The sequence below is a fragment of the Streptosporangium sp. NPDC000509 genome (assembly GCF_042898365.1).
Lineage (GTDB): Bacteria > Actinomycetota > Actinomycetes > Streptosporangiales > Streptosporangiaceae > Streptosporangium.
Map to the genome: position 1 here is coordinate 1 of NZ_JBIAYX010000002.1, position 114,002 is coordinate 114,002.

Genomic DNA, 114,002 nt, shown 5'->3' on the forward strand with positions numbered 1-114,002 from the left:
GCGCGGCGCGGCCGGCCGGGGGCCCGGGGCCCGGGGGGGGGGGGGGGGGGGGGGGGGGGGGGGGGGGGGGGGGCCCCCCCCCCCCCCGGACCGCTTCCCCGGCCCGCGTCCACGGCCCGGGCGACGGGCTCGGAAGGCCGCGGGGTCAGCTCCCGCGCAGCTCGCTGACGAGCTGCCGGGTCGTCGGTGTCGGCCCCACTCCGAGCTCGGCCAGGGCCTTGGTGAGCCGCTGGAACTCGGCCAGCACCGCGTGCGGCGCGCCCAGCGCCCCCTCCACCTGCATCCGTACGCAGTAGGCGGACTCGCAGAACGGATCCCGGTTGATCGCGAACGAGGCCGCCCGCCTGGCACGCTCCAGGTAGCCGAGCGACAGCGCCACCTCGGCGGCGTCGACCGCCGCGTTGACGATCATCACCTCCAGCTCGTGCCGGCGTTCCTCGGCCCACTCCAGCTCGCTCTCCGGCAGGTAGGGCCCCTCGACCAGTTCCAGCGTCGACTCGATCCGCTCCAGCCGCTCCGCGCCGCGCAGCCCGTACGCGTCCTTGATCATCCGTTCGAAGCGCAGGTCGGTGCTGTCCACGTACAGGCCGTCGGCCCAGCGGACGTGGCTCTGCGAGGTCCTGGCGAGGTTCACCCCGGTCGCCTGGCGCAGCTTGTGCACCACCTGGCGGAAGTAGTTGCCGCCTCGGCGCGGGTCGGCGTCGGGGAAGAGCCGTTCCTGCAACCGGTGCCGCTCCACGCCCTCGGGGTGCAGCGTGAGGTAGGCGGCCAGCTCCAGCACCTTGGTCCGGCGCGAGCAGCGCGGCACGCCGTCCACGATCAGGTCGAGCACCGGGCCGTGCGTGTGCACGTCGACGACGATCACCCGCTCGGAGGCCGCGACCGGCTGGCGCTTGCGCGCCTCCGGCGGCTGGTGGCCGACCAGCTGACGCCAGCGGGTGCCGCCGGCGTCGTTCTCGATCTGGCGGCGCAGCACCCCCGGCACGTCGTTCAGCGCGTTCTTCAGGACGAACAGGCAGCCGATCGCGTTCGCGGTCTCGTAGGCGAGCTCGACCGAGGCCGACGCCGCCTCGGCGTTGCCCAGCCGGGCCTCGGCCTCGGCCAGGTAGGTGGCGGCGAAGGGCAGCATCAGGGTGCGGCCCGCCGCCCGCATCGCCTCGGTCGCGCTGCGCAGCACCCGCGCGGCGTCCTCCGGCCGGTCGATCCGCAGGTAGGCCAGGCCCTGGAAGGTCTGGCCCCACTCGGCGTAGCAGCGGTTGCCGCTCGCGGCCGAGCGGCTGATCGCGTCGGCCAGGGTCATCCGGGCGTCGTCCACCCTGCCCAGGGTGAGCTGCAGGACGCCGACCACGACCTCGAAGCAGGGCTCCCAGCCGAACCGGGTCCTGCGGCTGTGCTCGACCGCCGACTCGGCGGCCCACAGCGCCTTCTCCGTCTGCCCTTCGGCCCACAGCAGCCACGCCTCGTGGAAGAACCACAGGTCGGTGTGCGCGCCGAACTTGATCGTCTCGGGAACCTCGTCCAGCAGTTCGCGGGCGAGCGCCAGCTCGCCGCGCCAGACCAGGGCGAGCAGCGGGTGCGGGGTGCGGAAGAACGAGCGCGGCGGCCAGTCGCCCTCCTCGGGCAGCATCCGCAGCAGCTGGTCCAGCCGCCCCTGCACCAGCAGCCCCCAGGAGTACACGCGCTCGCTGTCCACCCAGTCCCTGCCGGGCGGGGAGGCGACCGGCTCACGGCCCGCCACCGCCTCCAGTTCGTAACGGACCGCCTCGGCCCTGAAGTCGCCCTCGTAGTTGCGGATCAGCTCAAGCGCCTGGGCCGGGCGCCACTGCATGGCGTATCCGACGAACGCGACCGCGCCGGGGTCGGACTTGGCCACGTCGCCGAGCATGCCCTCCTGGTGCAGCCTGCCGATCAGCGCCTGCGCCTCGGGGATGCGCCGCACCCCGTACAGCGCGCGCAGCAGGGCGCCGAGCAGGACCGGCCGGGACTCGACCACCTGGATGCCGAACGTCTCCAGCCAGCGCAGCAGGACCCGCCAGTCGGCGCGGGCGGACAGCGCGGCGACGGCGCTCTCGGCCACGTCCGCGGCCTTCTCCACCTCCCCGGCCTCCAGGTAGGTCTCGACCGCGTCCTCGTGCATCCCGGTCTCCTCCAGGAGCCGGGCGTAGCGGCTCTGCAGGCCGGGCAGCTCGCCGGGCAGCCGCGCCTGCAGCTGCTCGCGCAGGTACTGGCGGAACCGGGGGTGGTAGACGAGCGCGCGGTCGGCCTTGGTCGCCGGCAGGTGCCGCGAGCCGAGTGACTGCCACAGCCGGTAGCCGTCCTCGCCGCAGAGGGCGACCGCGGCCCGCGCGGTGACGATGGCAGGGATCGAGGTGCGGAGCAGGAAGTCCTGCTCCTCCTGCGGGAGGCGGGCCAGGATCTCCCTGGAGACGAAGCCGGCCAGCGCGTCCGGCCCGTTCTCGGACTTGAGGCCGGGGACGATGTCGAAGGCGACGGCGGCGATCCAGCCCTTGGTGGCCTCCATCAGCGGCGCCGGGTCCCGCCCGTCCTGACCGTGCGCGGCGAGCAGCGTGCGGGCCTCGTCCATGTCGAGGGCGAGGTCCTCGCCGCTCATCCTGGCGATCCTGCCCTGCATCATCATCCGGCCGATCGGGCCGCTCAGGTCCTCGCGGCTCAGGATGACCGTACGGACACCCGGCGGCAGGTAGTCGAGGAAGATACCGAGCACGGCGAGCGCCTCGTCCGCGTCCACCAGCCACTCGCAGTCGTCCAGGACGAGCAGCAGGGAGGTGTCGGCGACGCTCTCGGCGAGCATCGCGGCCACCTCGGTCGTCGGGAAGCCCTCCGCCAGGGCGGACTCCACCGTCCTGGGCGCCTCGGGATTCAGGCCGGACAGCGCCTCGGCCAGGTAGACCATCAGCCGGGACGGGCTGCGGTCGCCGGCGTCGAAGGTGAGCCAGGCCAGCGGCCAGCCGAGTCGCGTGGCGAACATCCGGGTCTGCACGGTCTTGCCCGAGCCGGCCGCAGCGAAGATCACAATCGTCTCGTGAGACACCAGGAAGGCGGCGAACTGTTCGTCCAGCCGGTCCCTGGTGATCGTCCCACGCGGCAGTCCAGGGGGTTGGACCTTGTGACTCAAGATCATGCCAGCCTCAGTTCACCAGAACGTAGCTTCACGGCAACTTCACCGAAACCCCCGTCGAGTGAAGCCGCACTTCAATCAAGTGCTATGGCAATACTTATGTCAAGAGTGTTGCCGTTTTTAATACCCTTTTCGACACATTGTGGGCTTTATTGATCACTGCGATCTAAGTAACGGATAGTGAGGATCGCCGTCGGTTTCCAGCGGTCTCCGCCTGTCGATGCTGCGCCGCCGGGCGTCACCTCGGCCATCACCCGGGCCACCCCCGTGACGACCCCCGATCCGGCCCCGGGCCCATAACGGCGGTGGTAACGCCGGGTGGGGTGAGGTGACCGTAGCGCCACCCTTCCCGTACGCGAACGGAGCCCTTCGGTGTTCTACTACTTCCCGGACAACTACATGTGGTCCTCGGCCTTCAACCTCGCCCTGATGGCGGGCGGCTCGCTCGGCGAGATGAACCGGTGGCTGTCGCCGCTGCGCGAGGGCGAGCCCGACAACGAGGCCTGGGGCAAGGCGTGGGCGGGGATGGCCGAGCAGCAGGAGACGCAGGCCGCGGAGGACCTCTCCGCCGGGCTGCGCCGCAGCGCCGGCCTCCGCTACCTGCGCGCCTCGGTCTACCACGCCAGCGGTGAGCGGCAGATCCCCCCGGGCCCCGAGAAAAGCGCGAGCTACCAGGCATCGCTGGACGCCTTCGAGAAGGCGATCGAGCTGGTGCCGCTGAACGTGGAGCGGATCGAGGTGGACTCGCCCGACGGCGTACTGCCCGGCTACCTCATCCCGGCCAGGACCGCCGAACCCGCCCCGGTCGTGATCTTCTACGGCGGCTTCGACGTCACCAAGGAGTTCCTCTACGGCTTCATCGAGGAGGAGTTCGTCCCCCGGGGCATCAGCTGCCTGGTGATGGACAGCCCCGGCGTGGGCGAGCCGCTGCGGCTGCGCGACGTGCCCTCGCGCCCCGACTACGAGGTGCCGACCGCTGCCGTGATCGACTACCTGGAGACCCGCTCCGACGTGGACGCGAGCCGGATCGGCGTGATGGGGATCAGCCTCGGCGGCTACTACGCGCCGCGGTCGACCGCGTTCGAGCCCAGGATCAAGGCGTGCGCCGCCTGGGGCGGCATCTGGGACTGGGGCGCCACCTGGGAGAAGCGCTGGGCGACCCGGTCCAAGACCGTGTCCGTGCCGTGGTTCCAGCTGCCCTGGGTGATGGGTACCGACACCATGGAGGCCGGCCTGGAACGCGTCAGGCAGTGGACGCTGGTGGACGTACTCCCCAAGATCACCCAACCGCTGCTCATCGTGCACGGCGAGAACGACCGCCAGGTCGCGGTCGAGGACGCGCACAAGGCCTACGCGGCGGCCGGTTCCGCGGACAAGACGCTGCGGATCTTCACCGTCGCCGAGGGCGGCGCCGAGCACTGCCAGACCGACGAGCCCGACCCGGCCCGCCAGCTGATCGCCGACTGGTTCGGCCAGCGCTTCGGCACCCTGCCCGCGCAGGACTGACCCGCCGCCGTCCACGGGTTCACGAGGGTTTCGTGAGGGTTTCGTGAGAATGAGGAGACATCGGGATGAGCACTGACACCGGCGGCGGGTCCGCACGCAAGGTGACGCTCGACGACGTGCACGCGCTGTGCGACCGGTACCGGAACTGGGGCAGGTGGGGCCCGGACGACCAGCTCGGCACACTCAACCACATCGAGCCGGAGATGGTCGTCGCCGCGGCGAGACTGGTCCGGCAAGGCAAGATCATCTCCTGTGCGCTGCCCTACGACGGCAACGGCCCCCAGAACGGCTGGGGCGGACGGGTCAACCCGCTGCACTTCATGCTGCAGGACGGCGGCGACGCGGCCATCGGCGCACAGGACCACATGGCCCGGCTGAGGTACGCCGACGACGCGATCTACATGCCCCTGCAGTCGGGCACCCAGTGGGACGCGCTGTCGCACGTGTTCTACGACGGCAAGATGTACAACGGCTACGGACAGGAGCACGTCTCCAGCACCGGGGCGGAGAAGAACGCGATCCACCTGATGACCGAGAAGGTCGTCGGGCGCGGCGTGCTGCTGGACATCCCCCGCCACCGCGGCGTGCCCTGGCTGGAGCCGGGCCAGGGGATCGACAGCGCCGAACTGGCCGCATGCGCCGAGTCCCAGGGGGTCGCCGTCGGTCGCGGTGACTTCGTGCTGGTCAGGACCGGTCACATGGCGATGTGCCGGGAACAGGGCGCCTGGGGCGGATACGCCGCGGGCGACGCCCCCGGCCTCACCCTGGACTCGGCGCACTGGATCTGCGGGAACGAGATCGCCGGGGTCGCGACCGACACCTGGGGCATGGAGGTGCGGCCGAACGAACTGGAGGAGATCTTCCAGCCGGTGCACATCGTGCTGCTGGTCAACGCGGGCCTGCTGATCGGCGAGATCTTCGACCTGGAGAAGCTCGCCGAGGACTGCGCGGACGACGGCGTGTACGAGTTCATGTTCGCCGCGGGGCCGCTCCCGTTCACCAAGGCGGTCGGCTCGCCGCTCAACCCGATGGCGATCAAATGAACATCGACGAACTCGACCGGCTCCCGGTCGCCTGGGAGCCCGACCCCGCCGACTTCCCCGCCACCCCGCTGGGACGGATGGCGGCCAGGCACGGAATCGCCACCTTCGAGGAGGTGGCGGCCCGCGCCGCCGCCGACCCCGCGTGGTTCTGGGGCGCCGCCGCCGACGACGTGCTGCGCTGGCGGCGACCGTACGACACGGTGCTCGACCTGTCGGACGGCCCGCAGTTCCCGCACTTCTTCAAGGGCGGCGGGCTCAACTGGGCCGACTACGCGGTGGACCGGTGGGTCGAGGAGAACCGCGGCGACGACGAGGCGATCGTCTGGGAGGGCGACGACGGCTCGGTCCGCACCGTCACCTACCGCGAACTGAAGGAGCGCATCGACCGGGCCGCGGGCGCGTTCACCGCGCGCGGCGTCGGCGTGGGCGACGTGGTCGCGCTGTACCTGCCGATGGTGCCCGAGGCCGTGGTGGTCGTGCTCGCCGCCGCCAAGATCGGCGCCGTCGTGGCACCGTTCTTCAGCGGCTTCGGCCCCACCCCGGTGCGCGAACGGCTGCTGGACTCCGGCGCCAAGCTGATGGTCACCGCGGACGGCTTCGAGCGCCGAGGCAGGCTCGTCCCGATGAAGGAGACCTTCGACGAGGCCGCCGAGGGCCTGTCGGAGCTGCGTACCGTGCTGGTGGTGCGCCGGCTGGGCCGGGACGCCCCGATGACCGCGGGCCGCGACGAATGGTGGGACGAGGCGCTCGCCGCGGCCGAGCCCGTCGCGGAGACCCCGGTCCTGGACGCCGAGACCCCCTGCATCCTGCTGTACTCCTCGGGCAGCACCGGCCGGCCCAAGGGCTGCCTGCACACCCACTCCGGCCTGCCGTTCAAGTTCGCGCAGGAGGCGAGACACGGGTACGGCATGGACAGGGGCGACCGGCTGCTGTGGCTCACCGACATGGGCTGGGTGATGGGCGTCTACACGATCACCGCCGCCCTCACCAACGGCGCCACCGCCGTGCTGTACGAGGGCACCGCCGACCACCCCACGCCCGACCGGCTCTGGTCGCTGGTCGAGCGGCACCGGGTGACGGTGCTGGGCGTCTCCCCCACCCTGGTCAGGATCCTGGCCGGCCTGGGCGACCGGTGGCCGGACGCGCACGACCTGCCCGACCTGCGGGCGATCTGCAGCACCGGCGAGCCGTGGAACCTGGAGCCGTGGTGGTGGTGCTTCCGCCACGTGGGCAAGGGACGGACGCCGATCGTCAACATGAGCGGTGGCACCGAGTGCGGCGCGTCCATCGTGAGCGGCTCGGTGCACCGGCCGATCAAACCCGCCGGGTTCTCCGGCCCCACCCTGGGCATGGCGGCCGACGTGTTCGACCCCGACGGGCGCTCGGTCCGGGGCGAGGTGGGCGAACTGGTCGTGCGTGGCCCGTGGCCGGGCATCACCAAGGGCTTGTGGGACGGCCCTGAGCGGTATCTGCGGACGTACTGGAGCCGCTACCCGGGCACCTGGCAGCAGGGCGACTTCGCCTACGTCGACGCCGACGGGCACTGGTTCCTGCTGGGCCGCTCCGACGACACCATCATGCTGGCGGGCAAGCGGGTCGGCCCCGCCGAGATCGAGTCGCTGCTCGTCGACGACCCCGAGGTGGTCGAGGCGGCGGCGGTCGGCGTCCCCGACGAGCTGAAGGGCGAGGCGCTGGTCTGCTTCGTCGTACTCGCGGAAGGCGCCGACCCGGCCCTGGTCCTGCCCAGGCTGGAGGCGTCGGTGGTGGCGAGGGAGGGCAAGGCGACCCGGCCCAAGGCGGTGCACGCGGTGCCCGCGCTGCCGAAGACGCGCAACGGGAAGGTGATGCGGCGAGTGGCGCGGGCGGTCTACATCGGGGCCGACCCGGGCGACGTGACCGCGCTGGAGAGCCCGGAGCCGCTCGCCTCACTGCCACGGCAGGCGAGCACCACCTGACCCGCGCACGCCGACGGCGCCCCCGCGACTCGCGGGGGCGCCGTCGGCGTTGCGGTGATCCATCCAGCTCATCCGGCTCATCCGGCTCATCGCGCCGAGGCGCCCGGCCGGTCACGAGTACTCCGTCGACGACGCTGCCGTCGACGTCACGCGTGCAGAAACGCCCCGACCGGTCACGGGCGCACCGTTCGCGACTCGCGGTCGCCCGTCATGCCGGAAGGCGCCCCGGCCGGTCAGCCGGGGCGCCATGGTCACGGCCGGTCAGCCGGCCGGGGCGAGGAGGGCGCTTCTCCGCCACGATCTCGGCGAGGGCCTCCTCCAGCGGCCAGCGCGTCTCGTAGCCGTAGTCCCGCCGGAAGTACGTGTCGTCGAAGTTCATCGGCCAGCGGTGGTCGGCGTCGGCGGGCTCGATCCTGGCGCCGGGGATCAACCCGCGCGCGATCTCCGCCATCTCCCCGACGCTGCGGTAGTCGCCGCGCACGTGGTAGGCGTTGTGCAGAGGCTCGCGCCCCTGGCTCGCCCGGACGAACGCGTCGGCCGTGTCGTGGATGTACACCATGTTCATCATCGACCCGGAGTGGAACGCGGGCCGGCCCGTCTCACCGGCCAGCGGCTTGGTGACCAGCTCGTCGATCAGTCGGCGGGCGGTGCCGATCAGGCAGGCGGCGCCGTAGGCCAGGCCGATCCTGATCGAGGTGTTCATCACGCCCAGCGAGCTCCGGTAGTACTCGCCCATCGTCTCGCCGAAGACCTTGCTGCCCTCGTACACGTCGCCGGCGTGGATCCTGGCGTCCTCGGTGATCGGCTCCCCCGCGCCGTACTCGGCCGGGTCGAACAGGGCGGCGCTGCTCGCCAGCACCGTGCGCTCCACGCCGAGCAGCCTGGCCGCCTCCAGCACGTTGTAGGTGCCGACGATGTTCGACTGGATGCACTGCCCGCGCTGTGCCGCCGACCGGTCGTGCAACTCGGCGGCGAGGTGGATGATCCGGTCCGCCCGGTGCGTGCTGACCAGGTCGGCGACGAGCGCGAAGTCGGTGACGTCCCCCTCGACGAAGGCGAGCGCGTCCGGGGCGCCGGACGGCTCGGCCGCCCACTCGGGCCGCCGGTCGAGCGCGACGACCCGGTGGCCGTCGCGCAGCAGCCGGTCGACGACGTACGAGCCGATGAACCCGGTCGCGCCGGTGACCAGATAGGTCATCGTGATTACTCCTGACTTTCAAGGGATTGAGGAGGTGCGGGGAGAGGGTGCCTCACGTGGCGCTCGGGCGGTATCCGGCGTCGACCTGGAGCGCGGCGCCGGTGACCGAGCGGGCGTCGTCCGAGGCCAGGTAGGCGAAGGCCGCCGCGACCTCCTGCGGATCGATCATCCGGCCGAGCGCCGTCCTGGCCGCGTACCTCGCCTCCAGGCCGTCGTCCGCCGCACCCGCCGCCGCGAAGATCGCGGTCTTCGCCGGACCCGGCACGACCGCGTTGACCCGCACCCCGTCGGGGCCGTACGCGAGGGCGAGCGAGCGCGTCAGGTGCACCACGGCCGCCTTGGCCAGCCCGTACGCCGGGGCGCCGGGGGTGGGCCACAGTGCCGCCGCCGAGGCCGTGTTCAGGATGACGCCGCCGCCGCGCGGCCGCATGGTCGCGAGAGCCGCGCGGCAGCCGTACCAGACCCCGGCCACACAGATCCGCCACAGGCGCTCGAAGTCCTCGTCCGCGCCGTCGGCGTCGATCGGGCCGCCCGCGATGACGCCGGCGTTGTTCACCGCGATGTCGCACCGGCCGAAACGGTCCACGGCCGCCGTGAAGGCGGCCTCCACCTGCTCGGCGCTGCCGACGTCGGTGCGCTGGAACACCACCCGCTCTCCCGAGGGGTCGATCTCGGCGGCGACGGCGGCGGCCGACTCGGCGAGGTCGGCGAGCACCACCGAGGCGCCCTCGGCGAAGAAGCGCTCGACCGTGGCGCGTCCGATGCCCGAGCCGCCGCCGGTGACCACGGCCGTACGACCGTCCAGCCGCCCGCTCACGGCGCCGGTCACAGGGCCGGTCGCTGGGTCGGTCGCTGGGTCGGTCGCTGGGTCGGTCGCGGAGCCTGCCATGGGGCCGGTCACGACGCACCGCCCGACGGGCGCAGGTGCTTGTCCAGGAAGGCCCCGGCGATCTCGGCGGTGGTGTCCGTCAGCGGTCCCATCGGCCCGCCGTGGCCGCCCTCCGGCGGCAGGTGCAGCTCCTTCGGCTCCCCGGCCCGTGCGTACACGGCCCGGGAGTGGTCGGCGGAGATCACCGTGTCGTCGACCGGGGTGATCAGGCACAGCGCGCGCGGCGCGATGGCGGGCGCGAGGCTCTCCGGCGAGAAGTCCAGCGCCAGCCGGACGTTCTCCAGCGGGTATCCCTCGGGGTAGACCGACTGGATGAACGCGGCCTCGGCGTCGAGGGCCGGGCTCGGTGGCAGCGGCATCAACACCGACAGCGGCACCCGCTGCCCCGTCCCGATATGCGCACCCTCCGCGCCGCCCTCCCCGGACCCGGTACGCGCACCCTCCGCGCCGTCCCCTCCGGACCCGGTACGCGCACCTTTCGCGCCGCCCTCCCCGGACCCGTTGCGCGCCCGCTCCGCGTCGTCGCGATCCAGCCGCGCCAGCAGCGCGGGCAGGTCCGCCCCGTGCAGCTCCTCCAGCCAGCGCCGCCCGTCGGCGAGCGGGACCAGCGAGAGGCACGCCTTCAGCCGCTCGTCGGCGGCCGCGGCGGCGACCGCGATCGCCCCGCCGAAGCTGGCGCCCATCACGCCCAGCGCCGAGCCGTCGATCTCCGGCCGTCCGGCCAGGTAGGTCGCGGCGGCGGAGACGTCGCGTACCTGCTCGGCCGGGTCGCAGCGCAGCCGGACACCCTCGCTGCCGCCGAAACCGCGGTGGTCGATGGCGAGGACGGCGTACCCGCGCTGGGCGAGCCGCCCGGCGAGCGGCAGCACGCGGAAGTTCACCGCGCCGCTCCAGCCGTGGCTCGCGACGAGGGCCGGTACCGCCCCGGCCCGCTCCCTCGGCGTCACCAGGACGCCGCGCAACCGCAGGCCGTCGCTCTGGAAGTGGACGATCTCGGCGTCGACCTCGGGGCCGCCGGAGAGGTTGAGCTGGATGCCGTCGTCTGCCGACACGATCACGTGGCAGGACCCCCGTTCGGATGGTTCCGGTACTCGGCGCCACGTAACGCGACCCCCCATTACCCGCCGCGTTACGCCGTGCGCGGGTGCGACCGGGTGCTCTCGACCGGGTGTAGTGAGGGCGGGAGAAAGGAGCCCGGCATGGGCAAGGGACCGCTGCCGATCGAGGCGGACGAACTGTACGACTACCTGCTGACGCGCAAGAGCCTGCACCTGGCCACGCTGAACCCCGACGGCTCGCCGCACCTGGCCACGATGTGGTTCGGCCTGATCGACCATGACATCGTGATGTGGACCCAGCGGAGCTCGGTGAAGGCGCGCAACCTGCGGAACGACCCCCGGATCACCTGCCTGGTGGAGTCCGGCGACGACTACTCCGAGCTGAAGGGCCTGACCGTGTCGGGCCGGGTGGACCTCGTCGAGGACGACGAGTCCATGCTGCGCATCGGCGAGGCGATCATCTCGCGCAACTACCCCGAGCCCGGCAGGCCCGACTACCGGAAGATGGCGCTGTCGGGCCTGCGGGTCGGCATCGTGGTCCGCCCCGAGCACTGGTCGAGCTGGGACTTCGCCCGGACGGCGAAGCACCGCTAGGACCCGCCGCGGCCCTGTCCGGCAGGGCGGCTCAGGACGGCTGAGCGCGGTTCAGTGCTGCTCAGGGCTGGTCGGCCAACCGGGAACGCTCGGTCGCGGGCCACCCGGCGACCAGTGCGCCACTCGGCCGACCGGGGACGCCCTGCCGCAGGGCCGCTCCCACCCCAGGGCCGCTCGGCCGACCGAGGTCGCCCGACCGCGAAGCCACTCAGCCCCTCGGGGCCGGGGCCGTCGCGAGGGCGGGCAGCAACTCGCCGAGTACGGCGGCCCCGTGCCGGTCCGACTCGTCAAGCGGGTGCAGGATCAGGTCGGTGACGCCGAGCCCGGCCAGTTCGGCCAGTTGCTCGGCACAGGACTCGACGTCCCCGTAGACGGTGGCCTCCCTGCCGTGCTCGGGGCTTCCGTAGAAGGCGGAGAACCAGGCGTCGACCGTCCGCTCGGCCCGGGAGCGCCGCGGTTCGACGAGCAGGTACACCCGCTTGGCCACGGCCAGGGTCTCCCTGGCCCGCCCCTCCTCGGCGAGGACCTCGTCCAGCCGGACGGCCAGCTCGGCGAACCGCGCGGTGGGCTGCCGTCCGGCCGCGACCCAGCCCGATCCGAGCCGCGCCGCCCGGCGCAGCGCGGGGACCGACCCGCCGCCGACCCAGAGCGGGGGCGGCGCGACCGGGCGCGGGCTGATCCCGACCCCGGTGAAGGGCCAGATCGGGCCTTCGTGGTCGACCTCGTCCTCGGTCCAGAGCCGGCGCACCGCGACGAGGAACTCGTCCAGCACCGCCCCGGGCCCCCAGTCGTCCAGTCGCAGCGAGGGGAACAGACGGCGGTCGCCGCTGCCGACCCCGACGACCAACCGGCCGTCACCGCCGAGCCGGTCGAGGCTCGCCAGCTCCTTGGCCGCGGTGATCGGGTTGCGCCCGGGGGCGACCAGCACCGCGACCCCCAGCCGCACCCGTGAGGTGTGCGCCGCGGCGAAGCCGAGCATGCCGACCGGCTCCGGCGTCGGCGTCCGGCCCGCGAGCTGGTCCAGGGTCCACAGCGCGTCGACCGGCGAGGCGTCGGCCTCGCGCAGCCAGGTCGCGATCTCCTTGGGGGCGGTGCCGGCGGCGAAGCGCAGCGGCAGGTTGAGCCCGATCCGCGGTCGTGCAACGGCGGACACTCGTGCCTCCTCGGCGACGGCGTCTCGCCGTCGCGAAACGGTGGCGGCCAGCGTGTCCGGGCGCACGTTACCCCCGACGTTACGAACCGCGTCCGTAACTTCGGGGTGAACGGCGGCAGACAAAGATCACAATCACCGAGCAGGAGGGACAAGCATGGCAGTCGAACGGTTCCCGGTCGAGGGAGGCCACATCATGATGTTCGCGCGGGCCATAGGCGACCTCGACCCCGCCTACCACGGCGCGATGACCGGTACTCCCGCGATCGCCCCGCCGACCTTCGTCTGGGCGGCCGACCACTACGACCCCGACAGCGCGGTCCGCCCGAAGCCGGGCGAGCCGTGGGTCGGGTCGGGGAGCACCCCGTCGGGGACCGGCGGCCCCGAGTCGGCCGACCTCGGCCTGCACGCCGAGCAGCGGTTCGAGTATCACCGGCCTGTGCGCGAGGGCGACGTGCTGAGCGCGGTGGACCGCCCCGGCCGCACCTGGACCAAGGAGGGCCGGCGCGGCGGTGCGCTCACCTTCGCCGAGCGGGTCACCGAGTACCGCGACCAGAACGGCGAACCGGTCGTCACCTCGACCCTGGTGACGGTGCGGACCGCCCGTCCGGTCGGAGCGGGCGAATGAGCGCCGTCCCCCCCGCCGCCGCGAACAGCGCGGCGGACGGCGCGGCGGACCTCACGCCGGACGTCGCGGTGGGCCAGACCAGGGAGCTGACGCTGGTCAGGGACCTCACCCGGACCAGGATCGTCCAGTACGCGGGCGCGTCCGGCGACTTCAACCCGGTGCACACCGACGAGCGGTTCGCGGTGGAGGCCGCCGGTTACCCGTCGGTGTTCGCGCACGGCATGCTCACGATGGGGATGGCCGGCCGGGTGATCACCGAGTGGTTCGGTCCCGAGTCGCCGCTCCGGTACGAGGCACGGTTCCGCACCCCGGTCTTCCCCGGCGCGACACTGACCGCGCGGGCCGAGGTCGAGTCGGTGGACGGCTCGGCGGGAACGGCCACGGTCACGCTTGCCGTGACCGACCAGCACGGCGCGGTCGTGATGACGGGCACCGCCGTGGTACGCACATCCGCCGGTGGCGCCGGCTCCGAGAACAAGTGACGGCCGCCGCACCGCGCGCCGACGAAGGAGAGGAAACCGTCATGCCTGATGGGAACGAGCTGATCGGCCGCGTCGGCTTCGGAAGCGGCACGATGATCGCGCAGGGGTACGGCGCGGTGGACGAGGAGTCCGCCCGGGGCGCCGTCGACGCCGCGTACACGGCCGGGGTGCGGTTCTTCGACACCGCGCACTTCTACGGTTCCGGCCGGTCGGAGGCGATCGTCGGCGAGATGCTGGAGGGCCGACGCGAGGAGGTCCGGCTGTGCACCAAGGGAGGCGTGCGTTACAGCGACCCGACGAACCTGCTCACCCTGGTCTGCGACTCCTCCTACGACGCGCTGCGCCGGTTCATGGACGAGTCGCTGACCCGGCTGCGCACCGACCAGGTCGATGTGTACCTGCTGCACCAGTTCGACCCGGCGCTCACCCCTGAGCAGCAGATGGAGAACCTGCAGCGGCTCAAGGACGAGGGTCTCGTCCGCGACGTCGGCTTCTGCAACTTCGGCGCCGAGGCGAGCCGGCGGGCCCTCGCCACCGGTATCCCGTCCGCGGTCGAGTACAGCTTCAGCCTCCTCGACCACCGCTACCTGACCGAGCTGTCGGACGCCGGGGCGCGCGGCGGGCTGCGCGTCACCTACGGCTCGTACGTGCACGGTCTGCTGTCGGAGGACTTCCGCCCCGACCACGAGTTCGAGCCGGAGGACTGGCGCGGCCGCAGCCGGCGCGAGGGCCGCTCGGGGACGTCGGGCAACGTGTTCTTCGCCGGGGACGCCTTCGCCGCCAACGTCGCGATCGCCGGACGGCTGCGGGAGCTGGCCGGGTCGCTGGGCCTCTCGCTGGCCGCGTTCACCCTCGCCCTGACCGTGCGGGAGCCGTACTCGGACATCGCACTGTTCGGCTGCCGCAACGCGTCCGAGGTGGCGGACGGGCTGAGCGGCCTCGCGGTGGAGCTCGACGAGGAGGTGCTCGCCCGGGTGGCGGAGATCCTGTCGGCCGCCGACCGGCCCACCGAGAACCTGCTGGGTCGGTGAATCGGCCGATCCGCCCTGATTCGACCACTGCCCGTCCGCGAATCGGCCAGGTCCGTCCCTAATCGACCGTTGCCGTTCGCGAATCGGCCAGGTCCGTCCTGAATCGCCGGTTGCCGTCCCCGAGTTCGTCGTGAATCGGCCGTCGCCGTCCGCGAATCGGCCAGGTCTGTCCTGATTCGACCGTTGCCGTCTGTGACCCCGTGACTCCGCCCGCCCAACGTAACGCGCACGTTAACGAGACCTCCGCAGTATCTGGTCCTGCCGGCGCTTCGCCGTCACGTCCCAGGTGGCTCCCCGCAGCGGAGCCGGCGATATGAGAGGTTCACATGCGAAAGAGCAAACTCGGAATAGCTGTTCTCGGGATAGCCATGCTGGCGACGGCGTGCGGCTCCGGTGGTGACGAGGGAAGCACCGCGCAGTCGGGCGGCCTGCCCGCCACCATCAAGATCGGTGTTCCGCTGGACGTCAGCGGCGCCGCGGGCATCGCCGGTGTGGGGACCAGCGAGCGCGACGGCGTACGACTCGCGACCAAGGAGATCAACGACACCGGTTTCCTGGGCAGCTCGAAGATCGAGCTGGTGGAGATCGACACGAAGGCGGACAAGCAGGAGGCCGTGCAGGCGGTGCTCAAGCTCGCCTCCGACCAGGTCGACGCGGTCGTCGGCTTCACCCTCACCCCGTCGTTCCTCGCCGCGGGACCGCAGCTGCAGCAGAACGGCATCCCGACCATGGCGGTCGGCCTCTCCTCGGGCGGCGTCACCGAGATCGGCGACTACATGTTCCGTCTCTATCCCGACATGGCCAACGTGATGCCCCCGGCCGACAAGGAGTTCGCCGCCGCGTTCGGCGACCTCAAGACCGCGGCGTACCTGTACCAGAGCGACTCCGAGGCGGCCAAGAACGTCATCGGCAAGCGCCAGGAGGCACTGGAGCAGGCCGGTCTCCAGACCCTGGGCACCGAGACCTTCGTCGGCACCGACACCGACGTGCGCGCCCAGCTGACCAAGCTCAAGCAGCTGAACCCCGACGTGCTGGTCACCATGCCGCTGCCCGGCATGATGAGCACGATCTACCTGCAGCTCGACGAGATCGGCTTCGACAAGCAGGTGTTCATGGCGCCGGACGTCAGCGACGCCACCATGGAGCAGGCCGGCGAGGCCATGCAGTGCTTCGTGTACGTGACGGCCTGGAACGGCCAGAGCAGTGAGGGCAACAACAGCCACTTCCTGGATTACTGGAAGCAGAACGGCGCGCAGCGCTCCGCCACCGTCTTCGAGGCGGCCGGTTACGCGTCGCTGTGGTCGATGGCGCACGCCTTCAAGAACGCCGGCAGCAACGACAAGAAGGCCGTCCGGGACGCGCTGGCGGCCCTGAGCGACCTCGACACCCCGTTCGGCAAGATCGGCTTCACCCAGAACCGGGCCGCCGACGTCAAGGGCACCAAGCTCCAGATCGTGGACAGCAAGATCACCCTGTTCGACGAGCAGAAGTCCCCCGGCTGCAAGGCCTGACCCGCGCCACCCGCCCTGACGCCCTGACGCCCCGACCGACCCGACCGCCCAGACCGACCCGCCGCCCCGGCACGCCGCACCACGGTGTGCCGGGGCGTCGTCGTCGGCGGGTGCCCCCACCACCCATCACCCCCGCCGCCCATCGCCCCCCACCCATCGCCCCCACCACCCACCGCCCATCGCCCCTGCCGCCCATCCCGGAGGAAACCTCGCGATGACCTTCAAAATCGACCACCTCGTCCACGCCAACGTGGTCTGCAGCGACTTCGACCGGTCGCTCGACTTCTACACCCGCCTGCTCGGCGCCCGGGTCCTCGGGCAGCCGTTCGAGTTCGACGCCGGAGACGACTTCCGTACGATCCTGGACGTCACCGGACCGGTCCGCTGCAAGGCGGCCCTGCTCAGCTGGAGCTCCCGGGACACCGACACCTATCTGGACCTGCTGCACTTCACCGACGACGGCGGCGCACCGGCGCCGCGCACGGCCAAGGACGCGGGGCTCGCCCGCCTGGGGCTGCGGGTCGAGGACATGGACACCACGATGGCCTGGATCACCGAGCACGGCATCCCCGTGGTCGGCGGGCCGGTCACGCTCGTCCCCATGCCGGGCCGCGAGCGGCGCGTGGTCACCATCCTCGACCCCGACGGGACGCTGCTGAACCTGATGGAGTTCTCCGGCCCCTCCGCACCCCCGGCCGGGAGCGTGCGCGGATGACCGGCGCCACCGCCCCGCGCGGGGCACCGATAACGGCCGCGACCATACCCCCGCCGGGCTCTCCCGCTCACGTAACGCCGGTGTTAACGAGGAAACGCAACGCTGGCCCCGATCTCGTCACACCGCGGACAGCCAGGGCCGGGGCCACGAGAGGGAACGGAGGACGGTGTGCAACAGACCATTAACGGCTTGGCCTTGGGGAGTACCTACGCCCTGTTGGGCGTGGGCGTCACCCTGGTCTGGGGTGTTCTCAACCTCCTCAACTTCGCCCACGCGCAGATACTGACCTGGGGCACCTTCGCCGCCCTGGCCTCGCTGCGCCTGGGCGTCCCCGTACCGGTCGCGATCCTGGTGGGCATGGTGGCGGCCGGTGTGCTGTCGGTGCTGATCGACCTGGTCGTCCTCGCACCGCTGCGCGGTCGCAAGGCACCGGAGTTCTCCTTCGTGGTCGCGACGATCGGCGTCTCGCTGGTGCTCACCACGGTGCTGCGCACCTACACCGACGCGCAGACCGAGGCGTTCCCCCGGCAGGGTTTCCCGGTCGGCGCCTTCGAGTTCGCCGGCCAGAACGTGCCCCGGCTCCAGGTGGTCATGTTCGTGATCGCGGTGGTGGCGATGGTGGGCCTCGCGTACTGGCTGAACCGGACCAAGTCCGGCCGGTCCGTCCGCGCGGTGGCCCACGACCGGGAGACCGCCGAGCTGCTCGGTGTGAACAGCCAGCTCGTCTTCTCGATCTGTTTCTTCGTCGCCGGCGCGCTCGCCGCGGTGGCGGGCATCTTCGTCGCCGCGTCGGCGGCGCAGGTGTCGTACTCGTCCGGCGACGGGCTGCTGCTCATCGCCTTCGCGGTGATCATCCTCGGCGGCATGGGCTCGGTGAAGGGCGCGATCATCGGCGGTCTCGTCCTCGGCGTGGTCGAGGTCTACGCCACCACCTACGTCTCCAGCTCGTTCAGGGAGATCATCGCGTTCGCCGTCATCCTCGCGATGCTGGTCGCGCGGCCGTCCGGGTTCTTCGGCAAGAAGGAGGCCGCCCGTGTTTGAGTGGCTCGAACCGCTCCAGCTGTTCCGGCTGGACACCGCGCTCATCCTCACCCTGCTCGTGATCAGCGTGCACATCACGTTCCGGGTCGGCATCATGTCGCTCGCCCCGATGGGGTTCGCCGCGGTCGGCGGCTACACCGCGGCCCTCATCGCGACCAAGTCCGAGCTGCCGTTCGCGATCGGCCTGCTCGCCGCCACGGTGCTGGCGGGCATGATCGGCGCACTGTTCGCCCCGCCGGTGCTGCGGTTGCGCGGCATCTACATGGCCCTGGGCAGCCTGGCCCTCGCCCAGGCCATCGTGGTGCTGATCCGGATCAACGACTACACCAACGGTCCGAACGGCATCGCCGGCATCCCGGTCGAGGTCAGGACCGAGCACCTGGTCGTCGCGCTGCTGGTGGCGTTCGTACTGCTTGAGCTCAGCCACCGCTCCTACTTCGGCCGGGCCGCCAAGGCGGTACGGCTGGACGAGCGCACCGCGGAGGGCATGGGGGTGAACGTGTTCCGCGTCCGGTTCGTGAGCTTCACCGCGGCCGCCGCCGTCGCCGGGTGCGCGGGTGCCCTGGAGGCGCACCGCACCACGGTGATCAGCCCCGACCAGTACGGCTTCGCCACGCTGGTCATCGTGTTCACCTACGTGCTGGTGGGCGGCAACGGGCACTGGGCGGGGCCGATCCTGGTCACCTGGGGGCTCACGATCCTGCGCGACTCGCTGCACTTCGCGGGTTCCAACTGGGAGGACGTCATCTACGGCGTGCTGCTCGTCGTGATCCTGCTGGTCGCGCCGAACGGCCTGTCCGACCGCTCGCTCTACCGGGGCCTGCGGCGCCGCTGGCGCGGCAGACGGGACCACCCCGCGCCCACCGTCCAAGACCCTGCCGAGAAGGTGGCGAGCCGATGACCGCGCTGCTGGAGTTGTCCGGTGTCAGCAAGCATTTCGGCGGCATGAAGGCCGTGAACGACGTCTCGTTCTCCGTGGGAGAGGGCGCCATCTACGGCCTGATCGGTCCCAACGGCGCGGGTAAGACCACGGTGGTCAACCTGATCAGCGGCTACCTGAAGCCCACCGCCGGGCGGATCACCCTCGCCGGGTCCGATCTCGCCGACCTGCGCCCGCACCGGCTCGCCGCCGCGGGCATCGCCCGCACCTACCAGAACCTGAAGCTCTTCGACGAGAGCACCGTCCTGGAGAACGTGCTGATCGGCCGGCATCTGTCCTTCAAGGGCCGCCGCTGGCAGCTCGGCCGGGTGCGCAGGCGTGAGGAGGCCGAGCAGCACGAGGTGGCGCGGCGGCTGATCGACCGGGTCGGCCTCACCTCGGTGATCGACGTGGACGTGGCCGAGCTCTCCTACGGCATGCGGCGACGGGTCGAGATCGCCAGGGCGATGGCCACCGAGCCTCGGCTGCTGCTGCTCGACGAGCCGACCGCCGGAATGAACCGGGCCGAGTCCGACGACATCGGACGGCTCATCCAGATGATCAATGACGAGGGCGTGACCGTGCTGCTCGTCGACCACAACGTGCGGCTGGTCACCGAGGTCTGCCACCGGGTCGTCGTCCTGGACTGGGGCAGCGTGCTCACCGAGGCCGGCCCGCACGAGGTGTGGCAGGACGAGCGGGTCAAGACGGCCTACCTCGGCGTCAAGGAACGTCGCACAGCGGACACCGTGGAGGCACCGGATGCTGGTCGTTGATTCCCTGGTCACCCGTTACGGCGCCGTCGAAGCGCTGCACGGGGTGAGCCTGGAGGTCGGTGCGGGCGAGGCCGTGGCCCTGGTCGGGCCGAACGGCGCGGGCAAGACGACCCTGCTGCGCACGATCTCCGGTCTGGTACGGCCGACGGCCGGGACCGTGACGATCGACGGCAGGGCGACCGGGCGCCGCGCCGCCTACCGGGTCGCCCGGCTGGGCGTCAGCCACGTGCCCGAGGGCCGGGCGATCCTGTCCCCCCTCACCGTGAAGGACAACCTGCTCATGGGCGGCAGCCGGCTGCCCGGCTCCGAGGCCGGCGAGCGGATGGACGAGATGATCGAACTGTTCCCGGTGCTGGGACGGCGGATCGACTCCCTCGGCGGCGTGCTGTCCGGCGGCGAGCAGCAGATGCTCGCGATCGCGCGCGGGCTGATGGCCCGCCCGCGGTTGCTCATGATCGACGAGCCGTCGATGGGGCTCGCCCCGCGCATCGTGGGCGACGTGCTGGACGCGCTGCACCGGGTGGTCGCCACCGGCACCGCGGTGCTGGTGGCGGAACAGAACGTGGGCCTCGCGCTGGAGGTGGCCGACCGGGCGTACGTGATGGTGGTCGGGGACATCGTGGCGTCCGGGCGCAGCGAGGACATGGACGAGAACAGCCTGCTGGAGACCTACCTGGCCTGAGGCTTTCCCGTCTTTCCGACGTCCCGGTGGTCCGGTCTCCCCCGGCCCGGACCACCGGGGCTCTCTCTACAGACGTTCGATGATCGTGACGTTCGCCTGGCCGCCGCCCTCGCACATCGTCTGCAGCCCGTACCTGCCGCCCGTACGCTCCAGCCGGTTGAGCATCGTCGTCATCAGCCGCGCACCGGTCGCCCCGAGCGGGTGGCCGAGCGCGATCGCCCCGCCGTCCGGGTTCACCTGGGCGGGGTCGAACCCGGTCTCCTTCAGCCAGGCGAGCACCACCGGCGCGAACGCCTCGTTGATCTCCACGGTGTCGATGTCGTCAGGGGTGAGCCCGGTCCGCTCCAGTGCCCGCCTGGTCGCCGGGATCGGCGCCGAGAGCATCATCAGCGGGTCGTCGCCCATCACCGTCATGTGGTGAACGCGCGCCCGCGGTGTCAGCCCCAGATGCCTCACCGCACGCTCCCCGGCGATCAGCAGGGCGGCCGAGCCATCGCTGATCTGGCTGGCGCAGGCGGCGGTGATCCGGCCGTCGGGCAACAGGGTGGGCAGCGACCTGATCTTCTCCCAGTCGGGCTCGCGCGGGCCGTTGTCGGCGGACAGGCCGCCCAGCGGCGCGATCTCCGGCTCGAACAGCCTCTCGGCGTTCGCGCGCAGCGCACGGGTGTGCGACTCGACCGCGAACCGCTCCATTTCGTCGCGCGAGATGTCCCAGTGTGTCGCCATCATCTCGGCGCCCCGGAACTGGCTCACCTCCCCCTTCCCGAACCGGCTCGTCCACCCCTCGGAGGTGGAGAACGGGTCCTCGAACCCGAGTGCCCTACCGGAGTCGGCCGCCGACATCAGCGGCACCATGCTCATGTTCTGTACGCCGCCGGCCACGACCAGGTCCATCGTGCCGCTCATCACGGCCTGGGCGGCGAAGTGCACGGCCTGCTGCGCCGAGCCGCACTGCCGGTCGACGGTGACCCCCGGCACGTGGGCCGGGAAGCCCGCCGCCAGCCAGCAGGTGCGGGCGATGTCGAAGGACTGCGGGCCGACCGAGTCCACGTTGCCGAACACCACGTCGTCGACGAGCGCGGGGTCCACCCCTGCTCGCTCGATCAACGCGCGGATGACGTGCGCTCCCAGGTCTGCCGGATGGATCGTGCTCAGCGGCCCGCCGCGTCTGCTCACCGGAGTGCGGACGGCGTCGATGATGAATGCTTCAGCCATGCCGCCGACCGTACGGACGGAACGTTAACCGGCCGTGCGCCACCGGATCGGGCGGCGTTACCCCGCCCCTGTCCCCGTACGGCCGGATCGGCTGCTCGAACGTCCCGCGCCCTCGCGCGTGCGCGTCGTCGACCGCGTCACGCCCTCGTCCTCGCCCGGCCGGGCGAGGGTCAGATGACGGACCGGGCGGCGAGGTCGGCGATCTCCTCCGGCGAGCGGCCCAGCTCGGCCAGTACGTCGGCCGTGTGCCGCCCCAGCTCGGGCACCGGGTCCATCCGCGGCTCGGCCCCGTCCAGGGAGATCGGCGGCAACAGTGCCCGGATGGGGCCACCGGGTGTGCCGACGTCCCGCCATCGGTCACGCTCGCGCAGTACCGGGTGGTCCAGGAAGTCGGCCACCGTGTTCACCCCGGCGTTCGCGACCCCGGCCTGGTCGAGCAGTTCGGCGGCGTCGGCGCCGTCCAGCTCGGCGAAGCGCGCGTCGACGATGGCCTCCAGCGCGTCCCGATCGGCCACCCGCAGCGTGTTGGTGGCGAAACGCGGGTCGGTCGCGAGCTCGGGATCCTTGAGGAACACCGCGCAGAACCGGATCCACTCGGCCTCGTTCTGGATGGAGAGCAGCACGGTCCGCCCGTCGCGGGCGGTGAACGGTCCGTACGGGGCGATGGTGGCGTGCCGGGCACCGGCACGCGGCTGCTGGCGCCCGCTGCCCGCGGTGTAGTTGGCCGGCTGCCCCATCCACTCGGCGAGCGCCTCGAACAGCGACACCTCCAGCGTGGCCCCCCGCCCGGTGACCTGCCGCTGGTACAGGGCCGTCAGTACCGCGCCGAAGCCGTACATCCCGGCGGCGATGTCGGCCACCGAGACGCCGACCCTGGCGGGCTCGTCCGCCGACCCGGTCAGTGAGACCAGCCCGGCCTCGCACTGGACCAGCAGGTCGTACGCCTTGCGCCCGGCCCACGGTCCGTCACCGCCCCACCCGGTGATGCCGAGCACGATCTTGCGTGGGTCCCGCTCCCTGACGGCGGCGGCGGCGAGCCCGAGCCGGTCGGCGGCGCCGGGGCCGAGGTTCTGGACGAGCACGTCGGCCCGGTCCACCAGCTCGTGCAGGATCTCCCTGCCGTGCGGGGACTTCACGTCCAGGGTGACCGACTCCTTCGAGCGGTTCAGCCAGACGAAGTAGCTGGACTGGCCGTGCACCGACTCGTCGTAGCGACGGGCGAAGTCGCCGGAGCCCGGTCGCTCGATCTTGATCACGCGGGCGCCGAGGTCGGCGAGCTGGCGGGTCGCGAACGGCGCGGCGACCGCGTGTTCCAACGTCACGACGGTGATCCCGGTCAGCGGCAGCACGGCTCCCCCTCGGTTGATCAATATAAAATATAGAGTTTTACTCTAGGGCATCAGGGTGATCAGGCTTTACTCGGGTATGCCTTCTGATCAGCCGATTCATGACCGAGGGCGTGAACGGAGAGAAAATATCCTATGAGGTCCCTGACGGGGTCTCATCGTCCGCGGCCTGCCGATCGAACTGCCTGGCCAGCAGGTCGCCGGAGTTCACGATGTGATCGTGCATCGCCCTGCGCGCGGCTTCCGCGTCCCCGGCCCGCAGCCCCGCCAGGATCCCGGCGTGGTCGTGCAGGGTCGCCTCGGGCCAGCCCTCGATCGCGGAGTAGAAGCGGGTGGGAATGTAGCGGCCGGTCAGGCCGAGCACCCAGGTGATCTTTCTGGCGCCCGCCACCAGGTTGATGTGCCGGTGGAAGGCGTGGTTCCTCTCCTCAAGCAGAGTCAGGTCCTTGCGGTGCGCCGCGGCCAGCAGCTCGTGGTGCAGCGCTTCCAACTCGCCCAGATCCTCCGGCGTCGCCCGTACCGCGGCGCGGGCCGCGAGCTCGCCCGAGATCAGCGCGTGCGCCTCGAACAGGTCGCGGACGTCCTGACCGGTGAGCGGCGCGACCTGGAAGCCGCGCCGGGGCAGCAACTGCAGGAAGCCCTCCACCCGGAGCACGTGCAGCGCCTCGCGGGCCGGCGTCGCGGAGATGCCCAGCGCCTGGCCAACCGCCTCCGGCCGGACCGAGTCGCCAGGACGCCACCGGCCCGACATGATCATGCTGCGGATGTAGGAGGCGGCCGCGTCGCTGAGCTGGGGGCGGTCCGCCTCGGAGGTCCGGGGCGCCCCGTCCGTCGGGGCCGTTCTCGCGCCCCCGGTCACTCTGCCGCTCATCGCACGACCTCTCGCCTCGATCGGGGCTTCTTCCCGGCGTCCCACCTGCGCCGACGATCCTAGGTGGATACGAAGGGCCGCGACACGGCCTCGACGAGCGGACGCTAGACGGGCCGGGGCACGGAGGCCCACGCGGGAAGGGTGAACCACCGGGGCACGGCGCGGCGCAGCGCCTCCGGCCCCTGCACCTCGACCTCGTGCAGGCGCAGCGCGTCCGGCCAGCTCAGCTCGCCGCGCCAGACCTCGACCATGCTGCGCACACCGGCGGTCACCGTCACGGTCACGGCGTGGCCGGGGTCCGTGTCGCAGACGTCCACCTCGTCACTTGTGATCACAATCCACCAGCGCCGACTTTTGGGCGGAACGTCCGGGAAGCGGAACTCGATGACCGTCCGCCCGTCGGGAACGACGCTCCGGTCGACGTTGCGGTGCATGTCCCACAGCAGCAGCTTCGGGTCGAGGTCCTCGTCGCCCAGCTCACCGATCCAGCGGATGCCCCATGCGGCGAGCGCCTCGACCACCGGTCGCAGCTCGTGGCCGGCCGGGGTGAGAACGTAGCGCACGTCGTTGTTCCTGACGTGCCTCTCCACGATGCCGGCGTGGGTGAGCTGGTGCAGCCGTCGGGAAAGCAGCGTGGGGGACATGCGCGGCAGGCCGCGACGCAGCTCGTTGAAACGCTCGGTCCCGCACACCAGTTCCCGGATGACGAGCAGCGTCCATCGTTCGTCGAGCAGTTCGACGGCCTTGGCGACCGGGCAGAACTGGTGATACGAGGAGCCCATACCTCGGAGTCTAGATTCAGCCGCCACGAACGCCAGAGGGCGACGACGGGGGGCGGCGGGGACAGCACCGGACGGCGGTACAGATCGTGTACTGGATGGCGAATCCAGCACTCCCTACCGTCGATTCCAGTCCACCGCGGATCACGACGAGGGAGCAGTGCGATGACGCCACATAACGACCCGACAGAGGCCGACCGTGCCCTGAAGGCCAGGCACCGCGACATGTGGGCGCTGGGTGACTATCCCGCGGTCGCCGCCGAGATCATCCCCGATCTGGGCGCGATCCTGGTCGAGGCCTGCGGGGTGGGACGCGGCGACCGTGTGCTGGACGTGGCCGCCGGATCGGGGAACGCCGCCATTCCCGCGGCGCTCGCCGGGGCGAGCGTGGTGGCCGGCGACCTCACCCCTGAACTCCTGGAGGCCGGACGCGCCCTGGCGGCGCGGCGCGACGCGGCGGTCGAGTGGCGGCAGGCCGACGCGGAGGCCCTGCCGTACGCCGACGGCGAGTTCGACACGGTCATGTCCTGTGTCGGGGTCATGTTCTCTCCCGACCACCGGGCCAGTGCGGGCGAGCTGATCCGGGTCTGCCGCCCGGGCGGCACGATCGGCCTGCTCAACTGGACGCCGCAGGGGTTCATCGGTCAGATGTTCGCGGCGATGAAGCCGTACGCGCCCCCGCCCCCGCCCGGCGCGCAGCCCCCTCCGCTGTGGGGCGACGAGGATCACGTCCGCGCGCTGCTCGGCGACGCGGTCACCGACGTCGTCACGCGCCGGCGGACGGTCACGATCGACCGGTTCGCTCACCCCGGCGCGTTCGTCGACTACTTCAAGGCCAACTACGGCCCGACCATCGCCGTCTACCGAGGGCTGGCCGGGGCCCCCGACCGGGCCGCCGCCCTGGACCAGGCTCTCACCGAACTGGCACGCGGCCATCTCCAGGGGGAGGAGAAAACGGTGATGGAATGGGAGTATCTCCTGCTCACCGCCCGCAAACGCCACTGACGAGCTCTGCTTCGCCGAGGGGGGATCGAACCGGGACCTGACCGGCCTGACCGGTCAGGTCGTCGTTCTCTCCTTCGGATCGGTCAGGCCGGTCATGACCAGGTCGGCGAGTTGCCGGTACGCCTCGGCGGCGTCGAGGCCGGTGCTCGACTGGATGGTCCCGCGCTGGATCGCGCCCATGATCTCGGCCGCGACGGCCCCCACGAACGACGCGTGCACCGGGCGCAGCGCACCCGCCCGCACTCCCTCGGTCACCAGGGCCTGTACCCGCCTGGCCGCGTACCGGGTGTTCTCCTGATACACGTCGTTGGCCGGGCCGAAGTCGGCCACGTCGGCGAAGAACCTGGCCGAGGCCGGTTGGAGCTCCGAGGCGACGGCCTCCAGATAGATCACCAGTCGTCGCGCCGGGTCGTCGGAGGCCGCGACCCGGGCCTCGATGCGTTCCGCCGTGTGCTTGAAGAACGAGCGCACGGCCGCGACGACGATCTGCTCCTTGCTCGGCGCCACGGCGTACAGGGTGGTTCTCGAACACCTCAGCCGTTCCGCCAGGTCCCCGATGCCGAACGAGGAGAATCCCTCACTCAGGAACAGCTCTCGAAGCTGGACCAGCGTCTCCTCGCGGCGCATGCGAGCCTTCCCCGGAATCGGCATGAGGCCGACTCTACGGCAGAGTACCAAAACTGATACCGTGGTACTCATATTGGTTTCTGGAGGAGCCCATGCCCGCGTCACGTGTCATGCCCACCAGCGAGAGCGCCGACCTGATCACCCTCGTCCGAGACCTCGCCGCCAAGGAACTCCTGCCCAGGGCCGCCCAGGCCGAGGCCGACGAGGAGTTCCCGCGCGAGGTCTTCAGGACCCTCGGCGCCGTCGGCCTCCTCGGTCTCCCCTACCCCGAGGAGTACGGTGGCGCGGGCCAGCCGTACGAGGTGTACCTGCAGGTGCTTGAGGAGATCGCGGCGGTCTGGTCGAGCGTCGGTGTCGGCGTGAGCGTGCACGCCCTGTCGTGCTTCGGGCTCGTCAGGTTCGGCACCGAGGAACAACGGCGAGAGTGGCTGCCGGACATGCTCGGCGGCGACCTGCTCGGCGCGTACAGCCTGAGCGAGGCGCACGCGGGCTCCGATCCCGCCGCGATGAGCACCCGAGCCGTACGGGACGGCGACGACTACGTGCTCGACGGCGCGAAGGCGTGGACGACCCACGGCGGGCACGCCGACTTCTACCAGGTGATGGCGCGGACCTCCGACGACCGCAAGGGCATCTCCTGCTTCCTCGTCCCCGCCGACGCCGAGGGCCTGAGCGCCGACCCGCCCGAGCGCAAGATGGGCCTGACCGGATCGGCGACCGCGACCATACGCCTGGACCACGTCCGCGTTCCCGCCGGGCGCAGGATCGGCGCGGAGGGCGACGGCCTCAAGATCGCACTGGCCGGTCTCGACTCCGGCCGGCTGGGCATCGCGGCGGTCGCCACCGGGCTGGCCCAGGGGGCGCTCGACCAGGCCGTGGCGTACGCGAAGGAGCGGCAGACCTTCGGCAAGCCGATCATCGAGCACCAGGGCCTCGCGTTCCTGCTCGCCGACATGGAGGCGGCCGTCCAGAGCGCCCGCGCGACGACGCTGCACGCCGCGCGTCTGAAGGACCGAGGGCTCCCGTTCAGCCGGGAGGCCTCCATCGCCAAGATGGTCGCCACCGACAACGCCATGAAGGTCACCACCGACGCCGTTCAGGTCCTCGGCGGCTACGGCTACACCCGTGACTTCCCGGTCGAGCGCTACATGCGCGAGGCGAAGGTCATGCAGATCTTCGAGGGCACCAACCAGATCCAGCGCCTGGTCATCGGCCGCGCGCTCGCCGGGAACCCCGGCGGAACGATCACCAGCGCCGACGGGGAGCGGAGCTGAAGCAGAGCGGCGGGCCGGTCTCCCATCGGCCCGCCGCTCTTCTCTTCTTCAGTGGGTTTTCAGCGGGTAGCGGCGATTCCGCCGCCGCGGGGGAGCGGGATGGTTCACATCTCCGCGGTCGGAGCGGCCTGCTCGCCGGTCGGGGCGGCCTGCTCCCCCGTCGGGGTGGCCCTTTCCGCACTCTGCCGGATCCGCTCGATCTGCGCCTGGGTGACGTTGAGGGTGCCGAATTCCTTGACCGCCTGGTAGTAGGTCCAGGCGAGGCTGTTGCAGGTGCCCCTGGGAATGGTGGAATATCCCGCGCAGACCTGCCTCATGTCGAAGTAGAACGCGTCGTCGATGCGCGCCTTGTTCGCCGGGAACTGGCTCACCGCCTTGTAGTTGCGGTAGCCGAAGTCGTGGCGTCGGCACGACATTCTGAAGTCGAAGCCGAGCGGCTGGTCGGGGCTGGCCGAACACAGGTCGGTCGACCAGTCGAAGTTGTAGTCCGCCCAGCTTCCCTGGTTCTGCCAGGCGGAAACCCAGCTCGCGGCGCTCGCCGCCGTAGGCTGACTGAAATTGGAAAGTGCGGCGAGTTTTTGCTGCAACGTCACCGCGTAGGCGGGCAGGGTTAATCCGAGTAGTACGGCGAAGGAGAGGGAGACGGTTGCGAGGGCGCGCTTGACCATGGACTCTGCCTTTGTCCGGGGGATACCTCTCGCGGCGGGATGCCGCCACGGCCTAACAATGAGGCGAAATATCCTGTGACGCCGAGACATATCTCCGTGAAGATCTGCGCCGATATTCGTTAACGGAGGCTCTTTACAGCTTTTACGGTGTGAAGTAAGAGCGATTGGTGCCGGGGAGTTCCTCGCCCTCGTGGCCGACCACGGCGGGCCGACGTGCCGACGACGACCACCTGTACGAGATCGGTCCGGTAGGGCCGGTTCTTCGGCCGGGCGGACCATTTCCGGTGGCCCTCGCTTCCGGCGATCCCTGCCGGAAGAGGCCGGCCCTCGTCGTCACGGATGATCGCCGATAGCTGAACCAAGTGAGCGAGCGTGTGGCGGTGAGCCACAATCGCCTCATGACGGCACCACTTACCGGCGCGGTCCAACTCCCCGACGGAACCTGGGTGCGCGGCCGAGGGCTGCGGAACGCCGCCCCCACCGGCCCGGCCCCCGACTTCGCGCTCTACCTCGGCTCCGCGCGCCTCCGGCAGCGCCACCAAAGCGATCTGTCATGGCCGCACGAATGGATCCGCTGGCCGGACTTCCTGCTGCCCGTGGACCGGCACGCGGCCGCCCGCTCCATCGTCCACCTGCGCGACCAGGCGCGATCGGGACTCGCCGTCGAGGTCGCCTGCGACGGCGGGGTCGGCAGGACCGGCACCGTCATGGCCTGCCTCGCGACCCTCACCGGCCTGCCCCCTCGGGAGGCCGTCGAGTGGACGCGCGCGCACCATCACCGCCGCGCGGTCGAAACCCCCTGGCAACGACGGTGGGTGGCGTGGTTCTCCGCCCGGCCGGAAGCGTGATCCCACCAGGCCGCCGTACGCCTCTGAGGACGTACGGCGGCTCGCCGAAGGAGGGCTCTCCCGGAGAGCCGTGGACACCCGCTCGTCACGGACGTACCGCGACTCCCCGAGAGCGACGCCCTTCGCCCGTCACGGACGTACGGCGCCCCCCTGTCAGGTGAGGAGAGCGTCCCCGATCCAGCCGTTCGGTGAGCAGCCCGGCGGGACGGCGAAGACGGCCGAGCCGATCGGGGTCGTCCACTCGTTGAGCAGGTCGGCCTCGGCCAGCCTGCGCTGGATCGGCAGGAACTGCCGGGAGACGTCGGCCTGGTAGGAGGCGAACAGCAGCCCGGAGTCGGCGTGCCCTTCCGAGGTGAGCCCCTCGTCGTAGTTGTAGACCCTGCGGAAGATCCGCAGGTTCGGGTCGGCGACATGGGCCCGGCGGATATGGGCCTGCTCGGAGATGACGGGGAAGCCGATCGCGTTGAGCTTCTCGAAGTCGGCCTCGTCGTGCTCGTCGCGCCCGGTGAGCGGGGCGCCGTTGTCCAGGCGGCGGCCCACGGTGAACTCCTTGCCGACCCGGTCGACGGCGTCCCAGGTCTCCATCTCCGCCCGGATGCGCCGCAGCACCAGCGTGGTGCCGCCGCGCAGCCACTCCGGGCCGTCGCTCACCCACACCGCCCGGTCGAACTCGGGAGTGCCGGGTACGGGGTTGACGGTCCCGTCCAGCTGGCCCATCACGTTGCGCTGGGTCAGCCCGGCGGGCTGGGTGTAGGCGCCGCGCCGGAAACCCCGCTGGATCCAGCGGACCTTCGCGAAGGAACGGGCGTCCTTGACGACCATGCGCAGGGCGTGGGCCAGAGTGAGGGCGTCGTCGGCGCAGATCTGCAGCAGCAGGTCCCCGCCGCTCCACTCCTTCCTGAGCTTGTCGATCGCGAAGGCGGGCAGCGGCGCCACCGCCTCCGGAGCGCGGCCGGTCAGCCCGGCCGCCGTGAGGAAGCCGGGGCCGAACCCGAAGGTCACGGTGAGCCGGGCGGGCAGTACGGCCAGCTCAGGTTCGGTGTCGGCCAGGGCGGGCCTGCCCTGGGTGAGCCGCCGGGCGTCGTCGGTGAGCAGCCGCATCATCCGCGCGAGCGCCTCACGGTCGACCTCGGGCCGTAGGTCCAGTCCGACGAACACCCCGTACGTCTGGGGCGCCGTCGCGATCCCGGCCTGATGGAGGCCGTCGAAGGGCTCCGTCGCGGCACCCGCTGAGCTTTCGGGACCTCCGGAGGCCGGAGCGGGCTGGGGGACGACCGGGGGGACAGCCTGGTCGGGGGCGCACGCGGCGAGGGCGCCGACCGCGGTGGCGGCGCCTCCCGCGAGCAGTCCCCTGCGGCTGAGTCGGGGTTCTGGCATGGGCTCTTCTCCGTTTCCCGCTCAGCCGTCGCTCTCGCCCATGTGCATGTCGCCGTCGCCCTTGTCGGCCTTGTCTCCTCCCATGTCCATGCCGGGCTGGTAGTCCTCCTTACCTCCGGCGAAGTCCTTGCCGACCGCGGTGAACTCCACGGTCCGGCCGTCCTTGAGGGTGAGGGTGAAGGGGATCTGCGCGCCGGGCCTCACCGCTTCGGTGACGCCCATCAGCATGATGTGGTCACCACCGGGCTGGAGCTGGTGGGTGCCCTTCGCAGGGATCACGATCCCGCCCTCCTTGGGACGCATGATCATCTTTCCCTTGGAGTCGACGACCTCGTGCAACTCGATCACCGGTGAGATCGGCGAGACACCGGAGACGATCGTCACCTCGGCGTCGGTGTTGTTGACCAGGGTGCCGAACGCGGCACTCATCCCCTTCTTCGTGGTCTTCACCCACGGATCGGTGACCGTCAGCACGGAGGCGGCCGCGGAAGGGGTCGCGGAGGGGGCGGCGGCGGGCGCGGCGGTGCCGGGGGCGGCGGCCGGTTCCGGGGCGCCCTGGGAACCACATCCGCCCAGGACCATCGCGACCGCGACCAGGAGTCCCGCGGGGGTGGTCCGGCGAACTCCGTTACGGGGGAATCCAGTGATTCCGGCACGGGTGATACGACGAGCAGGCACGTTGACGCCTTTCTTCTGGCCGGATCGGCAGGCCGCGGCCGAACGCCGCCTCGATAGGGCCATGCCGGACATGCGGCCGGGATTGTCACGCTGGTACAGGTCCGCCGAGCAGCCGGGAAGGCCGCGTCGGCGCAGGACCGCGCGTACGGTGCGTACGGCGGTAGGGAACGGGTCAGGTGCCCGGATGACCCAGAGCGGTCAGCCGGTCAGCCGAAGGTGGCGGTGACGATCCGGGGTGGGCCGCGCCGGCTGACGACGTGGCGCAGCACGGCGGAGCGCAGGGCTCCCGGCTCGATCGCGCCCGCGGTGAGGAAGGACGTGTACGCCGGGGTCACGACCGCGACGAGCACCCGGCACAGCCGGACACCGAGCCGTCGCAGCAACTCCCAGAGCACCGCCTCGCCGCGCGCCAGCCACAGAGCGGTGAGCCCGACGGCCCAGCCGTGCGCCACCAGCATGCCCAGGCCGGGCAGCAGCCCCGAGTGGACGTGCCCGATCATCTGGGCCATCTCGGCGGGGGACGCGGCGTGCGCGAGGGAGAACATCACGTGCACCCCCGCCTGCACGCCCGCCAGCAGCGGCAGGATCACCGCGAGCGTCCGTTCGCGCCCTGAGACCGCGAAGGCCGCGAGGAAGGCGAGAGCCAGCGCGGCGGCCGCGCTCGGCACGGAGACCGAGCCTCCCGCCAGGACGTGCGCCAGCACGCTCAGCCCCAGGCAGACCGCGGCGAAGGCGGCCGCGCGGGCGAGGCGGAAGGGCAACGTCGCGGGCATGATGGGGAAATCATCCCACGCCACCCCGGCGGTGCGAAGTTCGAGACCCACCGGGTGCTCCCCCCTCGCCACGTCCGAGATCCACAGGCGGCCCGGGGTCAGAAAAAATCTTGAAAGAAAATCCGGCCGCCGTGTCGAATCGGTCCGTGCTCGTTCGAAGCGTGGTCGAAGGCCGGAGGAACACGAGAACCGGCCGGACCGTTCGAAAACAAGATCAAAAGGAGAGACACGATGCGATACATGATCACCCTCAAGGTCACCCACCGGCCCGACACCCCGCCGCCCGCCGAGCTGATGGAGGCGATCATGAAGCTCGGCGAGGAGGGCACCAGAGCGGGCGCGTTGCTCGACAACGGCGGGCTGGCTCCGAGCGTCGAGGGGGCGCGGGTCGAGCTCACCGAAGGCAGGATAAGCGTCACGGACGGTCCGTTCGCCGAGGCGAAGGAACTGATCAGTTACGCCCTCTACCAGGTCCGGTCGAAGGAGGAGGCCGTCGAGTGGACCTCCCGCTTCATGCGGCTGCACCGCGACCACTGGGAGGGCTGGGAGGGCGAGGCCGACATCCACCGCGTCTTCGGCCCCGAGGACTTCGCCGCCCCCGCGTGAGACCGTCCTCGCCGACGCCCCGGTGAGAGTCCCCACGAGAGGACTCTCACCGGGGCGTCGGACGAGGTGGTTGGATCGGGGGCATGACGGTTGGAGATCCCCACCGGGTCATCGAGGCGGTCTGGCGGATCGAATCCGCGAGGGTGATCGCGGGACTCGCCCGGATGGTGCACGATGTCGGCCTGGCGGAGGAGCTCGCACAGGACGCCCTGGTCATCGCGCTGGAGCAGTGGCCCACGGCCGGTGTGCCCGACAATCCCGGTGCCTGGCTCATGCTCACCGCCAAGCACCGGGCGATCGACCTGCTGCGCCGCAGGAACCGGTACGAGCGCAAGCTCGAAGAGGTCGGCCGGGACATGGAGATCCGCCAGGAGTCGGCGGAGGCCGAGCTGGACGACGCCCTCGACGACCACATCGGCGACGACGTGCTGCGTCTCCTCTTCACGGCCTGCCATCCCGTACTGTCCACGGAAGGGCGAGTGGCGCTCACCCTCCGCCTGCTCGGCGGCCTGACGACGGAGGAGATCGCCCGCGCCTTCCTGGTGCCCGAGCCGACCGTCGGGCAGAGGATCTTCCGCGCCAAGCGCGTCCTCGCCGACAGGCGGGTACGGATCGAGATGCCCACCCCGGCCGAGCTGGGCGACCGGCTCTCGTCGGTCCTGGAGGTCGTCTACCTCGTCTTCAACGAGGGATACTCGGCGACCGCCGGTGACGACTGGATGCGCCCCTCGCTCTGCGAGGAGGCGCTGCGCCTGGGCCGGATCCTGGCGGGTCTCATGCCCGAGGAGTCCGAGGTGCACGGCCTCGTCGCCCTGATGGAGATCCAGGCGTCCCGCACGCGCGCCAGGACGGGCCCCGGCGGCGAGCCGGTCCTCCTCCTCGACCAGGACCGGGGCCGGTGGGACCGGCTGCTCATCCGCCGCGGGCTGGACTCACTCGCCCGAGCCGAGGCGCTCGGCACACTCGGCCCGTACGGTCTGCAGGCCGCGATCGCCGCCTGCCACGCCCGCGCGCTGTCCGCCGACGACACGGACTGGGAGCGGATGGCCGCCCTCTACCGGGTGCTCGCCCACGTCGCCCCGTCGCCCGTGGTGGAGCTGAACCGCGCGGTCGCGGTGGACATGGCGTACGGCCCCGAACGCGGTCTGGAGATCGTGGACGGGCTGGTGGCGGAGCGCGCGCTCAGGAACTATCCGCTGCTGGCGGCGGTACGGGGTGACCTGCTCGCGAAGCTGGGCCGCCTCGACGAGGCGCGCGCGGAGTTCGAGCGGGCCGCCGCGCTCACCGGAAACGAGCGCGAACGGACCCTCTTCCTCGCCCGCGCGACCGCCGAGCACTGACCACCGATTCCGCACCCCACGCGATGTGACGAGCGCCGGTCACCGATTCCGCGCCCGCTTGGCCTCGCGGGCGGCTGAGGGCGCGGGCCGCGGTGGATGCCCGACACCGTGGACCGGAGTCCCCCTGTCGAGAGTTCCAGCTGTCGTACTCACCAGTAACTAAGTAGCGGCGCTCACGCCCCGGGAACCGATCGTCCCGAAGATGATGTGCATGACACGACCGGTGAAAAACACGACGACGTCCGCTTTCTACGCGCAGGCCGTCATCTCCTTCGGACTGTCGGTGGCGGCCCTGGGGATCGGCATCGCCTACCTGCCGGTGAACACCTGGGTCCGGTCCTTCATGGGACTCGGGCTGCTCTATGTGGTGACCTCGACCTTCACGCTCGCCAAGTGCGTCCGGGACCGGAACGAGGAGGCCGCCGTCGTCAGCCGCGTCGACCAGGCCAGGCTGGACAAGCTGCTGGCCGAGCACGACCCCTTCAAGAACGACTGACGGCGACGCCGTTCGTGGTGCCCTCGCACGTTTCAGTGCCCGTACCGTTCCGCGCGCACCCGGTCGGGGGAGGCGGCCGGAGGCTCCGCTCCCGGACCGGGGAGCACGTCGACATCCGCGGCGTTCATCGGCCGGTCGCACACCGCGCAGCGCAGTTCGACGTGGCCGATCTCGCCGCAGGCGTGGTGGCGGTAGAGAACCGGCGGGCCGGCCTCGCCCGCCGTCCACCGGTCGCCCCAGCGCACCATCACCAGGAGCAGGTCGCACAACTCCAGGCCCTTGGTCGTGAGCGCGTACTCATGGCGAGGCGGTCGGCTCGAATACTCCCGCCGCTCCAGCACACCGTTCTCGACCAGCCACCTGAGCCGCTCGGCGAGCACCTTGCGGGAGATGTCCAGGCTCTGCTGGATCTGGTCGAAGCGGTTGATGCCCACGTAGACGTTCCGCAGGATCAGCGGCGACCACGGCTCACCGATGACGTCCAGCGTGCGGGCGATCGAGCAGGCCATATCACCGAATCGGGTTCGCTGCATGGGGGCAGTCTAGGCGAGAGGGTTCCCTGAAGAAACGGTCTCCTGCTACCGTTCCCTCGTTAGTTCCTTGAGGGAACCCAATGGAGGGGGAGCATCATGGACCGCCCTCAGGTCGTCTCGGCCCAGGATTGGCAGGCCGCGCGGGAAGCGCTGCTGGCGAAGGAGAAGGAGCTCACCCGCGCGCAGGACGCGCTCGCCGCCGAAAGACGCAGGATGCCGATGGTCCGGATCGGGGGCGAGGGCGGGGCCGGCGGGGAGTACGTGTTCGAGGGTCCGGACGGGCAGGCCAGCCTGCTCGACCTGTTCGAGGGACGGCGCCAGCTCATCGTCTACAGCTTCATGTGGCTGGGGGCCGACACCTTCTGTTCGGGGTGTTCGATGTTCACCGACAACATCGGGCACCTGAGCCACCTCCACGCCCGCGACACCACGGTGGCGCTGGTCTCCCGTGGCCCGATGGCCGAGATCACACCGTTCAAGGAGCGCATGGGCTGGACGATCCCGTGGTTCTCCTCGCTGGGCAACGACTTCAACGACGACATGGGAGCCGGTGACGGGTTCGCGCTGAACGTCTTCCTGCGCGACGGCGACACCGTCTACCGCACCTACCTCACCACGGGGCGGGGAGTCGAGCGGCTCGGCAGCGGCTGGACCTTCCTCGACCTGACACCGTTCGGCCGGCAGGAGACCTGGGAGGACTCCCCGGAAGGGCGGCCGCAGACCTCGCCCTACACGTGGTGGCGCCTGCACGACGAGTACGAGGTCTGAGCATCACCCGATCGACGCACCTGCTCGCGCCCTGCCCGTCGCCCGCGCGAGTAGTTCTTGATCGCCGGGAGTGGGCCCGACGGAAGGTGACCCGTCGGAGGCCCGCACAAGTCTCCACCTGTCGTCGAACCGGTCGCTCTCCCCGTGCCGATACCCTTGGCCCGAGCCCAAGGACGCCCGCGCGTACGGGAGACCCGGCGCGAGGACAGGAGAGAACAACAGGTGGCGAGGCCGTCCGACACCAAGGCGCGCATCCAGGCGGTCGCACGAGAACTGTTCGCCGAGAAGGGCGTGCAACAGACGAGCCTGCGGGACATCGCCCACCGGCTCGGGATCACCAAACCCGCGCTCTACTACCACTTCACCTCGCGGGAGGACCTGCTCCGCAGCATCGTCCAGCCGCTGGTCGACGATGTGGACGACTTCCTGGCCGACATCGAGGCGAACGCCCCGCAGAGCCCTCGCGACCTTCTCCAGGGCTACTTCGACATCACCTTCAGACACCGGGAGGTGACCGTGATGGTGGTACGCGATCTGTCCACCCTGGCCCACCTCGATCTGGGGTCTCGCATGGGCCACTGGCGTCGGCGGCTCATCGCCCTGCTGCTCGGCCCGGACCCCGACCTGGCCGCTCGCGCCCGCGCGGTCGTGGCCATCGGCGGACTCTCGGACTGCACCGTGGAGTTCGCCGACGTGCCGGCCGCGACACTCGGCCCTCCGGCGGTGGCCGCCGCGCTGGCGGCACTCGGGGCCGCCCCGTCGGCAGCCGGATGAGACCCGCTCCCCTCAGGACGCCGGGGATTCGCGAATCTCGGCCAGAGAGATCCTCATGGCGTCGGCGGCACGCGTGAACCAGTCGGAGATGGCGGCCAGTTCGTCCGGGCCATAGCTCTCGAAAAGCTCGGTGAGCCGCCGATAGGTGGGCTCGTACGCCGTCGCGACACGGGCGGCCGAGCTCTCTTCCGGGACGATCCGGACGCGGCGGCGGTCACGGGGGTCGGCGACGCGCCGGGCGTAGCCCGCGCTCTCCAGGCGGTTGACCACCCCGGTGACGGCCCCGGTGGTGAGACCGGCCAACTCGGCGAGGCGTCCCGCGGTGAGTGCCTCCTCTCCCGCACCGAGGATGAAGCCGAGACACGTCAGATCCGTGACGTTGACCCCGAGGCGCTCGGCGATCGTGTGCTGCCCCACGAGGCTCAACGCGATCAATTGGTCCATCCGGGCGAGGACCTCCGGCGGCGAGACGACGGCTTCGGATTTGCCTTCCACCACAAAATCCCCTTACTATCTAAGAAGCTTAGCTCGTGAGGTAAATTGTACGGGCCGACCCAACTTAGCGCCCGCCGCCCCCGCGATCCGCCGCGACCCCCGGGGACGGTGCTTTTCGATGGAGGAGACGTGGGGATCAGGAAAGACCTCGCGGAATTGGCCGCGATCCACGAAGAGCACGACATGGGACACACCGTGGCGGGCTGGACCGGCTCGATCGTCTGCATCATCGGATTCGCGATCTCCGGGGTGGCGATGACGGCCGCCAGCGTCCTCTTCTTCTGGATCGGCGCGGGGGTTGTGATCCTGGGCGGTGCGCTGGGATGGCTCCTCCACCAGCTGGGCTTCGGCAAGGAGATCGGGCCGCGACCGATGTCGGAGCGCGGCATGCGCCGCCGCCCGGCACCGAGAACACCTGAGGCGGAGGAGGTTCCCGGAGAAGCGGCACGATCCCGTACGGAACCTCACACCTCCGCCCGCCCGGCTCAGCCCGCGACGATGGCCCAGACCGCATCGGGCACGCCCCTCGGCCTCTGATCGGGCCGTCCCCTTGTCCGAGCCGGCAGGCCGGTCCCTCGAACGAGGGACCGGCCTGCCGGTTTTTCAAGCCTCTTCAGGGCCTCTTCCAGCCTGCCCCGGTCCGCTCACCCGGTTTCCAGCCTTCCCGGCTCACCCGCATCCGGGCCGGTCACGTTCGCGAGGAAAGGCGCCCGTCCGAGCGAGGGCCCGACCGGCCAGGGCGTCGGGCACTCATTCCACATCCGCCAGATGGGACGAAAGCGTGCAACTATAGTGTAATTCTCCTACCGGGGCCGCCCAGGCTACATACCTGGTAAGACGGAGGGAACGCCCGCCCTGTGAACTGCGGGTCTAAGGAGTCTTTCCATGTCACCCGAAGGTGTGAACACGCTCTCGATCTCGGCCGACGTACGCGGAAACGCCATCGTGGTCCGTCTGATCGGCGAGCTTGACTACGACTACGCGCCGATCTTGCGGAGGGAACTCACCCAGGCCTGGAGCCTGGGAACCGGCAACCTGTCATCCAGGCTTACACCGCCCGCGGCACCCGGCACACCATCGGAGCTTCCAGCGTCCCAGACCCCCGACGCGTCGTCCGACCCCGTGGCCCCCTCGTCGCTCGACACACCGCCGGTGCCAGCTCTCTCGGCCCCCGGCACCCCCTCCGAACTCGCGGCGCCCCCGTCACTCGGCACACCCTCCGAACTTCCGGCGCCTCCGGCACCGTCGCCCATCCCGGCACCGCTTCCCCCCGAGACGCCGCTTCCCCCGGAGGCGTCACTCCTCTCGGGCTCGCCTTTCCTCCCCGAGACACCGCTCCTCCCGGAAACCCCCTTCTTCCCGGAGAAACCGCTCTTTTCGGAGTCTCCTCTCCTCCCGGAGACACCACTGCTCGCGGAGACATCACTCCTCTCGGACGGCCCGCTCACCCCGAAAGATCCGCACCCCTCGGGCCCGCCTCCACCGCTGTCGCCCGAACCTCCCTCACCGTTCTTCCCCGGGAGCCCGCCTCCCCCCGCCCCGGGAAGCCCGCCACCGGTCTTCCCCGAGGAGCCCTCTCCCCTCCCCCCGGACACGCCACCGGCGGACGGGCCGTCATCGGCCCCCACGATGACCTCGCCTTTCTCCCCGCCACCGGCCTCCCCCGCCCCGGCGGCGGTAGCCGAGGGCGCACCCTGGCTCATCCTCGATCTGGAAGGGCTCACCTTCTGTGACTCCACCGGGCTCGCGGAGCTGCTGTGGATCCTGCGCAAGAGCCAGGAGACGCGGACCCGCCTGGTGCTGGCCGGAGCGAACCGGACGCTGCGTCACATGATGACCGTCACCGGGCTTCTCGCCCACTTCACGCTAGCCACCTCCGTGGAGACGGCCCTCACGGGAGAGGAACTCGGGGCGACGGAAGGACACTGACGTGGGGGTGGCTCCGGGGCACCCCGCGGCCACCCCCGCAAAAGGCGCGACCCGGGAGGAGCCTCCACAGACGTCAGAAGTCTGAGACGTATATCGTTAAAAAGCGCTCATTCGCCTGACAAATAAGTCAACATCTTCATACGGGAAAATCCACTATCCCTCGAAAGTGGGGTCCCGATGCGGAGGATGTCACCGCGGATGACCGCGGAAGCACTGCCCGAGACCATGGACGGGCTCCCCGTCAAACCCGGGGAATTCCTCGCCCTCGTGTCCGTGGACTTCACCGGGACCTACCAGGTCTACCTGGCGGCCAAGGACGAGCGGATCAAGATGACCCGGCTGTCCATGAGCCTGCTCGCCGCCCCGTTCGCCGCCGCGGTCGCCCTGGCCGGCGCGAAGGTGGTCAGCCCGGCGATGCTCACCACCTGGCACAGCGTGCCCTGGTACCTGTTCGCGATGACCGCCGCGTTCGGGCTGCTCAGCGTGCTGCCCTTCCTCCGGCTGATCGAGGCGGTCAACGCGCACATGAGGACCGCGCGGGCGCTCAACAACTTCCGCCTGCTCTACACGGTCCACCTCAAGGACCAGTTCGCCGCCCTCGGCTGGACTCCCAACCTGCCGGTGGATCCCCGCTATCCGGAGACGTACGCGCCGCTCGCCTGGCCGGGGATCAACGTGATGATGCTCGCCCTGGTCAACAGTTCCTACATCGCGGTCGGCGTGCTCGGGATGATCGGGGCCGCACCGGCCGTCGCCCTGCTCCTGGTGGTCATCGGACTGCTCGCGCTGGTCCACTATTTCGTCTACTACGTCCGCGCCAATGTTTCCCGGCAACGCCGGCTCCCACACAATCCCTTCCATTTCCCCAACGTGGAGACCTGAATGCCCGACCTCCTCAGATTCGCGTCTTGTGGGGAGACGTGGATCTGGCTGATGCGACACGTGACACACAACGGCGGGCCCGCCCTGGACGACCGCGGCCCGATCATCGAGGCTCCGGCGGTGCTCTTCGAGGTCACCGGCCTGGCCTGGGACGATCCCGTCCTGAAAAGCTACGGCGAGGCCGGAAAGATCCCGCTGTACTCCAGCAAGTTCAGCGAACGCTCGGTCGTCCCGCCGTTCAAATACAGTTACGGAGGGCGACTCCGCCAGTTTCTCGGCGTCGACCAGCTCGGCTGGATCACCGACGTGCTGCGCGCCAAGCCGTACACCAAGAGCGGCTGGATCTCGCTCACCGCCCCCGGCGAGTCTCCCGACGCGGTGCCCTGCCTGACCAGCCTCGCCTTCAGGCTCCGTGCCGGGCGGCTGGTCATGACCGCCGCCTTCCGGTCTCAGAACGTCTACACGTCCTATCTGAACTACGTACCGCTGCGCGGCATCCAGCGCGAGGTCGCGGACGGCCTCACCGTGGGCTGCGGATCGATGCGGGTCTTCGTCGACGTACCGCACATCTACGCCGCGGACGAGGCGACGGTCGGGGAGATCCTCCGGCTCTCGGAGGGTGACGGGCCCGGCGAGAGAGCACCGGGCCCCGATCATCGAATCTGCTCCGTTCCCTGATCGCCCCACGAGCGTGTCCCGGCCGCCTGCCGGGACACGCTCGTGATTCCCTTCACCTCACCTGAAGCGGCGCAGTCGCAGGCTGTTGCTCACCACGAACACCGAGGAGAGCGCCATCGCACCCCCGGCGATCATCGGGGTGAGCAGACCGAACGCGGCCAGCGGGATGGCGGCGACGTTGTAGGCGAAGGCCCAGAACAGGTTGCCCCTGATCGTGCGCAGCGTGCGGCGGGACAGTCTGATCGCGTCGGCGGCCACCCGCAGGTCGCCCCTGACCAGGGTGAGGTCGGATGCCTCGATCGCGACATCGGTGCCGGTGCCCATCGCCATACCGAGATCGGCCTGGGCGAGCGCGGCGGCGTCGTTCACCCCGTCGCCGATCATGGCCACGGTGCGGCCCTCGGACTGGAGCCGCTTGACGACCTCCACCTTGTCGGCGGGCAGCACGTCGGCGATCACGTCCTCGACGCCGACGGCCTCGGCGACCGTACGGGCCACCGTCTCGTTGTCGCCGGTGAGCAGGATCGGACGCAGGCCGAGCGCGCGCAACGCGGCGACCGCCTCGGCCGAGCTGGGCTTGATCGCGTCGGCGACGGTGAGCACCGCGCGGGCCTTCCCGTCCCAGCCGACCGCGACGGCCGTCTCCCCGCGCGCCCGCGCCCCCTCCAGTTTCTCCTCCAGCTCCGGCGGCAGGTGCTGCGACCAGTCGGCGAGCAGCTGAGGACGCCCGACGAGGACGGCGTGCCCGTCGACGACGCCCTGGACGCCGAGGCCCTCGATGTTCGCGAAGTCCTCGACCTCGGCGGTGGAGTCCGCCGCGCGGGCGACGGCGCGGGCCACGGGGTGCTCGGAGGCGCCCTCCAGGGCTCCGGCCAGCCGGAGCACCTCCTCGCGCTCCTCACCGGCGGCGGGGAAGACGTCCTTGAGGGTCATCGTGCCCGACGTCACGGTGCCGGTCTTGTCCAGGACCACGGTGTTGATGCCGTGGGTCGCCTCCAGCGCCTCCGGACCCTTGATCAGGATTCCCAGCTGGGCGCCCCGGCCGGTGCCGACCATCAGCGCGGTCGGTGTGGCGAGGCCCAGGGCGCAGGGGCAGGCGATGATCAGCACCGCCACGGCGGCGGTGAAGGCCGCGGCGGCGCCTGAACCGATCCCGAGCCAGAAGCCCAGGGTGGCCACGGACAGCGCGATCACGATCGGCACGAACACCGCGGAGATCCGGTCGGCCAGCCGCTGCACGGCGGCCTTGCCGTTCTGCGCGTCCTCCACCAGCCTGGCCATCTGGGCGAGCTGGGTGTCGGAGCCGACCCTGGTGGCCCTGACCACGAGCCGCCCCCCGGCGTTCACGGTGGCGCCGACCACCGCGTCACCCGGCCGTACCTCGACGGGGACCGACTCGCCGGTCAGCATGGACGTGTCCACGGCCGAGGAGCCCTCCTCGACCACGCCGTCCGTCGCGACCTTCTCCCCCGGCCGTACGACGAAGAGGTCGCCCGCCTTGAGCGCACCGACGGGGACGAGTTCCCCCGAGGCGAGCGTGACCTCCTTGGCGCCCATCGACATCAGCGCGCGAAGCGCGGCACCGGCTCGGCGCTTGGAGCGCGCCTCGAAGTAGCGGCCCGCGAGGATGAAGGTGGTCACCCCGGCGGCGGCCTCGAAGTAGATGTTTCCCGAGCCGTCGCCCCTGGACAGGGTGAACTCGAAGCCGTGTCGCATGCCCGGCATGCCCGCCGTGCCGAAGAACAGGGCCCAGAGGGACCAGGAGAAGGCGGCGATCGCCCCCATCGAGACCAGCGTGTCCATGGTCGCGGCGCCGTGCCGCAGGTTGGTCCAGGCCGCCCGGTGGAAGGGCCACCCTCCGTAGACCACGACGGGACCGGCCAGGGCGAGGGAGAGCCACTGCCAGTTGTCGAACTGAAGCACCGGGATCATCGCCATCGCGATGACCGGCACCGAGAGCACGACGGAGGTGATCAGGCGCTGCCTGAGCGGGGTGAGCACGTCACGCTCCCCCTCCTCACCGGCGGCCCCTTCCGTCTCCCCGGACTCCCCCGACGCCGGCGGCGCGGGCGGCTCGGCGGTGTATCCGGCCTTCTCCACCTCCGCGACGAGGTCGTCGGGGGTGATGGCCGCGGGGTAGGTGACCTTCGCCTTCTCGGTGGCGTAGTTGACGGTCGCGGTCACGCCGTCCAGCTTGTTGAGCTTGCGCTCGATGCGGGCCGCGCAGGAGGCGCAGGTCATGCCGCCGATGGCGAGCTCGATCTCGCCGCGGGCGGATGCTTCGCCGGTGGTCATGGACATCACGACCTCTCCTCGTCCCTTGCCTCGTGTCCCGGTCGTCGTGCGTGGCCCGGGGTCGTCACCGGACGGCCCGCCGGGGCGAGAACCTCGCCGCCCTCCGGGAGCGGGCCCGTCCACCGTCCCGGCACGTGATGGGTGTGCCCAGACATATGTCTCTCCTCGTTATGAGAACACGTAACCCCTATGGGGTATTTCACGGTTGGTGGCTGTGCCCGTGGCCGTCACCCGAGGAGGCTCCGCCGCCCTCGGGGTCCGGGCTGGTGGCGGCGGTGAACGCGGCGGTGCGCACGGTCCCGCCGTGCTTGAAGTCCAGGTAGAGGCCGTAGGTCCCCGCGCTCGGCACCTCGGCGTAGAAGGTGATGTTCGGGCCGGGCGTGGTGCGCCCGTCACCGGGCTCGCCGTCGGGGTGCACGTGCAGATAGGCCAGGTCGCCGTCACGCAGCGCGACCAGGTGCCCGTACGCGGCCAGGTAGGGCTCCAGGTCGGTGACCGGCTCGCCGTCCTTGGCGACCGAGAGCGTGAGCATGCTCGTCCGGCCGGGGATGAGATCGCCCTTCAGGGTGACGGTGTAGTCGCCCACGGTGGCGGTCTCGGCCGGGACCGCGAGCGGCTCGGGCCGGTAGTCACCCGCCACCGACAGGTCCATGCCGAGCGTCAGCGGCGCCGCCCCCTCGGGGGCGAAGTCGGCGAACGCGCGGTACTCCCCCGCGGCGGGAAGCTTGAGCGGGACCGACCACACCCCGCCTCCCAGCAGGGTGGGATGCAGGTGCTGGAAGCCCGTCAGGTCGCGGCGCACCACGATGAGGTGCAGCTTCTTGTCGTGCTGCGTGGTGAACCCGGTGACGGGAGAGCCGTCGGGACCGATCACCGTGAAGCGGAAGTCGGTCCGCTCGCCCACCTTGACCTCGTCGGTCTCCGGCATGAGCATGTATCCGTCCTGGGAGACCTGGAGCCCCGCGGGAACGGCCGGCGCCTTCGCGGCCGTCGCGTGCTGATGGACTCCGTGCTCCGAGCCCTCGCCCCGCTCGGCACCGGGGCCCTGAGAGCTCTGGGCCTCCGCGTCTCCGGTCGGACCGGCCATCCGGCCCGCCCCCAGGGCGCCGCCGAACACCACGGCCAGCACCAGCGCGTACGCACCCACCTTGAGCGCGCCGTTCATCGCGATCACCCCTCTCGAATACCCATAGGGGGTATCCTTTCGCTCGCCTACAGTGCCACACCACCACCCTTTTCAGCAACCCCTGGGGGGTATATCTGACGCCGGTCTCCAGGTCACAGGATGACCGATGCGCAGGAGGATGAAGAGACTTACCGGAATTCTGAGAATATTGAGGCCTCCGGAAGATCGCGGGCAGGCCCCATCCCACCCGGGGCGTCTCCTTGGCTCCCCCTGCCTTCCGGATGCCTTCCGGAACAGCCTCCTCGCCCCTCCCGTCTCCCCGAACTCCTCCGGGGCGTCTCCCCGTTCCCGCCGGTAGGCGTCCTGCGGGTCCGGCGTGAGCATCTCCTCCGGCCTCCGGCGGAGCGCGTCCCCACGGGGTTTCGGGAGTGCGGATCAGGACGGCAGACGCCGGACACGCTCCGAGGACGGGTCGTAGAGAGGTTCAGCGGTGACGGCGGCGCCCACCCAGGTTCCGGTGACGCCGACCTCGACCCGGTCGCCGGGGGCGGCGCCCTCGGGCAGGTAGGCGTAGGCGATCGAGCGGTCGACGCGGTGACCGTACCCGCCACTCGTCACCCGCGAGGCGGGCAGCCCACCGACGCGGACCGGCTCCCCGCCGAGGCAGACCTGGCGGGGGTCGTCGAGGACCAGGCAGAACAGACGTCGCGCGGGACGAGCGCCGGCCGCTCGGTCAACGGTCGAATGGTCGACCGTCGAGTGGTCGTCGGCGGGACGGGCATCGGCCGGGCTGTCCGCAGCGAGACGATCGCCGGACGAGCGGTCGTCTGCTGGACGGTCGCCGGTGAGGCGGCGGGCGGATTCCAGGGCCGCGCGGCCGACGAAGTCCTTGTCGCGGGCGACCGCGAACCCCAGACCGGCCTCGTAGGGGGTGGTCTCCGGGGTGATGTCCATGCCCCAGACGCGGTAGCCCTTCTCCAGGCGCATCGAGTCGATCGCGCGGTACCCGGCAGGCCGCATGCCGTACGGCGCTCCGGCCTCCATGAGCGTGTCCCACAGCGTCAGCCCGTACTCCGACGGGCAGTACAGCTCCCAGCCGAACTCGCCCACGAACGTCACCCGCTGGGCCAGCACCGGGACGTTCCCCACGCTGATCTCCCTCGCCTTCATGTAGCCGAAGGTGAGGTCGTCGCCGGACACGGAACCGAGGATGTCGAGCGCCCTCGGCCCCCACAGGCAGTAGCAGGCGTGGGCCGAGGTGACGTCTCGGACGTCGAGACCCCGGCCCCGGAGCCAGGCGGCGTCGTGAACGCCGAAGGCGGTGCCGGTGACCAGACGGAAACGGTCGTCCGCCAGGCGGGTGACGGTCAGGTCGGCCTCGATGCCGCCGCGCCCGTTGAGGAGCTGGGTGTAGACGATCGAACCGACGGGCCTGTCGAGCTGTCCGGCGCAGGCCCACTGCAACCCCTCCAGGGCTCCGGGCCCCGAGACCTCCAGCTTGGAGAACGAGGTCTGGTCGAACAGGCCCGCGGCGTCGCGGGTGGCCAGGCACTCCTCGCGTACGGCGGGCGACCAGATCCGGCCCGCCCAGCCGTGCGGGCGAGGGCTGCGGACGTCCGGGGGGACGTCACGGACGTCCGGGGACACCTCGCGAACGTCCGGGGAGACACCGTGGCCGGCCGGAGCGACCTCATGAGTCTCGCGGACGTCCGGAGAGACCTCGCGGACGCCCGGTTCCGGATCCCGGGTGACCGGGGCGTCCACGGGAGGAGTCTCACCCGCCCCGGCCGGGCGCCCGCCGGGTTCGTACCAGTTGACCCGTTCCCAGCCGGACTTCTCGCCGAACGCCGCCCCCAGCTCCACATGCCGCACCCAGGCGGGAGAGCGGCGGAGCGGGCGGGCTGCGGTGCGCTCCTCGCCGGGGTAGACGATGTCGTAGTACTTCGAGTACGAGTCCAGGGCCTTGGCACGGGTCCACGATGCGGAACGGGCATGGGATCCGAAACGCCTCAGATCCATACCAAACATGTCGTACTCCGGCGAACCATCCACGATCCATTCGGCCATCACCTTGCCCACACCGCCGGCGGCCGCCAGGCCGTGCACACAGAATCCGGCCGCCGCCCACAACCCGCGGACCGGGGTCTCACCGAGCAGGAACTCCCCGTCGGGGGTGAACGCCTCGGGGCCGTGGACGACCTTTGTGATCTCGGCATTGGCCAGGTCGGGAACCCTCCGCACCGCCGATTCCCACGATTCTTGAAATTTCGGCATATCAGGGGGAAAGAGAGTCCGAGGCTCCTCCAGTGGAGCAGCCGTGTCCCATATCGCGGGGTTCCTGATATATCCACCTACCAAAATGCCGGCATTCTCCTCCCGGAAATAGACAATGTTGTCCGGATCCCGCACCGTAGGCATGGACGAAGGAACCTCGAATGGTTCGGTGACTACATATTGATGTTTTATCGGCACAACCGGAATGTCCACCCCGGCCATCCGCCCGACCCGCCCGCTCGCCGCGCCCGCCGCGACGACCACGGTCTCCGCCTGGACCGACCACTCCTCGACGTCGCCGGAGCCATCGGCCCCCGACGCGAGCCGCACCCCGGCGACCGTGCCGTTCTTCACGTCGATTCCGGTGACCCGGGTGCCGGTGTACATCCGCACGCCCAGCTTCCGCGCCCCCGCCGCCAGTGCCCTGGCCAGCAGCGCCGGGTCCAGCCAGCCGTCCCCCGGCAACCAGAGCGCGGCCCGCACGTCGTCGGCGCGCAGCAGCGGGAGCATCTCCTTCGCCTCGGCACCGGAGATCATCTCCAGGCCGAGCCCGTAGGTCTCCCCGGCCCCGGCGAGCCGCAGCGACTCCTCCACCCGCTCGGGCGTGGTCGCCAGGCGGAGGCCGCCGACCCCGCGCCATCCCGGGTCCAGCCCGGTGAGCTCGGCCAGTTCGGGGTAGAGACCTGCCGAGTACATGATCATCTTGGTCTGCGTGACGGTCGAGCGGAGCTGGCCCACGAAACCGGCCGAGTGCCAGGTGGTGCCCTCGGTAAGCTCGTGCCGCTCGACGAGGATCACCTCGCTCCAGCCGAGCCTCGCGAGGTGGTAGGCCACGCTGCAACCGGCCACTCCACCGCCGATCACGACGGCTCGCGCGGATCCGGGAAGTTTCACGGCAGGGAACCCCTCTGTAACAACTAGTCCACAGAATCGGATCAATGGTATGAAGGTAGGCCAAAGGAGGGCGGCATGCCAGATCCTCGAGCGGACGTCCGAAAATGGGCTGGTCAGCCCATAACCGAGACCCCGATCAAGGGTGGCCTCAGCCACCGGATCTCGCGGCTCACCACGGCCGACGGGCAGCGCTGGTTGCTGCGCGTGCTGGATCCCCGGGTGTCGGAGGCCGGCCTGGGCATACCTCTCGACCAGGAGATCGCCAACACGGTCCACGCGGCGGACGCCGGGGTCGGACCCAGGGTGCTGCACCGGCTGCCGGACGCGCTGGTGCTGGAGTATCTCGACGGTGTCACCCTGGACGCCCATGCCGTACGGACGATTCCCGGCCCCATCGCCGCGGCCTGCCGCCGGCTGCACGCCGGACCTCGGTTCGTCAACGACTTCTCCATCTTCCGCAAGCTCGACGAGTTTCTCGCCCTGTGCCGTACCCACGAACTGAGCACACCCGACGGCTACCGGGACCGCCTTCCCGCGGCGGCGGAGATCGAAAGGGCGCTCGCCGCCGACCCGCTGCCCACGGTGCCGTGTCACAACGACCTGCTGCCGGAGAACTTCATCCGCTGCGGCGGTGAGGTGCGGATCGTCGACTACCAGCTCTCGGGGAACAACGACCCGGCCTTCGAACTGGGCGACATCGCCGCCGAGGCGGACTACGACCCGGACCTGACCGCCCGGCTCGCCCGCGCCTACTTCGGCACCGACGACCGGCGGCTCACCTCCAGGGTCCGACTCAACCTGATCATGTCCAACCTGACCTGGACGCTCTGGTTCTCCGTACACCACGGGCTGCTCAAGGAGCAGGCCGCCGACGCCGACTTCGACTACGAGGCCGAGGCCGCCGACAAGTTCTCGCAAGCCGTGCGGGACCTGGACGACCCGGGGTTCGGACGGCTCGTCGACGACGTCCGGGGCGCGAGCTCCGGATTTCCACCCCCCGCATAACCCCCCAAGGAGGCTTGAGTGACCAAGCCAACGTCGGTCGACGAGGACGCGAAGCGTCTCGCCGAACTCGGTTACAAGCAGGAGCTCTCCAGAACCTGGAGCGGCTTCTCCAACTTCGCCATCTCCTTCTCGATCATCTCCATCCTGGCCGGCTGCTTCACCACGTTCGGCCAGGCGTGGAACAACGGTGGACCCATCGCCATCTCGTGGGGGTGGCCGCTGATCTCGATCTTCATCCTGATCATCGGGCTGTGCATGTCGGAACTGGTCTCGGCCTATCCGACCGCCGGTGGCATCTACTGGTGGGCCGCCAAGATGGGCAGGCCGATCCACGGCTGGTTCACCGGGTGGTTCAACCTCGTCGGCCTGATCGCCGTGACGGCCTCGGTCGACTACGGCTGCGCGACCTTCCTGAACATCACCCTCAACCGGTTCTTCCCCGCCTGGGACCCCAGCCTGACCAACGCGTTCATCCTGTTCGCGGTCATCCTCATCCTGCACGGCTTGATCAACATCTTCAGTCACCGGCTGATCTCGACGCTGCAGAACGTCTCGGTGTGGTGGCACGTCTTCGGCGCGGCGGTCGTCGTACTGATCCTGATCTTCGGCCCCGACTCGCACCAGTCGATGTCGTTCGTCTTCACCGAGACGATCAACAACTCCGGCTTCTCCGACTCGTCGTACTGGTTCTACGTGCTGCCGCTCGGCTTCCTGCTCACCCAGTACACGATCACCGGGTTCGACGCGTGTGCCCACGTGTCGGAGGAGACCCAGGGCGCCTCCACCGCCGCCGCCCGAGGGCTGTGGCAGTCGATCTTCTACTCGGCGATCGGCGGCTGGATCCTGCTGCTCGCCTTCCTGTTCGCGGCGACCGACGTGGACGCGGTGAACGAGGCGGGCGGCTTCGTCGGCGCCATCTTCGACAGCGCGCTCCCCGGCAACCTGGCCACCGCGATCTTCACGATCTCCACCATCGGCCAGTTCTTCTGCGGGATGAGCTGCGTGACCTCGATGTCCCGGATGACCTACGCCTTCTCCCGCGACGGCGCCATCCCCGGCTGGCGCCTGTGGTCGAAGGTGGACGCCAACCGGACCCCCGTCAACGCGATCGTCTTCGGCTGCGCGGCCGCGCTCGTCCTCACCCTGCCCGCGTTGTACGAGGCCCCCGGCGGTCTGCCGCTCGCCTTCTACGCGGTCGTGTCGGTGGCGGTCATCGGCCTCTACATCGCCTTCGCGATCCCGATCTGGCTGCGGCTGCGGATGGGTGACCGGTTCGAGCCCGGCCCCTGGACGCTGGGGTCGAAGTACAAGGTCATGTGCTGGATCGCGATCGTCGAGATCGTCATCGTCTCGATCTACTTCATCATGCCGCTCGTCCCGGCCGCCGTGCCGTTCAGCGACGACTTCACCTGGACCGCGGTCAACTACGCGCCGATCGTGGTCGGCGTGATGGTGCTGGCCGTGGGCCTGTGGTGGGTGCTGTCGGCGAGGCACTGGTTCACCGGCCCGCGCCGCACGATCGACATGAACGAGGCGTTCGACCCGGCCGACACGGCCGGCGGGGAGCCGACCGGCTGACCGCCCCGCGGGACCTCCCCGCCGACCGTTCCCTGAAAAGACCGGGAAACGAGCCCCGCGCTGCGAGGCCGCGCCGCCGACCGTTCCCGGAGAGGACCAAACGAGCCGACCGGCCCCGGAGAGGGCTGGTCAGCTCGCCTCGAAGGCCTCCGCCACCGCCGCACGGACCCGATCCATCGCCGTGGCGGCGGGGGCCCCGCTGAACATCGTGAACGTCGTCCCCCCGGCGGCCGGGGCCTCCCGCCCCACGGACGTCATGTCCACATCCGGCATGCCGCAGGCCACGGCCCAGTTCCACGGGGTCAGGTCGCCGTCGACGTTGAGGGCGAACCCGTGACTGGTGACACCGCGGCTCTGCCGCATGCCGATCGAGACGATCTTGCGTCCCGTCTCGGCCGTCCACACGCCGGTGAGCAGTTCCGAGCCCGGCGGGGTGTCGCGGCGCTCGGCCGGGACACCCAGCGCGCCGAGCGCGCCGACGAGCCTCAGTTCGACCTCTCGGACGTAGTCGACGATCCCCTCGCCCTCGCCGAGCTTGACGATCAGGTATCCGACCAGCTGGCCGGGGCCGTGGTAGGTGAGCTGCCCGCCACGACCCGTGCTCACGACCGGGATGCCGTGAGCGGGGTCGGGCAGGTGCTGCTCAGGGGTTCGCCTGCCCACGGTGTACACCTGCGGGTGGCTGAGCAACCAGAGCGTGTCGGAGCGCTCGTCGCGCTGCCGCTGACCGACCATGTCGGTCATCCGCTCCATCGCCTTCTCGTAGTCGACCAGGTCGTCCTGGACCAGGGACAGTGGGCGTCGCCTCATGCCCCCAGCTTAATTTCACCGGGACGCGTCGTGACCCGGGGTCCGCGACACCGGCCCTCGTCCTAGTAGCGGGCCGCGGGCGCCTTGGGGACGAAGATCCACATCAGCACGTAGGCGACCCACAGGGGCCCTGGAATGAGCGAGAGCAACAGCCAGAACACCCGGACAAGTGTGGGCGGCATGTTGAGACTGTCCGCGATCCCGCCGCAGACTCCGGCGATTATCTTGTGATTTCTCGAACGGTACACGTTGCCTCTCTCGAATCGATGTTCTTCGTCCTTTCAAACGAACGACCGGAACCCATCCGTTCCCGAGACACCCCTGAGAAAACCCTGTCAGGGTCGGCTCGACAACTTTTTTCGCATCCGAGCGTCGGCACATCTAGGCGAAACAGGTTGATCACGGTACGTTCCGCCATGTACCTAATAGGGGATCCCCCTCCGTTCCACCCCGAGGAGCGCTATGCGCCTGAGGTTACGACGCAGCCTGGTCCAGACCGCCACCCTGGTCACGGCCCTCGCCCTCCCTCTCGCCCTCACCGCGCCGGCGAGCGCGACCACCGCGGCCCCCGCGGCCCCCAAGTCCACGGACGTCACCGACGTCCTCGCCAACGTGTTCGCGACGCAGATCAAGGGCAGCAACGTCAAGAAGCACCTGGACAAGTTCCAGCAGATCGCGACCGCCAACGGCGGAAACCGCGCCGCCGGCTCTCCCGGTTACGACGCCTCCCTCGCCTACGTGCAGGACAAGCTGCGCAAGGCCGGATACAAGACCTCCACGACCGACGTCGAGTTCCCCCTGGGCTGGGAGGAGGCGAGCCCGTCGGTCCTGCAGCAGACCGCTCCCGTGGCGAAGACCTACGCCAACCCCGCCGACTTCGTCACCGTCATCTCCTCCAGCGGAGGCGACGTCACCGCGCAGGTGCAGGTCGTCGACGCGGTCCTCCCGCCGCCCCCGGTCGCGAACACCTCGACCGCGGGTTGTGAGACCTCGGACTTCGCCGGGTTCGTCCCCGGCCGGATCGCGCTGCTCCAGCGCGGCACCTGCCCGTTCGTCGACAAGGCCGCCAACGCCAAGGCCGCCGGCGCGGCCGGTGTGATCTTCTTCAACGAGGGCCAGCCCGGCAGGACCGACCCGCTCGTCTTCGACATCATCGAGTGGCGCTTCGGCTTCCCCATCGTGATGGCGAGCACGACCGTAGGCCTTGAGCTGGCCGCCGCCCCGAACACCACCGTCCGTCTCAAGGTCGACGCCGAGACCGAGGTCGGCCGTACCAAGAACCTGATCGCCGACTCCCGCTGGGGCAAGTCCGGCGAGATCGTCGCGGTCGGCGCCCACCTCGACAGCGTGCCCGAGGGCCCCGGCATCAACGACAACGGCTCCGGCAGCGCCGCCATCCTGGAGACCGCGCTGAAGCTGGCCCACGTGCCGACCAAGTACAAGGTGCGCTTCGCCTGGTGGGGCGCGGAAGAGCTCGGCCTGCTCGGCTCCGAGCAGTACGTCGAGGGCCTGTCCCAGGCGGAGAAGGACAAGATCAGGCTCTACCTGAACTTCGACATGATCGCCTCGCCCAACGACGTCACCTTCCTGTACGACGGCGACGACTCCGACGGCGAGGGCTCCCCTGCGGGACCGGCCGGCTCCGACCAGATCGAGAAGCGCCTTGAGGCGTTCTACACCAAGCGCAAGCTGCCCTTCCAGGGCACCGACTTCAACGGCCGCTCCGACTACGGCGCGTTCATCGCCAACGGCATCCCGGCCGGCGGCATCTTCACCGGCGCCGAAGGCATCAAGACCCCCGAGCAGGCCGCCAGGTTCGGCGGAACCGCGGGCGTCGCCTACGACCCCTGCTACCACGCCGCCTGCGACGGCATCAACAACATCAGCGCCGCCGCGCTCGACCGCAACTCCAAGGCCGTCGGCTACACCACCGCGTACTTCGCCTACGACCTGAAGGGCATTCCCGACCGCAACGCCGCGACCAAGGCACTCTCCAGGTCCGCGGCGCCGGCCGCGGCGGATCACCACGGTGAGGCCGCCCGCTAGGGATTCGCTCCGCAAGCGCACCACCACGCTGTACGGCGCGCACCCGCCACGGGTGCGCGCCGCTCGGGGGACCCACACACCCTCAAACCCGAGGAGCATGATGCGCAGTCTGTGGACCATGGGCATGGCGGCGATCCTGGCCATCCCGTTGGCGTTCACCGCACCATCGGCGTCGGCCGCCGTCCCACCGGACATCTCGTTGACCGCCGTGAAAGCACACCTCACACAGCTCCAGTCCATCGCAGGCGCCAACGGCGGCAACCGCGCCCACGGCCGCCCCGGCTACCTCGCCTCGGCGAACTACGTCAAGGGCCTGCTGGACGGCGCGGGATTCACCACCTCCCTGCAGTCGTTCACCTACAACGGCGCGACCGGCTACAACGTCATCGCCGACTGGCCCGGTGGCGACCCGAACGACATCCTCATGGTCGGCGCCCACCTCGACAGCGTGACCGCCGGACCCGGCATCAACGACAACGGCTCCGGCAGCGCCGCCATCCTGGAGACCGCCCTCGAGGTCTCCCGCCAGTCGCTGGCATCCACCAAGCACCTCCGCTTCGCCTGGTGGGGCGCGGAAGAGCTGGGCCTGCGCGGCTCCCAGTACTACGTGAACAACCTCTCGGCCACCGAGCGCGCCAAGATCAAGGGCTACTACAACTTCGACATGGTCGGCTCGCCCAACGCCGGTTACTTCATCTACGACGGCGACAACTCCGACGGCGTCGGCTCGGGCCCCGGCCCGGCGGGTTCCGCGCAGCTGGAGGCGACGCTCCAGGCGTACTTCACCTCGATCGGCGTCGCCACCCGGGGCACCGACTTCGACGGACGCTCCGACTACGGGCCCTTCATCGCCGTCGGCATCCCCGCGGGCGGCACCTTCACCGGCGCCGAGGGCGTCAAGTCCAGCGCCCAGGCCACCCTCTGGGGCGGTACGGCGGGGCAGGCGTTCGACCCCTGCTACCACCGGGCGTGCGACACGACGTCCAACATCAGTGACACCGCGCTGAACCGCAACGCCGACGCCATCGCCTACGCGGTGTGGACGACCGCGACCGCCGTACCTCCGACGGTCGTCTGGCAGGACACCTTCGAGACCTCGACCGGCTGGACGACCAACCCGTCGGGGACCGACACCGCCACCTCGGGCCAGTGGGAGCGCGGCGTCCCGCAGGCCACCAACTCCAGTGGCGCCAAGCAGCTCGGCACCACCGTGAGCGGCACCAACGACCTGGTCACCGGCAGGCTCGCGGGCGCCGCGGCCGGCGACTACGACGTCGACGGAGGCATCACCAGCGTCCGCTCCCCGGCCGTCGCCCTGCCGTCGACCGGGACGCTCAAGCTCGCCTTCTCCTGGTATCTCGCGCACGGCTCCAACTCCTCAAGCGCCGACTACCTGCGCGTGAAGGTCGTCGGCTCCACCACCACCCAGGTGTTCCAGCAGCTCGGCGCGGCCTCCAACCGCAACGGCGCCTGGGGCACGGCGGACGTCGACATCTCCGCCTTCGCGGGGCAGAGCGTCCGGATCCTGGTCGAGGCCGCCGACGCCTCGGGCGCCTCCCTGGTGGAGGCCGGGGTGGACGACGTCAAGGTGACCCGCCAGTGAGCGGGGCGGTGACCCGGCGGCAGTAGACGAGACCGGGTGCGGCCCGCGCCTTCCCCCTCCACGGGCCGTCCGGATCGCCTCCGGACGGCCCGCCACGCGGGCCGCACCCTCCCGGGTCTCGTGGACGACCTCTCGCGTCCCCATTCGAACGAACCGCCCTCGAACGAACCGGCGTCCGCGGGCGGGAAACCCGCGTTCCGGGGCGAACCCCCGTCAGTCCGAATCGTCGAGCCGGGGTTTCTCGTGCGCGGTGCCCTTGAGCTCGTGGAAGCCCGGGGTTCCCGCCACGAGCAGCGTCCCGTCCCACAGGCGGCCCGCCTGCTCGCCGACGGGAATCCGGGAGATCACGGGGCCGAAGAACACGACGCGCCCGCCACCGGTGGCGGGGCCGGTGGCGGCGACCACCGGGGTGCCGACGTGCTCGCCGATCAGGCCGATGCCCTCCGCGTGCGAGGCGCGCACCGCCTCGTCGTAGGCCGTCGACATCCCGGCCTCGGCCAGTTCCGGCGGCAGGCCCGCGGCGGCGAGGGAGTCGTGCAGGGCACCGGCCCAGTCCTGCCCACGAGCGCGGCCGACGGTCCACATCGCGGTGTACAGCCTCCCGAGCGCCTCCTGCCCGTACTCCTGTCGTACGGCCTCGCAGACGCGCACGGGAACCCAGAGGTATCCCTCCGTGTCGCCCTCGGGATCCTCGTCGCGGCTCTCGTTGAGCACCGCCAGGCTCATCACGTGCCAGCGCACCTCGACCGGCCGCACCCTCTCCACCTCCACCAGCCACCGGGAGGTGATCCAGGTGTACGGGCAGGAGGGGTCGAACCAGAAGTCCGCGATCGTATTGATCGTCATTCCCAGCCCTCCGATCGTCGTCCTCGGACGACGCCCGAGTACTGTGCCACCCTCGCCGAACGGCGCTCAGGAGCCAACTCGACTCGCCATGTGATCTTCGTTGGCCCCCCACTCGGCAGTGCCCTGAACGACCCGTGTCACACCGGCCCCGCTGCTCCGCTAGCCTCGCGTAGGTTATCCACGCGCAGGCACGGAAGGTGCTTCAAGTGATCAGCTGGTTCGAAGCGGTGGTCCTCGGGCTGATTCAGGGATTGACGGAGTTTCTGCCGATCTCCTCCAGTGCCCACATCAGGGTCGCGTCGGCGTTCTTCGGCTGGCCCGACCCGGGAGCCGCGTTCACCGCCGTCGTCCAGCTCGGCACCGAGGCTGCGGTGCTGATCTACTTCCGCAAGGAGATCTGGGAGATCGTCACCACCTGGACACGCTCCCTGTGGACGCCCGACCTGCGCGGCCACCACGCCGCCCGGATGGGCTGGTACGTCATCGTCGGCACCATCCCGATCGTGGTGCTCGGCCTGCTCTTCAAGGACTCCATCGAGGGCGCCTTCCGCGACCTGCGGCTGATCGGCACGACGCTGATCGTCTTCGGCCTGGTCCTGTGGTTCGCCGACCACACCGCCCGCAACAAGCTCACCCTGGAGCGGCACCTCAGCTTCCCGCACGCCCTCATCTACGGCTTCGCCCAGTCGCTCGCCCTCATTCCCGGGGTGTCGCGCTCCGGCGGCACGATCAGCGCCGGACTGCTGCTCGACTACCGCCGCGAGGAGGCCGCGAAGTACTCCTTCCTGCTCGCCATCCCCGCCGTGCTGGGCGCGGGCTTCCTGGAGCTGTTCAAGATCGGTGACGGCGAGTCGCCCGAGTGGGGGCCCACGATCCTGTCCACGGTGATCTCGTTCGTCGTGGGCTATCTGGCGGTCTCGTGGTTCCTGAAGTACATCAGCACCCACCGCTTCACCGGCTTCGTGATCTACCGGATCGCCCTCGGGATCATCATCATCGCCCTGGTGAGCTTCGGGATCCTCGACCCGTCGGCCTAGCGGCCCGAAGGCGACCCCCCGGGGAGTCGCCTTCGGTTTCCCCTCGTCCCGCGGCTCGCTAGCACTCGTTGTCGGCGACGACCCAGTGACCGGGACCGGTCTGCTTGAGGCCGTGCGTGACGAGGACGTTCCACAGGCCCATCGCGTCGTCGGACCCGTTGGCGTAGGTGTAGCCGCCCGACCGGTAGGCCCGCCCCGCGACGGTGTGGGCGTAGTTGCTCGCCCTCACACAGGTCTGGGGCACCGTCGGAGTCGGCGTGACGGTCGGGGTGGGGGTCGGAGTCGGGGTCGGCTGCGTCCCGCCACCGGTCAGGCCGAAGAACTGCGCGTCGTGATAGGCCGAGCAGATGGTGTCCAGGAAGTACGCCGCCGCGTTGCCGCACTGGTCGGCGCCGCCACCGGGATCGATCGGCAGGCCGTGCCCCATGCCCGCGATCTCGTACAGGCGCACCTCGTCGCTCCCGTACACCTTCAGGGAGGTACCGCCGGTGAGGCTCCGCGTGGAGGTGGGGCTCTGCGAGACACCCCGCACGTTCGTCCACTGGTCGCGCAGCTGGGCGGCGTTCGCCGGGACGACGGTGTAGTCGGAGGACCCCTGCCAGATCGCGACGAGCGGGTAGGGCCCCGAGTGACCGGAGTGGGCGTTGCGCACCAGGTCACCCCACTGCTGCGGGGTCTTGCCGACGGGACCGTACTGGCAGGTGGACGCCTGGAGCAGACTGGCCGCGCACCGGTACGCGATCCCCGCCCCGATCGAGCCGCCCGCGAAGACGTCCGGGTACGCGGCGAGCATCACCGCCGACATCGCGCCGCCCGCCGACAGTCCGCCGACGTAGACGCGCGCCGGATCGGTCCCGTAGGTGGAGACCGCGTAGGCGACCATGGCGCGGATCGAGGCGGCCTCGCCCTGGCCCCGGGTGGTGTCGCCGGTCTCGAACCAGTTGAAGCAGCTCGACGCGTTGTTCGCGCTGCCGGTCTGCGGGAGTACGAGGGTGAAGCCCGACTGGTCCGCGTACCTGCGCCATCCCGAGTTGGCGAAGTAGCCGCTCGCGTTCTGCGTGCAGCCGTGCAGCAGCACCACCAGCGGGCGTCCGGCGGTCGACCCGTCGGGACGGTAGCTGAACATGGTGAGGTTGCCGGGATTGCCGCCGAACGAGCCGACCTGGACGAGCGACGCGGCCCGCGCGGGAGCCGTCGTCGCGGTCGCCGCGCCGAGCGACGCGAGCAACCCGAGCGAGAGGGTGAGAAGGACGCGGAGAAGTCCCGCTGGAAAGGATGCGGCCATGACATGCTCCTTCGTGGCCCTGTGACCTGTGTCACCGGCCCTTACCAGCGCACGTTAAAACCGCCGTAACCCCTTTGACATGTCCCCGAGACACACTCTTCGTCTCCGCGTCATGGATCACATGCCCGCGAGCGGGACCTTCCCTGCCCCGGATCTCACGAACTCCCCGGCCCCCGGTCCGGCACGGCGATCTCGTTCGTCGTGGGCCGTCCGGCGGTCTCGTGGCCCCTGAGGTCCGCGCTTCGGACGAGTCACCTCCCCGGCCTGCCGAGACGCGGATCTCGCAGGCCGGCGATTCTGGCGACCGCCAGCGAGGTCGTGATCTCAAGAAGGTCGCGCGGACGCGAGAGTTTCAGAGCGGTCAGGTCCTCGATCCGGCGCATACGCTGAAGCACGGTGTTGGGGTGAATGTGCAACTCCCTCGCCGCCGCCCTCCTGTCCATGTCGTTCTCCACGAGAACACGCAGGGTGGTCACCAGGTCGGTCGAGCGCTCGCGGTCGTAGTCGAGCACCGGTCCGAGCACCCGCCGGGCGAACCGGCGCAGCCCGTCGGTGTCGCCGACCTGAAGCAGCAGGTTGTCGACGGTCGGCTCGGCGAGATGGAGGACGACCGGTTCCGGCGACTCGGCGGCCAACTCCAGTGCCCCTCTCGCCGTCCTGAAGGCCGTCCGAAGTCCCGGCAGGGTCGGTGTCGAAGCCGCCACGGCGGCGGTCACCTGTCTCACCGAGCGGGCTTTACCGAGCACCTCGGCCAGCCGCTCGGTCGCCTCGCGCGGCGTGTCCGTCGTACCGTCTCGCCACACGGTCCGGTCGGGCCAGAGGACGACGACCAGGCCCCGGTGCGCGGCGGCGAGCGGAGGCGGGTTCATTCCCGCGAGGAGCCGGGTGATGGTCGCGAGCGCGCGTTCGGCGGCGGGGAGTCCGGCGGCGCCGTCGGTCTCGCGTACCGCGATCGCGCTGAGGGTGTGCGGGCCGGTGAGGTCGTGGCCCATGCGGCGTGCCCGTTCGACCACGGCGGCGACGTCGAGGGACTCGTCGGAGAGCAGGTCGGCGACGAGGGAGCCGCGCAGGCGCCCCTCGACGTCCGCGGCGGTGCGCTCCCTGAGCAGTTCGAGGGCCGCGACGACCGAGGCGTGCTCGGTGGCGCGGATGTCGAGCCCGGTGAAGGAGGCGAGGGGCCGACGGACCCAGATCCTTCCCACGACCTCGCCGTCGAGCAGGACCGCCGATACGACGAAGGTCTCGCCCTCAAGCGTCGTTTCCACCAACGACCCCTCGGTGAGATCGGGAGCCGTCGAGGGCGGTGCGTCGGTCCCCAGCGACCGGCCGTCGCTACGTGCCAGCACCGACCCGTGGGCGTCGTCGGCGAGAACGTCGGAGCCGAGCAGGTCCGCGAGCGCGGTGACGACACCGCCGATCCCCTCGCCGCGCAGGGCGATCGCGGTGAGCTCGACGTGGATCTCCTCCGCGCGGCGAAGCAGGGCGTGCTGCCTGGAGAGGGAGCGGTTGAGCTCGCGCAGTTCGCCGATGGTCGCCCGCTCCCTGACCTGCAGCTGGGCGGTGACCAGCGCGATCGCGACCTGGGTCGCGAGGGTGCCGACGAGCTCGCGTTCGGCGTCGTCGAAGTGATGGGGCCGCTGACGGTAGCAGTTCAGGGTGCCGACGACCGTGCCGGCGCTGCACAGCGGCACGGACACCAGGGCCCGGTAGCCCTGCTCCTGTGCGACGCCGCCCCACGGGCCGAACCGTGGTTCGAGACCGATGTCCTCCAGGGCGACGATGTCGCCGGTGCGGAACGCCCGGCTGGTGGGTGCCTCACCCTCCCGCCCGACGCCGAGCAGGATCGGGCGTTCGGCGTTGACCAGGTCGACGTACTCGGGGGAGAGCCCGTGGTAGCCGCGGATGACGAGCGCGGTGCCCTCGGGGTTGGGCAGGAAGACGCCGCAGAAGTCGTATCCCATGAGTGAGCACGCGGTCTCGGCCACCCGGTTCAGGAGATCGCCGAGCGGCTCCTGGCGGCTGACGGCGGCGCCGATGTCGGCGATCCCGGCCAGCCAGCGCCGCAGTTCGTCATGATGTGGTTCCACGATCGCGGCGCCCCCCTCATGTTCGAAATCACACTATAAAGCCCGCAGGTGTGAGCGCTGAGACATTGAGGAGGTGGCTACCGCTGGAGCATCGTTGTGCTGGCCGGTGACCTCCGTCACACGGTGCCACGGAAGCAGGGTAGGGAAGCCGTGCGGTTGAACAAATACAGATCCCGAGCGCTGGCGGCTCTGCTCACGGTCGGCGCCATGTTCGTCTCGACGGCCTGCGGAGCGGGTCTGGGCGGTCCCGCCTCCTCCCGGGCGGCACGCGACGGTGTCATCCGGTTCACCTTCGCCCCCGACCCGATCTGGGACTACATGCACGACGAGGGGATCATCGAGGACTTCGAGAAGGAGACGGGGATCTCCATCGAGACCTCGGCGACCTGGGACGAGTTCGGGCTCTTCGCCGGCGGCCACGCCGACATCATCTCCTCGGCGTCCTTCGAGGTGCCGGGACTCGAGGCGGAGACCGAGCGGGCCACGGTGATCATTGGACGCTACAACTCCGAGCGGAGCCGGCTGATGGTGCGCGCCGACGACCCGGCGAAGTCCTTCGCCGACCTCAAGGGCAAGCGGCTCGGCGTGTTCACCTCGGTCTCCGGAACCCTGGTGTGGCACGCCCTGGTGGAGAAGATGCACGGGCTCGCCATCGCCGGAGAGAAATCCGACTTCGAGATCGTCGTCGCCGACATCCAGAACCTCTCCAACCTGCTCGCCCGCGGCGAGATCGACGCCTGCATCTGCTATCCCGACCTGTCCGCGCGCGAGCTGCGCGAGGGCAGCGTCCGCGCCCTGTACGACGGCAAGTCGTCCGCGGACCTGTTCGCCGACCTGGAGGCACCCGGCCACGACGGTCCCATGGGCAACGTGTTCGTCGCCCGTGAGGACTGGGCCGCGGAGCACCCCCGGGAGGTCGAGGCCTTCCTGGACCTGTGGTCGCGCGGCCTCAAGGAGTGGCGCGAGCACCGCGACGAGATCATCGAGCGCTACCCGCAGCACTTCGCCGTCGAGTCCCCCCGTTACGTGGAGTTCATGAAGAGCTACGTGGCCGAACACGACTGGGTGGTCCAGGACATCCGTTTCGACAGGCGGTGGGCCGACGACGAGAGCAAGATATTCGACCTCATGCGCGAGACCGGCGTCATCGAGGACGACGTGAAAAACCCGAAATTCCTCCCCACGGCAGGAGATCGCCGGTGACTTCGCCGACCACCACCGAACCACCCGTTACCCAGCCCGGCCAGAGTTCGCCGAACGCGCGAGTCCGCGGCCGGCGGTCGAGATTCAACAAACTCAACGGACCCGAAGGCGCCCGGGGCTCCTCACGGTGGCTCGTCTCGGCGGTCGCGCTGCTGGGGGCACTCGCCACCTGGGCCCTGGTCGCGTGGATCATCGATGACAACATCCTGCCCGCCCCGTTCAAGGTCTTCGGACGCGTCGCCGACTTCGTCGCCTCCGGTGAGGCGTTCGGCAACTTCGCCGCGAGCATCGTGAAGATCGGGATCGGCTTCGCGCTGGCGCTCGCCGTCGGCCTGCCGACCGGGTTCGTGATGGGCCGCAGCCGGTTCATGACGACCTACTTCTCGATGCCGCTGTTCGTGCTCGGGAACGTTCCGGGCCTCGCCTACGCCGTCTTCGGGCTGGTCATCTTCGGCGTGGGCTCCACCGGGCCGATCGTGGTGTCGGCCCTGGTGGCCGTCCCGTTCATCGCGATCAACGTCGCCGAGGGCGTCCGTTCCGTCGACGGCGGGCTGCTCCGCATGTGCCGGGCCTTCGATCGGCGGCCCGTCGACGTGGTGCGCCACGTCTACCTGCCCGCCGTCACGGCCTTCGTGTTCGTGGGCGTCCGCTACGCCTTCGCCATGGCCTGGAAGGTCGAGGCCCTCACGGAGGTCTTCGGCGCCGACAACGGGGTCGGCTTCATGATCCGGCGCGCCTACCAGGAGTTCAAGGTCGCCGACATGCTCGCCTGGACCATGTTGTTCGTCATCGCGATGGTGCTGATCGAGCGCGGCCTCGCCCGGATCGAGACCAGGGTGTTCGCCTGGAGGAAGGAACTCTGATGAGCACCGCAACCGCGCCCGAGGCGACACCTCGTCCCCTGCCCGCCGGCGGTACAGCATCCCTGTGGTCGCGACACGGACGCTCGACGTCGTCCTCCGTGATCGCGCTCGTCACCTCGCTGCTCTCCATGCTCGCCGTCTGGCAACTCGCGGCCGAGTACGGACACCGCGTGCCCTCGATCGGCGAGACGTTCGGCCGGCTGGGCGGCGAGGCGGCCGGCGGTCACCTGTGGGCCAACCTGGCCGTGAGCATGAACCGCTTCACCCTGGGCCTCGTCGTGGCGCTCGTCGTCGGAACGGCCCTGGGCGTGCTGATGGGACTGTCCAGGTTCGCCGATCACGCCCTGTCCGACCTGACCATGGCCGCGCTCGCCGCCCCGGCGGTGATCTGGGCACTTTTGACCACGATGTGGTTCGGCTTCGGCTGGCTCACCCCGGTCACGACGGTCTTCCTCTCGGCCCTGCCCTTCGTGGTCGTGAACATCGCCAAGGCGGTCAGGGCGGTGCCCGCCGACCTCGTGCTCATGGCCCGCTCGTTCGGTGTCGGCCGCCCCCACGTCCTTCGTCACATCGTGGCTCCGGCGGTCGCGGGCTCGACGGTCGCGGCGGTGCGCTTCGCGATCATGAGTGCCTGGAACGGCCTGCTCCTCGCGGAGTGGTTCGGCTCGACCTCCGGCGTCGGCTGGCGCTCCCGCTACTGGTACGACGCCAACCAGCTCGACGGCTTCCTCGCCTGGGTCGTCGTCTTCATCGTCTTCCTGGTCCTCGCCGACCAGATCCTCCTCGGCCCGATCGAGCGCTTCGTCACCCGCTGGCGCACCGCCTGAGCAGCACGTCCCTTCTCGAAAGGAAACCCATGGCCTCCATCGAAATCGACGGCCTGGTGAAGGAATACCAGAACCGTCAGGGCAGGCAGACGCGCGTGCTCGACGGGATCGACCTCACCATCAGCGGCGAGACCTTCGTCTCGGTCGTCGGCCCCTCCGGCAGCGGCAAGACGACCCTGCTCAACATCGTCTCCGGAATCGAGAGCCTCAGCCGCGGCTCGGTCCGCCTACGCGCCGGTGACCGCGACGCAAAGATCGGCTACGTGTTCCAGGACCCACGGCTGCTGCCCTGGCGCACCGTCACGCAGAACCTCAAGTTCGTCCAGCGCGACCGTTCGGGCTGGGAGCGGCGCGCTCAGCACTACCTCGACCTGGTCGGCCTCGGCCACCTCGGCGACCGTTACCCGGCCCAGCTCTCCGGCGGTCAGCAGCAACGCATCGGCATCGCCCGGGCCTTCTCCGTCGAGCCGGACATCCTGCTCATGGACGAGCCGTTCAGCCACCTCGACGCGATGACCTCACGCTCCCTGCGCGAACACCTGGAGCGCATCTGGCTCGAGTCACAGCGCACGGTCATGTTCGTCACCCACGACGTCACCGAAGCGGTCCAGCTCTCCGACCGGATCGTCGTCCTGGCGCCGGGCGGCCGGATCCACGAGACCATCGAGGTGGACCTCCCTCGTCCACGCCGCGCCTCCGACCCGGCCGTCGCCATGCTGCAGGCCGAGGTGCTCGCCCGCTTCGAGGCACTGGAGGCGGCGGCGTGACGGCCCTCGATCCCCCGGCGGTGAGGCGGGGCGTCATCGACGTCCACGCCCACTGGCTGCCCCGGGAGCTGTTCGACCTCCCGCCGGGCTCGCCGGTCCCGCCGCTGAACGCGCGAGACGAGGAGCTGTACCTCGGCGACACCCCCCTGTCCATCGCGGCGTCGGCGATGAGCGATCCCGGCCGGGTGCTCGCCGAGACCGACCGCGCCGGGCTGGGCGCCCGGGTGCTGTCCGCTCCGCCGTTCGCGTTCCCCGTGGTCGCCGACCCCGGCGTGGGCGAATACGTCGGCCACTTCAACGAGGCCCTCACCCGCCTGTGCCACGACAGCCACGGCCGGTTGCTGGGCCTGGGCCTGGTCTCCCTGCACGACCCGGCCGCGGCCCGTGCCGAGATGAAGGCGATCGCCGGGTCGGCGGTCGTCCGCGGCGTCGCGGTCCCCCCGCTGGTCGACGCCACCTCCTTCGACGAGGGTCCGCTCCACGAGATCGCCCGCATCGCCGCCGAGCTGGACCTCGCCGTCCTGGTACACCCCATGCAGCTGCCGCGGCCGGAGTGGCGGTCGTACTACCTCGCCAATCTGATCGGGAACCCCACGGAGACGGCGACGGCCGTCGCCTCCTGTGTGCTCGGCGGGGTCACGGAGGCACTTCCTTCGCTGCGCATCTGCTTCGTCCACGGCGGAGGATGCGCGCCCGCGCTCCTGGGCCGATGGCGACACGGCTGGGAGCGGCGCGCGGACGCCGGGGCCGGCACCGGCCGAACGCCGCACGAAGGCTTCCGCGACCTGTGGTTCGACACGCTCACCCACGACGGCCCCGCGCTGCGTCTGCTGCGCTCCAAGGCGGATCCCGGCAGGCTGTTGTGCGGCAGCGACTACCCCTTCGACATGGGCGTGGACCGCCCACAGGACCTGCCGGTCTCGGAAGGCATCGGGGCCGGGGCCATGGAGGCCGCCGCCCGCCGCTTCCTCGACCTGCCAGAACCCGGGAGCGACAACGATGCATGAGACGAACGGCCACTCCCCCTACTCCGGCCGGCGGGCGCTGGTCGTCGGCGGCTCGATCGGCGGCCTCACCTCCGCGCTGCTGCTGCGTCGCCTGGGCTTCGACGTGTCCGTCTTCGAGCGTACGCCGACCAGCCTGGACGGCCGGGGCGGGGGCATCGTGCTGCAGCCCGACACGCTGCGCTGGTTCGCCGAGTGCAGCGAGCAGCACCCCGAGCAGGTCAGCACCGCGACCCGGTACGTCCAGTATCTCGGCGCCGGCAACGAGGTCCTGCACCGCGACCCCACGCCGTGGCGCTACACGTCCTGGGGCACGTTCTACCGGGCCCTGCTCGCCGACTTCGGCACCGAGCGGTATCACCTCGGGGAGTACGCTGCGGGCTTCGACCAGGACGGCGACGGCGTCGAGGTCCGTTTCGTCTCCGGGCGCCGTGAGCGAGCCGATCTCGTGGTGTTCGCGGACGGGATCGGCTCCGCGAGCCGCAGCCGGATCTCACCCGGCAGCGTCCCGGAGTACTCCGGCTACGTCGGCTGGCGCGGCACCGTGCGGGAGTCCGAGGTCTCGCCGGAGACCTTCGAGCTCCTGCACGACTCGATCAGTTTCAGCGTGGCGCCGTACACCCACATCAACATCTACCCGATCCCCTCGGACGAGGGCGGGCTGACGGCGGGGAACCGGCTGCTCAACTACGTCTGGTACCGCAACGTCGCCGAGGGCGCCGACCTTGAGGAGATGATGACCGACAAACGCGGCTTCCTCGGCAAGGTGTCGGTGCACCCGGGCCAGGTGCAGGACCGGTTCGTCGAGGAGATGCGCGAGGTGGCCGGCACGGTTCTGGCGCCCGCCGCGGCCGAGGTGGTGCGACGCACCGAGCAGCCCTACCTTCAGGCGGTCTACGACGTCGGCGTCGAGCGCATGGCCGTCGGCCGGGTGGCGCTGATCGGCGACGCGGCCAGCGCCGCGCGCCCGCACGCGGCGGCCGGTACGGCGAAGGCCGCCGCGAACGCCTGGGCCCTGTACGACGCCCTGGGCGAGGCCGAGGGCGCCATCCCCGCCGCCCTGGCGAAGTGGGAACCGGGCCAGCTCGAACTCGGCCGGCGTCTTTTGCGCCGGGTCAAGGAGATGGGCACCCGCTCACAGGTCGACTGCACCTGGGTGCCCGGCGACCCCGAACTGCGATTCGGCCTCTACGGCCCAGGCCAGTGACGACACCGTACGAAAGGAGGTCCCGATGACCACGACACCGGCATTCCTGACCGACGCCCCCTTGGCGGGCACCGTCGTCGCCACCGACTTCGAGGGGTGGTCCGACGCGCTTCGCGAGGAGTTCGAGACCCACGCCTACGACCCGCACGTCGGCTCACGGCTGCTCAGCGAGAACGACCGCGTCCGGGTGTGGGAGATCCGCCTCGAACCCGGCGAGCGGTGGCACGCGCACCGGCACGTCCTCGACTACTTCTGGACCGCCGTCAACGCGGGCCGCAGCCGCCAGCACACCGCTGACGGCACCACCCGCGAGGTGTCCTACGTCGCCGGTGAGACCCGGCACTTCGCCTTCGGCGCCGGAGGGTTCCTCCTGCACGACATCGAGAACGTCGGCGAAGAGGTCCTCGTCTTCACCACCGTCGAACACCTCGACTCGGCCAACCCACCGCTGCCGCTGTCAGGCTGAGGACCGGTGAGCTCTCAGAACACCGACGACGCCAGAGCGTCATGATCGGCCGCTCGTCGACCGCCTGCCGCGTCGGCCATCGGGATCGACGCCCGGACTCGGTCGGGCGCCCGGGTCGTCTTTCACCCGAGGACTCGTCCCGTGCGGGGCGGGTTCGGGATCACGGTGTCGGCCGCGCGTCTCGCGCGGGGCGGGTTCGGGATCACGGTGTCGGCCGCGCGTCCCGTGCGGGGCGAGCTCGGGATCACGGTGTCGGCCGCGCGTCCCGTGCGGGGCGAGCTCGGGATCACGGTGTCGGCCGCGCGTCTCGCGCGGAGCGGGCTCGGGATCATGGTTCCGGTTCCCCGGTTCCGGCCGCGCGACTCGTGCGCGGACGGAACCGGGGACACTGGACGGGTGCGTTCCGACTCCTCCGGCCTGCCCGTACGTCACGTCCTGCCCGAGTTGCTCGCGGCGCTGGACGGGCGGGGCGTCGCCGTGCTCACCGCTCCCCCTGGCACAGGCAAGACCACGCTCGTCCCGCTCGCGCTCGCCGGGCTCCTCGACGGCTCGGGACCGAAGCGGGTGATCGTGGCCGAGCCGAGGCGGATGGCGGTGCGGGCGGCGGCGAAGCGGATGGCGTGGCTGCTGGAGTCCGAGGTGGGCGCGGAGGTCGGGTTCTCGATACGCGGCGAGCGCAGAGCCGGTCCGAGGACGGTCGTCGAGGTCGTCACCACCGGAGTGCTGTTGCAGCGGCTCCAGCGCGACCCCGACCTCGAAGGCGTGCACACGGTCCTGCTGGACGAGTGCCACGAGCGCCACCTGGACGCCGACACCGCGCTGGCGTTCCTCCTCGACGTCCGTGCCACGCTCCGCCCCGACCTGCGGATCGTCGCCACCTCCGCCACCGCCGACGCCGCCCCCTGGGCCCGCCTCCTCGGCTCCCCCGGCGCTCTCCCACCGTCCGGCGGCACCGATGGCCCCCACCCGTCCGACACCCCGGGCGACCCTGCCGGCTCCGACGCCTCCCGCGACCCCGGCGACCTCGGCGGCCCCGGCACCTCCCGCGACCTGGGCGGTCCCGGCGATCCCGACACCTCCGGTGACCTGGGCGGTCCCGGCGATCCCGCGCCGATCGTGCACGCCTCCGGGACCATGCATCCGGTCACGCCCGTCTGGGCGCCGCCCATCGGGACCGTCACACCGCCCCACGGCATGCGGGTGGACCCGGCGTTCCTCACCCATGTCGCGGCCGTCGTACGGCGTGCGCTGGCAGAGCACGAGGGTGACGTGCTCTGCTTCCTGCCCGGCGTCGGCGAGATCGGCCGGGTGGCCGCGATGCTCCCCGGCGTCGACGTCCTCCAGGTGCACGGTCAGGCCCCGGCCCGGGTCCAGGACGCGGTCCTGTCCCCGGGGAACGGCAGAAGGGTGGTGCTCGCCACCTCGGTCGCCGAGTCGAGCCTCACCGTGCCGGGCGTGCGGATCGTGGTCGACTCCGGCCTGGCGAGGGAGCCCCGTACCGATCATGCCCGCGGTCTCGGTTCGCTCACCACCGTCCGCGCCTCCAGGGCCTCGGCCACCCAGCGGGCGGGGCGGGCGGGCCGTGAGGCGCCCGGCGTGGTCTACCGGTGCTGGTCGCGGGCCGAGCACGACCGGCTGCCCGAGCACGCGCGGCCCGAGATCGCACTCGCCGACCTGACCGGCTTCGCCCTCCAGGTCGCCTGCTGGGGCGACCCCTCGGCCACCGGCCTCGCCCTGCTCGACCCGCCACCGCCCGCCGCGATGGACGCCGCCCGCCGGACCCTGTACGCCCTGGGCGCGCTGGACTCCCCCGCCACCCCGCGGGCGGCGGGCGGGCCGGAGCGCTCTTCGGGCACCCCTCCCGGCCGGGTGACCGACCGGGGACGACGAATGGCCGGGGTCGGGGTCCACCCGCGCCTGGCACGTGCCCTGATCGACGCGGGGACGGACACCGGCGCGGACGGTATCGACGCCGGCCCCCGGGCCGCCGAGGTCGTGGCGCTGCTGTCGGAGCAACTGCCCAGGGACGCGGGCGACGACCTGGTGGCGATCTGGCGCTCCGCGCGCCAGGGCGGTGACGGCTTCTCCGCCCGGTGGCGCCAGGAGGCGAGGCGCCTGGCCCGAGCCGTGCCCGCCACCGAACGGCACCGGGGGCGAAAACCCGCCGACGCCGATGCCGCCCGGCCGGGAAAAGGCGATGCCGCGGGAAGACCCGCGAGAAGCGGCGGCGCCGAGGCGGCCCGCGCTGGCAGCGCCACATCCACCGGCGCCACGTCCACAAGCAGCACATCCACCGGCGCCACGTCCAAGGGCACCACGTTCACGGGTGCTCCGACGGCCGGGGGCGACGACGCCGTGGCCGGGATCGTCGTGGCGCTCGCCTACCCGGAGCGGGTGGCGCGGCGGCGCGGCGGGTCGTACCTGATGGCCTCGGGAACGGCCGCCGAACTGCCGCGCGGGTCACGGCTGGGGACAGCGGAGTGGCTCGCGGTCGCGGTCGCGGACCGGCCCGCCGGAGCGGCGTCGGCGAGGATCAGGCAGGCGGTGGTGATCGACGAGGAGATCGCCAGGCTCGCCGCGGCCTCCCTGTACGTCTCCGGCGAGGAGATCACCTGGCATGTGCCGCCGGGAGAGCGGCGCGGAGACGTGTCGGCGCGCCGGGTGGAACGGCTGGGCGCGATCGAGCTGTCCAGCGGCGCGCTCCGCGACGCCGACGTGCGGCCCGCCGTCCTGGAGGGCCTGCGCTCCGAGGGCCTGTCGATACTGCGCTGGACTCCCGAGGCCGTGGCCCTGCGCGAGCGGCTCGCCTTCTGCCGCCGTACGCTCGGCGACCCCTGGCCCGCGACGGACGACGACGCGCTGATCGAGGCGGCCGATCGCTGGCTGGAGCCCGAGCTGTCGCGGGCCCGCCGCCGGTCCGACCTGGAGCGTCTCGACGTGGTCTCCGCCCTGCACCGCCTGGTCCCGTGGAACGCGCGGCTGGCGGAGACGGCCCCCGAGCGGGTCGAGGTGCCGAGCGGGTCGCGGATCAGGATCGACTACTCGGGCGAGCGGCCGGTGCTCGCGGCCAAGCTGCAGGAGTTGTTCGGCTGGACCGAGACCCCGCGCGTCGCGGGAGTCCCGCTCGTGATCCACCTGCTCTCCCCCGCGGGCCGCCCGGCCGCCGTCACCGCCGACCTCGCCTCGTTCTGGCGCGAGGGCTACCGCGCGGTCCGTGCCGAGCTCCGCGGCCGTTATCCCCGGCATCCCTGGCCGGACGACCCCATGTCGGCCACCGCCACCCGCCGCACCAACCCGCGACGCTGACACGGCGCCGCCCCGGAGCAGCGGGCACGATCGCCCGGCACACGCCTCCTCACCTCCCGTACCGGCCGGGCAACCGCTCCCGGCGCTCCCGGCACTCCCGGCGGCAGGGCCGGAAACCTCGCCCGGCGACCCGCGCGGACAGCCTTCGTGAGCTATCGTAGTGATATCACTTCGATAGCAAAGGTGGCGCACATGGAACGACGTGCTTTCCGGGCGAGCGGATTCGGCGTCCTGATCGGGCTCCTGGCGCTCGGGGCCGTCCTGGCCTGGGCCGGGTGGGCGGCGGGGGAAACGGGGCTGATCGCCGCGGCGATCGGGTGGGGGATCGTCGCGGCGGTCGTGGCCACCGGATTCACGGTGATCAACCCGAACGAGGCGAAGGTCGTGCAGTTCTTCGGCCGCTACGTCGGGACCGTGAACCAGGCCGGGTTCCAGTGGGTGCTGCCGTTCACCAGCAAGGCACGCGTCACCCTCCGGGTGCGCAACTTCGAGACGACCAAGCTCAAGGTGAACGACGCCGACGGCAACCCCGTGGAGATCGCCGCCGTCGTCGTCTACAAGGTCTCCGACACCGCCAAGGCGACGTTCTCCGTGGACGACTACGAGCAGTACGTGGCGATCCAGTCCGAGGCCGCCGTCAGGCACCTGGCCACCAGTCACCCGTACGACGCCCACGAGGAGGGCCGTACCAGCCTGCGCGACGGCGCCGAGGTGGCCGCCGAACTCACCACCGAGCTGAGCGACCGCACACAGCTCGCCGGGGTGGAGGTGCTGGAGGCGCGGATCACCCACCTCGCCTATGCTCCGGAGATCGCCCAGGCGATGCTGGTCCGGCAGCAGGCCGCCCAGGTGGTCGCGGCGCGCACCCACATCGTCGCCGGCGCGGTCGGCATGGTCCAGCTCGCACTGACCAAACTACGGGAGGATGAGGTGGTGGAACTCGACGAGGAGCGCAAGGCGCAGATGGTCTCCAACCTGCTGGTCGTCCTCTGTGGTGACAAGGCGACGCAGCCGGTGGTCAATGCCGGCAGCCTTTATGGCTGAGCGCAAGAAGATCCTGCTGAGGCTCGACCCGGCCGTCTACGAGGTGATCGCCAAATGGGCGGCCGACGACCTGCGAAGCGTCAACGCCCAACTGGAGTACGCACTCCGGTTGGCACTCAAGGCGGCGGGGCGCGAGCCCCGGCGGGGCGAGCGGAATAACACCGACGAGCCGGACAAGTCATCTGATTGAGATGTAGGACGCTTCCCCTGGCGGACTCGCCGGACCACACTCGGTGCATGTCGTGGGTGGGAAGTTCCGCAGTGGAGATCGCGGATGCCGTGCGACGGGGGAAGGTCACGGCACCCGTGGTGGTCGCCGAGCACCTCGACGCCATCGCCGAGCGTGACGGACGCGTCGGGGCGTTCCGCGTGGTCCTCGCCGAACGGGCGCTGGCCGAGGCACGGGTTCTGCAGGAGCGGGAGGACCTCGCCGGGCTGCCGCTCGCCGGGGTGCCGATCGCGGTCAAGGACAACGTCGCGGTCGGGGGTGAGACGTCGCGCAACGGTTCCGCGGCGACGCCCGACGTGGCCGCGCAGGAGGATCATCCGGTGGTCGCCAGGCTCAGGGCGGCGGGCGCGGTGGTCGTCGGCATCACCAACGTGCCCGAGCTGTGCCTGGCAGGGGTCACCGACAGCGTGTACGGCGTCACGCGCAACCCGTGGGACCTGAGGCGCACCCCCGGCGGCTCCTCGGGAGGCAGCGCGGCGGCCGTGGCCGCGGGGATGGTCCCGCTCGCCCACGGCGCCGACGGGCTGGGCTCGCTGCGCATCCCGGCCGCCTGCTGCGGCCTGGTCTCGATCAAGCCCGGGCAGGGGGTGGTCCCACCGCCCGAGCACGACTGGTACCGGATGTCGGAGAACGGGCCGATGGCCACGACCGTCGCCGACCTCGCCCTCGCCCTCGCCATCATGGCGGGTGACATGTCGCTGGCGACGCCCGACGAGAGCGAGGCCCTCGGCGTGGGCCGCGCCATCGACGACTACCCGGGCGGGCTCACCCTGTCGGATCCGCCACGGCTGCGGATCGCGGTCGCGCCGATGCCGCTGCCGCCGGGTTTCTCGGTGGACGCCGAGTTCCAGCGGGCGGTGACCGGGGCGGCGGAGGTCCTGGGCGCGGCGGGGCACACCGTGGTGGAACACACCGAACGGATGTCCCTGCGGCTCGGTGCCGCCGCCGTGACCACCTGGTTCGCATGCGCCGCCGGCGACGTCGAAGGGCTCGACCCGCGCGGGCTGGAGCGGCGCACCCGGTCCCTGGCGAGGGCCGGCCGGCTGCTCTCCAAGGTCGGGGCGGACGGCGCGACGGGCCGCGACCGCTGGCGCGCCTACGGGGCGGACCAGTGGTTCGGCAACGCCGACGTGCTCGTCACCCCGACACTCGCCGCCGTACCGCCGCCCGCCGAGCGCTGGGGCCGCCGAGGGCTCCTCGCCAACGCCCGCGTCAACCTCACGTACGCGCCCGCCACGGCGGCGTGGAACATGGCCGGCTGGCCCGCCATGAGCGTCCCGTACGGCAGGCACTCCACCGGCACGCCGATCGGTGTCCAGCTCGTCGCGGCCCCCGGCGGCGAGGCGCAACTCCTCGCCCTGGCCGGGCAGCTCGAGGTCGCCCGGCCGTGGACCCGCCACGCCCCGCTCACCTGAGAGCTCTGGAACCTCTCGCCCGACGCCCCTTCACCTGACAGCGGCTCGCCTGACGGCTCCTCGCCGGGCGGCGGCCCCTCTGACGGCCGCTCGTCCGTCGGCGAGCCCTCCGGACGGCCTCCTCACCCGATGACGGCTCGCCGACGGCGATCAGACTCCGGTGGGGTGCCAGACCGTCTTGGTCTCCAGGAAGGCCGTGAGGCGCCTGGTGCCGGGGTCGGCGGACCAGTCGGTCGCGGTGGGGCGGAAGACGCGCTTGAGGTTCTCCGCCGCCGCCTCCTCGCACGCGACCGCGAGGCTCTCGTCAGCGACCCCGGTGAGGTCGAGGGCGTTCACGTCCATGTGCGCGGCCAGCCAGGGGGCGATCTCGGCGACCGAGCCGGTGAGGATGTTCACCACCCCGCCGGGCAGGTCCGAGGTGGCCAGCACCTCGGCCAGGGTGATCGAGGGCAGCGGGGCACGCTCGCTCGCGATCACCACGCAGGTGTTGCCCGTGACGATCACCGGGGCGATCACCGAGACGAGCCCGAGCAGCGGCTCGTCGGGGGCGACCACCGCGACCACTCCGGTCGGCTCGGGCGAGGAGAGGTTGAAGTAGGGCCCGGCGACCGGGTTGGCGGACCCGGCTATCGCGGCGATCTTGTCGGACCATCCCGCGTACCAGACCAGCCGGTCGACGGCCGCGTCCACGACCTCCCCGGCCTTCTTCGTCCCGGTCTCCGCCAGCTCCGCGACGAACTGGGCCCGGCGGCCCTCCAGCATCTCGGCGACGCGGTAGAGGATCTGCCCCCGGTTGTACGCCGTCGCGCCCGACCAGCCGCCGAACGCCTTGCGCGCGGCCGTCACCGCGTCGCGGGCGTCCTTGCGCGAGGCCTTGGACGCGTTGGCGAGGAAGTCGCCCCTTGAGGAGGCCACGGCGTAGGACCTTCCGCTCTCGGAGCGCGGGAACGCCCCGCCGATGTACAGCTTGTACGTCTTGCGCACGGCGAGCCGTGCGGGCCCGCCGCCCTCGCCCGCACGGGAGGAAGCCGTGCGCTCTCCCGTGGCGTCACCCGCGCGCTCTTCCGCGGCGTCACCCGCGCGCTTGCCGGCCCGTGCCCGGCTCGGCCTCTCCGCCTTACTCATTTCCCAGCCCTCTCCACGTGCTCTCCTGCTGTGCCAGCCGGGCCGGCACGAAGATCTGACCGCAGCGGCTCACCCCGCACCGGTGGGCGAACCAGCCACGCGGCGCCGGCCGTCCCGCGCGGGCGAAGCCGTGGCCTCTGGTGCTCTGGGCGCGTCGGCGGCGGCGCCTGCCCCGATGATGTTCACACATCGAGATACGCCTCCAGCCCGTGCCGGCCGCCCTCGCGTCCGTACCCGGACTCCTTGTAGCCGCCGAACGGCGAGGTGGGGTCGAAGCGGTTGAAGGTGTTGGACCAGACGACGCCGGCGCGCAGCCTGCTCGCCATCCACAGGATGCGCGACCCCTTCTCCGTCCACACCCCCGCCGACAGGCCGAACGGGGTGTTGTTCGCCTTCTCCACCGCCTCCGCCGGGGTACGGAAGGTCAGCACGGACAGCACGGGGCCGAAGACCTCCTCGCGGGCGATCCGGTGCGACTGCGCGACACCGGTGAAGATGGTCGGCGGGAACCAGAAGCCCTTGTCGGGCAGCGAGCAGGCCGGGGACCAGCGTTCCGCGCCCTCCGCCTCCCCGAGGTCGGACAGCTCGCGGATCTTGGCGAGCTGGGCCGCGGAGTTGATCGCGCCGATGTCGGTGTTCTTGTCGAGCGGGTCGCCCAGCCGCAGGGTGCCGAGCCGCCGCTTCAGCGCGTCGAGCAGCTCCGTCTCGATCGACTCCTGCACCAGCAGGCGGGAGCCCGCGCAGCAGACGTGGCCCTGGTTGAAGAAGATCCCGTTCACGATGCCCTCGACGGCCTGGTCGAGCGCGGCGTCCTCGAACACGATGTTCGCTGCCTTGCCTCCGAGCTCCAGCGTGACCTTCTTGCCGGTGCCCGCGACCGACCTCGCGATCTGGCGGCCGACCTCGGTGGAGCCGGTGAAGGCCACCTTGTCGACATCGGGGTGGTTCACCAGGGCGGCGCCGGTCTCGCCCGCGCCGGTCACGATGTTGACCACGCCGGGCAGCAGGTCGGCCTGCGCGCAGATCTCCGCGAACAGCAGCGCGGTCAGCGGGGTGGTCTCCGCGGGCTTGAGGACGACGGTGTTGCCGCAGGCGAGCGCGGGGGCGATCTTCCACGCGAGCATGAGCAGCGGGAAGTTCCACGGGATGACCTGGCCGGCCACCCCGAGCGGGCGCGGGCCGGGGCCGTACCCGGCGTAGTCGAGCTTGTCGGCCCAGCCCGCGTAGTAGAAGAAGTGGGCCGCGACGAGGGGCAGGTCCACGTCGCGGGACTCGCGGATCGGCTTGCCGTTGTCCAGCGACTCCAGCACGGCCAGCTCGCGCGAGCGCTCCTGGATGATCCGCGCGATCCTGAACAGATACTTGGCCCGCTCGGAGCCGGGCATCGCCGACCAGACGCCGAACGCCTTGCGCGCGGCCTGGACCGCCCGGTCGACATCGGCCTCCGTGGCCCAGGCGACCTCCGCGAGGACCTCCTCGGAGGCGGGGTTGACGGTCTTGTTGCGGTTCTCGCCCTGGGAGTCGACCCACTCGCCGCCGATGAACAGGCCGTAGGACGGTCTGATGTCGACGACGCCACGCGACTCGGGCGCCGGTGCGTACTCAAACATGTGAACGCCTTAGTCGAGGGTGAAGTAGTCGGGACCCGCGTATCTGCCGGTGGTCATCTTCTGGCGCTGCATCAACAGGTCGTTGAGGACGCTGGAGGCGCCGAGCCGGAACCAGTCGGGGCTGAGCCAGCCGTCGCCGACGGTCTCGTTGACCAGGACGAGCATCTTGATCGCGTCCTTGGTGGTCTTGATGCCGCCCGCGGGCTTCACCCCGACCTTGCGGCCGGTCGCGGCGAGGAAGTCGCGGACCGCCTCCAGCATGATCAGCGTCACCGGGAGGGTCGCGGCGGGCTGGACCTTTCCCGTGGAGGTCTTGATGAAGTCGCCCCCGGCCAGCATGGCCAGCCAGGACGCGCGGCGCACGTTGTCGTACGTGGACAGTTCGCCGGTCTCCAGGATCACCTTCAGGTGGGCGGTGCCGCACGCGGCCTTGATCGCGACGATCTCCTCGAAGACCTTGAGGTAGTCGCCCGCGAGGAACGCGCCCCGGTCGATGACCATGTCGATCTCGTCGGCGCCGGCCGCCACCGCGAGGGTGGTGTCGGAGATCTTGACGTCGAGCGAGGAGCGCCCGCTGGGGAAGGCGGTCGCGACGCTGGCCACCTTGACGCCGGAGCCCTTCAGCGCCGCCACCGCCCCGGCGACCATGTCGGGGTAGACGCACACCGCGGCCACCTTGGGCACGGAGGGGTCGGCCGGGTCGGGGTGGACGGCCTTGGCGCACATCGCGCGGACCTTACCCGGGGTGTCGGCCCCCTCCAGGGTCGTCAGGTCCACCATGCCGATGGCGAGGTCGATGGCCTGGGCCTTGGCGGTGGTCTTGATGGATCGGGTGCCGAGCATCGCGGCGCGCTGGTCGGCGCCCACGCGGTCGACGCCGGGCAGGCCGTGCAGGAAGCTTCGCAGCGTGACGTTGGACGCGGCCACGTCGTTGAGCGAGGTCGTCATAGTTGACACCTCTCCAGCATGCCTACTGGTGTGATTACTTCCAAACTGGACCCTGCCCAGCGGCCTTGTCGGTTTTCGTCAACTTCCGCCGACCAGCCCGCATGAGACCCGCACGAGAGCGGGCACCATCGCCTCTCCCCGCCCCGCGAACTCCTGATGGCTTTAGCCAAGTTTGTCCTATGCCATGACATAGATCTTGGACTTCCGCCTTCGTACCTGTATGCAGGTGAACAGGCGAACATAGCGGGGGATTCGTTTATGTGGCCCTTTAGGGGCGATTGCTCGATCCGGGCGCGCTTCACAGTCCTTGCGGCGGTGGTGTCCCTGATCGTCTTCACCGTGATCGCCGTAGGTCTCGACCTCATGATCCGTAATGCGATCCGCGACGACATATTCCGCGAGACGCAGCGGGTGGCGATCGACTGGATCGCGTCGATGAAGCCGGGCCTTTCTCCGGTCGCGGCGCCGACCACCAAGGTCAATCTCCTGCAACTCGTCGACTCGCGTGGCCGGGTGGTGTCGGCCAGCCCCGCCGCCGCGGGGATGCCGCCGCTCAGCACCGTCCGGCCACCCCACGACGACCGCATCCTGCACCTCACCGAGTGCTCCCAGACCGGCTGCGTCCTGGTCACCGCCACCCGCGTCTCCCCCCAGGAGGCCCGCTTCGTGTGGAACGGCGACTCTCACGTCGTCTACGCGGGAATGGCCGAGCCTCCCGCGCTGGCCACGCACATCCTGGAGATCGGCACGCTGACCGCGGCCCTGCTCACCGCCGCCTTCACCACCTGGATGGTCTGGGCGCTGGTCGGCCGGACACTGCGGCCGGTGGAGGCGATCCGCGAGAGAACGTCGGAGATCGGCGTCGGCGACCTGAGCCTGCGGGTGCCGGAACCGCCCTACGACGACGAGATCGCCCGGCTGGCGCGCACGGTCAACGAGACCCTGTCCCGGCTGGAGAAGGCGGTGGGACAGCAGCGGCACTTCGCCTCCATCGTCTCCCACGAGCTCAAAACCCCGGTGGCCGGCCTTCGGGTACAGCTCGAAGAGGCGGTGCTGTACCCGGACAGCGTCGACCAGCGCGAGGTGATCCAAGCGAGCCTGGCGACGACGGAACGGCTCCGAGCACTGATCGACGACATTCTGATCTTCGCCCGGATCCGCACGGCCGCTCCCGCCCCTCCCGAGCCGGTCGACCTCGGGACGCTGGTACACGAGGAGTTGATCACCACGACGCGGCCCGTGCCGGTGCGCACCCGGGTGAGGAACGAGGTGACGGTCCTCGGCAACCGCGTCCAACTCGGCGGGGTTCTCAACAACCTGGTCGTCAACGCCCAGCGACATGCCAGAACCGGCGTCGAGGTCAGCGCCGAGCGCAGGGGCGACCAGGCGGTGGTAACGGTGAGCGACGACGGAGACGGCATCGCACCGGAGGCCCGCGAACGGGTCTTCCAGCCCTTCGTACGACTGAGCGACGGGCGGCACAGGGATCCCACCGGCAGCGGGCTCGGCCTCGCCATCTCCCGCGCGATCGTCGCCGACCACCACGGGACACTGGAGATCGAGGACAGTCCGCGAGGCGCGCGCTTCGTCCTCCGACTGCCGCTGCTCGGGCGTGGCGTCACGGACTGACTCCGGCTGCCGCCGCTCCGGCCTGGAGTGACAGAGTGAACCCTTCCGATCACAGCACTAGGTAGTACCGGCACGGGCCGGGCCCCACCTAGGTAGTGCCGCGGCGAGAAGTGCCCGGGAGATAGGACATCCTCCCGATGTGGGACCGGGGGTCTTAGGACGAATCTTGAGTCTGTAAGGAAAGCGTGCCGCGAGGCGCCCCATCAGAAAGGAACCCTCATGGGTCCCGAGTTCCACCTTGAGATGATCGCCCACCGGACCGCCGAACTCCGCGAGGAGGCCGACAAGTACCGCCGCGCCCGTGAGGCGGAGGAGGACAGGAAGGCCCACTCCTCGGAGAAGCGCCGCGGGAGCCTCTTCAGCAAAATCATTCCGGCATGACCCCGTCCCGAGAGCCCGGCCGCTCCCCCTCGCCCGGCCGGGCCTCCCTGCCTCCCTGACTCCCCGATTTCACCGAGCGAAAAATGAGGAGATCGCACCTTTAAGGCATGACATGCTGGCAGACATGGTGGGTCGGGCGGTAAGCCCCATCTTCGTGGGGCGGGAGAGGGAACTCGCGGACCTGACCGAGGCGTTCGAGCAGGCCCGGAAGGGCGCGGCGGTGACCGTGCTGCTCGGCGGCGAGGCGGGTGTCGGCAAGTCACGCCTGATCGGGTGTTTCGCGGAGCGGGCCACGGCCGACGGCGCCCACGTGCTCAACGGGGGCTGCGTGGAGCTGTCGACCGAGGGCCTCGCCTACGCGCCGTTCACCGCGGCGATCCGCCAGTTCGTCCGCGAGTGCGGCGTCGAGAAGGTCGCGGCCCTGCTTCCCGAGGGAGGGACGCGCGACCTGGCCAGGTTGCTCCCCGAGTTCGGTGAGCCGAGCGGCGACACCGAGAGCGACACCGCCCGCGCGCGCCTCTTCGAACAGATCCTCACCCTGCTGGAACGGCTCGCCGAGCGCCACCCGGTGATCCTCCTCATCGAGGACGTCCACTGGGCCGACAGCTCCAGCCGCGACCTGATCGCCTTCCTCAGCCGGAACCTGCGCACCGCTCCCGTGCTGATGGTCCTCACCTACCGCTCCGACGAGCTGCACCGCCAGCACCCGCTCAGGCCGGTGCTCGCCGAACTCAGCCGACTGGACGGGGTCCTCCGGCTGGACCTGCCCCGGCTCACCCAGTCGGAGGTGGCCGCCCAGATGGCCGGCATCCTCGGCAGCGCCCCCGAGTTCGCCCAGGTCGACCGGGTCTTCCAGCGCAGCGAGGGCATCCCGCTGTTCGTCGAGGCGCTGATGGAGTGCGGCGGCGACTGCACCTTCCCCGACTCCCTGCACGACCTGATCATCGGCTCCGTGGAGCGGCTCCCCGAGGAGACCCAGCGGGTGCTGCGCGTCGCCGCCGCGGGCGGCATCCGGGTGAGCCACGCCCTGCTCGTCGCGGTCAGCGAGCTGTCGGACGTCGAACTCGACGACGCGCTGCGCACCGCGATCGCGGCCAACGTGCTGCAGGTCGCCGACGGCCGCGCCTACGTCTTCCGGCACGCGCTGATCCGCGAGGCCGTACACGACGAGCTCCTGCCCGGCGAGCACGTACGGCTGCACGCCCGCTTCGCCGAGGAGATCGGCAGGGACCGCACGCTGGTCCCTCCCGGCCGGGCCGCCATCGAGATCGCCCACCACTGGCACGCCGCCCGCGACGACCTCTGGGCCCTCATCTCCGCCTGGGAGGCGGCGGGCAAGGCCGCCAACACCTTCGCCTACAAGGAGATGATGCAGCTGCTGGAGCGGGTGCTGACACTGTGGGGCAAGGTTCCCGACGCCGCCGAGCGCATCGGCGTGGACCACACCACCGTCCTGGAGCACGCCGCCGAGGCCGCGAGCGCGTGCGGGGAGGTCGAGCGGGGCGGCAAGTTCGTCAAGGCCGCGCTGAACGAGCTCGACGAGCGGACCGAACCCGCGAGGGTGGCGAACCTGGTCGTCCGCAGATCGCAGTTCAGGAAGTCCAAGCGGCGCCCCGGGGTGCTCGACGATCTTCGCTACGCCGAGCGCCTCGTCCCGGAACCAGGGCTGGAACGCGCCGAGGTGCTGTCCAAGCTGGGCTCCTACCTCATATTCAGCGGAGAGCTGGAGGAGGGGACGGCGCACACCGAGGAGGCGCTGCGGATCGCGCGCGAGTACGGCGAGGAGACCCTGGAGGCGGAGCTGCTGCTCAACCTCGCGCTGGGCCACTCGATCGCGGGGCGCCTCGACGTCACGATCGAACTCAACGAGACCGCGAAGGCGATCGGCGAGCGCGTCGAGTCCGGCCGCAGCGTCCTGCGCGCCATCGCCAACAACGTGGACGCGCTGAACAACATGGGCCGCTCCACCGAGGCGATCGAGCTCGCGCTCGAAGGGGAGCGGCTCGCGAGGAAGTACGGCCGCCACCGTGACCAGGGCACGTTCATCGCCAACAACCGGGCCGAGGCGCTGGAGGCGCTGGGCAGGTTCGACGAGGCCGCACAGCTCGTCGAGCAGCTCCTCGGCGCGGACCCCACCCTGCGCACCCGCCACCACCTGCGGCGGATCCGCGGGGACGTGGCGATCGCCCGCGGCGAGACGGACGTGCTCAGAGCCGTCCTGGACGAGGTGGGCGCCTTCGGCAACGCCCCCGAGGAGTTCATGCAGGAGCTGACGGCCAACGCCCGGCTCACGATCGGCCTGCACCTGCTCAGCGGGGAGCCGCTGGCCGCGCTGGAGGTCGCCGAGCAGGTCGCCCTCGAGGCGCAGATCACCAGCAAGCCCATGCTGGGCTGGCGGGCGCTCGGCCTGCTCGGAGGGGTCTGCGAGACGGCCGAGGCGCTCGCGCCCGAACGGGTGGCGGCGCTGCACGCCCACGTCGAGAAGGCGAGGGAGGCGATGACCGTGGACAGTCCCGTCGCCGAGGCATACCGGCTCGGTCTCATCCGCGACCACGACGCCGCGGCCACCGCCTGGGAACGGCTGGGACGTCCCTTCCTGCGGGCGAAGTCGCTGCTCCTCGGCGGGCGGACGACGGCCGGCGCCGGTGACCGCGACGGTGCCGCGTCCCGGCTGCGCGTGGCCCACCCGATCGCCGTCGCGCTCTCCGCCCGGCCGCTCGCCACCGAGATCGAGGTGCTCGCCCACCGGATCGGGATCTCCCTCACCGAGCAGGCCGGAGACACCGGGCGGGCCAGAGGCTCCGAGCCGCCGCTCACCCCGCGCGAGCTGGAGGTGCTCCGGCTGGTCGCCCAGGGCAGGTCCAACCGCGAGGTCGCCACCGAGCTGTTCATCTCGGCGAAGACCGTGAGCGTCCACGTCTCCAACATCCTCGGCAAGCTGGGGGTCTCCACCCGTGGCGAGGCGGCCGCGGCCGCCCACCGCCTCGCCCTGATCGGCTGACCCCTCACCCGCCGCCGCTGACGCTCACCCGTCGCCTCGCCCTGATCCCCCTGCTCCACCGCCGCCGAGCACACGCGGTCGTACCGGCCCCGATCAGGCGAACAGCGGTTCGAGCAGCAGGATCACACCGAAGACGGCGAAGGCCGCGGCGGCGCCGTACCGGATGATCTTCTCCGGCAGGTGCTTGCCGAGCATCCGGCCGACCACGATGGCGAGGGCGTCCGCGGCGACCATGCCCACCGTCGAGCCGATCCAGGTGCCGAACCAGCCGTACTGGGTGGCGAGGGTGATGGTCGCGAGCATCGTCTTGTCCCCCAACTCGGCGAGGAAGAAGGCGACGGTCACGGCGATGATCGCCGACCGGGTGGTGCGCTGCGCCTTCTGCGACTCCTCGTCGGTCAGCTCGTCCCCGCGCAGCGTCCACAGCGCGAAGCCCAGGAAGGCGATGCCCGCGATGATCGTGATCGCCGTGGTGGGGAGAAAGTCGCCGACCAGCCCGCCCAGGGCGACGCTGAACAGGTGGACCACCGCGGTGGCCAGGGTGATTCCGGCGAGGACCGGCCACGGCTTGAACCGGGTGGCGAAGGTCATCGCCATGAGCTGGCTCTTGTCGCCGAGTTCGGCCACGAAGATCACAGCAAGACTGATCCAGAACGCTTCCAACGAAGGTGCCCTTCCCGCGTACGCAGCCGGGCGGAAGGGGATACCCGGGGAGTTTCGGGCACGTCTTCGGCCCGGCGGCATCCAGTTAATGCCTGCCAGGCCGAAGGTCTCGTCCGCCACGAAGCCAAGCCGAACCGGCCGGATCCGAGGCCCGCGCAACCGGGCGCCTCAGGCGCCAGCATGTCGATCACGCGATTGGGACTACTCCCCTTCGGGTCTTTCCATCAGACCATAGCAGCAGAAGTCGGATGCCCATTCCCACCTCAGAGCCGGGTGCCGACCATCACGGGCTCGTTGACCAGGGTGACGCCGAACTTCTCCAGGACGCCGTCCCGCACCTCCCGGGCGAGGTCGAGGAGCTCCTCCGTCGAAGCCGTCAGCTCCGGATTCGTCATGGCGAGGGTGTGCTTGGTGGAGATGCGGGCCGGGCCGCGCCGGTAGCCCTTCGGGAACCCGGCGTTCTCGATCAACCACGCCGCCGGGACCTTGACCGCCCCGTCCGGCATGTCCCAGCGGGGAAACCCCGGCGTCCGCGACTCAAGCTCGGCGGCCTGCGCCGCGGCGAGGACCGGGTTGGTGAAGAACGACCCCGCGCTGCGGGTGTCGGGGTCGGCGGCGTCCAGGACCATGCCCTTGCCCGCGCGCAGCTCCAGCACCGCCGCACGGGCCTGGGCGAGCGGCACACGCTCGCCCAGGGCGACGCCGAGCCGGGAGGCCAGCTCCCGGTAGGCGACCGGGCCGGACAGCGCGTCCCCGGCCAGCTCGTAGGTGACCGCGAGCACGACGTATCGCCCCAGATCATCCTTGAACGCGCTGTGCCGGTAGGCGAACCCGCACTCCCGCGCGGTCAGGTCCCGCACCTCACCGGCCCGGCGGTCGTAGACGCGGACGGCGGTGATCGTCTGGGAGACGTCCTGCCCGTAGGCTCCGACGTTCTGGATCGGCGTGGACCCGACCAGCCCGGGAATGCCGGAAAGGCACTCCACACCCGACCGGTCCTCCCGCACCGCGCGCTCGACCAGGGCGTCCCAGTCCTCGCCCGCCTGCGCGGTGACCAGATCCCCCTCGATCTCGACCCCCCGGGAGGCGACGCGCACGACCAGGCCGTCGAAGCCCGCGTCGGAGACGACCAGATTGCTGCCGCCCCCCAGCACGAGCACCGGCTCGCCCGCCCTGTCGGCCGCCGCCACCAGCTCGACGATCTCCTCGGACGACCCCGCCTCCACGAACGCCCCGGCCGGTCCCCCCAGCCCCAGCGTCGTGTACGGCGCCAGCCGTACCCCCGCCACCCGCTCCGTCATGCGCTTCCCCACCCGCCACCCGGCCGAAATCCGCGACCAGCCTACGGGGAGCGCAGCAGCTTCAGCACCCGGTCATAGGTCCGCCGGGACTCCCTGTCGCGATATTCGGGGTCCGCGCCGTCGTCGCGGCGGTGCCGTTCCTGACGGACCGGGAGATCCTTTCCCAGGGCGACGAGCGTGCCGGGCAGCTTGAGCGAGAACTCCAGGTCGGCGTTGCGGTAGTAGCGGGCGTCGGCGGGGAACCCCCCGGCGGCGAGCGCGGTGTCACGCCTGATCGCGAACAGGTGGCCGAGCAACCCCCGGACCTCGCCCGGCTCGGCCTCCAGCCACTCCTTGTCGTCCTCGCGGGGGTTCACGCCCTTCCACCCGGCCGCGGTCACATCGTCGTCCAGCGCCTTGACCAGCGGGGCGACGGCGTCGCCCTCCAGGATCACGGAGGTGTCCATCACGACGTGCACGTCCGAGGTGTCGAGACGCAACAGCTTGTCCCTGCTCTCACCCCATCCCGCGGAGCCTCCCCTCCAGTGCGGCGACTCGGCCACGTGCCAGGACTCCACCCTGCGGGGAAACTCTTCGGCCAGCTCCTCCAGGACCTCTCCCGCGCCGTCCACGTTTCCCAGGTCGAGGGCGAGGATCCTCGCCTCCGTACGGGCGACCAGGGCGCGTACGCACTCGCGAAGCTCGTCGGGGTGGCCGTCGACGAGCAGCGCGACGGTCACCGTCGGCCGCGCCTCCGGTGGCTCCTCGGCGTCGGCCGGCGGAGCGATCGACTCGTCGAGCCGGGAGATCGACAGGCTGGCGTCCCACAGCAGCTGGGAGAAGACCATCCGCTCGGGGTGGCCGTCGAGATCGTCGGTCCGGCCGACCAGCTCCGAGCCCTCGGGCCTCTGCTGGGGCGCCGCCTCGGTCTCGGCGACCCGCTCGGCGTCCAGGTCGCCGAGTCGGCCGGGGTCGCGTCCGGGGTCGGCGGCCTCGGCGACCCGCCCCGGATCCGCGGAGTCTTCCCGCCCCGCGGCGTCCTTGACGTCCTCGGCGTCCCCGCCATCCCCGGCGTCGACCCGTCCCTCGGTCGTGGCGGCGTCCGGCTCCCCGGCCGAACCGTCCCGCGCCGCCCCCTCGGGCAGGGCACTCACCGTGGGCCACACCTCGAAGGAAGGAGAGGGGATGAGCTCGAAGCCGTCGGCGGTGTCCCGGACGAGCCAGCCCTCGCTTCTGATCTCGTCACGGAGCGCGTCGGCGGTGGCGTGGTCCCGCTCGGCTCGCGCCTTGGCCCGCCGCTCGGCGAGGCCGGTCACGTTAGGAGGTACTTCGCTCATGCTGGGGAGCTACCCCGAGACAGGAAGAAGATTCGGCCCCTGCCCAGGAGCATGCCGTGAACCACGGGCCGTTCCCGTGAACCACGGACTCCGCCGGTGAAACACGGACTCTGCCGGTGAAACACGATCCGTGCTCGTGGATCACGAGCCGAACCGTCACGAGCCGATGAACCGCGTCCCGAACCGGCGCGGACCGCATCCGGTGAATCCCGGGCGGAGCCGCGCCGTATGAGACCGGCCAGGCCATGCCATGCCATGCAGGGCGGGACCGCGCCCGTGACGGGGCACCTACGACAGCTGGACCACCGCGCGGGCCTTGGAAAGGACCCGGGAGTCGTTGGACTTCGCGGTCAGGGCGACCACCACGCGCTTGTCCTCGAGCTTCTCCTCGATGAGCCCGCTCACCGTGATGACGGCACCCTGCTCGTCGTCGGGGACGACCACCATGGAGGAGAAGCGCACCCCGTAGTCGACGACCGCGCCGGGGTCGCCCGCCCAGTCGGTGACGAACCGGCCGCCCTGCGCCATGGTGAACATGCCGTGCGCGATGACGTCGGGGAGCCCGACGGTCTTGGCGAAGCGCTCGTTCCAGTGGATGGGGTTGAAGTCGCCCGAGGCCCCGGCGTACATCACCAGGCTGGCGCGGCGCACCGTGTATTCGGCGGGCGGGATCTGCTGACCCGTCTCGACCTCGTCGTACTTGACCGTCGCGGCCATGTCAGCCCGCCCCTCCACGCTCGACGATGGTGTTGTAGGTCGTGCACACGGGCTCACCGTCGACGGTGCTGACGTCGCTCTTGACGGTGATCAGCTCGTTGCGGCCGACGCTGCGGATGTCGGTCACGGTGGAGACGCTCACCAGCTCGTCTCCGGCGTGGATCGGCCGCCGGTACTCGAAGCGCTGCTCGCCGTGGACCACCATGGCGAGGTTCAGGCCGAGCTCGGGGTCGGTCAGGATCGTCCCTCCGACCAGGCTGAACACGATGGGGAAGGTCGGCGGCGCGATCACGTCGGGGTGCCCGGCGGCCTGGGCCGCCTCCCTGTCCCGGTAGATCGGGTTGTCGTCCCCGATCGCCGTCGCGAACTCTTTGATCTTCACGCGACTGACCTCGTACGGCGAGGAGGGCGCGGACGCCCGCCCGACGAAGTCACGGTTCAGAGCCATCGTGCTCCTTTGCGGATACCGACGCGACGAGACCGGTCCGTAGACCGGAGTGGAAGCGAGACACTAACAGAACAAGATTCCAAAGCGTGCCCCCGGACCCCGCCCGGACCCGCCTGGACCTCGGCCGGCCATCTGGAAGTGTGCCACCAGCAAACCTAGCCCGGCTCGCCCTCCCGCAGGTTCTCTTCCACGGTCAACGCCCGCGCGAGAAAACTGTACGGATACGACAAACCGGCGCCTCATTGGAGGACGCCGGTTTTCGTGGAGTGTGTGCGTGCCGATGAAGCACTCATCTCCCGCCCACGGCGGAAGGCTTCGCGCAGACTAGCGAGTCTCGCGGTGCGCCTGGTGCGTCTTGCAGTTGGGGCAGTACTTCTTCAGCTCAAGCCGATCCGGGTCGTTACGCCGGTTCTTCCGCGTGATGTAGTTGCGGTGCTTGCACTCCTGGCAGGCCAGCGTGATCTTCGGCCTAACGTCGGTGGCAGCCACTTGGGAGTGCCTTTCTACGTTCTGGACAGTGGACAACCCACGACAGGACTTCTCTGGTGGGAGAAGCCCCTGTGGGTAGTAGCGGAGGCCGGACTTGAACCGGCGACACAACGATTATGAGCCGTTTGCTCTGCCTGGCTGAGCTACTCCGCCTTGAGGCCGACGAAATCGACCGACCCCACAAGGATACCCGACCCGCAGAGTGCCTGCGTACTTGTGCAGGTCAGGGCGACCTCTTCTGGGTTGCCCCAGTATGCCCGCTCGCGTGTCAGGAACCTTGAGTATTTTCTGGCTCGCCTTTGCTTGTTTAAGGCCAACCAAGCCGAAAGCCCTAACCGAGAGGTTAGGGCTTTTAGGCTGTTGAGCCCCTTTACGGAATCGAACCGTAGACCTTCTCCTTACCATGGAGACGCTCTGCCGACTGAGCTAAAGGGGCCTGTCCGTGTCGCTCTCGCTTGCGGACAGGTGTAACCATACACGGCTCCGCAGCGGGATGCGAAATCAATAGAGGTCCGCCCGGACCACCACACGCTCCCCGCGACGGACCCCGCCCGATCTTCGGCCCGCCCCCTCGAATCCCGCCTGGGTGCGCGAGGGAAACGGGCGTGCCGGAAGGCCGTGGTTCGCCACCAAGTGACCACCAAGTAGCCCATAAGAGAACCGTCGCATCGTGGTCGGGTAAGCAGCCCGCACCGACCGAGGAGCCCTCGACATGACCCCGGAACTTCTGGGATTCCAGATCACCCACCGCGCGATGCGCGGTGACGTCCGCCGCCTGGCCACGCTCGCCACCCAGCTGGCCGAGGGCCTGCAGTCGGCCGACCAGACCCGTGCCCGCGCCATCGCCGATTTCATCACCACGCTGAACCGGGGCATCCACCACCACCACACGATGGAGGACAAGGTGCTCTGGCCCGTCCTCGAACGGTCCGCCGGAGCCGAGGTGGACCTGCGCGACCTGAGCGACGACCACGCCGACCTCGACCCGCTGCTGGCCGAGATCGACGGCCAGGCCGCCGCGTTCGCCTCGACCGGCGACGCCTCCGCGCTCGCCAAGTCCCTCACCCGGCTCGCCGACATGCTCGACGAGCACATCACGGAGGAGGAGCGGCTGCTTTTCCCGATCATCAGGAAGTACGTGTCCGTCGCCGACTGGCACCGGGTCGAGACGGAGGTCCGCAAGGGCGGAAACGTCAGGATCGACCTGCCGAGGATGGAGCAGTACGCCGAACCCGACGAGATGGCCCGGCTGCGCAAGCTCGCCGGTCCCCCGCTGACGGTGATGCTCTCCCTGTTCCGGCGGGGCCACCGGCGGCGGCAGCGGCTGATCTTCGGCCCCCTCGCCGTCTCCTGAACGGGATCCTCACCGCGTCCTCGGCGTCTCCTCGAGACGGATCCTCGCCGCGTCTCCTCGTCCCGGCCCTTCAGCGCGCCCCCTCGATCCGGGTTCTCACCGCCCAAGCGCCTCGGCGGCCCTGCGCGCCCAGTGCGGTGATCCGATCCGCTCCGCGACGGCCACCGCCCGCTCGTAGTGTGCGGTCGCGTCCCGGCCGAGGAGGACGGCCAGGTCGCCCAGGATCTGGGCGACCGGCCCGAGGGTGATCGATCCCGAGTGCATGCCGGCCGGCTCGCCGTCCCAGGGCAGCAGGACCTCGTAGCAGTGCTCGGCCGCCCGCCGGTCGCCCAGCGCGATCGCGTTCTCCCCGCGCAGGCCCTGCCAGAGGAGCCAGTAGTAGTCCAGGCGGGGCTCCTGATCGGCCTGCCAGTACGTCCGCGCCTCGGCCAGGCGCCCCTCGGCGATCAGCGCCCTGACCAGGATGTCCGAGAGCCCTTCCGGGACGAGCTCGTGCAACGCCAGCAGCTCGGAGATGTCCTGCGGCAGACCACCCGCCAGCCGGGTCACGAACCGGCCGATGGGCCCCATGATGTGGGCGTTCGCCCCTCCGGCGGCTCTCATGCGTTCGGCGATGGCCAGATAGGACCGCTCCGCGCCCTCGAAGTCACCCTTGATCAGCAGGATCAGCGTGTCGAGCATGGACAGCACGCCCAGCGCGAGACCGAGCTGGCCGGTGGTGGAGTGCTCCAGGGCGCGGTCCGCGTGGTGCCTGGCGGCGGCGAGGTCGCAGCGGCCCAGGCTGACCATGAACAGGGCATGGTGTCCCTGCATCGCGTACCCGGGCAGCCCCGCGCGGTCGCCGAGCTCGACCAGCTCACGGGCCACGACCTCCAGCTCGTCGCGGCGGCCGGGGGTCAGCAGCACGAAGTAACGGGCGTTGAGCGCCAGGCAGACGAGGTCCGTACGCCCCAGGCGCCTGGCGATCTCGACCGCCTCGGCGCTGTAGGCCCGGCAGCGCTCGTCGTCGTGCCCCTCCAGCTCGAAGACGAGCGTGGCCAGCAGCCGGCAGCGGGTCTCGTCGTCGGCGCCGTCCAGCGCCGCCACCAGCGCGTCGACGAGCGGCTGGTCCACGTAACGGCCCGGCTGGATCGACCAGGTCACCGGCGCGTCGTACGCGGTCAACGCCCGGTTCAGGCCGCTGCCCAGCCGCCGCGCGAGGGCGACGGCCCGCTCGCGGTTCTCCCTGGCGGCCAGTACGTCGCCCTCGTGCGCCTGTACGGCCACCAGCGAGCAGAGCAGGTCGAGCCGGAGCGCGTCGTCGTCGACGTGTTCCAGCGCTCCCCGGTAGAACGCCCCCGCCTCCCGATAGGAGTGCATCCCCCTCGCCTGCTCGGCCGCCGCCCTGGCGTAGGGCACCGCCCGCCCCGCCGAGCCCGGGGTGGCCGCGGCGAGCGCGTGATGGCCCAGCGCGGTGACCTCCCCCGGCCTGACCCGCTCCAGCGCGCCGACGACTCTGCCGTGCAGCCGGGTACGGCGCAGTACCGGCGTGTCCTCGTACAGGGTCTCCCTGACGAGCACATGGGCGAAGCGCACCCGTCCGGGGGCGGGTTCGGTGAGCAGCCCGGTCACCACGCCCGCCTCCAGCGCTTCGAGGGCGGTGTCCTCCTCGGCGCCCTCCAGGGTGAGCAGCACGTCGACATCGACGTCCCTCCCGACGACGGCCGCGTCCCGCAGGATCCGCTGGGCCGTCGCGGGCAGTCTGGCGATCCTGCGACGGATCAGGTCGCGCACGCCCGGCGGCAGCGCGCGGGCGGCCGAGGTACCGTCCGTGGTGATCAGCCGCGCGGTCTCGCAGACGAACAGCGGGTTGCCGCCGGTCCGCTCGGCCACGGTCCGGGCGGTCACCGCGTCCACCTCCCGCCCCGAGCGCTCACGCAGCAGCAGTGCCACGTCCTCGTCGCCGAGCCCACCCAGGTCGATCCGGTGGGTGTCACGCCCGGCCAGGGCCGCCCAGGTCGCCCCCAGGTGCTCGACGGCCTCGGTGGGCCGGTAGGTCGCGACGATCATGATGTCCGCCTCCGCGCCCCCCGTGGCGAGGTGACGCAGAAGCTGGAGCGTCTCGCTGTCGGCCCGGTGCACGTCCTCCATGACCACCAGCAGCCGGGTGCCGCGCCCGACGACCCGGGAGAGGTAGTCGCCCACCGCGCGGGCCAGCAGGAACGGTCCCGCGGGCGGGGCGTCGTCGTCCAGCAGCGGTGCCAGCCGGACCGCCAGATCACCCTCCGGCGGCCGTTCCACGGCCAGGGCGCGCAGCACCTCGCTCCACGCCCACGCGGGCGGCGCCCCACCGTCGGTCTCCGGGCACTGCCCGGTCGCGGTCAGCCAGCCGCGCTCCGCGAGCCGCCGGGCGAACGCGGTGGCCAGGGTGCTCTTACCCGCTCCCGGATCACCGCCCAGCCACACCGTGCGCACACCGCCCTGGCGCGCGACCGTTTCCAACGCCGCCAGTTCCTCGGTACGGCCCACAAGACCGGAACCGGGGTCGTCGAGGGCCTCGGGGACGTCGAGAGCACGACCTTCTCCCCTGTCACGGCCCGTGTCCCTGTCCCTGTCGTGCTCCTGGCCCTTGTCCCCGTCCCGACCTCGGTCGAGCTCCCGACCCCGGTCGTGGTTCGGGCCGCGATCACGCCCCATCCGGTCCGGCCCCGGCCGTCCCCGACCTCCCTGATCCGGCTTCCTCCCCCCGTTCCCCGCGGCGTCCGAGAGCGGCGTCCGTACCCGGACGGGCGCCTCCACCCGGTTCAGGGAGTCGGCGTGGGCCAGGATGTCGGCCTCCAGCGCGCGCAGCGCGGGGCCCGGGTCGATTCCCAGCTCGTCGGCGAGGGTCTCGCGTGCCCTCCTGATCGCGCCCAGGGCGTCGGCCTGCCGCCCTGCCCGGTAGTAGGCGAGGGCGAGCAGCCGTACCGCGTTCTCCCTGAGCGGGTGGGCGCGGACGTGCCGCTCAAGCTCGACCTCCGCGTTGCGGCCGAGCGCCAGCAGTGCCTCCGCCCTGTGTTCCACGGCGACGAGCCGCAGCTCTTCGAGCCGCGCGGCCTCGGGCTCGGCCCACTCGTCGTCGGCGAACTCCCCGTACGCGGGTCCCTGCCACAACCCGAGTGCCCGGTCCACCGTCTCCAGTGCCCGTGCCCCGTCCCTCTCGGCGAGCGCGGTCCCGGCGGCCTCGACCAGCCGGGGGAAGAGCCAGGCGTCCACCTGCTCGGAATCCAGCCGCAGACGGTAGCCGGGTACGGCGCTGACCAGCACCGTGGCGGGTGTGCGCGGCAGCCGGCCGGGTTCGAGCACCCGCCGCAGGTTGGACACGTAGACCTGGAGGGCGGCCAGCGCCTTCGGCGGCGGTTGCCCGCGCCACAGGTCATCGATGAAACGATCGGTGGAGACCACGTGCCCGCCCGCCGCGACGAGCCTGGCCACCACGGCCCGCTGCCGGGAGGTGCCGAGGTCCACCGTACGGCCGTTGATCTCCGCCTGGAGCGGACCAAGAACACGCAACATAACAAAAGGCAGGGTATGCGCCCTTCGGCTGCTTCTGGCAAGCCCTGAGTTCTTCCTCGCCTTCGACGAACGCCCAAACTTCTGACGAACACCGGGGAGCACGATGTCGCAGGATCGCCGCAGGGAAACGATCCGGGCGCTCGACGAGAGCGACCGGCCACACCTGTACTGGCACGGGGTGGACGGCGACGGCCACGTGTGGCTGTTCGAGACCGTCATCGACAGCGGCGGGGAGTACTGGCCGGTGAGACACGCCGAGCTCGGCTCGGACGGCATCGCCCGCACGTACTCATGGCGCCACATCGAGGACGAGCACGGTTTCCTGGCCGAAGGGCCGATCTATCCCGGCGACTTCGGCCTGAACGCCCTGACCTCGCAGGAGTTCGACACCCTGTGGGCCGCGATCGGCGGATGAGTTCCCTCGCGGTGACCCGGCTCACCCGCCCGGAAGCGTGACCGAGTCTTCGGCCGGAAAGCCCCTCGCACGACTCACCCGGCCGGGGCCGTCGCCCGGTTCCCGGCCGGAAGCCCCTCGTACACCTCTCGGCTCACCCGGCCGGAACCCTGACCAGGATCCCGGCCGGAAAGCCCTCGCACGCCCCTCGGCTCACCCGGCCGGGGCCGTCGCCGAGGTCTTGGCCAGAAGCCCCCTCACCCGCGGCACGACCTCCTCGCCGTAGAGGCGGATCGAGTTCATCAGCTTCTCGTGCCCGAGCGTCCCCGAGCTGTACTTGAGCTCGAAGCGGTTCACGCCGAGCGTGCTCACGGTCTTCGCGATCTTCGCGGCCACCGTCTCGGGTGATCCGACGTAGAGCGAACCCTCGTCGGCCTCCGTCTCGAAACCGTCCCGGGACGTGGGACCCCAGCCGCGCTCACGGCCGATGCGGTCGTGCAACGCCCGATAGTGCGGCCAGAGTTCTTCGCGGGCCTGCCGGTCGGTCTCGGCGATGTGACCCGGCGAGTGCACCCCGACCGGCAACCGCTCGACCTCCAACTGGGCGAGGGCGCGGTGGTACAGGTCGACGTACGGCGCGAAACGCGCCGGCGCACCGCCGATGATCGCGAGCATGAGCGGCATCCGGTAACTCGCCGCGCGCACCACGGACTGGGGGCTGCCGCCGACGCCGATCCAGGTGCGCAGCCGGCCGGACTCCGTCTTCGGATACACGTGCTGGTCCTTCAGCCCGGCACGGAGCCGGCCCTGCCACGTGACGGGGCCCTCCTCCAGGAGATGGGAGAGCAGGTCGAGCTTCTCCTCGAACAACTCCTCGTACTGGGCCAGGTCGAAACCGAACAGCGGAAACGACTCCGTGAACGAGCCGCGGCCGAGAATGATCTCCGCGCGGCCCTGGGACACCGCGTCCAGGGTCGCGAACTTCTCGAAGACCCGTACCGGGTCGTCCGAGCTGAGCACGGTCACCGCGGTGCCGAGGCGGATGCGTTCGGTGCGGCCGGCGATCGTCGCCAGCACGATCTCCGGTGCCGAGATCGCGAAGTCGTCCCGGTGGTGCTCCCCGACGCCGATGGCGTCGATCCCCACGCTGTCGGCGAGCACCGCCTCCTCGACGACGTTGCGGATCACCTGCGCGTACGGCAGCCGGTTTCCGTCCGCGTCGGCGGTGACGTCGCCGAACGTGTCGATCGCGAACTCAAGCGGTGCGACCATGCTCCCTCTTTCCCAACGGTTTCCCAACCGCCTCTCAACAGCCTCTCAAGGCTCTCACCGGCACGGGCAGTAGACGAAACCACGGCACCGGGGCGAGAATTCCGGCACCCCCCGCCCCACCCCTGACCTGGCACTTCACCCTCCGGCGCCGTGGCGGGAACTTTTTTTCGCCGAATGTCGGCCAGAATGTCGAGAACACGGCCGCCTGCTTCTACCTGTGGGTGAGAGCGTCGAGGAGGACGCTCGAACGTGAGGAGCGATGGCATGAAGTACATGATTTTGATGCAGTTCAGCGGGCAGATGAAGGACGCGGTGCCGCCGATCGACACCTGGCCCGTCGGGGACCTCCAGGCCCACATCCAGTTCATGCACGACACGAACGGCAAGCTCGTCGAGTCCGGGGAGTTCGTGGACGCCCAGGGACTCGCGGCCCCCGACCAGGCCAAGATCGTACGGGCCGGGGAGGGCGGCGCGGCCGTCGTCACGGACGGCCCCTTCCCCGAGACGAAGGAGTTCCTGATCGGCTACTGGATCGTCGACTGCGAGAGCCCCGAGCGGGCGATCGACCTCGCCGCGCACATCTCGGCGGCCCCCGGCCCCGGCGGCCGGCCGCTGAACATGCCGATAGAGCTGCGCCAGGTGATGTCGGCCGCTCCCTCCGAGGAACTGTGACCGCTGAACGGCCCGGTCCCCGGAGGACCGCGACCACCGACCGGCCTGGCACCCAAAGGGCTGTGACCGTTGGATAGCCCTGCCGCCGACGCCGTCGACGACCTGCTGCGCCCGCTGGTGCCGCAGGTCGTCGGCGTGCTCACCCGGCGGTTCGGGGACTTCGCCGCCGCCGAGGACGCGGTCCAGGAGGCACTGATCGACGCCGCGGCCCAGTGGCCGGACGAGGGCGTTCCGGCCAACCCGCGCGGATGGCTCATCCAGGTCGCGTACCGCCGGATGACCGAGCAGGTACGCAACGAGCAGGCGCGGCGCCGCCGGGAGGAGTTGGTCGCCACCCGGGAGTCCTCCGACCGGCGGACCGCCCCACCGGCGGACGACGCGTACGAGACGGACCGGGACGACACGCTCACCACCCTGTTCCTGTGCTGCCACCCGGCGCTCACCCCGGCGTCGGCGATCGCCCTCACCCTGCGGTCCGTGGGCGGCCTGACCACGGCCGAGATCGCCAGGGCGTTCATGGTGCCCGAGCCGACCATGGCGCAGCGGATCAGCCGGGCCAAGCAGCGCATCAAGGCCTCGGGGATCCCGTTCCGCATGCCGGCTCCCCAGGAAAGGGCGCGACGGCTCGGCTCGGTGCTGCACGTCCTCTACCTCGTCTTCAACGAGGGCTACGCCAGCAGCGCCGGCCCCGACCTGCAGCGGGTGGAGCTGTCGCGCGAGGCGATCCGGCTGACCAGGATGGCCCACGACCTGCTTCCCGACGACTGCGAGGTGGCCGGGCTCCTCGCGCTGATGCTGCTCACCGACGCCCGGCGTCCCGCCCGTACCGACCCCGGCGGCACCCCGATCCCCCTCGCGGAGCAGGACAGGAGCCTGTGGAACGGCGCCGCCGTCGCCGAGGGCGTCGCGCTCGTCACCGCCACCCTGTCCAGGGGCGCGGTCGGCCCCTACCAGCTCCAGGCGGCGATCGCCGCGGTCCACGACGAGGCGGCGACGGCCGAGGAGACCGACTGGCCGCAGATCCTGGCGCTGTACGGCCTGCTGGAACGCATGTCCGACAACCCCATGGTCTCCCTCAACCGCGCGGTCGCCGCCGCCATGGCGCACGGTCCGGAAATCGGCCTCGACATGCTCAGAACACTCGGCGCCGACGACCGCCTCGCCGACCACCACCGCTTCTACACGGCACGTGCCCACCTGCTGGAGATGGCCGGTGACCGGCGGGCGGCCCTCGACGACTACCGCGCGGCGGCGAGCCGCACCACGAGCGCCCCGGAACGCGACTACCTCACCACCCGCGCCGCCAGACTCACCACCCCGAACCAGCCGGAACTCAGCCCCAATGGCCTGCCGACTCTCTTCGGCACCTGTCAAGCAGGGCAGGGCGACACCTCGGAACGAGTGGAAGAGATCCCGACCGAAGGCTACGGTCACGAAGCGTGATCGACACCGCCCCGATCATGGCCGTGGCCTTCCGGGACCACAAGAACCACGAACGTTGTGAACAGTTGACGTGGCCGGGCACCCGGGTCTCTAGGGCCGCACCGAGGGCTCGGTTCCCCCGCCGACCTCCCGCGCCACATGCTCCAACCGGTCTCGGTAGCCCTCCCACCATCCCTGGTCACCCAGTGCCATGGCATCTCTGTTCTTACTCAGTCCGACGGCTCCGTCGATGATCTCCCTGACGATGTCGGCGTGCCCGGCGTGGCGGTTCGTCTCGGCGGTCATGTGTATCAGGATCCGGTGCAGTGTCACCTGACTCCGGTCATCCGGCCACCACGGCACCCGGCCGATCGCGTCCAGCGCCAATGCCTCGATCGTCGCGTCCGAGTGCGTCCATACGCGGTGATACAGCCCGACGATCTCTTCGCGCGATTCATCGGCGGTCGCCCACATGTCCGCATTGGGCGCTGCTCCGTCTTCGAACCAGGGAAGTGGCTCCGCGGACGGCCGCCCGAAAGTCTCGCCGAAGTATCCCAGCTCGACACTGGCCACATGTTTGACCAGTCCCAGCAGGTTCGTACCGGTCGGCGTCAGCGGGCGGCGGATGTCGTACTCCGAGAGCCCGTCCAGCTTCCACAGCAGGGCTTCGCGGGCGGTCCGCAGGTAGTGGTGGAGGTCCGACTTCATGTCCGATTCAGCCATGGCGGACATCCTTCCACTCCGGCGCCGACGGCAGCCTGGGGCCCTGAACCTTCCGACAGGCGCTCCGTCGTCCACACGTCAGGGACGAGTCAGCCTGACGGAGAGAAAGGACGGCGTCCGGTGCAGTTTGTCGTATCTGGCCTCGTCGATCTCTCGCAGGCCGGGCACCGGGCGCGGCTCGACGAGCCGTTCCAGGACGAATCCGGCGGTCAGCAGCTCACCGAGGAACGTCTCCAGCGGCATGCGCCGGTAGCGGATGGAGAACGAGCTGCCCTTGAGGGGAAGCTCGACCCAGTCGTCGGCGTAGTACGAGCCGCCGAAGTGGCGCCAGTCGGCCGTCGGATGGGTCGTCGAGACCAGCAGCCACCCGCCGGGCCGCAGCACGCGGCGCAACTCGCCCAGCAGTTGTGCGCGACGAGTGAGGTGGTGGAACACCAGCGCGCACACGGCGCCGTCGAACGACGCGTCGCCGGCGAAGTCCAGCGGCTCCTCCAGGTCGTGCAGCCGCAACTCGGCCCGTTCGCCCACCCGTGCCCGCGCGTGCTCCAGCAGCGTGGCGCTGCCGTCGACACCGACCACCTCCGCGCCCCGTGCCAGCAGGTCGGCGGCGTAGTGCCCGCCTCCGCAGCCGACGTCGAGGACCCTCGCACCGGCGACGTCACCCGCGAGTTCCAGCATCGCGGGCCGATCGGTGTAGGCGTTGTAGGGGCTGATGTCGGCGTGGCCGGCGAAGTAGTCACCGAGGGCGTCGTGGTACGCGGTCTGCTGAGGCATCGACACATCATGGCGACGACGGCCGTTCGTCCGCGAACGAATTTCCGGGGCGACACGAGGCCGGCGCCGACGGCCCTCCTCCCTACGCTCACACCCCATCTATAGTAACCTGTAAAAACGCTATAACAGTTATTCGTATTCGGAGGCGCGCGCCAGGAACCGCTCACGTACGTCAAGCCTTCAACCCCAGTCGGAGGATTCGAGATGACCACCCGCAGCGATCAGAAAGCGTCCGGCCCCCTCACCGTCAAAGAGCTGTCCAAGAAGACCTGGAGCGATTTCGAGACGGTTCTCGGGAGCAACGGAGGTGCCCGCGGGTGCTGGTGCATGCACTGGCGGCTGTCCATCGCGGAGTGGACGGAAGGAAAGGGCGAGGGGAACAAGAAGGCGATGAGTCGTCTCGCCCAGCGTGACCCGGCCCCCGGCGTGGTCGTCTACGAAAACGACACGCCGGTGGCATGGTGCTCGCTCGGGCCGCGTTCGTCGTTCCCCCGGCTGGAGCGCTCGCCGCTCCTCGCGAGCGTCGACGACGAGCCGGTCTGCGCGATCGCGTGCGTCTACGTGCAGAAGAAACATCGTGGCTCCGGGCTGCTGCCGGCCGTTCTGGACGCCGTCTGCGACTACGCGGCCTCCGCGGGCTACGAGGTCGCCGAGGGCTATCCGGTCGAGCCTCGCGAAGGGAAACGCGCGGGTGCGGACACGGCGATGACGGGAATAGCCAGCGCCTTCCTCGACGCCGGATTCTCCGAGGTGGCCCGCCCCCGCGACGATCGGCCGATCATGCGGCGGAAGCTGGGGTGATGCCCCGCATGATCGGCCGACCGGTGAATCCCTCTCGTGCGTCCGGCGGAGCGGGACGCACGCTCGCGTCACGACGTACCGGCACGTCACCGCCCTCTGCCACCGGCCGGTAAGACGGTGGCACGCGCTCGCGTCGCGTCACCGCCCCCGGCCCTACCCGCAGGTGAGGCGGTGGCGCGCGAGTTCGTCGTAGAACGGTTGGTGATGCTCGGCGACGCGGCGCAGGTGTTCGTTGGTGTCGGGCGTCTCACGCCGCTCGGGCGCCTTGGCGACGAGCCCGCTGCTCTCGGCCACCTCCGCGTGCCACCGGTTCGTACGCTGCCAGTTCGCCTGCTGGCCGGGGTCCCAGCGCATCGCCTCGGGCATGAACTCCAGCCCGACCCGCTCGCAGTACGCCCGGACCGTCGCCTCCGGACTGGCCACCAGGTCGTCGCCGTCGATCACCAGGGGGATCTCGCCGGTCGCCGACCGCACGGCGTCGAAGATGGCGTGCAGGTATTCGAATCCGTACTCCTCCAGGGTGGCCTCGGGGTTGACGGCGTAGTGCGAGGAGATCGCGCTCCGCGGTTCCCGGATCATGAAGGTGTTGATCACGTCGCCGAACAGGCGCTCGTCCTCGAACAGCGGGGTGTAGGTGTAGTCGGAGGTGTCCTTGGCGAACACCCGCCGCCCTTCGGCGTTCACCTCGAGCATCGCGTCGAGCAACTCGATCGCCGACGTGGCGCGCCTGCCCGCGAACTCGAAGTGGCCGTCCGTCTGGAGGTACGAGAACGGCTCGTGGGCCACCTCGAGGTCGCCGCGTTCGAGCATGATGCGCAGGAACGCCGTGGACCGGGATCGGGGCACGGCCCACAGCACGATGGGCTTCGACGCGGCGCTCATTGCGACCACGCCGTCGGCCGGCGGTCCCAGCGGTGTTCGCGCAACCGCGCCATCAGCTCCTCACCCAGGGGTTCGGCGTCACTGGCGGCGATGTTGGCGCGTACGTGGGCGGGCTTGCGCATGCCCGGGATGACGGTGGTGACGTCGGGGTTCCGCAGGATGAAGCGCAGGGCGAGCTCGGGCATGGTCATGCCCTCGGGCACGATCCGCGCCAGCCGTTCGGCGCGCTCCACGCTCGCGACGAGGTTCTCCGGTACGAAGTAGGTGTTGCGCCAGTCGCCTTCCGGCCAGCGGGTGTCGCGGGTGAGGGTGCCGGTGAGCGTGCCCTCGTCGAAGGGCACCCGTGCGATCACCGCCACGTCCAGCTCACGGCATGCCGGGAAGAGCTCGTCTTCCGGGGCCTGGTCGAAAATGTTGTAGATGACCTGTACCGCGTCGATCAGTCCGGTCTTCAGGGTCTCCAGTACGTTCCAGGGTTCCCAGCGGTTGACGCTGATGCCGACGCCTTTGATCAGCCCGCGTTCCTTCATCTCGATGACGGCGTCCTGCCACGCCGCGTCGTGTGCCCAGGCGTCCTCCCAGACGTGAAACTGGAACAGGTCGACGGACGGGGTGCCCAGCCCTTCGAGGCTGCGGTGCAGGCACTCCCAGAGATAGTCCGGCGGGTACACGTCGGACAGCTTGGAGTCTCGGGTGGACGGCCACTCACGATCCTTCGGCGGGGGTTTGGTCGCGATGCGCAGGCGACGCTCCGGGTGCCTCCGCACCAACTCGCCGAGCATCCTCTCGCTTTCCCCGCGGCCGTAGATCCAGGCGGTGTCGAAGAAGTCGCACCCGAGCCGGACGGCCTCGTCCAACGCGGTGTCGCCCGTCTCGCCGTCGGCGCCGGTCCATCCGCCCTCGCCTCCGGCTATGCCCCACATTCCGTAGCCGACGTCGCCGACCATCCAGCCCAGCCGACCGAATCGACGCTCACGCATCGCCTCCTCCTTTCATCCAGACGGCTCGTTCAGACAGCTCATTCAGATGGCTCGTTCATACGGTCCTTTCAGACGGTCCTTTCAGACGGCGACCACCTCGCTCCAGCGGTTGCCGCCCGAGCCGAACCGTGTCTGCTGCACCACGTGACCGGCCACCTTCATCCGCTCGACCCTGACGACGCCGCGGTGGACGGAGAGGGTCACGCTGCCGCCGAGCTCGCCGACGAGCCGGTCGATCGCGTCCCGCGCCGCGTACGCGGCGGGATCGAGCCACCGTGCCTCGTACAGCGCGGCGCCCAGAACGCCTGCCAGCCGGTCGTAGAGTTCGCGGCCGGCCGCGTCGAGGCCGGCCTGCAGGACGCGGGTCCACGCGCGTTCGAGCAGCTCAAGCCCCGGCGCCTCGTAGACGCCCCGGCAGACCGTGCCGATGATGCGCCGTTCGACCACGTCACGGAGCCAGACACCGTGCCGTGACCCGATCTCGTTGGCCCGCGTCATCCACTCGACCGGGTCTGGCCCGCTGCCGTCGACGTCGGCGACACGTCCTTCGTGGAAGACGACGGTGACGGTCTCGGGCTCGGCGGAGGTATCCCCCGGCCATCGGCTCCACCGCGGCCGAAGGCGGGTGACCGGCGTTTCCAGGTCTTCCAGCTCGGCCGACTCGTGCGAGATGCCCGCGAGGTTGGCGTCGGTGGACCGGTCGGCGCCGCTGCCGTGGTCGAGGTGCAGCCCGTGCTCGGTGACCGCCGCGAGCATCGCGCCGCGATCGGGGAACCTCTCCAGCGCCCGCGGGTTCGTCCACGGCTCGACGACGGACATCTCCGGGGCGACCTGGGTGCCGTAGCGCGCGAACCGGCGCTGGTCGTTGCCCCCGCCGACACAGCCGTGGACGAACGTCCGGCATCCGTCCGCCCGCATCCTCGGCAGGACCTCGTTGACGAGCACGAAGCGGGACGCGCCGGTCGTGTTCCAGTAACCGCCGTCATGACGGGCGCTGTACCGCAGCAGGTCCGACGCCATGGAGGCCATCGACGATCGTAAATCCATAACGACGACCTCGTCTCCGAAACTTCGCAGAGAAGAAACGAGTTCGTCCATATTCGCGATATCTGATTGACCGATATCGGCGAGATAGTGCCTCGCCGGAGTGGACGTCTCGCGAAGCCAGACTCCGACGGCGAGGGAGGAGAGCCCTCCCGATTGGAATAATCCGACCCGCGTGTTGTCGTTGACCTGCTCCACAGCCTCCTCCTATATCCCGCCGGGCGAGATGCGACGCGATGATCAATAAGCCGATACTCACCCACACTACCCATGCACGACAATCCCTCACTCCTTGCGGGCCGACGAACTCCGCATCGAATCCCGGCGCCGGAAGCGATCTTTACGGACGCCCTTACAGGCCATTCGGTTAAGTCGATCAAGAGCGCCGGGAGGTGCCTCGGATTGCCCACCGATAATTCATCGGCCACGATGTCGCATTGATCATTCTTTGGTCCTCCGCTGGTCATCGTCCATTTTCGAGCGTATCTGACAGAAAAACGCGATCGGTGGATTAGCGGGCATCGGGTTGGGTACGGACGGGCATGCCTTTCACGCCCCCTCTGGACGACGACGTCCTGTCGCACCGGCACCGGAGCCTTTTGTTCCGCATTCCGGGTGGTCGGACCGCACATCCGGAATCAGCGTTTGTGTCGTCACCGATTCGGATGGGGGCGCGAAGCCGCCACGACGAGGAGCGCCCGGACGCCCGTCGCCGCTCCACGCGATCCTGGCGCTCATTTACCCAGTTCACAGCTACTGTCAGCCGACCGCAGCGACGCCCGAGCTTGCGAACCCGGAGCAGGTGTCCCACTATGGAAGTAACCCGTAAATTAGTTAACGACGGTTACTTAATATTTTGTGCAGCACCTAAACCGACTGGCGTTGGGAGGAAACGCGTGGTCACCGCACGCACGAGCCGTCATGGAACGAATACCTATCGACTTCGCATATTCGACCGAGAGCCGGGCAGCCGCCAGACGCGCCGGAAAAACGCGGTGAACACCCCTTCGCCACCCTTGTGACGCTCGCCGAGAATCGGCCACGGCCACCTGAAGCCCACCTAGCTGAATAGTGATCGATCTGCCTGACAGAGGACCTGTTGCCAGCCGAGACCATGGAAGCACGATGTCAAGCCATCAGCAGACGCGCTTAATTGACGATGCCCTAACCGCCGTTCACTTATCACTGGGTCCGCAGCATGCGTTCCCCCGGCAAAGCACAGTTCTCGACCTGTTCCACGAACAGCGGGAGAACGCACCGGACCGTCCCGCGATTCGCTATCGGGACATGACGATGAGCTACGCCGCCCTCGACGCCGCAGCCAATACAACGGCCAATCGACTGATCGGCGACGGCGTACTGACACGACATTTGATACCCGTGCTGATAGCGGAAGGGCGCGAATTCCCGGCCGCGCTCCTCGGAGTGATGAAGACGGGCTCGGCGTTTGTTCCGCTGGATCCCTGCTGGCCGATCGACCGGCTCAGGACGATCGTCGCCGAACTGTCGCCACCCGCCGTCCTGGCGTCGCCGGCGACGGTGGAGACAATCACCGAACTGCGATTGTCCATTCCGACGGTGATCGTCGACTGCTCGGAACCGCCGCGTGATCCGGCCGACCTGGAACCGCCGCCCGCCGACCGTGCACCCGGGCCGGAAGACCTGATCTACGGGTTCTACACCTCCGGTTCGACGGGCACGCCCAAGTGCGCGCTCAACCACCACCGCGGCCTGGTCAACAGGTTGACCGCGATGTCGCGCCGGTTCGGTGACGGGGCCGGCCACGTGACGCTGCAGAACAGCCGGTCCACGTTCGACTCCTCGATGTGGCAGGTGCTGTGGCCGCTGACGTCGGGTGGGCAGGTCGTACTGCCGGACCGCGACGGGATCCTCGACCTTGAGGAGACCGCGATGACCATCGGCCGCTACGGCGTCACGATGACCGACTTCGTCCCCTCGGTGCTCACGGCGTTCGTCTCCCTGCTGGAGACGCGCGAGGATCTGCGCGCCGCGACGTCGAGCCTGCGCCGCATGCTGATCGGCGGGGAGACGGCCGGTCCCGCCGTAGTGCACCGGCTGCGCGCGCTGCTGCCCGACCTCGAGGTCACCAACACGTTCGGGCCGACGGAGTGTTCGATCGGGTCGGTGTTCCACGACGTCACGGACGCCGACGTCGACCGGATCCCGCTCGGGCGCCCCATCGACAACACCGCCGCGATCGTCCTCGACGAGGATCTCAGGCCCCTCCCGAAGAACACCCCCGGCGAGCTGTACCTCGGCGGCGAGTGCGTCGGAGCGGGCTACCTCAACGATCCCGAGCGCACCGCGCGGGTGCTCGTGACCAACCCGTTCCCGGAGATCCCCGGCGAGAGGCTGTACCGGACGGGCGACCTGGCGCGGGTCGGCGAGGACGGGCTGCTGCACTTCAACGGCCGGCTCGACGAGCAGGTCAAGATCGGTGGGGTACGGGTGGAACTCGGCGATGTCACCTCCGCCCTCGCCGGCCATCCGCTCGTCGGCGACGCGATGGCGGTCGTGCTCGGCGAGGCGCCCGAGGCCACCCTGGTCGGTTGCGTCACGCCACGCTCACCGGACGAGACACCCTCCGTGGAGGAACTTCGCGCGTACGCGGCGGAGAAACTACCGGCCGAACAGGTCCCGCACCGGATCGTGGTGCTCGACGCGCTCCCGCTCAACCGCAACGGCAAGGCGGACCGCAAGGCGCTGGCCGCGCTCATCGTGGCCGAGACGGCACGGCAGGAAGGCCCGGCCGAACACATCGAGCCGCCGGCCAACCCGATGGAGGAGCTGCTCTGTTCGGCGTGGCGCGAGGTGCTTGAGCGGGAACAGGTCTCGGTGGTCGTCCCCTTCTCCGACTACGGGGGCACCTCGCTGAGCGCCTACCGGCTCACCACCGCCGTCAGCGAGCGGCTGGGCAGGCCGGTGCGGCCCAGGGACCTGCTCGTCGAGTCGACCGTGCGCGCACAGGCCGCGCGGCTGGCCGAGGGCGTCGACGACGACAGCGCCGAACTCGCCTACATCAAGCACGACCTGACGTGGCGCCCGCCTCAGACGCTGCTGCTCACCGGCGCGACCGGGTTCATCGGGGCGCACATCTTCGCCGAGTTGCTGACCCGCTCCGACGTCGAGCTGATCTGCCTGGTGCGGAGCCTCGACCCCTCGGAAGGCGCCCGGCGGCTGACCGAGGCCCTCGACCGGTACGGGCTCACCTCCGCCTGGCAGCAGCTACCGGCGGCGATCAAGGCCGGACGGGTCGAGGTCGTTCCCGGCGACCTGGGCAGCGAGCTGCTCGGCCTGCCGCAGTGGCGCTTCGACGCGATCGCGTCGGCCGTGTCCGGCGTCGTCAACGCCGCGGGCGCGGTGAACTTCCTGTTCGGCTATCTGGACCACCGCCCGGCCAACGTGCTCGGCGTGCAGGAGCTCATCAAGCTCGCATCCGGCGGTGCCCGCCTGCACACCCTGTCCACCCTGAGCATCTTCGCCCCCGGCGAACAGGCCGCCTCCCGCTTCACCGAGGACCAGATCCCGGTGCTGGACCAGGTCGCCGCGGACGGCTACAACAGATCGAAGTACGTCGCGGAGAACCTGCTCGCCGACGCGCACCGCCAGGGCGTCAGCTCGGTGGTGTACCGCCTCGGTGAGGTCTGGCCGCACCGGAAGACAGGCGTGGCCAACCCCGATTCACTCGCGCACAACCTGTTGTACGCGTGCGCGCGCACCGGATGCGTGTTCCCCACGGAGGCCGAGGCCGACGTGACGCCGGTGGACGTGGTCGGCCGGTTCGTGGCGGGCGCCGCGATCGGCGACATCGAGGTGCCCGACGGCGCGATGCACGTGCTGTGGCCGACGAGGCTGCGCTTCGCCGACGCGTTCGACGTGCTCACCGCCCGATGCGGGCTCGACCGGGTCGGCTACGCGCGGTTCCGCGACCGCCTGGAGGCGATCGCCGAGCCCGACGAGCGGCTCGCCGGGCTGCACCTGCTGCTGCCGCCCGCGGCCGCCGGCCGGGACGCGGCGCCGGTCGAGTTCGACCGGATGTTCACCGACTGCTCCCGGCACTTCGACACCCGGCGGTTCGACCGGCACGCGGCCTCGCTCGCGCGGCCGACGGTGGACGGGCTCGGGACGCTCGACCGCTACCTCAGTCAACTAACCGATATTTCCGCCTTCGTACCTCAAGAAAGGTAGGCGTTGTGGAAGAGAAGTTCGCCGTGGTGATCAACCACGAGGAGCAGTACTCGATCTGGCCCGCCGGCCGGGAGATCCCGCCCGGCTGGCGCGAGGCCGGGGTCGAGGGCGACAAGGGCGAGTGCCTGGAACACATCGCGCGGGTGTGGACCGATCTGCGACCGCTGAGCGTGCGACGGTGAAGGAGGAGAAGGAGATCATGGCAAACCCCGAAGAGCGTGACGTCGCCGACATCAGACGCGCCCTGCTGGAGAGAAAGGTCCGCCAGCGTGTGGCGGAGAAGGCCGAACGGGAACGGATCGTCGCCGTCCCGCGCACCGGCAAGATGGCGATCGCCGAGCAGCAGCGATTCCTGTGGTTCCTGCACCAGATGGTCGCGGGCGCACCGGTCTACAACGTGCCGTTCGCGATGCGCCTGCGCGGGCCGCTCGACGTGAACGCCCTGTCCGAGGCGCTGCGCGGAATCGTCGCGCGGCACGAGAGCCTGCGCACCCGGTTCGGCGACGAGCACGGCGTGCCGTTCCAGGTGGTCGACCCGCCGCCGGAGACGTGGAAGCTGCCGGTCGTCGACGGGACCGAGGAGTCCGTCCAGGAATGGATCGACGCCCAGGTGCGCGAGGAGTTCGACCTGCGCAACAAGCCGCCGTACCGGTTCGCCGTACTGCGCCTGGGCCCCGAGGACCACGTGCTGTCCATCGTGTGGCATCACATCGTCATCGACGGATGGTCCTCGCGCCAGTTCGCCGAGGAACTGACCGCCCGCTACACCGATCCGAGCGGCTCGCAGTTCCCCGAGCTGAGCCTCCAGCCCGCCGACTTCGCGGCCTGGCAGCGGCTCTGGCTGCTCAGCGAGGAGCCGGCCAAGCAGATCGACTCCTGGCGTTCCGCCCTGGACGGGATGGAGCCGCTGGAGTGGCGCGGCGACCGGGAGCGTCCGTCGGCGCCCACCGGAGCCGGCCGCATCTACGAGGGCCGCCTGCCCGACGAGCTCGCCCGGGGGATCCGCGACCTGGCCCAGGCGGAGAACGTCTCCCTGCTCGCCCTCACGATGGCCGGATACCAGGTCGTGATCAACCGCTACACCGGCCAGGAGGACATCGCGCTCGGATCGGTCTTCTCCGGACGGACCCGCTCGGAGACCGAACCCATGATGGGGTTCTTCGCCAACACGGTGGCGGTCCGCGGGAACCTCGGGGGCGATCCGGTGTTCCGCGATTTGGTGCACGCCACCAACGACACCGTCCTGGACGCGATGGCCCGCCAGGACATGCCGTTCGGCCGGATGATCGAGGAGCTCGGCCCGGAGCGGATCCCGGGACGGAATCCGCTGGTCGCGCACCTGTTCACGCTGCTGCCCGAGTCGATGATCGCGCGCTGGAGCCTGCCCGGCGTGGACGTCGAGATGCTGACCCCGCAGCCGGAGACGACCAGGTTCGACCTCACGTTCCAGATCAACGACCTGCCGGACGGCGGACTGGGCGTGTGGATCGAGTACTCCTCCGAGCTGTTCGACCACGAGCGGGTCGAGCGCCTGGTGGAACACTTCACGACGGTGATGACCGACGCGCTGTCCAGGCCGGACGCCCGGATCGACTCGCTGGACATCATGCCCAACAGCGAGTACCTGCGCGTGCTCACCGAGTGGAACCCCGAGCCCGGCGAGCGCGACGAACGCCTGCTGCACGAGCTGGTCGCGGCGCGCGTGGCCGAGGCGCCCGACGCGGTCGCGATGCGTTTCGCCGGAGAGGACCTCACCTACGCGCAGCTGGACGAGCGCGCCAACCGGCTGGCGCACGCGCTCGTCGAGGAGTTCAAGGTGGCGCCGGGGAGCGTGGTCGGAGTGCTGCTCGACCGCGGCTTCGACCTGCCGGCCGCCGAACTCGGCGTGCTCAAGGCGGGCGGGGCGTGGCTGCCGCTCGACCCGCAGTATCCGCCGGAGCGGCTCGCCTACCAGCTCGAAGACGCCGACGTGGCCGCGGTCGTCACGACCTCGGACCTCGTGGACCTGCTGCCCCCGAACGTGGGGCGGATCCCGCTGGACACCGACGCGCTCGACGGCCGGGAGGTCTCGCCGCCCTCGGTGCACGTGGCGCAGGAGGACACCGCCTACGTCATCTACACCTCGGGCTCGACCGGCACCCCCAAGGGAGTGATGGTCCCCCACCGGGCGGTCGCGAACTTCTGCACCACCTTCCAGCGGATGTTCTCGGTGACGCCGGACGACCGGATCCTGCAGTTCTCCAACCCCGCCTTCGACGTGAGCGTCTCGGACGTCTTCTCGACGCTCACCGCCGGCGCGACCATCGTGGGCGCGCCGCGCTCGGAGCTGCTCGACCCCGAGACGCTGCAGGCGCTGCTCGCCCGCGAGCGGGTGACGATGGTCGACATTCCCCCGGCCGTGCTCGGGCTGCTCGATCCGTCCGCCTTGGACGACCTGCGGGTGTGCTTCATCGGCATGGAGCCGTTCGGCCCCGACCTGGTCAACAAGTGGCGCAAGCCGGGACGCGAGTTCCACAACGGATACGGCCCGACGGAGGTCACCGTGACGTGCGTGGACTACCTGTGCCCGCCGGAGCCGCTGGACGGGCCGCCGCCGATCGGCCGGGCGATGGACAACCAGCGCGCCTACGTCCTGGACAAGAGGTTGCGGCCCGTGCCGGTCGGCGTCCCCGGGGAGCTCTACATGGCGGGCGCCGGTCTCGCCGTCGGCTACCTCGGCCGGCCGGACCAGACCGCCGAGAAGTTCCTGCCCGACCCCTTCGCCCCCACACCGGGCGAGCGCATGTACGCCACCGGTGACCTGGCGCGCTGGAACGGCGAAGGCAACCTGGAGTTCCTGGGCCGGGTCGACCGTCAGGTGAAACTGCGCGGGCTGCGCGTGGAGCTCGGCGAGATCGAGCACGCCATCGAGAGCTTCGACGGCGTACGGCAGTGCGTCGTGACCGTACGCGACGCGGGCACGACGTCGGCGTGGCTCGCCGCCTACGTGGTCGGCGAGTTCGAGCCGGACGCGCTGCGCGAACACCTGGCCGGGCGGCTGCCCCTGCACATGGTGCCCACCGACTACGTGCGGCTGGACCGGCTCCCGCTCACCTCCACGGGCAAGGTGGACCAGACGAAGCTGCCCGACCCTCGCCCCGAGGGCGACGCGGGCCAGGTCGAGCTGACCACCGAGACGCAGCGCCGTCTCGCCGACATCTGGCAGAGCCTGCTGAGCCTCGACCCCGGGAGCGTCGGCGCGCAGGACAACTTCTTCGTCCTCGGCGGCAACTCGCTGCAGGTCACCCAGATGATCTCGCGGGTACGCGACGCCTTCCAGGTGACGCTCGACCCGCGACGGCTGTTCAGCTACCCGCTGCTCAGCCAGTTCGCCGCCCAGGTCGACGACGCGCAGCGCGCGCTGCTCGGCGACGACGAGGTGGCACAGCTGGAGGCTCAGGTCGCCGATCTGTCCGAGGAGGAACTCGACCGGCTGCTGAAAGAGTCGAGCTGATGGGCGGTTCGCGCCCCTCCACCCTGGAGGAGAAACGAGACGCGCTGCTGCGGCTCAGGCTCCGGCGCAAACGGGAGGAGGCCCTCTCCCTGCGGAGGGCCCCCTCCGCCCCGGCGGAGGAGCGGCCGCCCGCGTCTCCGCTGGTGCCGCTCAGTCACGGGGGCACGAAACCACCGCTGTTCCTCGTACACGCGGCGGGCGGGTCGGTGGCGCCCTACGTCACCCTCGCCGCGCTGCTCGGCGACGACCGGCCCGTCTACGCGCTGGAGGACCCGGGCCTGCACGGCGGCGTGACCGAGGGGCGGCGGCTGTCCGACCTCGCGGCCACCTACCTCGCCGCGGTCCGCGAGGTCCGGCCCGACGGGCCGCTGCACCTGGGCGGCTGGTCGGTCGGCGGAGCGGTGGCGCTCGACATGGCGCGCCAGGACGGCGACGTCGCGGTGACGTTCGCGCTCGACACCGCCCTCCCCGAGGAACCGTCCCATCCCTGCGACGACGAGCTGCGGGCGTGGTTCGCCGCCGACGTCGCGGAGATGGGCGCGGAACCGGACACCACCGAGATGGCCGAACGATTCCCGGTGTTCGCCGCGAACGTCCGCGGACTCCTGACGTTCCGTCCCACCCGGGTGGACGGCCGGGTGGTGCTGCTGTGCGCCGAGGACGCCGACCCGGACAAGCTCGACAGCTGGCGTGCCTACGCCGACGAGATCCAGGTGGTGCGCGGCGACCACTACACCATGCTCCAACCAGCACACGTCGAAGCCCTGGCGGACGTGATGCGCGACAGATTAAGCGAGGTGAGTGTCCGATGATGCCGGCCTTCACGCCAGAGCAGGACGGCTTCCGGCAAGAGGTCTGCGGGCTGTTGTGCGAGGACGCGGTGAGCGCGGAGATCGCACAGTCCCGGCGGATGCCGTACGGGCAGGAGAGCGGTCTGCTCGACGTGCACCGGCGGCTGGGCAAGCTCGGCTGGCTCGCGATCAACTGGCCGGAACGGTACGGCGGATCGGGCGCCACGATCGTGGAGAAGGCGATCCTCACCGAGGAGATGATCCGCCACGGCGTCCCCGAGAACGTGCACTCGCTCGGCGTCGACATCGTCGGGAACGCCATCCACCTGTTCGGCACGCCGGAGCAGAAGGACCGGTTCCTGCCGGGCCTGGCGCGCGGCGAGATCACGGCCAACGTGCTGTTCAGCGAGCCCGACGTCGGCTCCGACCTCGCGTCGCTGACCACGCGCGCCGAGCCGGACGGCGACGGCTGGCGCCTGTACGGGCGGAAGATCTACAACATGAAGGCGCAGCACAGCGAGTTCGCGCTGTGCGCGGCCCGTACGTCGACCGGCCCGGTGAACTTCTCGGGGATCACGCTCTTCCTGGTACCGCTGCAGAGCGTGGGCACGGTCATCGAGCCGGTGTGGAACCTGTCCGAGGAGCGGTTCGACCTGGTGACGCTCGACGGGATCCGGCTCGGGCCCGAGGACGTGCTCGGCGACGTCGACGACGGGTGGCAGGTGCTGGGCAGGGTGCTCCCGCTGGAGCGCACCGGGCTGGACCACTCGGCCAAGGCCGAGCGCACCCTGTCCGCGCTGCGCGAGCACGCGCCGCCCGGCTGCGAGGAACGGCTGGTCCAGCTCGAAACCCGGGTGCGCGCGGCCCGCCTGCTGGCCTGGCGGTGCATAACCAACCTGCACGAGGGACGGCCCGACGAGGTCCACTCGGCGACCGCCAAGTGGTACACGTCGGAGACGGCCAAGGAGGTGTCGCTGGCGGCGGTCGAACTGCTCGGACCACGGGCGCTGCTGGACGCACGCGACCCCGAGGCCATCGCCGAGGGCGTCTTCGACGCCGCGTTCCGCGAGGCTCCGGGACTCACACTCGCCCAGGGCTCCTCGGAGATCATGCTCTTCTTCGTCGCCACATCGAAATTGGGGTTGCCGTCATGACCACAGTGGAGACCGAGAGCACGGCGTTCGCCGACTTCTTCGACGGAGATCTGGCGCCGCTGGTGCGGCGGATGACCGATCGGCCTCGCCCGGCGGGTGGGGAGACCGACGACGACAACCGCGAAACCCGCGCGATGGTGTGGGAGGGGCTGGTCGGGCTCGGTGCGCTGCGCACCTCGGACACCGTACGGCTCGCCGAACTGCTCGGGTCGGTGCTGTACCAGGGGCCGCTGCTCGACACGCTCACCGCGCGGGAGCTGTTCCCCGACGACCTCGGCGAAGAACCGGTGGCGCTCGCGGTCGCGGCCGAGCCATGGTCCGACCGGGACGGTGCGGTCTCCGCGCGGCGGGCCTTCGTCGGGTTCGCGGCGGAGGTCGACCACTTCGTCGTGGGCGAGGTCGGCGTGGGTGGAGCCGACGTGAACGGAGCCGGCGTCGGCCAAGCCGACGCGGATGGAACCGACGCGGGCCGAGCCGACATGAACGGAGCCGACGCGGGCAGCGCCGGCACCACCGGGCCGCGCCTCGCGCTCGTGCGTGCCGGCCATCCGTCCATCACGATGCGGCGCCACGAGGAGACGAGCCGAGGCGAGACGTACCGGGTCGAGTTCGAGGGCACGCCCGCGGTGGCCCGGGCCGACTCCTCCGCCGCGTGGGAGACGGCGCTCGCCAACGCGCGGGTACGCCAGGCGGCGTATCTGGTGGGCCTCGCCCAGGCGGCGCTCGACCACGCCGTCGACCACGCCAGGACACGCCGCCAGTTCGGCCGGCCGATCGGCAAGTTCCAGGCCCTGTCCTTCCGGCTCAGCGAGCTGTCGATGCACATCGACGCGACGCGGCTGCTGGTGCACGACCGCGACGCGGCCGCGCACGCGGCGGCCAACCTCGCGGCGGCCTCGGACCTGGCCCGTACGGTCACGACGCGGACCATGCAGATCCACGGTGCCGCGGGCATGCGGTCCGACAACGACGCGCAGCTGTACTACAGGTGGGCGGCGGCCGAATCGGTACGGCTCGGCACACCGTCCCGGCTGCGGCGCGAAAGCCGGGAAACACGATGACGGAGGCCGCGGCGGCCGGGAGGCCGTTCCGCACCCGCGGAGCGGCCTCCCGGCCGCGACGACACCTCGCGCGTCGACCGGCCGACCGTGTCGGCCACGCCGATAGGGCCGGTCACTTCGACCGCACCGGCCGCGCCGGCCGCGCCGACCGTCGAGCCGGAAACCCGGCCAAGCATGCCCGGATGGTTCTCAAGGAAGCACGTGACGCAGGAGTGAACGATGGGCCTGGTGATACAGAAGTACGGCGGAACATCACTGGGTGACGTGAGCAAGATCAGTCACGCAGCGCAGCGCATAGCCGCCGCCGATGGATCCGTGGCCGTCGTGGTGTCCGCGATGGGCGGCACCACCGACGCCATGCTTGAACTCGCACGCGACCTCACCGACAATCCACACGCCCGGGAACTGGACATACTGCTCAGCACCGGTGAACAGGCCTCCGCCGCCGCACTCGCCATGGCGCTGCACGAGCTGGGCGTACCCGCCCGTTCGTTCAACGCCCGCGACGGCGGCATCATCACCGACGGAGTGCACGGCTGCGCGCGCATCGTCAACGTTCACCCCGAACTGATCCGCGAATGCATCCAGGCCGGCTATGTCCCCGTGGTGACCGGCTTCCAGGGCATCGCCGCGGAAAGCGGCGAGCTGACCACCCTGAGCCGAGGCGGCTCCGACACCACCGCCGTCGCCCTCGCCGCCGCGCTACGGGCCGAGGTGTGCGAGATATTCACCGACGTCGAGGGCGTGTTCACCGCCGATCCCCGATACGTCGCCGAAGCCCGCAAACTGAGCCACCTCTCCTACGAGGACATGGCCGAGCTGGCCGCGGGCGGCGCCACGGTGCTCGCCCACTCCAGCGTCCAGTACGCAGGTACCCACCGTGTTCCCCTCCACGTCCGGTCCAGCACGACCGAGACCACCGGCACCTGGGTGACCGGCTCCCGCTCGACCACCCCGCCGGACGGCGAGCGGTTCACCGCCGTCGGCGTCGCCCACCGGACGGGTCAACTCCGCTGCCGACTCGACGGGGTCGTCCCCACCGCCCTCACCACGATCGCCGCCATGCTGGCCGACCCCGCGCTGTCCGTGGACATGCTCGACCACCTGGCCGCCGACGGCTCCGGTCACTCCCTGCGGTTCGTCGTGAAGGCCACCGACCACGACCAGGTCAACGGGGTGCTCGCCGACCTGCGCGCGGCGGGCGCCTTCGGCGAGTGCCACTGGTCAGGGCCGGTGGGGAAGGTGTCGCTGGTCGGCCACGGGTTCTGTGCCCGCCATCCCCAGGTGCGACTCCTGCCGGGCGCGCTCGCGACCCACGGCGTCACGGTGCGGGACATGACGGTCCGTACCCGGCGGATCTCCATCACCTGCGCCGAGTACGAGGTGCTCAACGCCGTCAGGCAGCTTCACCGGATGTTCCTCTCCGCCGACCCCCACACGGATCCCTACTCCCACGCGGGTCGTTCTCCCGGCGGCACCCACGCGGACCTCTCCTCGTACCCGGATCGTTCTCCCCGCGACACCCACGCGGACCTCTACTCCCACGCAGGTCAACCGGTACGCGGAACCCCGCACGCCCGCACCGAGACTCCAGCGGGAACGGGCGAGATCCGGGACACGACCGCGCAGGGACCGGCCCAACCCCATCTCCTGGAATCTCCGGCCCGATGGTCGGCAGAGACGAAAGGCGGGTGAGATGAAGACGACATCGTCACACACGACAGGAAGCGCCGAGATCGCGTTCGGGTCCCGGCGGTTCTGGCAGCTCACCGTCATCTGCGGCACCCAGTTCCTGGTCGCCGTCGACTATTCGATCATCAACGTCGCCGCCCCGAGCATCCGCGAGGGCCTGAACTTCGGCTCCGGAGGTGACATCGCCTGGGTGCTTTCCGCCTACCCGCTCACTTTCTGCGGCTTCCTCCTCCTGGGCGGAAGGGTCGCCGATCTTTTCGGAAGAAAGCGGGTGTTCATCTGGAGCCTCGTCGGCTTCGGCCTCGCCTCGCTCCTCGCGGGCCTCGCCTGGTCACCGGCCGCGCTCATCGCGGGCCGTGCCCTGCAGGGCGTCGCCGCCGCGTTCATCGCCCCGGCGGGTCTGGGGCTGCTCCAGGCGGCCACTCCGGAAGGACCGCAACGCGAACGCGCTCTCGGCGTCTACGGTGCGGCGCTGTCGGCGGGGTTCGTCTCCGGCATGGTGCTCGGGGGTGTTCTCACCGAGTACGCCGGATGGCGGTCCGTCTTCCTGATCAACATACCCGTCGTCGTGGTCGCCGGCCTCCTCGCGAGGGTCCATCTCGACGAGAGCCGGGACACGCGCGCCTCCCGCCACCTCGACGTCATCGGCGTCGTCCTCGCGACCACGGGCATGGTCGCCCTCGTGTTCGCCCTCACCGAAGGGGAGAAGTACGGCTGGTCGTCGGCTCCGATCCTGCTCTCCGCGGGGATCGCGGTGCCGGCGATCGCCCTCTTCGTCTGGACTCAGTCCAGAAAGGACGACGCGCTGGTGCCGATCTCCATCTTCCGCACGGCCGCCATCGGCGCGGCCAACCTCGTCACCGTCCTGCTGGTCTGCTCCTACGGTGGAATGCTGTTCATCCTCACCCTCTACCTGCAGACACATCTCGGTCTGGGCGCGCTCGCGACCGGTCTGGCGTTCGCCCTCTCGGGCGTGATCGCGGTCGTCACCGGAATCTACGCGGGAAAGCTCGTCGAACGCTTCGGGCTGTACCGTGTCCTCCTCTACGGAATCGTCGTCGAGACGATCGGCATCGTGGTCATGGTCGGCCTGCCGGAAGACCACGGACTCACCCTCATCCTGATCGGCACCTCCGTGAACGCCGCCGGTCACATCCTCGCGCTGATCACGACGAGCATCGCCGGCACGAACGGCGCCGAGGAAGGGCGACGGGCGACGGCCGGCGCGCTGATCAACGCCTCGCAGCAGCTGGGACTCGCCGTGGGGGTGGGGGTCGTGACCTCGGTGGCCGCCCACTTCGCCGCCGGATCCGCCGGCCCCGAGGCCGTCCTCATGGGCTGGCGCTGGTCCCTCTGGTGCTCGGTCGGGTTCGCCGCCGTGGCGATCGTGACGACCGTCCTTCTCAGGAGGCGTTTCAAGGGAGAGGCCGTGCGGGTCACGTAGGCCGTGCGGGTCACGTAGGCCGCGTGACCGCGGCTCCCACACGATCCCGCACGCCACCTCGACGACCCACCCCGGTCCGAGTCGCACGGCAGACCAACCCCAACCCCCGACACCACCACCGACCACCGACCACCGGCTTCGGCCACCAGCCACCGGCGGAAAACCATATACACTCAGTACAATGGTTACTTTGCCCCCCCAGGCCCGGCCGCCCTGGCAGGACACCCATTTCGTCGGCGGCCATCCGGTCCTGGACCTCACGAACACCGTCTTCGACCGCACGCTCCCGGCCGAGGACGTCGAACTGCTGAACACCCCCTCGGACGTCCTCACCTGGTGCGCGTCCGTCGGCCTGTTCGACGAGGTGCCGTCCTTGGCGGAGGACTCCGTGAGCGGTCTCGTACGTGAGGTCCGGGCCGTTCGCGAGCAGGCGTGGGCCGTGTTCAACGCGATCGCCGACGGCGAGACCGTGCCGACCGAACCCTTCGGCGCACTCCTGCAACGAGCGGGTAAGGGAACGCGAGCCGGGCAGGTCCAGCGGATCGACGCCGCGCTCGACGGCTGCACCGCCGACTGGACGGCACCCGGAGCCATCCCCACGACATTGTCGTTGCTGGCTGTTCACGCGGTCTTCACCCTCCCGCCCGGTCGGATCAGGACGTGCGGGCGATGCGGCTGGTTGTTCCTGGACTCCTCGCGAGGCGGACGTCGCCGCTGGTGCAGCATGAGCGTCTGCGGAAACCGCGAGAAGGCGCGCCGCCACCGCCAGACGTACCGCTGACGCCCCTCACCCACGGGGTGAGACCATGCGGCGGGATCCAGGGCGGCACATGCGCATATGAGGCGCACGCCGCGGGAAACCCCGGGCTCGTGATGATCGAATTGTTGTTTCACCAGCCCCACGTACATCTTGTGCAAATCTCCTCGATACCGTAACAATTGCATCGTTCCAATACGCTGCCGGAAAGGTGTTTTAGTACTGTCCCGATCTATCAGGTAAGGGACATTTCCTCCTCGCAGCCGCACGAGCATCTTGGGGCGAACACGCCCAGAAGGATCAGTGGAATCCGCCGTGAATTGGTTTGATGCTGCCTACGAATGGATCGTGAGATCCAGTGCCAACGGAACCTGGCGGGATCTGATTCCGCTGGGCTTGGCGGGCCTGCTCGTCTGGGGCCTGTG

General features: G+C 70.5%; 99 protein-coding genes and 2 tRNA genes (1 of these 101 running past the window's edge). 59 read left to right on the forward strand and 42 right to left on the reverse strand.

Annotation, left to right across the window (positions count from 1 at the left end):
• Positions 1–145 precede the first annotated feature (145 nt).
• Entirely contained in the window at positions 146–3,142 is a 2,997-nt protein-coding gene (locus tag ACFY3D_RS03445; protein ID WP_389974381.1) for a BTAD domain-containing putative transcriptional regulator, read from the reverse strand.
• A 369-nt stretch (positions 3,143–3,511) separates the two neighbouring features.
• Here ACFY3D_RS03445 and ACFY3D_RS03450 point away from each other — a divergent pair, with 369 nt between their 5' ends.
• The 3 genes from ACFY3D_RS03450 to ACFY3D_RS03460 all read left to right on the forward strand — a co-directional run bounded on the left by ACFY3D_RS03450 (position 3,512) and on the right by ACFY3D_RS03460 (position 7,643).
• A complete protein-coding gene (locus ACFY3D_RS03450; RefSeq protein WP_362503611.1) occupies positions 3,512–4,645 on the forward strand; it encodes an alpha/beta fold hydrolase in 1,134 nt (377 codons plus the stop codon).
• A 65-nt stretch (positions 4,646–4,710) separates the two neighbouring features.
• Positions 4,711–5,688: a cyclase family protein gene (locus ACFY3D_RS03455; protein WP_389974385.1), complete on the forward strand. Its 978-nt coding sequence runs from the start codon at positions 4,711–4,713 to the stop codon at positions 5,686–5,688.
• Positions 5,685–7,643 carry an AMP-binding protein gene (locus ACFY3D_RS03460; protein ID WP_389974388.1) on the forward strand — a complete coding sequence of 653 codons (1,959 nt, stop codon included), beginning with the start codon at positions 5,685–5,687 and terminating at the stop codon, positions 7,641–7,643. The genes ACFY3D_RS03455 and ACFY3D_RS03460 overlap by 4 nt, the downstream gene beginning before the upstream one ends.
• A gap of 208 nt (positions 7,644–7,851) precedes the next feature.
• Here ACFY3D_RS03460 and ACFY3D_RS03465 read toward each other — a convergent pair whose 3' ends face one another.
• The 3 genes from ACFY3D_RS03465 to ACFY3D_RS03475 form a co-directional block, all read right to left on the reverse strand.
• Positions 7,852–8,841 (reverse strand): NAD-dependent epimerase/dehydratase family protein, encoded by a 990-nt coding sequence (locus ACFY3D_RS03465; RefSeq protein ID WP_389974391.1) that lies wholly within the window; start codon positions 8,839–8,841, stop codon positions 7,852–7,854.
• A 52-nt stretch (positions 8,842–8,893) separates the two neighbouring features.
• Positions 8,894–9,670 carry an SDR family NAD(P)-dependent oxidoreductase gene (locus tag ACFY3D_RS03470; protein ID WP_389974394.1) on the reverse strand — a complete coding sequence of 259 codons (777 nt, stop codon included), beginning with the start codon at positions 9,668–9,670 and terminating at the stop codon, positions 8,894–8,896.
• 68 nt (positions 9,671–9,738) lie between these two features.
• Entirely contained in the window at positions 9,739–10,788 is a 1,050-nt protein-coding gene (locus ACFY3D_RS03475; RefSeq protein WP_389974397.1) for an alpha/beta hydrolase, read from the reverse strand.
• A 141-nt stretch (positions 10,789–10,929) separates the two neighbouring features.
• Here ACFY3D_RS03475 and ACFY3D_RS03480 point away from each other — a divergent pair, with 141 nt between their 5' ends.
• A complete protein-coding gene (locus ACFY3D_RS03480; protein ID WP_389974400.1) occupies positions 10,930–11,382 on the forward strand; it encodes a PPOX class F420-dependent oxidoreductase in 453 nt (150 codons plus the stop codon).
• Positions 11,383–11,590: 208 nt separating this feature from the next.
• Here the strand turns inward: ACFY3D_RS03480 and ACFY3D_RS03485 are convergent, their stop codons facing one another.
• Positions 11,591–12,535, reverse strand: a complete 945-nt coding sequence (locus ACFY3D_RS03485; protein ID WP_389974402.1) for an LLM class flavin-dependent oxidoreductase — start codon at positions 12,533–12,535, stop codon at positions 11,591–11,593.
• 154 nt (positions 12,536–12,689) lie between these two features.
• On the opposite strand from ACFY3D_RS03485, the gene ACFY3D_RS03490 reads away from it, so the two are divergent.
• The 9 genes from ACFY3D_RS03490 to ACFY3D_RS03530 all read left to right on the forward strand — a co-directional run bounded on the left by ACFY3D_RS03490 (position 12,690) and on the right by ACFY3D_RS03530 (position 20,317).
• A complete protein-coding gene (locus ACFY3D_RS03490; RefSeq protein ID WP_350942942.1) occupies positions 12,690–13,160 on the forward strand; it encodes a MaoC family dehydratase N-terminal domain-containing protein in 471 nt (156 codons plus the stop codon).
• A complete protein-coding gene (locus ACFY3D_RS03495) occupies positions 13,157–13,642 on the forward strand; it encodes a MaoC family dehydratase (protein ID WP_389974405.1) in 486 nt (161 codons plus the stop codon). The genes ACFY3D_RS03490 and ACFY3D_RS03495 overlap by 4 nt, the downstream gene beginning before the upstream one ends.
• Positions 13,643–13,683: 41 nt before the next feature.
• Positions 13,684–14,673, forward strand: a complete 990-nt coding sequence (locus ACFY3D_RS03500) for an aldo/keto reductase (protein WP_350942938.1) — start codon at positions 13,684–13,686, stop codon at positions 14,671–14,673.
• Between the two features lie 326 nt (positions 14,674–14,999).
• Positions 15,000–16,184, forward strand: a complete 1,185-nt coding sequence (locus ACFY3D_RS03505) for an ABC transporter substrate-binding protein (protein ID WP_350942937.1) — start codon at positions 15,000–15,002, stop codon at positions 16,182–16,184.
• A gap of 214 nt (positions 16,185–16,398) precedes the next feature.
• Entirely contained in the window at positions 16,399–16,899 is a 501-nt protein-coding gene (locus tag ACFY3D_RS03510; protein WP_389974409.1) for a VOC family protein, read from the forward strand.
• Positions 16,900–17,088: 189 nt separating this feature from the next.
• Complete coding sequence (locus ACFY3D_RS03515; RefSeq protein ID WP_350942934.1) at positions 17,089–17,940, forward strand: branched-chain amino acid ABC transporter permease; 852 nt, start codon at positions 17,089–17,091, stop codon at positions 17,938–17,940.
• Positions 17,933–18,841 (forward strand): branched-chain amino acid ABC transporter permease, encoded by a 909-nt coding sequence (locus ACFY3D_RS03520; protein WP_389974412.1) that lies wholly within the window; start codon positions 17,933–17,935, stop codon positions 18,839–18,841. Before ACFY3D_RS03515 ends, ACFY3D_RS03520 begins: the two co-directional genes overlap by 8 nt.
• Complete coding sequence (locus ACFY3D_RS03525; RefSeq protein WP_350942932.1) at positions 18,838–19,635, forward strand: ABC transporter ATP-binding protein; 798 nt, start codon at positions 18,838–18,840, stop codon at positions 19,633–19,635. The genes ACFY3D_RS03520 and ACFY3D_RS03525 overlap by 4 nt, the downstream gene beginning before the upstream one ends.
• Entirely contained in the window at positions 19,622–20,317 is a 696-nt protein-coding gene (locus tag ACFY3D_RS03530; RefSeq protein ID WP_350942931.1) for an ABC transporter ATP-binding protein, read from the forward strand. The genes ACFY3D_RS03525 and ACFY3D_RS03530 overlap by 14 nt, the downstream gene beginning before the upstream one ends.
• 66 nt (positions 20,318–20,383) lie before the next feature.
• Here ACFY3D_RS03530 and ACFY3D_RS03535 read toward each other — a convergent pair whose 3' ends face one another.
• From ACFY3D_RS03535 to ACFY3D_RS03550, 4 genes are all read right to left on the reverse strand, one after another.
• Positions 20,384–21,532, reverse strand: coding sequence for an acetyl-CoA C-acetyltransferase (locus ACFY3D_RS03535; protein ID WP_389974415.1), 1,149 nt, complete (start codon positions 21,530–21,532; stop codon positions 20,384–20,386).
• Positions 21,533–21,702: 170 nt separating this feature from the next.
• Positions 21,703–22,881 carry a CaiB/BaiF CoA-transferase family protein gene (locus tag ACFY3D_RS03540; RefSeq protein WP_350942927.1) on the reverse strand — a complete coding sequence of 393 codons (1,179 nt, stop codon included), beginning with the start codon at positions 22,879–22,881 and terminating at the stop codon, positions 21,703–21,705.
• Between the two features lie 130 nt (positions 22,882–23,011).
• Complete coding sequence (locus ACFY3D_RS03545) at positions 23,012–23,749, reverse strand: GntR family transcriptional regulator (protein WP_389974418.1); 738 nt, start codon at positions 23,747–23,749, stop codon at positions 23,012–23,014.
• 104 nt (positions 23,750–23,853) lie between these two features.
• Positions 23,854–24,531: a winged helix-turn-helix transcriptional regulator gene (locus ACFY3D_RS03550; protein WP_389974421.1), complete on the reverse strand. Its 678-nt coding sequence runs from the start codon at positions 24,529–24,531 to the stop codon at positions 23,854–23,856.
• A gap of 162 nt (positions 24,532–24,693) precedes the next feature.
• Between ACFY3D_RS03550 and ACFY3D_RS03555 the strand changes: the two genes are divergently transcribed.
• A complete protein-coding gene (locus tag ACFY3D_RS03555) occupies positions 24,694–25,533 on the forward strand; it encodes a class I SAM-dependent methyltransferase (RefSeq protein ID WP_389974424.1) in 840 nt (279 codons plus the stop codon).
• Positions 25,534–25,587: 54 nt separating this feature from the next.
• Here ACFY3D_RS03555 and ACFY3D_RS03560 read toward each other — a convergent pair whose 3' ends face one another.
• A complete protein-coding gene (locus ACFY3D_RS03560; RefSeq protein ID WP_350942923.1) occupies positions 25,588–26,184 on the reverse strand; it encodes a TetR/AcrR family transcriptional regulator in 597 nt (198 codons plus the stop codon).
• Between the two features lie 68 nt (positions 26,185–26,252).
• On the opposite strand from ACFY3D_RS03560, the gene ACFY3D_RS03565 reads away from it, so the two are divergent.
• Complete coding sequence (locus ACFY3D_RS03565) at positions 26,253–27,434, forward strand: acyl-CoA dehydrogenase family protein (RefSeq protein ID WP_389974428.1); 1,182 nt, start codon at positions 26,253–26,255, stop codon at positions 27,432–27,434.
• Positions 27,435–27,538: 104 nt separating this feature from the next.
• On the opposite strand, the gene ACFY3D_RS03570 is transcribed toward ACFY3D_RS03565, so the two are convergent.
• Positions 27,539–28,102, reverse strand: coding sequence for a phospholipase (locus tag ACFY3D_RS03570; RefSeq protein WP_389770392.1), 564 nt, complete (start codon positions 28,100–28,102; stop codon positions 27,539–27,541).
• Positions 28,103–28,500: 398 nt separating this feature from the next.
• Here ACFY3D_RS03570 and ACFY3D_RS03575 point away from each other — a divergent pair, with 398 nt between their 5' ends.
• Positions 28,501–28,950 (forward strand): protein-tyrosine phosphatase family protein, encoded by a 450-nt coding sequence (locus ACFY3D_RS03575; protein ID WP_389974431.1) that lies wholly within the window; start codon positions 28,501–28,503, stop codon positions 28,948–28,950.
• Positions 28,951–29,103: 153 nt separating this feature from the next.
• Here the strand turns inward: ACFY3D_RS03575 and ACFY3D_RS03580 are convergent, their stop codons facing one another.
• The 3 genes from ACFY3D_RS03580 to ACFY3D_RS03590 form a co-directional block, all read right to left on the reverse strand.
• Complete coding sequence (locus ACFY3D_RS03580) at positions 29,104–30,327, reverse strand: Dyp-type peroxidase (protein WP_389974434.1); 1,224 nt, start codon at positions 30,325–30,327, stop codon at positions 29,104–29,106.
• A gap of 21 nt (positions 30,328–30,348) precedes the next feature.
• Complete coding sequence (locus ACFY3D_RS03585; protein ID WP_389974436.1) at positions 30,349–31,005, reverse strand: copper chaperone PCu(A)C; 657 nt, start codon at positions 31,003–31,005, stop codon at positions 30,349–30,351.
• Between the two features lie 206 nt (positions 31,006–31,211).
• Positions 31,212–31,829: an MFS transporter gene (locus ACFY3D_RS03590; protein ID WP_350942917.1), complete on the reverse strand. Its 618-nt coding sequence runs from the start codon at positions 31,827–31,829 to the stop codon at positions 31,212–31,214.
• 180 nt (positions 31,830–32,009) lie between these two features.
• Between ACFY3D_RS03590 and ACFY3D_RS03595 the strand changes: the two genes are divergently transcribed.
• The 3 genes from ACFY3D_RS03595 (at position 32,010) to ACFY3D_RS03605 (ending at position 34,220) form a co-directional block, all read left to right on the forward strand.
• Positions 32,010–32,384 (forward strand): YciI family protein, encoded by a 375-nt coding sequence (locus ACFY3D_RS03595; RefSeq protein WP_389974439.1) that lies wholly within the window; start codon positions 32,010–32,012, stop codon positions 32,382–32,384.
• A gap of 83 nt (positions 32,385–32,467) precedes the next feature.
• Positions 32,468–33,724, forward strand: coding sequence for an RNA polymerase sigma factor (locus ACFY3D_RS03600; RefSeq protein ID WP_389974442.1), 1,257 nt, complete (start codon positions 32,468–32,470; stop codon positions 33,722–33,724).
• 211 nt (positions 33,725–33,935) lie between these two features.
• Positions 33,936–34,220, forward strand: a complete 285-nt coding sequence (locus tag ACFY3D_RS03605; RefSeq protein WP_350942913.1) for a YiaA/YiaB family inner membrane protein — start codon at positions 33,936–33,938, stop codon at positions 34,218–34,220.
• Positions 34,221–34,252: 32 nt separating this feature from the next.
• Here ACFY3D_RS03605 and ACFY3D_RS03610 read toward each other — a convergent pair whose 3' ends face one another.
• Positions 34,253–34,753, reverse strand: a complete 501-nt coding sequence (locus ACFY3D_RS03610) for a winged helix-turn-helix transcriptional regulator (RefSeq protein WP_389974445.1) — start codon at positions 34,751–34,753, stop codon at positions 34,253–34,255.
• Positions 34,754–34,849: 96 nt separating this feature from the next.
• On the opposite strand from ACFY3D_RS03610, the gene ACFY3D_RS03615 reads away from it, so the two are divergent.
• Both ACFY3D_RS03615 and ACFY3D_RS03620 read left to right on the forward strand, forming a co-directional pair.
• Positions 34,850–35,521 carry a DUF899 domain-containing protein gene (locus ACFY3D_RS03615; RefSeq protein WP_389974448.1) on the forward strand — a complete coding sequence of 224 codons (672 nt, stop codon included), beginning with the start codon at positions 34,850–34,852 and terminating at the stop codon, positions 35,519–35,521.
• 222 nt (positions 35,522–35,743) lie between these two features.
• Positions 35,744–36,295, forward strand: coding sequence for a TetR/AcrR family transcriptional regulator (locus ACFY3D_RS03620; protein WP_362896560.1), 552 nt, complete (start codon positions 35,744–35,746; stop codon positions 36,293–36,295).
• A 12-nt stretch (positions 36,296–36,307) separates the two neighbouring features.
• Here ACFY3D_RS03620 and ACFY3D_RS03625 read toward each other — a convergent pair whose 3' ends face one another.
• On the reverse strand, positions 36,308–36,790 hold the full coding sequence (locus ACFY3D_RS03625; RefSeq protein WP_350942907.1) for a MarR family transcriptional regulator: 483 nt from the start codon (positions 36,788–36,790) through the stop codon (positions 36,308–36,310).
• A gap of 129 nt (positions 36,791–36,919) precedes the next feature.
• Here ACFY3D_RS03625 and ACFY3D_RS03630 point away from each other — a divergent pair, with 129 nt between their 5' ends.
• The 4 genes from ACFY3D_RS03630 (at position 36,920) to ACFY3D_RS03645 (ending at position 40,279) form a co-directional block, all read left to right on the forward strand.
• On the forward strand, positions 36,920–37,327 hold the full coding sequence (locus ACFY3D_RS03630) for an HGxxPAAW family protein (protein ID WP_389974453.1): 408 nt from the start codon (positions 36,920–36,922) through the stop codon (positions 37,325–37,327).
• Between the two features lie 1,092 nt (positions 37,328–38,419).
• The gene (locus tag ACFY3D_RS03635; RefSeq protein ID WP_389974456.1) at positions 38,420–38,719 is read left to right on the forward strand and encodes an STAS domain-containing protein; all 300 of its coding nucleotides are present in this window, start codon (positions 38,420–38,422) and stop codon (positions 38,717–38,719) included.
• 198 nt (positions 38,720–38,917) lie between these two features.
• Positions 38,918–39,601 (forward strand): hypothetical protein, encoded by a 684-nt coding sequence (locus ACFY3D_RS03640; RefSeq protein ID WP_350942902.1) that lies wholly within the window; start codon positions 38,918–38,920, stop codon positions 39,599–39,601.
• A 51-nt stretch (positions 39,602–39,652) separates the two neighbouring features.
• Complete coding sequence (locus tag ACFY3D_RS03645) at positions 39,653–40,279, forward strand: hypothetical protein (RefSeq protein WP_389974459.1); 627 nt, start codon at positions 39,653–39,655, stop codon at positions 40,277–40,279.
• Between the two features lie 57 nt (positions 40,280–40,336).
• On the opposite strand, the gene ACFY3D_RS03650 is transcribed toward ACFY3D_RS03645, so the two are convergent.
• The 3 genes from ACFY3D_RS03650 to ACFY3D_RS03660 all read right to left on the reverse strand — a co-directional run bounded on the left by ACFY3D_RS03650 (position 40,337) and on the right by ACFY3D_RS03660 (position 46,868).
• Positions 40,337–42,574 (reverse strand): heavy metal translocating P-type ATPase, encoded by a 2,238-nt coding sequence (locus ACFY3D_RS03650; RefSeq protein WP_389975607.1) that lies wholly within the window; start codon positions 42,572–42,574, stop codon positions 40,337–40,339.
• 199 nt (positions 42,575–42,773) lie between these two features.
• The gene (locus tag ACFY3D_RS03655) at positions 42,774–43,739 is read right to left on the reverse strand and encodes a hypothetical protein (protein ID WP_389975610.1); all 966 of its coding nucleotides are present in this window, start codon (positions 43,737–43,739) and stop codon (positions 42,774–42,776) included.
• 396 nt (positions 43,740–44,135) lie between these two features.
• Entirely contained in the window at positions 44,136–46,868 is a 2,733-nt protein-coding gene (locus ACFY3D_RS03660; RefSeq protein WP_389974462.1) for an FAD-dependent oxidoreductase, read from the reverse strand.
• Between the two features lie 75 nt (positions 46,869–46,943).
• Between ACFY3D_RS03660 and ACFY3D_RS03665 the strand changes: the two genes are divergently transcribed.
• Positions 46,944–47,873 carry a phosphotransferase gene (locus ACFY3D_RS03665; RefSeq protein WP_362896572.1) on the forward strand — a complete coding sequence of 310 codons (930 nt, stop codon included), beginning with the start codon at positions 46,944–46,946 and terminating at the stop codon, positions 47,871–47,873.
• Between the two features lie 18 nt (positions 47,874–47,891).
• The gene (locus tag ACFY3D_RS03670) at positions 47,892–49,451 is read left to right on the forward strand and encodes an amino acid permease (RefSeq protein ID WP_389974465.1); all 1,560 of its coding nucleotides are present in this window, start codon (positions 47,892–47,894) and stop codon (positions 49,449–49,451) included.
• 129 nt (positions 49,452–49,580) lie between these two features.
• On the opposite strand, the gene lipB is transcribed toward ACFY3D_RS03670, so the two are convergent.
• Both lipB and ACFY3D_RS03680 read right to left on the reverse strand, forming a co-directional pair.
• On the reverse strand, positions 49,581–50,261 hold the full coding sequence (gene lipB / locus ACFY3D_RS03675; RefSeq protein ID WP_389974468.1) for a lipoyl(octanoyl) transferase LipB: 681 nt from the start codon (positions 50,259–50,261) through the stop codon (positions 49,581–49,583).
• A gap of 62 nt (positions 50,262–50,323) precedes the next feature.
• A complete protein-coding gene (locus tag ACFY3D_RS03680; RefSeq protein WP_350942895.1) occupies positions 50,324–50,509 on the reverse strand; it encodes a PspC domain-containing protein in 186 nt (61 codons plus the stop codon).
• A gap of 214 nt (positions 50,510–50,723) precedes the next feature.
• Here ACFY3D_RS03680 and ACFY3D_RS03685 point away from each other — a divergent pair, with 214 nt between their 5' ends.
• Both ACFY3D_RS03685 and ACFY3D_RS03690 read left to right on the forward strand, forming a co-directional pair.
• On the forward strand, positions 50,724–52,307 hold the full coding sequence (locus ACFY3D_RS03685) for a M28 family metallopeptidase (protein ID WP_389974472.1): 1,584 nt from the start codon (positions 50,724–50,726) through the stop codon (positions 52,305–52,307).
• A 97-nt stretch (positions 52,308–52,404) separates the two neighbouring features.
• Positions 52,405–53,910 carry a M28 family metallopeptidase gene (locus ACFY3D_RS03690; RefSeq protein ID WP_389974476.1) on the forward strand — a complete coding sequence of 502 codons (1,506 nt, stop codon included), beginning with the start codon at positions 52,405–52,407 and terminating at the stop codon, positions 53,908–53,910.
• A 213-nt stretch (positions 53,911–54,123) separates the two neighbouring features.
• On the opposite strand, the gene ACFY3D_RS03695 is transcribed toward ACFY3D_RS03690, so the two are convergent.
• Positions 54,124–54,756 carry a disulfide bond formation protein DsbA gene (locus tag ACFY3D_RS03695; RefSeq protein WP_389974479.1) on the reverse strand — a complete coding sequence of 211 codons (633 nt, stop codon included), beginning with the start codon at positions 54,754–54,756 and terminating at the stop codon, positions 54,124–54,126.
• A gap of 206 nt (positions 54,757–54,962) precedes the next feature.
• On the opposite strand from ACFY3D_RS03695, the gene ACFY3D_RS03700 reads away from it, so the two are divergent.
• Positions 54,963–55,793: an undecaprenyl-diphosphate phosphatase gene (locus ACFY3D_RS03700; protein WP_389974482.1), complete on the forward strand. Its 831-nt coding sequence runs from the start codon at positions 54,963–54,965 to the stop codon at positions 55,791–55,793.
• Between the two features lie 58 nt (positions 55,794–55,851).
• On the opposite strand, the gene ACFY3D_RS03705 is transcribed toward ACFY3D_RS03700, so the two are convergent.
• Positions 55,852–57,078 carry an alpha/beta hydrolase family esterase gene (locus ACFY3D_RS03705; protein ID WP_389974485.1) on the reverse strand — a complete coding sequence of 409 codons (1,227 nt, stop codon included), beginning with the start codon at positions 57,076–57,078 and terminating at the stop codon, positions 55,852–55,854.
• A 251-nt stretch (positions 57,079–57,329) separates the two neighbouring features.
• The gene (locus tag ACFY3D_RS03710) at positions 57,330–59,165 is read right to left on the reverse strand and encodes a helix-turn-helix domain-containing protein (RefSeq protein WP_389974488.1); all 1,836 of its coding nucleotides are present in this window, start codon (positions 59,163–59,165) and stop codon (positions 57,330–57,332) included.
• Positions 59,166–59,321: 156 nt separating this feature from the next.
• Here ACFY3D_RS03710 and ACFY3D_RS03715 point away from each other — a divergent pair, with 156 nt between their 5' ends.
• From ACFY3D_RS03715 to ACFY3D_RS03765, 11 genes are all read left to right on the forward strand, one after another.
• Positions 59,322–60,368, forward strand: coding sequence for an ABC transporter substrate-binding protein (locus ACFY3D_RS03715; protein ID WP_389974491.1), 1,047 nt, complete (start codon positions 59,322–59,324; stop codon positions 60,366–60,368).
• Positions 60,365–61,231: an ABC transporter permease gene (locus tag ACFY3D_RS03720; protein ID WP_389974494.1), complete on the forward strand. Its 867-nt coding sequence runs from the start codon at positions 60,365–60,367 to the stop codon at positions 61,229–61,231. The genes ACFY3D_RS03715 and ACFY3D_RS03720 overlap by 4 nt, the downstream gene beginning before the upstream one ends.
• Positions 61,231–62,058 carry an ABC transporter permease subunit gene (locus ACFY3D_RS03725; RefSeq protein WP_362896588.1) on the forward strand — a complete coding sequence of 276 codons (828 nt, stop codon included), beginning with the start codon at positions 61,231–61,233 and terminating at the stop codon, positions 62,056–62,058. Before ACFY3D_RS03720 ends, ACFY3D_RS03725 begins: the two co-directional genes overlap by 1 nt.
• Before the next feature lie 29 nt (positions 62,059–62,087).
• A complete protein-coding gene (locus ACFY3D_RS03730) occupies positions 62,088–62,825 on the forward strand; it encodes an ABC transporter ATP-binding protein (protein WP_362896590.1) in 738 nt (245 codons plus the stop codon).
• Entirely contained in the window at positions 62,822–63,832 is a 1,011-nt protein-coding gene (locus ACFY3D_RS03735; protein ID WP_362896592.1) for an amidohydrolase family protein, read from the forward strand. The genes ACFY3D_RS03730 and ACFY3D_RS03735 overlap by 4 nt, the downstream gene beginning before the upstream one ends.
• Positions 63,825–65,036 carry an FAD-dependent monooxygenase gene (locus tag ACFY3D_RS03740; protein WP_389974497.1) on the forward strand — a complete coding sequence of 404 codons (1,212 nt, stop codon included), beginning with the start codon at positions 63,825–63,827 and terminating at the stop codon, positions 65,034–65,036. The genes ACFY3D_RS03735 and ACFY3D_RS03740 overlap by 8 nt, the downstream gene beginning before the upstream one ends.
• A 25-nt stretch (positions 65,037–65,061) precedes the next feature.
• Positions 65,062–65,502, forward strand: a complete 441-nt coding sequence (locus ACFY3D_RS03745; RefSeq protein WP_362896596.1) for a hypothetical protein — start codon at positions 65,062–65,064, stop codon at positions 65,500–65,502.
• 396 nt (positions 65,503–65,898) lie between these two features.
• Positions 65,899–68,808 carry an ATP-dependent helicase C-terminal domain-containing protein gene (locus tag ACFY3D_RS03750; protein ID WP_389975613.1) on the forward strand — a complete coding sequence of 970 codons (2,910 nt, stop codon included), beginning with the start codon at positions 65,899–65,901 and terminating at the stop codon, positions 68,806–68,808.
• A gap of 192 nt (positions 68,809–69,000) precedes the next feature.
• Complete coding sequence (locus ACFY3D_RS03755; RefSeq protein ID WP_389974500.1) at positions 69,001–69,852, forward strand: SPFH domain-containing protein; 852 nt, start codon at positions 69,001–69,003, stop codon at positions 69,850–69,852.
• The gene (locus tag ACFY3D_RS03760; RefSeq protein ID WP_326635151.1) at positions 69,845–70,042 is read left to right on the forward strand and encodes a hypothetical protein; all 198 of its coding nucleotides are present in this window, start codon (positions 69,845–69,847) and stop codon (positions 70,040–70,042) included. Before ACFY3D_RS03755 ends, ACFY3D_RS03760 begins: the two co-directional genes overlap by 8 nt.
• Before the next feature lie 47 nt (positions 70,043–70,089).
• Complete coding sequence (locus tag ACFY3D_RS03765) at positions 70,090–71,496, forward strand: amidase (RefSeq protein ID WP_389974503.1); 1,407 nt, start codon at positions 70,090–70,092, stop codon at positions 71,494–71,496.
• A 150-nt stretch (positions 71,497–71,646) separates the two neighbouring features.
• Here the strand turns inward: ACFY3D_RS03765 and ACFY3D_RS03770 are convergent, their stop codons facing one another.
• The 3 genes from ACFY3D_RS03770 to deoC all read right to left on the reverse strand — a co-directional run bounded on the left by ACFY3D_RS03770 (position 71,647) and on the right by deoC (position 75,179).
• Positions 71,647–72,621, reverse strand: coding sequence for an aldehyde dehydrogenase family protein (locus ACFY3D_RS03770; RefSeq protein WP_389974506.1), 975 nt, complete (start codon positions 72,619–72,621; stop codon positions 71,647–71,649).
• Positions 72,622–72,803: 182 nt separating this feature from the next.
• Positions 72,804–74,231: an aldehyde dehydrogenase family protein gene (locus ACFY3D_RS03775; RefSeq protein ID WP_389974509.1), complete on the reverse strand. Its 1,428-nt coding sequence runs from the start codon at positions 74,229–74,231 to the stop codon at positions 72,804–72,806.
• Between the two features lie 9 nt (positions 74,232–74,240).
• Complete coding sequence (deoC, locus tag ACFY3D_RS03780) at positions 74,241–75,179, reverse strand: deoxyribose-phosphate aldolase (RefSeq protein ID WP_389974511.1); 939 nt, start codon at positions 75,177–75,179, stop codon at positions 74,241–74,243.
• Between the two features lie 315 nt (positions 75,180–75,494).
• Between deoC and ACFY3D_RS03785 the strand changes: the two genes are divergently transcribed.
• The 3 genes from ACFY3D_RS03785 to ACFY3D_RS03795 all read left to right on the forward strand — a co-directional run bounded on the left by ACFY3D_RS03785 (position 75,495) and on the right by ACFY3D_RS03795 (position 80,190).
• Positions 75,495–76,808: a sensor histidine kinase gene (locus ACFY3D_RS03785; RefSeq protein ID WP_389974514.1), complete on the forward strand. Its 1,314-nt coding sequence runs from the start codon at positions 75,495–75,497 to the stop codon at positions 76,806–76,808.
• Between the two features lie 219 nt (positions 76,809–77,027).
• Positions 77,028–77,189 carry a hypothetical protein gene (locus ACFY3D_RS03790; protein WP_389974515.1) on the forward strand — a complete coding sequence of 54 codons (162 nt, stop codon included), beginning with the start codon at positions 77,028–77,030 and terminating at the stop codon, positions 77,187–77,189.
• Positions 77,190–77,313: 124 nt separating this feature from the next.
• Entirely contained in the window at positions 77,314–80,190 is a 2,877-nt protein-coding gene (locus ACFY3D_RS03795) for an AAA family ATPase (RefSeq protein WP_389974518.1), read from the forward strand.
• Between the two features lie 93 nt (positions 80,191–80,283).
• Here the strand turns inward: ACFY3D_RS03795 and ACFY3D_RS03800 are convergent, their stop codons facing one another.
• The 8 genes from ACFY3D_RS03800 to ACFY3D_RS03835 all read right to left on the reverse strand — a co-directional run bounded on the left by ACFY3D_RS03800 (position 80,284) and on the right by ACFY3D_RS03835 (position 85,560).
• Positions 80,284–80,853, reverse strand: a complete 570-nt coding sequence (locus ACFY3D_RS03800; protein WP_350942880.1) for a TMEM165/GDT1 family protein — start codon at positions 80,851–80,853, stop codon at positions 80,284–80,286.
• A 263-nt stretch (positions 80,854–81,116) separates the two neighbouring features.
• The gene (locus ACFY3D_RS03805; protein ID WP_389974522.1) at positions 81,117–82,154 is read right to left on the reverse strand and encodes a UDP-N-acetylmuramate dehydrogenase; all 1,038 of its coding nucleotides are present in this window, start codon (positions 82,152–82,154) and stop codon (positions 81,117–81,119) included.
• A gap of 41 nt (positions 82,155–82,195) precedes the next feature.
• Positions 82,196–83,470, reverse strand: coding sequence for a hypothetical protein (locus tag ACFY3D_RS03810; RefSeq protein WP_389974525.1), 1,275 nt, complete (start codon positions 83,468–83,470; stop codon positions 82,196–82,198).
• Between the two features lie 288 nt (positions 83,471–83,758).
• Entirely contained in the window at positions 83,759–84,187 is a 429-nt protein-coding gene (locus ACFY3D_RS03815) for a MaoC family dehydratase (RefSeq protein ID WP_350942877.1), read from the reverse strand.
• Between the two features lies 1 nt (position 84,188).
• Positions 84,189–84,635, reverse strand: a complete 447-nt coding sequence (locus tag ACFY3D_RS03820) for a MaoC family dehydratase N-terminal domain-containing protein (protein WP_350942876.1) — start codon at positions 84,633–84,635, stop codon at positions 84,189–84,191.
• Between the two features lie 324 nt (positions 84,636–84,959).
• Positions 84,960–85,124 (reverse strand): 50S ribosomal protein L33, encoded by a 165-nt coding sequence (gene rpmG, locus ACFY3D_RS03825; protein WP_030921771.1) that lies wholly within the window; start codon positions 85,122–85,124, stop codon positions 84,960–84,962.
• Positions 85,125–85,203: 79 nt separating this feature from the next.
• A tRNA-Met gene (locus ACFY3D_RS03830) sits at positions 85,204–85,277 on the reverse strand.
• Positions 85,278–85,487: 210 nt separating this feature from the next.
• Positions 85,488–85,560, reverse strand: a tRNA-Thr gene (locus tag ACFY3D_RS03835).
• Positions 85,561–85,836: 276 nt separating this feature from the next.
• On the opposite strand from ACFY3D_RS03835, the gene ACFY3D_RS03840 reads away from it, so the two are divergent.
• On the forward strand, positions 85,837–86,478 hold the full coding sequence (locus tag ACFY3D_RS03840) for a hemerythrin domain-containing protein (RefSeq protein ID WP_389974528.1): 642 nt from the start codon (positions 85,837–85,839) through the stop codon (positions 86,476–86,478).
• A 96-nt stretch (positions 86,479–86,574) separates the two neighbouring features.
• Here the strand turns inward: ACFY3D_RS03840 and ACFY3D_RS03845 are convergent, their stop codons facing one another.
• Positions 86,575–90,012 (reverse strand): BTAD domain-containing putative transcriptional regulator, encoded by a 3,438-nt coding sequence (locus ACFY3D_RS03845; RefSeq protein WP_389974531.1) that lies wholly within the window; start codon positions 90,010–90,012, stop codon positions 86,575–86,577.
• Positions 90,013–90,115: 103 nt separating this feature from the next.
• Here ACFY3D_RS03845 and ACFY3D_RS03850 point away from each other — a divergent pair, with 103 nt between their 5' ends.
• Positions 90,116–90,427: a hypothetical protein gene (locus ACFY3D_RS03850; RefSeq protein ID WP_350942873.1), complete on the forward strand. Its 312-nt coding sequence runs from the start codon at positions 90,116–90,118 to the stop codon at positions 90,425–90,427.
• A 192-nt stretch (positions 90,428–90,619) separates the two neighbouring features.
• Here ACFY3D_RS03850 and ACFY3D_RS03855 read toward each other — a convergent pair whose 3' ends face one another.
• The gene (locus tag ACFY3D_RS03855; protein ID WP_350942872.1) at positions 90,620–91,678 is read right to left on the reverse strand and encodes an LLM class flavin-dependent oxidoreductase; all 1,059 of its coding nucleotides are present in this window, start codon (positions 91,676–91,678) and stop codon (positions 90,620–90,622) included.
• Positions 91,679–91,942: 264 nt separating this feature from the next.
• On the opposite strand from ACFY3D_RS03855, the gene ACFY3D_RS03860 reads away from it, so the two are divergent.
• Positions 91,943–92,350: a YciI family protein gene (locus ACFY3D_RS03860; RefSeq protein WP_389974534.1), complete on the forward strand. Its 408-nt coding sequence runs from the start codon at positions 91,943–91,945 to the stop codon at positions 92,348–92,350.
• Positions 92,351–92,419: 69 nt separating this feature from the next.
• The gene (locus tag ACFY3D_RS03865; protein ID WP_389974537.1) at positions 92,420–93,793 is read left to right on the forward strand and encodes an RNA polymerase sigma factor; all 1,374 of its coding nucleotides are present in this window, start codon (positions 92,420–92,422) and stop codon (positions 93,791–93,793) included.
• Positions 93,794–93,883: 90 nt separating this feature from the next.
• On the opposite strand, the gene ACFY3D_RS03870 is transcribed toward ACFY3D_RS03865, so the two are convergent.
• On the reverse strand, positions 93,884–94,495 hold the full coding sequence (locus ACFY3D_RS03870; RefSeq protein WP_389974540.1) for a DinB family protein: 612 nt from the start codon (positions 94,493–94,495) through the stop codon (positions 93,884–93,886).
• Positions 94,496–94,573: 78 nt separating this feature from the next.
• The gene (locus ACFY3D_RS03875; protein WP_389974543.1) at positions 94,574–95,269 is read right to left on the reverse strand and encodes a class I SAM-dependent methyltransferase; all 696 of its coding nucleotides are present in this window, start codon (positions 95,267–95,269) and stop codon (positions 94,574–94,576) included.
• Positions 95,270–95,473: 204 nt separating this feature from the next.
• Here ACFY3D_RS03875 and ACFY3D_RS03880 point away from each other — a divergent pair, with 204 nt between their 5' ends.
• Entirely contained in the window at positions 95,474–96,070 is a 597-nt protein-coding gene (locus ACFY3D_RS03880; RefSeq protein WP_389974546.1) for a GNAT family N-acetyltransferase, read from the forward strand.
• Positions 96,071–96,223: 153 nt separating this feature from the next.
• On the opposite strand, the gene ACFY3D_RS03885 is transcribed toward ACFY3D_RS03880, so the two are convergent.
• From ACFY3D_RS03885 to ACFY3D_RS03895, 3 genes are all read right to left on the reverse strand, one after another.
• Positions 96,224–96,952: a sulfotransferase family protein gene (locus ACFY3D_RS03885; RefSeq protein ID WP_350942864.1), complete on the reverse strand. Its 729-nt coding sequence runs from the start codon at positions 96,950–96,952 to the stop codon at positions 96,224–96,226.
• The gene (locus ACFY3D_RS03890) at positions 96,949–97,932 is read right to left on the reverse strand and encodes an aldo/keto reductase (protein ID WP_350942863.1); all 984 of its coding nucleotides are present in this window, start codon (positions 97,930–97,932) and stop codon (positions 96,949–96,951) included. Before ACFY3D_RS03890 ends, ACFY3D_RS03885 begins: the two co-directional genes overlap by 4 nt.
• 81 nt (positions 97,933–98,013) lie before the next feature.
• A complete protein-coding gene (locus ACFY3D_RS03895) occupies positions 98,014–99,174 on the reverse strand; it encodes an argininosuccinate synthase domain-containing protein (RefSeq protein WP_389974551.1) in 1,161 nt (386 codons plus the stop codon).
• Positions 99,175–100,101: 927 nt separating this feature from the next.
• Here ACFY3D_RS03895 and ACFY3D_RS03900 point away from each other — a divergent pair.
• The 10 genes from ACFY3D_RS03900 to ACFY3D_RS03945 form a co-directional block, all read left to right on the forward strand.
• On the forward strand, positions 100,102–103,185 hold the full coding sequence (locus ACFY3D_RS03900; protein ID WP_389974554.1) for an amino acid adenylation domain-containing protein: 3,084 nt from the start codon (positions 100,102–100,104) through the stop codon (positions 103,183–103,185).
• Between the two features lie 5 nt (positions 103,186–103,190).
• On the forward strand, positions 103,191–103,367 hold the full coding sequence (locus ACFY3D_RS03905) for an MbtH family protein (protein WP_350942859.1): 177 nt from the start codon (positions 103,191–103,193) through the stop codon (positions 103,365–103,367).
• Positions 103,368–103,384: 17 nt separating this feature from the next.
• Entirely contained in the window at positions 103,385–106,678 is a 3,294-nt protein-coding gene (locus ACFY3D_RS03910) for an amino acid adenylation domain-containing protein (protein ID WP_389974557.1), read from the forward strand.
• Positions 106,678–107,490, forward strand: coding sequence for an alpha/beta fold hydrolase (locus ACFY3D_RS03915; RefSeq protein WP_389974559.1), 813 nt, complete (start codon positions 106,678–106,680; stop codon positions 107,488–107,490). Before ACFY3D_RS03910 ends, ACFY3D_RS03915 begins: the two co-directional genes overlap by 1 nt.
• Positions 107,487–108,623 carry an acyl-CoA dehydrogenase family protein gene (locus ACFY3D_RS03920; RefSeq protein WP_389974562.1) on the forward strand — a complete coding sequence of 379 codons (1,137 nt, stop codon included), beginning with the start codon at positions 107,487–107,489 and terminating at the stop codon, positions 108,621–108,623. The genes ACFY3D_RS03915 and ACFY3D_RS03920 overlap by 4 nt, the downstream gene beginning before the upstream one ends.
• A complete protein-coding gene (locus ACFY3D_RS03925) occupies positions 108,620–109,684 on the forward strand; it encodes an acyl-CoA dehydrogenase family protein (protein ID WP_389974565.1) in 1,065 nt (354 codons plus the stop codon). The genes ACFY3D_RS03920 and ACFY3D_RS03925 overlap by 4 nt, the downstream gene beginning before the upstream one ends.
• Before the next feature lie 219 nt (positions 109,685–109,903).
• Positions 109,904–111,379, forward strand: coding sequence for an aspartate kinase (locus tag ACFY3D_RS03930; RefSeq protein ID WP_389974568.1), 1,476 nt, complete (start codon positions 109,904–109,906; stop codon positions 111,377–111,379).
• Position 111,380: 1 nt separating this feature from the next.
• Positions 111,381–112,820: an MFS transporter gene (locus ACFY3D_RS03935; protein WP_389974571.1), complete on the forward strand. Its 1,440-nt coding sequence runs from the start codon at positions 111,381–111,383 to the stop codon at positions 112,818–112,820.
• 181 nt (positions 112,821–113,001) lie between these two features.
• A complete protein-coding gene (locus ACFY3D_RS03940) occupies positions 113,002–113,601 on the forward strand; it encodes a CGNR zinc finger domain-containing protein (RefSeq protein ID WP_389974574.1) in 600 nt (199 codons plus the stop codon).
• 324 nt (positions 113,602–113,925) lie between these two features.
• A protein-coding gene (locus ACFY3D_RS03945) for a glycosyltransferase family 2 protein (RefSeq protein WP_362896648.1) crosses the window boundary here: on the forward strand, positions 113,926–114,002 show its beginning. Its footprint extends 1,141 nt past the window's final position; 77 of the gene's 1,218 nt are visible here — the first part of the coding sequence; its start codon is at positions 113,926–113,928; its stop codon lies off the right edge, out of view.

Excerpts from the sequence above, each read along its gene's own strand:
- ACFY3D_RS03445 (WP_389974381.1), bottom strand. The coding sequence starts at position 3,142 with ATGATCTTGAGTCACAAGGTCCAACCCCCTGGACTGCCGCGTGGGACG.
- ACFY3D_RS03455 (WP_389974385.1), top strand. The coding sequence starts at position 4,711 with ATGAGCACTGACACCGGCGGCGGGTCCGCACGCAAGGTGACGCTCGAC.
- ACFY3D_RS03460 (WP_389974388.1), top strand. The coding sequence starts at position 5,685 with ATGAACATCGACGAACTCGACCGGCTCCCGGTCGCCTGGGAGCCCGAC.
- ACFY3D_RS03465 (WP_389974391.1), bottom strand. The coding sequence starts at position 8,841 with ATGACCTATCTGGTCACCGGCGCGACCGGGTTCATCGGCTCGTACGTC.
- ACFY3D_RS03480 (WP_389974400.1), top strand. The coding sequence starts at position 10,930 with ATGGGCAAGGGACCGCTGCCGATCGAGGCGGACGAACTGTACGACTAC.
- ACFY3D_RS03490 (WP_350942942.1), top strand. The coding sequence starts at position 12,690 with ATGGCAGTCGAACGGTTCCCGGTCGAGGGAGGCCACATCATGATGTTC.
- ACFY3D_RS03495 (WP_389974405.1), top strand. The coding sequence starts at position 13,157 with ATGAGCGCCGTCCCCCCCGCCGCCGCGAACAGCGCGGCGGACGGCGCG.
- ACFY3D_RS03500 (WP_350942938.1), top strand. The coding sequence starts at position 13,684 with ATGCCTGATGGGAACGAGCTGATCGGCCGCGTCGGCTTCGGAAGCGGC.
- ACFY3D_RS03505 (WP_350942937.1), top strand. The coding sequence starts at position 15,000 with ATGCGAAAGAGCAAACTCGGAATAGCTGTTCTCGGGATAGCCATGCTG.
- ACFY3D_RS03510 (WP_389974409.1), top strand. The coding sequence starts at position 16,399 with ATGACCTTCAAAATCGACCACCTCGTCCACGCCAACGTGGTCTGCAGC.
- ACFY3D_RS03525 (WP_350942932.1), top strand. The coding sequence starts at position 18,838 with ATGACCGCGCTGCTGGAGTTGTCCGGTGTCAGCAAGCATTTCGGCGGC.
- ACFY3D_RS03530 (WP_350942931.1), top strand. The coding sequence starts at position 19,622 with ATGCTGGTCGTTGATTCCCTGGTCACCCGTTACGGCGCCGTCGAAGCG.
- ACFY3D_RS03535 (WP_389974415.1), bottom strand. The coding sequence starts at position 21,532 with ATGGCTGAAGCATTCATCATCGACGCCGTCCGCACTCCGGTGAGCAGA.
- ACFY3D_RS03545 (WP_389974418.1), bottom strand. The coding sequence starts at position 23,749 with ATGAGCGGCAGAGTGACCGGGGGCGCGAGAACGGCCCCGACGGACGGG.
- ACFY3D_RS03550 (WP_389974421.1), bottom strand. The coding sequence starts at position 24,531 with ATGGGCTCCTCGTATCACCAGTTCTGCCCGGTCGCCAAGGCCGTCGAA.
- ACFY3D_RS03555 (WP_389974424.1), top strand. The coding sequence starts at position 24,694 with ATGACGCCACATAACGACCCGACAGAGGCCGACCGTGCCCTGAAGGCC.
- ACFY3D_RS03560 (WP_350942923.1), bottom strand. The coding sequence starts at position 26,184 with ATGCCGATTCCGGGGAAGGCTCGCATGCGCCGCGAGGAGACGCTGGTC.
- ACFY3D_RS03565 (WP_389974428.1), top strand. The coding sequence starts at position 26,253 with ATGCCCGCGTCACGTGTCATGCCCACCAGCGAGAGCGCCGACCTGATC.
- ACFY3D_RS03570 (WP_389770392.1), bottom strand. The coding sequence starts at position 28,102 with ATGGTCAAGCGCGCCCTCGCAACCGTCTCCCTCTCCTTCGCCGTACTA.
- ACFY3D_RS03575 (WP_389974431.1), top strand. The coding sequence starts at position 28,501 with ATGACGGCACCACTTACCGGCGCGGTCCAACTCCCCGACGGAACCTGG.
- ACFY3D_RS03580 (WP_389974434.1), bottom strand. The coding sequence starts at position 30,327 with ATGCCAGAACCCCGACTCAGCCGCAGGGGACTGCTCGCGGGAGGCGCC.
- ACFY3D_RS03595 (WP_389974439.1), top strand. The coding sequence starts at position 32,010 with ATGCGATACATGATCACCCTCAAGGTCACCCACCGGCCCGACACCCCG.
- ACFY3D_RS03600 (WP_389974442.1), top strand. The coding sequence starts at position 32,468 with ATGACGGTTGGAGATCCCCACCGGGTCATCGAGGCGGTCTGGCGGATC.
- ACFY3D_RS03605 (WP_350942913.1), top strand. The coding sequence starts at position 33,936 with ATGACACGACCGGTGAAAAACACGACGACGTCCGCTTTCTACGCGCAG.
- ACFY3D_RS03610 (WP_389974445.1), bottom strand. The coding sequence starts at position 34,753 with ATGCAGCGAACCCGATTCGGTGATATGGCCTGCTCGATCGCCCGCACG.
- ACFY3D_RS03615 (WP_389974448.1), top strand. The coding sequence starts at position 34,850 with ATGGACCGCCCTCAGGTCGTCTCGGCCCAGGATTGGCAGGCCGCGCGG.
- ACFY3D_RS03635 (WP_389974456.1), top strand. The coding sequence starts at position 38,420 with ATGACCTCGCCTTTCTCCCCGCCACCGGCCTCCCCCGCCCCGGCGGCG.
- ACFY3D_RS03640 (WP_350942902.1), top strand. The coding sequence starts at position 38,918 with ATGACCGCGGAAGCACTGCCCGAGACCATGGACGGGCTCCCCGTCAAA.
- ACFY3D_RS03645 (WP_389974459.1), top strand. The coding sequence starts at position 39,653 with ATGCGACACGTGACACACAACGGCGGGCCCGCCCTGGACGACCGCGGC.
- ACFY3D_RS03650 (WP_389975607.1), bottom strand. The coding sequence starts at position 42,574 with ATGACCACCGGCGAAGCATCCGCCCGCGGCGAGATCGAGCTCGCCATC.
- ACFY3D_RS03655 (WP_389975610.1), bottom strand. The coding sequence starts at position 43,739 with ATGAACGGCGCGCTCAAGGTGGGTGCGTACGCGCTGGTGCTGGCCGTG.
- ACFY3D_RS03665 (WP_362896572.1), top strand. The coding sequence starts at position 46,944 with ATGCCAGATCCTCGAGCGGACGTCCGAAAATGGGCTGGTCAGCCCATA.
- lipB (WP_389974468.1), bottom strand. The coding sequence starts at position 50,261 with ATGAGGCGACGCCCACTGTCCCTGGTCCAGGACGACCTGGTCGACTAC.
- ACFY3D_RS03685 (WP_389974472.1), top strand. The coding sequence starts at position 50,724 with ATGCGCCTGAGGTTACGACGCAGCCTGGTCCAGACCGCCACCCTGGTC.
- ACFY3D_RS03690 (WP_389974476.1), top strand. The coding sequence starts at position 52,405 with ATGATGCGCAGTCTGTGGACCATGGGCATGGCGGCGATCCTGGCCATC.
- ACFY3D_RS03695 (WP_389974479.1), bottom strand. The coding sequence starts at position 54,756 with ATGACGATCAATACGATCGCGGACTTCTGGTTCGACCCCTCCTGCCCG.
- ACFY3D_RS03705 (WP_389974485.1), bottom strand. The coding sequence starts at position 57,078 with ATGGCCGCATCCTTTCCAGCGGGACTTCTCCGCGTCCTTCTCACCCTC.
- ACFY3D_RS03725 (WP_362896588.1), top strand. The coding sequence starts at position 61,231 with ATGAGCACCGCAACCGCGCCCGAGGCGACACCTCGTCCCCTGCCCGCC.
- ACFY3D_RS03730 (WP_362896590.1), top strand. The coding sequence starts at position 62,088 with ATGGCCTCCATCGAAATCGACGGCCTGGTGAAGGAATACCAGAACCGT.
- ACFY3D_RS03740 (WP_389974497.1), top strand. The coding sequence starts at position 63,825 with ATGCATGAGACGAACGGCCACTCCCCCTACTCCGGCCGGCGGGCGCTG.
- ACFY3D_RS03745 (WP_362896596.1), top strand. The coding sequence starts at position 65,062 with ATGACCACGACACCGGCATTCCTGACCGACGCCCCCTTGGCGGGCACC.
- ACFY3D_RS03755 (WP_389974500.1), top strand. The coding sequence starts at position 69,001 with ATGGAACGACGTGCTTTCCGGGCGAGCGGATTCGGCGTCCTGATCGGG.
- ACFY3D_RS03760 (WP_326635151.1), top strand. The coding sequence starts at position 69,845 with ATGGCTGAGCGCAAGAAGATCCTGCTGAGGCTCGACCCGGCCGTCTAC.
- ACFY3D_RS03765 (WP_389974503.1), top strand. The coding sequence starts at position 70,090 with ATGTCGTGGGTGGGAAGTTCCGCAGTGGAGATCGCGGATGCCGTGCGA.
- ACFY3D_RS03770 (WP_389974506.1), bottom strand. The coding sequence starts at position 72,621 with ATGAGTAAGGCGGAGAGGCCGAGCCGGGCACGGGCCGGCAAGCGCGCG.
- ACFY3D_RS03775 (WP_389974509.1), bottom strand. The coding sequence starts at position 74,231 with ATGTTTGAGTACGCACCGGCGCCCGAGTCGCGTGGCGTCGTCGACATC.
- deoC (WP_389974511.1), bottom strand. The coding sequence starts at position 75,179 with ATGACGACCTCGCTCAACGACGTGGCCGCGTCCAACGTCACGCTGCGA.
- ACFY3D_RS03790 (WP_389974515.1), top strand. The coding sequence starts at position 77,028 with ATGGGTCCCGAGTTCCACCTTGAGATGATCGCCCACCGGACCGCCGAA.
- ACFY3D_RS03795 (WP_389974518.1), top strand. The coding sequence starts at position 77,314 with ATGGTGGGTCGGGCGGTAAGCCCCATCTTCGTGGGGCGGGAGAGGGAA.
- ACFY3D_RS03805 (WP_389974522.1), bottom strand. The coding sequence starts at position 82,154 with ATGACGGAGCGGGTGGCGGGGGTACGGCTGGCGCCGTACACGACGCTG.
- ACFY3D_RS03810 (WP_389974525.1), bottom strand. The coding sequence starts at position 83,470 with ATGAGCGAAGTACCTCCTAACGTGACCGGCCTCGCCGAGCGGCGGGCC.
- ACFY3D_RS03815 (WP_350942877.1), bottom strand. The coding sequence starts at position 84,187 with ATGGCCGCGACGGTCAAGTACGACGAGGTCGAGACGGGTCAGCAGATC.
- ACFY3D_RS03820 (WP_350942876.1), bottom strand. The coding sequence starts at position 84,635 with ATGGCTCTGAACCGTGACTTCGTCGGGCGGGCGTCCGCGCCCTCCTCG.
- ACFY3D_RS03840 (WP_389974528.1), top strand. The coding sequence starts at position 85,837 with ATGACCCCGGAACTTCTGGGATTCCAGATCACCCACCGCGCGATGCGC.
- ACFY3D_RS03845 (WP_389974531.1), bottom strand. The coding sequence starts at position 90,012 with ATGTTGCGTGTTCTTGGTCCGCTCCAGGCGGAGATCAACGGCCGTACG.
- ACFY3D_RS03850 (WP_350942873.1), top strand. The coding sequence starts at position 90,116 with ATGTCGCAGGATCGCCGCAGGGAAACGATCCGGGCGCTCGACGAGAGC.
- ACFY3D_RS03855 (WP_350942872.1), bottom strand. The coding sequence starts at position 91,678 with ATGGTCGCACCGCTTGAGTTCGCGATCGACACGTTCGGCGACGTCACC.
- ACFY3D_RS03860 (WP_389974534.1), top strand. The coding sequence starts at position 91,943 with ATGAAGTACATGATTTTGATGCAGTTCAGCGGGCAGATGAAGGACGCG.
- ACFY3D_RS03870 (WP_389974540.1), bottom strand. The coding sequence starts at position 94,495 with ATGGCTGAATCGGACATGAAGTCGGACCTCCACCACTACCTGCGGACC.
- ACFY3D_RS03875 (WP_389974543.1), bottom strand. The coding sequence starts at position 95,269 with ATGCCTCAGCAGACCGCGTACCACGACGCCCTCGGTGACTACTTCGCC.
- ACFY3D_RS03880 (WP_389974546.1), top strand. The coding sequence starts at position 95,474 with ATGACCACCCGCAGCGATCAGAAAGCGTCCGGCCCCCTCACCGTCAAA.
- ACFY3D_RS03885 (WP_350942864.1), bottom strand. The coding sequence starts at position 96,952 with ATGAGCGCCGCGTCGAAGCCCATCGTGCTGTGGGCCGTGCCCCGATCC.
- ACFY3D_RS03890 (WP_350942863.1), bottom strand. The coding sequence starts at position 97,932 with ATGCGTGAGCGTCGATTCGGTCGGCTGGGCTGGATGGTCGGCGACGTC.
- ACFY3D_RS03900 (WP_389974554.1), top strand. The coding sequence starts at position 100,102 with ATGTCAAGCCATCAGCAGACGCGCTTAATTGACGATGCCCTAACCGCC.
- ACFY3D_RS03910 (WP_389974557.1), top strand. The coding sequence starts at position 103,385 with ATGGCAAACCCCGAAGAGCGTGACGTCGCCGACATCAGACGCGCCCTG.
- ACFY3D_RS03915 (WP_389974559.1), top strand. The coding sequence starts at position 106,678 with ATGGGCGGTTCGCGCCCCTCCACCCTGGAGGAGAAACGAGACGCGCTG.
- ACFY3D_RS03920 (WP_389974562.1), top strand. The coding sequence starts at position 107,487 with ATGATGCCGGCCTTCACGCCAGAGCAGGACGGCTTCCGGCAAGAGGTC.
- ACFY3D_RS03925 (WP_389974565.1), top strand. The coding sequence starts at position 108,620 with ATGACCACAGTGGAGACCGAGAGCACGGCGTTCGCCGACTTCTTCGAC.
- ACFY3D_RS03930 (WP_389974568.1), top strand. The coding sequence starts at position 109,904 with ATGGGCCTGGTGATACAGAAGTACGGCGGAACATCACTGGGTGACGTG.
- ACFY3D_RS03935 (WP_389974571.1), top strand. The coding sequence starts at position 111,381 with ATGAAGACGACATCGTCACACACGACAGGAAGCGCCGAGATCGCGTTC.
- ACFY3D_RS03940 (WP_389974574.1), top strand. The coding sequence starts at position 113,002 with ATGGTTACTTTGCCCCCCCAGGCCCGGCCGCCCTGGCAGGACACCCAT.